This window comes from Nocardia sp. NPDC050406 (assembly GCF_044459025.1).
Classification (GTDB): domain Bacteria; phylum Actinomycetota; class Actinomycetes; order Mycobacteriales; family Mycobacteriaceae; genus Nocardia.
The window spans coordinates 230,421-344,617 of sequence record NZ_JBITIM010000004.1 but is presented as its reverse complement, the minus strand read 5'-3'; the positions used below and the strand labels follow the sequence as shown (position 1 = coordinate 344,617).

Here is a 114,197-nt window from a genome sequence, read left to right as displayed (position 1 = left end):
TCAGCACCAGGTCACCCAACCGGTTCCCCGCGTCGATCACCCGATGCGGATCGGTCGGCAGGTGCTTGCCGAGCACGGTCGAGACCAGCAGGTGCGCCCGGCGCGGGTTGCGCCGCAGCCCCGGTTCGATCAGTTCGGCGATACTCCACTCGGCCAGCGCGTCCTCGTGCCGCAGTGCCAAACCCAGTTCCCGTGTCGCCCACGGCGCGAAACTCACAATGCCACCAGTACTTTCAGCAGATCCACGAACGACACACCCTTGTTGGTGACACCGAACACCCGCGCGCGCAGCAGGGTCTGCAAGGCCCAACTGCGGTGCGGGCGCATCTCGTTCATCTTGTTGCGATACTCCGAGGCCGCCACTCCCCCGGCGTCGGCCTCCAGAATGTGCAGCGCGTCGGCGTACTCCTCGTGCGTGACCACCGACAGCGCGTGCACGGCCGCCACGTGCGAGGGGTGGATGACGGTCTTGCCCTGGATGCCATTGGCGCGGTCGAGGGTGATCTCGCGCAGCAGCCCGTCCAGATCCCGGCTGACCAGGTACTGGCGGAACGGCACCGCATCCGATTCGGCGAACGGCGAGGTGCGCAGCAGCGGCCGGAACATGCGCTCGTGATCGGCGAAGTACTCCCACACCGGCCCGGTGATGGTGAAGCCCGTGCCGTCGGTGCGGCCCAGATAGTTCACGATATCGGCGATGACATCGGCCACCACCCGCACGTCGTAGATGGTGAGATCGCGGTCGCGCCGAATACCGAAGGTGGAGCACATATCGGTCGCCCCGACCCGCACCGCCAGCACCCGCTCCCGGTGTTGGGACAGCAGTTCCTGGATGTGGTTCAGCTCGTGGTCGCGGGTCTGCCGGTGCACCAGCGCCCGCGATTCCAGCACCGGCATGCCGAAGACGGTGCGCCCCAACCGTTCCGAGGCCTCCGCGACGGCGTCGAGGTACTTGGCCCCGCTGCCGCTGTCGAATTTCGGGAAGACGAATCCGGTGAGCGCGCTGGCCCCGCCGCCCAGTACGTCCACGATCTCGCCGACGGTGTCGGCATCGCGCACCCGCACGAACAGCAGCGGATGAGCGTCGGTGCCCGCCGCCAGGGTGTCGAGGGTGGTCGCGACCGCCCGCTTGCCCAACTCCAGCTCGTGATCGGCGACGGCGTCCTCGAGGTCGATGACCATGGAGGTCACCCCGCGCTCGGCGCGCCGGGAGATGGTGGCGGCCAGATCGGCGCGGGTGGCGGGCACGTACAGCGTCGCGCCCAGGGCCATGGCCAGCAGGTCGCGGTCGGTGGAGCCGCCGAAGGCCTCGGGGGCGCGGTGGAACATGTGCCGCATCTCGGGGCCGGGCAGCTGCCGGAAATGCCGCAGCGGCGTGCGCTTGAAGAGCGAGACCGGGACGGTCACGACTTCCGAACCGGTGGTGCTCGCGGTCATCGGCCCCCGATCTTTCTCTGCGTTGCTAGGTCTCGGTATTTCTCATGCGGTCGACCACCCCGGCGATGAACGCGGCGGCGGCATCGAGTTCGGACACGTACGCCCAATAGTCAGGATGCCGACCGGTCAGTCCAGCAGTGGCCCGATCTATCCGGTCGGATTGGGCATCGAGTACCGAACCCCACTCCGCGACCAGGTCGCGGTGTACGGCGAGCATCTGCGCGTCACGCAGTTTGAACCGGACCGCCTTCACCTTCTGCTGCGGGTCGGCCCGCACCTCTCGCAACAGCGTAAGCCGGTCGGTAACGGCATCGGCCCGTTCCTCGGCGACAGCGAGGTGCGCACGCGCGGATGTGGTCAGGTCAAGGGCTTGCTCCGGATCATTTTTCGCCAAGGCCGTCCGGGCGCGTGTGAGATCGGCCTCGGCGGCATCGATGGCTTGTCGACTTTCACGCTCATTGTTCGCCAAATCCGCCGAACTCGCAGCGTTGAATTCTCGCAGCAGGGTGGAGAAGGCCGGGCCGATCCGCTCCAGGCGAGTTCGGGCCGCGGCCAGCCGGGTACTGGCCGAGGACAACGCGGTGGTAGCCGAATGTTGTTTGCCGGGAGCGTCTTCCAGTGCCCTTGACAGCGCCCGGGTCAGCGTCTCGAGCCGCGTCGCGGCCTCCCGCGCCGCCCCCACACCAGTGCTGGCGGCCGCATCCAGTGTGATCAGACCCTCATCCACCGCGGCCCCCGCCCGGCGCACCGAGGGGTAGCCCGCGTACGCCGAATCGGCCATGGCCAGCAGCGCCCGCTCGGCCGCCCCGCGCACCTGCGCCACCAATTGCGGCACCGACCCGTACACCGCCACCGCGTGCTCGAGGTGCGCCTGATCTCCCCGATAGAACTCGTCCACCCCCCGCGCGGCATCGGCGAGCCGGTGCACGACGGCCTCGATCTCCGGCTGCGGCACCCGGGGGCCGTCGCGTTCGGCCTGGTCCAGCCGCTCGTTGAGCGCCATATACGCCCCCGCCGCCTCGTAGCAGCGCGCCCGCACCGGCTCCCACCGCGCCATCACCCCGCGCTCGGGAAACATCTGCGCGGAGGCGTGCGCCGCACCCTCGGCAATGCTCTGTCGGCGATCCATGTCCAAGAAGGCGGGCGTCAGCACCCCCCGGGCCTGCTCCACCCACTGGTTGTCCCGGGACGACCGGAACCATCCGCGCCTACGCCCTGCCACGCCCCGATGGTATGAGATGACCGGTGTGTCCGGCCCGCGCGTTTACAAAGGCGGCGCGCCCCACGATTCACGGGATGGCCTCAGCTTGTTGGCCCCCAAGTCGTCGGAAAGCTACTAGGGTCGTAGTCACGGACCCGGCGATTCGGACATGCTGGGAACCACTAACGCCACAAGACTTTCCAACGGAAGGAATCCCGCATGGGTGTCAGTTTGTCCAAGGGCGGCAATGTTTCGCTGACGAAGCAGGCCCCGAACCTTACCGCGGTGTCGGTGGGCCTCGGCTGGGATGTGCGGACCACCACCGGGACCGATTTCGACCTGGACGCCAGCGCCATCGCGCTCAACCCGGAGAAGAAGGTCGTCTCCGACGGGCACTTCGTCTTCTTCAACAACCTGAAGTCGCCCGAGGGCTCCATCGAGCACGCCGGTGACAACCGCACCGGTGAGGGCGAAGGCGACGACGAGGTCATCAATGTCGATCTCGCCAACACCCCGCCGACCATCGACGCCATCGTCTTCCCGGTCTCGATCTACGAAGCCGATTCGCGCGGACAGAGTTTCGGCCAGGTCCGCAACGCCTACATCCGCGTGGTGGACCGCTCCAACGGCACCGAACTCGCGCGCTACGACCTCACCGAGGACGCCTCCACCGAGACCGCCATGGTCTTCGGCGAGCTGTACCGCAACGGGGCGGAGTGGAAGTTCCGCGCCGTCGGCCAGGGCTACGCGTCCGGGCTGGCCGGTATCGCCCGTGACTTCGGCGTGAGCGTCTAATACCGTTTCGCTCGTAGCCGAAGGGGCTCGGGTAACCGAGCCCCTTCGGCATATCATTCTCGCGCCCATATACCTCACGAAAGGCCACAGCCGGTGCGAATATTCGGCCTCTCCATCATCGTCACGATCCTCTCCTTGATCGTGGCGTTTGTGTACGGCGGACCGACCGCCCTGGCGCTGTGCGCCATCCTGGGCATCCTCGAGGTGTCGCTGTCGTTCGATAACGCGGTCATCAACGCCACCGTTCTGCAGCGGATGAGCGAGTTCTGGCAGAAGATCTTCCTCACCATCGGCGTGCTCATCGCCGTGTTCGGTATGCGCCTGGTCTTCCCGCTGGCGATCGTCTGGATCACCGCCGGTCTGAACCCCGTCGAGGCGTTCGACCTGGCGCTGAACCCGCCGCCCAACGACGCGCTCCTCTTCCCGGACGGCAGCCCCTCCTACGAGAAGCTGCTGACCGACGCGCATCCGCAGATCGCCTCCTTCGGTGGCGCCTTCCTGCTGCTGCTGTTCCTGAACTTCATCTTCGAAGAGCGTGACATCACCTGGCTGAGCTGGCTGGAGAAGCCGCTGGCCAAGCTGGGCAAGCTGGATATGCTCGCCGTGGTCGTCTCGCTGGTCGGCGTCGTGCTGGCCGCGGAGTTCATCGCCGACGAGGCGCACCGCTCCACCGTGCTGCTCGGCGGCATCCTCGGCATCGTCACCTACGTGGTGGTCGACGGCCTGGGCTCCATGTTCCACACCGAGGAACTGGCCGAGGAGGCCGAGAAGGCCGGGCCGTCCGGGCTGGCCAAGGCCACCGGCAAGGCGGGCTTCTTCCTGTTCCTGTACCTCGAGGTGCTCGACGCCTCGTTCTCCTTCGACGGTGTCATCGGCGCGTTCGCCATCACCTCGGACCCGATCATCATCGCGCTGGGCCTGGGCCTGATCGGCGCCATGTTCGTCCGGTCCATCACGGTGTACCTGGTGCGCAAGGGCACGCTGTCGGAGTACGTGTACCTGGAGCACGGCGCGCACTGGGCCATCGGCGCGCTGGCGGTGATCCTGCTCGTCTCGATCGGCGTGCACGTCAACGAGCTCATCACCGGTCTCATCGGTGTCGGCTTCATCGGCGCGGCCTTCATCACCAGCGTGATCCGCAACCGGCGCGAGGGTGAGGCCGAAACGGTGAACGACAAGGAAGTGACGCCGGTAGGCTGATTTCGCCTATCTGCTCGACTTCTCGCACCCGCCAACGATATTCGTCCCGGCGGGTGCGAGAAGATCACGAAAGTCCCTGAGGGGGGATGCGATCCATGTCGAAAGTGACGCTCTCCAAGGCCACACCGTCGGTGAATCTCACCAAACCCGGTGACAGTCAGGGCGCGATGCGCGTCAACCTGAACTGGTCCCAGGGCAAGAAGCGGGGGCTGTTCAAACGCTCCAGCGCGGTCGACCTCGATCTGGGCTGCCTGTACGAGCTATCCGACGGCACCAAGGGTGTCGTGCAGGCCATCGGCAACAACTTCGGAAATCTGAAGGCCGCGCCCTACATTCAGCTCGACGGCGACGACCGCACCGGACAGTCCACCGGTGGCGAGAACATGCACATCGACCTGTCCCGGCCGGATGTGTTCCGCCGCATTCTGATCTTCGCCTTCATCTACGAGGGCGTCCCCAACTGGGCGGCCGCCGACGGCGTGGTGACGCTCTACCCGACCGATGGCCGCCAGATCGAGGTGCGCCTCGACTCCCCCGTGGACGGGGCCCGGTCCTGCGCCATCGCCATGCTGCAGAACAGCGGCGGCGGGCTCACGGTGCACCGGGAAGTCAACTACATCAATGGAAATCAGAGCGCCATCGACCGCGCCTACGGGTGGGGTATGAACTGGCAGGCCGCCTCCAAATAGCGTGTTCCCCGCCCGCGCCCCCGGTCACCGACCGGGGGCGCGGTGCTGTCACAGCATGCGCCGGGGAATGTGCAGGTGCCGGGCGCGGCGCACCGAGACGCGCGTCCAGAGCCGTTGCTGCACAGCCAGGGTCAGCCAACCCGCCAACGCCATACCGGAGACGTTGAGGAACAGCTGCAAGGTGCTGCCCCAGATCGCCGACCCGACGCCGAAGGCCGCGCCGAGGGCGATATTGCCCGCCGCCGGAACCGTGGTCACCGAGATGAAAACACCGGCCATGCCAACGGATTTCGCGGAGGTCATGGTCAGCACGCCCGCCGCCGCGGCCACCACCGCCACGATGAACGACCACTTGTCGGGCGTGTAGATGAAGCCCGTGCCGGGGCGCGGGCCCACCACATCGTCGAGGGTGATCCAGCCCAGGCCGCGCGCCGCCAGCGCGAGCAGGAAGGTGATGGCGATCGCGGAGACGAATCCGAACACCAGCGTGCGAATCGCCAACTGCAGCAAGACGAATCGCCGCCGCACCAGCGCCACGCCCAGGGCGGCGATGGCCCCGAACTCGGGGCCGAGCACCATCGCGCCGATGACGAGGATCTGCGAGTCCAGCACGATGGCGATACTGGCGATGATCGTCGCCAGCGTCATGAAACTCAGGTAGCTCCAATTGAGTTCGGTCTCCTCGTAGGACCGCTGCGTCACATCGGCCCACACCACCGCGTCGGCGCTGCTGCCCGGCGTGCGCACCTCGGCCTCGAAACCACTGCGCGACAACCAGGTCGGCACCTGCTCGATCGCGATACTGCCCTCCTGGTGCACCTTCAGCCCGCGCAGCCGGTCCACCACATCGTTGCCCGCCTCGCGGGCCACCTCGGCGAGCACGATATCGCCCGGCGGGCGCAGTGAGGCTCCGCGCAAAACCGCCAGACCGCTCACCGCGTCATCGCATTCGAGATTGGCGACGACATCGTCGGTCATGGCGGCGGGCGAGAGAATCCGCAGATGCAGCATGGGCACAGTGTGCCCGGATCGCCCGCGCGCTATCGACTCATCGCGGCGACGTGGCGGCGTGTGTCGGCGTCGGTGGCGGTGTGCACCGTACGGCTCGAGGCCAGCACCATGCCCACGAGTCCGGCGGCGAGTCCGGCGATGGTCAGCGCGCCGACATGCTGATCGATCACCACCCAGGCCATGAGTGTGGTGACGGCCGGGGTGGCGAAGAAGAAGCGGCCGACACGGGTGTTGTCCCAGCGCAGCAGCATGGCGTTGAGCAGCAGGAACGCGGCCATGGAATTGATCAGCACGATCCAGACCAGGGCGCCCGCGAAGCGGCCGGGATCGGTGAGGTGGAAGCTGTCGGTGGCCAGCGCCAGCACCGCGGCGATGGGTGCGCTGACGGCCACGTGAATCGCGGTGGCGGCGCGCGGTTCGACCTTCGGCGTGAAGTGCTTCTGGTAGACCGTGCCCAGGCTCAGCCCGGCCAGGCCGATCACGCACAGCACCAGCCCGAGTACCGAGAAGGTGGATTGGTCGATCACCGCCGAGCCCACGCCGAGTCCGCCGATACCGAAGCCCAGCCACTGCCGCCGCGACACCTGCTCGCCGAGGACGCCCGCGAAGACCGCGATCACCACGGGGCTCAGGCCCTGCACCAGCGCGATGACGGCGGCCGAAACCTGGTGGCTCATAGCGGTATAGAACGCCCCGAACTGCACCATCTGCATGAGCAGACCGGCAATGGCGGTATGGCCGAGGACGCGGCCGCGCGGCCAGGTCACGCCCGTGGCGAGGGCCAGGAGGATCAGCAGGACCGCCGCGATGCCGAAGCGCGCGAACAGCACCAGCATGGGCGGCGCGGCGCCCACGCCGATGATCCCCGCGATGAAGGCGCTGCTCCACATGAGGATGAGGGCGGGTGGGGCGAGTACTTGCGCGAGCCGTGAGTCCACTGGATTCTCCCGAGAGCTAACCACCTAGAACGGTTACTACCGTCGCACCGGCCTCGGTAACCTGTCAAGGTGGTTACTATGGAGAGGTGTTCACCTTCGTCAGCGGCAATCTCGCCCTGGACTTCTGCGGCACCGTGCGCGGCCGCACCACCCGGGCCGAGGAACAGCTCCCGGTACCGGAGCGGCTGAGCGAGTGGTTCGTGGCCGCGGGCCTGCTCGACACCACCCCCCGCGTCGACGCGACGGCGCTGGCGCGCGCGGTGGAGCTGCGAGAAGCCGTGTACCGCATGGCCTTCGAGGGGATTGTCGAGAACCAGCGGATCGACGACGCCGACCGAGCACTCGTGAACGAGATCGCGCGCGGGCCGCTGCCGGTGGTCGCACTGCGGCCCGACGGCACCATTCGGCGCACCGGCGATACCGACACCGCGCTGGCGGCCATCGCGCGCGCCGCCGTCGAACTGCTCGGCGGGCCCGACGCCCCACGGGTCAAACAGTGCGGCCGCGACGATTGCACACGGCTCTACGTCGACACCTCACGCGCGGGCTCACGCCGCTGGTGCGATATGACGCAATGCGGAAACCGGGCCAAGAGCGCGGCCTTTCGCGCCCGGCACACCGAACGCTGACGGCTACGACACCGGCACCAGATCGCGGGAACGGTCCGCGAGCGGCTCGGGCTCGGTACGCGAAACACGTTGTGCCGCACGAATGAACAGGAAGAAGAACACCACCAGCAGCGCGGCCCGGCCCCACACGCCGAACAGCACGATGTGCTCCTCGAGGCGCGCCGTGCTGCCCGAACCGAGCGCGTAGAAATACCGGAACACCCCGATACCGATGGCGGCGTCCGCCAGCAGATATCCGACGATGGCCGTCCACGGCACCTCGAGCAGCACCAGGAACGGAATCAACCACAGCGTGTACTGCGGCGAATGCACCTTGTGGAACAACAAGAATCCACACAGCATCGCGCCACTCACCCCGACCCACGGATAGACGCCCGTGGTCGTGTAGCGCTTCCAACCCAGCCACAGCGCCAAGGCGAACGCGGCCAGGATCAGCAGCGGCGAGGCGATCGACACCACCTCCTGGAAGTCCGCCTCCCCCGCTTCCCCCGCGTCGAACATCGGCCGAAGTCCCCAGTACCACACCGAATTCGTGGTGATATCGGCCTGCCGCAACTGCTGGAAGGTGAACGACGCCCGCCAGCCCTCGTATCCGGCCAGCGCGAACGGCAGATTGATCGCCACCACCGTGGCGACGGCCGCACCGACCACCCCCAGCGCGCCGCGCACGTCGTAGCGGCCCCGCTCGCGCCCGGCGACGAGGACGTACACGGCCAAGGGAAACACGAAGATGCCCGGATACAGCTTCAGGCAGAATCCGATCCCCAAGCACACCGCGGCCGCGATCGCCCTGGTGCGCAACGAATATCGCGTCGCCATCGTCATGACGTAGACCGCGGCGACCGCGGTGCAGACCACCGGCAGTTCCCAATTGTGGAAGGCGTAGAGCACCAGCGGCGTCCCGGCCGACCACAGCAGCGCCGCGTAGCCGGTCATACGGCCCAGCATCCAGGCGGTCAACAGCGCGAAGGGCGCGAGCAGCAACGCCGAATGCAGCAGGAACGCGGCGTCGTCATGGGCTCCGAGCGCGCCGAGCCACATGAACAGCCCACTCAGCACCGGGTATTCGACCACGCCGCCGGTGAGCGTGCCGTCCGGGGTGATACCGCCGGAGATATAAGGAAAGACGTGCTCGTTGATATCGCGACCGAGCCAGAGGAATTGGATATCGGAGTAGCAGACATCCGAATCCTTGATGACGTCGAACGCCAGGCTCCGACCCTGACCGTCCACCGCGCCCACCGCGCAGCGCGCCTTGTTCCAATACGCGATCAGCAGCGTCGCGGCGCACACCACCACCGACGTCAGCGCCACCATCAGAGTCACCGCGCCACCCGCCCGGCCGACGGCACGGTGGTCGTCAACCGCTGCCAAGGCGTCGGGTCGGTTCGGCATGGCCACCAGACTAGGTGGCGCGGACCCGCGGGACACCCCCTTCGCTGATCAGCCCGAACCTCATGTAGCCTTGTCGGGTTGCTGACGCAACGAACCCTCCTGCCCACGGACAGTCCGTGGGCCGTTCACAGTCCACAGGAGGTGATGAGGTCCGTGCGTCATTATGAAGTGATGGTTATTCTCGATCCGAGCCTGGACGAGCGCACCGTAGCCCCGAATCTGAACAACATGCTCAATGTTGTGACAGCTGAAGGCGGCAAGGTCGACAACGTCGATATCTGGGGTCGCCGCCGTCTGGCCTACGAGATCAGCAAGCAAGCCGAGGGCATCTACGCGGTGGTCAACCTGACCGCCGAGTCCGCCACGGTGAGCGAGCTCGATCGCCAGCTTGGTCTCAACGAATCGGTGCTGCGCACCAAGGTGCTGCGCCTCGACAAGAAGTAAGTCCAGTCCTCCAGCACGTGCGCTCGTTTGCGTCGGTGCCTTTCTCTAGGCTGAGCGCAACAAACGCGTGCACTGCGGACTGCACCGGAGAGCAGGAGGAACCATGGCTCAAGGCGACACGGTCATCACCGTCATCGGAAACCTGACGGCTGACCCCGAGCTTCGATTCACGCCCGCGGGAGCGGCCGTCGCGAACTTCACGGTCGCGTCGACTCCCCGTGTGTTCGACCGTAATACCAATGAATGGAAAGACGGCGAAGCGCTTTTTCTGCGCTGCAACATCTGGCGTGAGGCTGCGGAGAATGTCGCCGAGAGTCTGACCCGAGGCTCGCGAGTGATCGTGAGCGGTCGACTCAAGCAGCGGTCCTACGAAACCCGCGAGGGTGAGAAGCGCACCGTGGTCGAACTCGAGGTCGACGAAGTCGGTCCCTCGCTGAAGTACGCGACCGCCAAGATCGCCAAGACCACCCGAGGTGGTGGGGGCGGCGGATTCGGCGGCCAGAACAGCGGCGGCGGCGGCAACTTCAACAACTCCGGTGGTGGCGGCGCTCGTGGCGGCCAGCAGAGCTCTGGCGGCGACGACCCTTGGGGCAGCGCGCCCGCGGCCGGTTCCTTCGGGGGCGGCCATATGGACGATGAACCGCCGTTCTAGACAACGGCATTGGAGCCCTTCGAACAGGGCTCCCGAAATTACGGAGTAGATGACCATGGCCAAAGCACCGGCGCGCGAAAAGGTGCTGAAGAAGAAGGCTTGCTCCTTCTGCAAGGAGAGCAAGACCGGCACCGTCAAGATCGACTACAAAGACACGACGATGCTGCGCAAGTACGTCTCCGACCGCGGCAAGATCCGCGCTCGTCGGGTGACCGGCAACTGCGTGCAGCATCAGCGCGATGTCGCTGTGGCCGTCAAGAACTCTCGTGAGGTGGCGCTGCTGCCTTACGTCTCCACGGCTCGCTGAGAAGGGAAGGCACAGCAATGAAGTTGATTCTGACTGCTGATGTGGACAACCTCGGTGCTCCTGGAGACACCGTGGAGGTCAAGGACGGTTACGGCCGTAACTACCTGCTGCCCCGCGGCCTGGCGATCGTCGCCACCCGCGGTGCGGAGAAGCAGGTCGCGGGCATCCGCCGGGCGCAGGACGCCCGCAAGGTGCGCGACCTGGACCACGCCAACGAGCTGAAGCAGGCCATCGAGGGCCTGGAGTCGGTCTCCCTGTCGGTCAAGACCGCGGGCACCGGCAAGCTCTTCGGTTCGGTCACCCCGTCCGACGTCGCCTCGGCCATCAAGGCCGCCGGTGGCCCGGTCGTGGACAAGCGCAGCATCGAGCTGCCGAAGGCGCACATCAAGAGCACCGGCAAGCACGGCGTCGTGGTGCACCTGCACCCGTCCGTGGTCGCCAAGTTCGACCTGCAGGTCGCTGCCGCCGAGTGATTGGCTCGCGGTAACGCGTCGATCGGAGGCCATCTTCACCCCGGAGGTGGCCTCCGATTCTGTGTTTGTCCGTTTCGGGTTTGCTGGCGGATGGCTTTCGGGTATCGGCGGTGTTCGACGGACCGGTGCGGAGTTTGCCTGCTGCTCGGGATTCGCCGGGTTGTGGATTACTCGGCAAACCGACCTTTCTGCTTGTGGCGCAAGCCACACAGGTGTTGGTAGCCGTTCACCCAACACGCCCGAATGTTCATGTCCAGCGACACGCCGCAATGGATTGATCCACAGTTTCACACCTCGCGAAATGCGTCACTACCTGCGGATTGATCTATTCCGCCGGAGTTTCTCCCCAAGTAATGCACAGGGGGTGCACAACAGCTGGTGAACAATGCCCACGTTGTCCCCAGATATGTGCACAGCTCGGTTTGGCGGGCGCCCAGGCGGTCGCCTAGGTTCGCTTCATTGTCGTGACCATAGTCCGGGAACGACACGATCTCACGTACCCCGCGCCCAGGCACCACGAGTTTGCCGACGCGCGCTCGCAACGCCGCGAAGGTACCCGATTCTGTCGGTGCCCAGGCGTACAACGAGAGGTGGTTCCGGGCGGGATGAGAGAGGACGGTCGAGTCTGATGGCAGTCGTCGACGATCGCGGCCACGAGGAACAGGGTGGCCCCTCCTACGAACCTCCCGGCGAGGATTTCGGCCGCCAGCCTCCGCACGACATGGCCGCCGAACAATCCGTCCTCGGCGGCATGCTGCTGTCCAAGGACGCCATCGCCGACGTCATCGAGGTCATTCGCCCCGGCGACTTCTACCGCCCCGCCCACCAGGCCGTCTACGACGCCATCCTGGACCTCTACGGCCGCGGCGAACCCGCCGACCCCGTCACCGTCTCCGCCACCCTCGACCGCCGCGGCGAACTCAAACGCATCGGCGGCCCCCCATACCTGGTAACCCTCACCCAAACCGTGCCCACCGCCGCCAACGCGGGCTACTACGCCGAAATCGTCGCCGAGAAGGCGATTCTCCGCCGCCTCGTAGAAGCAGGCACCCGCATCGTCCAATACGGCTACGCGGGCGCCGACGGCCAAGACGTAGCCGAGGTCGTAGACCGAGCCCAAGCCGAACTCTACGACGTCACCGAACGCCGCTCCTCCGAAGACTTCATGCCCCTGGAGGAAATCCTCCAGCCCACCATGGACGAACTCGACTCCATCGCCTCCCGGGGCGGCATCTCCCTCGGCGTCCCCACCGGCTTCACCGAACTCGACGAACTCACCAACGGCCTCCACCCCGGCCAAATGATCATCGTCGCGGCGCGACCTGGTGTCGGCAAATCGACCCTGGGAATGGATTTCATGCGAAGTTGCTCGATCAAACACGGTTTGGCGAGCGTCATCTTCTCCCTGGAAATGAGCCGCACCGAAATCGTCATGCGCCTCCTATCCGCCGAAGCGAAAATCAAACTCGGCGATATGCGCTCCGGCCGCATGAGCGACGACGACTGGACGAAGCTCGCCCGGCGAATGAGCGAAATCAGCGAAGCGCCACTGTTCGTCGACGATTCACCGAACCTCACCATGATGGAGATCCGCGCCAAGGCGCGCCGCTTGAAACAGCGGCACGATTTGCGCCTTGTCGTGGTCGACTACCTCCAGCTGATGACGTCCGGCAAAAAGGTCGAATCGCGCCAGCAGGAAGTCTCGGAATTCTCGCGAAGCCTCAAGCTTTTGGCTAAGGAATTAGAGGTTCCGGTAATTGCTATATCGCAGCTGAACCGTGGTCCGGAACAGCGGACAGATAAGCGTCCTATGGTGTCTGACCTGCGCGAAAGTGGTTCGCTTGAACAGGATGCGGACATGGTGATCTTGCTACATCGGCCCGATGCTTTCGAGCGGGATGACCCACGAGGCGGCGAAGCGGACCTCATTGTCGGTAAACACCGAAATGGCCCTACTGCCACCATTACTGTGGCGCATCAGCTGCACTTGAGTCGATTCGTCGATATGGCTCGCGGTTAGCCGGACAGCATCGGTTTCGCGCTATAAAATCGATGTGTGATGCCATCGACGATGCGAATTCTTCGAGCGGACAACGGTACTGAAGTCACTCTCGAAGAATTGCTACGCACTGTCGAGCGCCCGAACGTCTGGTCCATGGACGCGAAAATGCATATCGCGGTTCGCCGTATGACATGGGTCGAATCCGTTGGCCGGGCGGCGGTCTTTCGTGTTCGTTTGGCTTCGGGCCGATTGTTCGAAGCCACAGGCGGCCAAGAACTTCTGACAGTCGACGGTTGGGTTTCCTTGAAGAGGCTCGGAATCGACCACCGGGTGGCCACACCGAGATCGATACCCGAGCCACTGAGCATCACGCCGATGGTGGATGCCGAGGTGGTTCTGCTGGCGCACATGATCGGCGACGGTTCGTGCGTGAAGAGGCAGCCCATCCGCTATGCGAGCATCGATGAAGAGAATCTCGCCGCTGTCGCTGCCGCCGCGACCCACTTCGGTGTAACCGCGATCAGGGACGACTATGCGGCCGCTCGCGTCACTACCCTGCGGCTGCCCGCACCCTTTCGCCTCGCCCGTGGGAGGCGTAACCCGATCGCCGAATGGCTCGACGGTCTGGGTCTGTTCGGCCTGCGCAGCTACGACAAGTTCGTCCCCTCCAGGGTTTTCGAGCTGCCGAATCGGCAGATCGCGCTGTTCCTCCAGCACCTTTGGGCTACCGATGGTTCGGTCCGCTGGGATGCCAGGGGTCGACAAGCCCGCGTCTACTACGCGTCGACCAGCCGACGACTTGTGGACGACGTTGCTCAACTGCTCCTGCGGATGGGAGTGCACGGCCGAATCAAGGTGGCGCACAAGGCGGGATACCGAGACGGATGGCACCTGACGATCGACGGCGCGGACAATCAAACCGTCTTCCTTGGCGACGTCGGAGTTCATGGTGCCCGCGGTGTATCGGCCGCGGAGGTTCTCACGGAACTGGCACCCATGCCCCGCAACACCAATGTGGACACAATCCCCAAGGAGATCTGGGACAAGGTTCGCGCGAGCTTCACTGCGAAAGGTATGAGCCACCGCGACTTCCAGGCGGCGATGGGTAGTGCCTTCTGCGGCTCCGCCATGTGGCGCCGCTCCCCGAGCCGCCAACGCCTGGCCCGAGTCGCGGCGCTACTGGACGACCCCCATCTCGCGATGGTCGCCACCAGTGACATCTTCTGGGACCGCATTGTCGAGATCACCGAGCTCGGCGAGAAGGAAGTGCTGAGGGCATCCGTGTCTGGCACGGGCAACCTCTTCGCGCACGGCGTGGTGGTTCGCGCGGCTTCGGAGTAGCTCTGCCGCAACGATTACCGTCGCGCACTAGCTGCATTTCAACAGGAGGGTTCAAGCTGGCGGGTCATGGTTCACAGGACGAGTATGAGTTTGCCGCCGGGGTGGCGGGATTGGCTGAGTTCGGCCGCTTGCTGGATTTGGTCGAGGGTGTACGTGCGTGCGACTGGTACGGCCAGGATGCCTTCGCCTGCGAGCCGGGCGAACTCGTTCATATGGTCGTAGCGGATCTCGGTGGTGATCCGGACGCCCAGGTCGGCCGCGGCGGCGAAGTCCGAGACGGTGAGGACGCGACCGGGGTCGCCGGTCAGTTCGATCAGGGTTGGCAGTGAGCCTTCGGCTGGGCTGGGCTGGTCGGCGCGGTCGATTCGGCCGCCGGTCGGCGCGGTGTCCAGGGCGCGGTCGACGGGGCCTTCGGACAGTGCCCTGATGCGGTCGGCCATGCCGTTGCCGTATGCGGTTACTCGGGCTCCGATCTGTTCCAGGGCGGCTGCCCGGGTCTGCCCGGCGGTGGCTATCACCCGAATGCCCCGGTGCAGCGCGAAGCGGACCGCCGCTTCGCCCACGGTGGAGCCCGCGCCGTGGACGAGCAGCAGCTCGCCCGGTCGGACGCCGAGGTCGTCGAGTGCGCGCCAGGCCGTTTCGGCCGCCATCGGCAGCGCGGCGGCCTGCTCGTCGGTGACGCCGTCGGGGATGCGCGCCCAGGCTGGCATCAATGCGTATTCGGCAGCACCGGCCGTCGGGCTGGCGTAGACGGCCGGGCCGAACACGCGGTCACCGATCCGGACGTCGGTGACGCCGTCGCCGAGCGCGTCGACGGTACCCGCGATCTCCAGGCCGAGCCCGCGCGGCAGCGGCGGCAGTTGGTCGGCGAGGAGACCGTCGACGAGGTGCCAGTCGGCCGGTGTCAGTCCACACGCCCGCACGGCGATCCGGATCTGGCCGGGTTCCGGCTCCGGTCGCGGGACGTCGCGGAGCACGATCACGTCCGGGGAGCCGAACCGGTCGAATTGAAGAGCCTTCATGGAACCCACTCCTGTGATGACAGCATCTGTTGTCATTCACCGTAGCATCGTGACAACAGATGCTGTTGTCGTAGGCTGATGCGTATGCCGAGATGGGAATCCGACGCACAGGGCCGCCTCGAGCGCGCGGCGCTCGAGCTTTTCGAGTCGCAGGGATTCGAGCGCACCTCGGTCGCGCAGATCGCGGGTGCCGCCGGTTTGAAGGAGCGCTCGTTCTACCGCTACTTCCCCGACAAGCGGGAGGTTCTCTTCGCCGGTGACGAGATCGAGTCACACCTCGTCGCCCAGCTCGAGGCGGCGGACCCGGGACTCACGCCGATCGAGGCGCTGCTTGCCGCACTGGGAGCCGCCGAGGAGATCTTTCGCCCGCGCGAATTTTTGGTGCGGCGGGGCAAAGTGATCGCCGCCAACCCGGCACTGGCCGAGCGCGAACTGATCAAACTCGCCTCCATCGCCGACGCACTCGTGCCGGTGATCGAGCGTCGCGGCGTCGACCCCGGCAAGGCCCGCTTCATCATCGACGTGGTGCTGGCGATTCACCGGCACGCGATGCCCCGCTGGCTGGCCGAGCCGGACACCACCCTTTCCCAGGCCATGGCCCAGTCCGCCGCCGAGCTCAGCGAGGCGATCAAGGCGCTGGGTTCGACGAGCCAGCACTGACGGCTCAGGATCAGCGACACCGCGATGACGTAGCGCATCTGCTGGAGCTCCATTCATCGATCTTGTATCGAGATCGATGGATTGACGAACATGTATTGGACTCATCGATCGCCGCAGAGCGAGACTTGTAGGGTGAAACGTCAAGCAGCCCAAGCGGTTTCCGGTGAGATGAGGCGAGTGCTCGGTATATCGGCCGCGCTCGCCTGCCTCGGGGTGACGGTCGTGGCACCCGCGCACCGGGCCGCCGCGGACATTCCGATATTCCCGGCCACCATCACCCTGCCCGCCGGATTCCAGCCGGAGGGCATCGCGATCGGCCGCCTGCCGGTGGCCTACTTCGGTTCCATGGCCGACGGGTCCATCTACCGCACCGATCTGCTGACCGGGCAGGGCGGGATTCTCAGTCCAGGTCCGGGTACGCCGTCCCTCGGCCTACAGATCGATGATCGCGGTCGCCTGTTCGTCGCGGGTGGCACCGGTGGTGATGTCCGGGTGGTCGACGCACTGACGGGCGCGGTGCTGGCGAACTATCGAGTTGCCACGGCCCCGAACACTTTCGTCAACGATGTGGTGCTCACGCCGACCGGCGCGTGGTTCACCGATTCGCGCGCGGCCGCGCTGTATCACCTGCCCTTCGGCCCTGACGGTTCGCTACCCGCGCCCGAGGCGGTGGTGCGGCTCCCTCTGAACGGCGATATCGCCTACGTGCCCAATGCCTTCAACGCCAACGGCATCGCCCGCACACCCGACGGCACGGGCCTGATCATCGTGCAGTCGGTGACCGGCCATCTGTTCCGGGTCGATCCGGCGACGGGCGTGACGCACCGGATCGATCTCGGCACCGAGACCCTCGAGGATGGTGACGGACTGCGCCTGGAGGGCAACGCCCTGTATGTCGTGCAGAATCGGCGCAATGCGATCGCCGTGGTCACCCTCGACCCCGCGGGCACGAAGGGCTCGGTCGAGCGCCGAATCACCGACCCGCGCTTCGACGTACCGACCACTCTCGCGGCCTTCGGCGGACGCCTGTACTTGCCGAACGCCCGCTTCGGCACTCCGCCGGAGCCGACCACGCCGTACCACGCTGTCGCGGTGAATCGGCCCTGAAAGTCTGGGCGGCCCCGGCGATGACCTGAAAGGCATTCCGGCTCAGACCGGTTCGGTTTGCAGGGCGGGGTAGTCGGTGTACCCCTGCGCGCCACCACCGTAGACGAGTTCGCGGCTGTACTCGGCGAGCGGGGCCGCTGTGGCGACACGGGCAGGCAGGTCGGGGTTGGCGATGAAGAGGCGGCCGAAGGAGAAGAGGTCGGCGAGTTCGGAGTTGAGGGTCTTCTCGGCTGCTTCCGGGGTGTTGGGGGTGGGGCCGTTGAAGTTGGCGATGAGCGTGCCGGACCAGCGGGGCCGCAGGTCGGCCAGGGCGGGATAGGCGCCCCGTTCGAGGACGTGGAGGTAGGCGAGACCCAAGGGGTCGAGCGCTTTCAGGAGCGTGCGGTAGGTGTCCTGCGGATCTTGTTCGGCGATCTGGTTTTCCGGGTTGCCCGGGGAGATGCGCAGGCCGACGCGCTCGGCTCCGACTTCGGCGGCCACGGCGTGCACGATATCGACGGCCAGCCGGAGGCGGGCGGCGCGCGAGCCGCCGTAGCGGTCGGTTCTGCGATTGGTGTTCTCCGCCAGAAACTGCTGGATGAGATAACCGTTCGCACCGTGGATCTCGACGCCGTCGAATCCCGCGGCAATGGCATTGCGCGCCTCGGCGGCGAAATCCTCGACGGTGGCCTCGACTTCGGCGGTGGTCATGGCGCGCGGCGTGACATGGTCGACCCAGCCCTGGTCGGTGAAGATCTGGGCACCGGTGATCCGTTCGGCCGAGGGTGCGAGGGGTGTCGCGCCGTCCGGCAGGATCAGCGGGTGCGTCATCCGTCCGACGTGCCACAGCTGGGCGAAGATTCGCCCGCCCGCCGCGTGCACCGCATCGGTCACCTCACGCCAGCCCGCCACCTGCGCGTCGTCGACGAGGCCGGGCACACCGGGCCCGGCCTTGCCGAGGATATTGGCGTAGATCCCTTCGGTGACGATCAATCCGGCGCTGGCGCGCTGGGCGTAGTAGTCCTTGGTCAGTGGATTGGGCACACCGGTCGCGTCGTCGGCGCGCCCCCGGGTCATGGGCGCCATGGCGATACGGTTCGGCAGGTCGAGTACGCCGCGGCGGTAGGGGCGCAGCAATGGGCTGTCGGACATGGTTTCTCCTGATGCGGGGTGGGGTTCAGCGGGCGAGTGCGGTGACTTCGACTTCGATCTGCCAGTCGGGCTGGGCGAGGGAGGAGATCTGGAGCAGGGTGTCGGCGGGGTAGGGCTCGCGCAGGAACTCCTCCCGGAGCTGTTTGATCTTGTCGAGGTTGGCGGCCACATCGGTGACGAAGATGCCGACCTTCACGACATCGCCCAGATCCGCTCCCGCCGCGGCGAGTACGCGCTGGATATTGGCGAAGGCCTGTCGTCCCTGCGTCAGGAAGTCCTGGGAGACCGTGCGCCCTTGCTCGTCGATCCCGGCTTGTCCGGAGACGTGGATGAGTCCGTTCGCCTTGATGGCCTGCGAGATCTTGTACGGCTCATACCAGTCGGGGGTGGTGGCGATCTTCTCGATGCGCTGGTCGGTCATGTCGAACTCCAGTCTGTGTATGTACATGCAACTAAGTGGTACGAGCCGATCGTGCCACCGCTTCGGACCCCCTGTCAACACGGGGCGTAACGCGCACACCCCCGGCAACGACATGTTGCGTGACACACGGCCCGTCGGGGGGCCTGTCCGTCCACGTGTCAGTTATCGAATGGGGATAAGGGCATGGCTCTTCGCGAATTCTTCGTGCGACATAAAGTCGCTTCCGCTACAGCGGCATTGACGTCGCTGGGCGTGGTGGGGGTTTTGGCCGCCACCATCGCCCCGACGTCGACGCCGAAAACTATTGATACACAGTTGAAGTCGTCGGTCACGGAATGCCATGACATGGTGAGCATTTCGGTGGCGGGGCGGGGTGACACGCCGGTGGCGGGCACCACCAAACTGCTGGTCGACGAACATGGGAACGAATTGCCCGCGGCGCTGGCGGGAGATCACAACAGCGAATGGGTCGATCCGGTGGTGAACGCACCGGCCGATGATGTCGACCCGGGCTCCTATGCCGCCATCTATATCGCCTATCCGGCGAATATGGACAGCTACGAGGATGCCGTCAATGCCGGTGTCGCCAATACCGAGCAGGTGATGCGGGAGATCGCCCAGGCGTGCCCGGACACCAAATTCTCGATTGTCGGCTACAGCGAGGGCGCGGATGTCGTGCGCCGCGTGGCCATGAAGATCGGTGGCCAGGAGCCCGGCGCCGACGGCGAGTACGGGATCGTGAACCCCGACGATGTGATGGGTGTGGTCATCCTGGCCGACGCGGGACGCGCCGCCGGTGACGGCCCGTTCATTGGCGCGCAGGACCCGTTCGCCAATCCGGACGGCTTCGACCAGAAGTATCAGAACGGCGTGAAACCCGTGGCGGGCCAGGGCGTCTCGCAGGGCGGCGATTTCGGCAAGTTGAACGGCAAGATCGCGTCGTTCTGTTCCGATGGCGACCTCACCTGTTCGGCCCCGCAGAATATCTCGCTGTTGCAGTTGGCGGTGAATGTCGGCCGACAGATCAATGTGGATGCGCTGCAACGCGATGGGCTGACTCCGGCGACCGGTCAGGATGTGGCGGAGACGCTGGGGCAGATCGCGCTGGCGGCATTCTCCGATATCGCCTCGAATCCGAATTGGATGAAGAGCGACGAGACGTTCCTGCAGGTGCTGTTGAAGGTGTCGGACCCGAATTACAAGCCGGGCGAGTCGAAGGCACCGGCGCAGGCCGACACCATCGCGACGGACAATATGTCGCCGCTGGCCTATCTGCCGCAGAAGATCTTCAATGAGATCGTCGGGCTGATCGTGACGAATCAGAACACCATTCCGGTGATTCTGAGTGATCCGTACAAGCAGACACTGGGCGACAATCACGAGGGCCACCACTTCGATTACTGGAAGGACGCCGACCCGGCGAACGGCAAGCAGTTGACCTCGGCCGAGTACGCGGCCGCCTGGCTCACCCATCTGGCCAAGCAGGCGCAGGCGGGCGAGAAGGTCGACACCAAGGCCAAGCCGACCGAGGACGATCTCGCCGACGCGTACCGGGCGGCGACCGAGACGGCGACGCCGACGAGCACCTCGACCAAGACGTCCACCACGACGTCGACGACCAGCCCGTCGAAGACCACCGCGACCACACCGCCGACGTCCACGACGGACAAGTCGACCACGACCGCTCCGGCGCCGACGACCACGTCCGAAAGCTCCAGCACGACAACGACTCCGCCGGTGACGACGACAACGCAGGCGCCTTCGCCGGTAGCGGCCTCCCCGGAGACCACCAAGCCGACCACGGAGCAGCCGACCGAAGCTCCCACCACCACAACCACTTCGGCGGCCCCGACCACCACCAAGTAGCGCCACCGCTGTCCCCTCCGCCGCATCCGGCACCCCCGCCGGATGCGGCGGAGTCATATCCACACCCTGGCGATTTGTTCGCTTTGAACCCCCTTGCCCGTTATGGGAGAGTCGATCCGCTGATTGATGACGTGCAGGGCGTCGTGGCAGAGGGGTTCGGGTATGACTTCGGTGTCGTTGTCGAAAGCACCGGATGCGGGGTGGGTTTCGGTCACGGGTGCGTTCGGCGACGAGTACGCCGTCGCGGGGCAGGCGATCGGGCCGGGGCTGTACCCGTGTCGCGATCGTGCCGGGCGTGACCGGTTGTACAAGCTGTTCAACCAACCGGTCACCGACGCGGGTGTGATCGGATGGGTCGCGCGCGCGGTGTGTTTCGGACGCGAGATCGTGTTCGCCGCCGAGGACCGGGTGGGCTCCGCGGGCGTCGCCGCCAGCGCCATGACCTGGCCGATCGATCTGGTGAAGCACGAGAACACCCTGCTGGGCGTCGTCCTGCCGTCGGGTCCCGGTGATTTCCAGCTGCCCGATGGCTCGATGCTCACCTTCGACCAGCTCTACACCCGCTCCGCCGCGCCGCCCGACGCGTATCTGCGTGTGGCCGTGTTGATTCGGGCCTGCGAGATCGTGGAGGTGCTCGACGAGACGAGCCTGGTGCACGGTGAGCGCTTCGGTCTGGCGGTGCTCATCTACCGCGGCCTCTTCCAGGGCACGGATGTGGCGCCGCACGAGCCCGGGCCGTGGCAGCCGCCATCCGGTATTCCGCGGGAGCTGGATTCGCGACTGCTGGGCCTGTTCGACCGCGCGTTCGGCGTTCCGCACGTGCGCCCCTCGGCCGGGGAATGGCGGGTCGGTCTCCGGGAGGCCTTCCTCACCGCGGACGGCACGCACTACCGCGCGGACGCCCTGACCGTCCTCGACCGGCGCACAACACAATTCGCTCCCGCGGCACCCCTCACACCGCCACCCGCGCCCGCCGGATGGCAGCCGCCGCCCGCACGCGCTACGGGGGTGCTGATCGCGGCGATTCTGCTCGTGGTGGCCGCGCTCGTCGGCGTCGCCGCCCTCGTCACGGTGAACATGCGCGAAACCGACGAGCAGACCGCCGCCCCCACCACCACGTACTCCTACTCCCCCAGCGAGTACTACACCCCGACCACCGCGCCCTTCGACTGGAGCAGGCTGAACGCCCAGGCCACCGACCCCACCCCCTTCACCTCGGAAGCCCTACTGCCCCAGAGCTTTCGCGATGCCAAGAACGTGGAGTACACCCTGCGCGCGGGCGGTGTGAAGGACTGCGTCACCAACGGCATGTCCCAGAACGTGAAGGACATTCTGTCCCAGTACGGTTGCTCGCACATGATCGCCGGTTCCTATATCGACGCCTCCGACCAAATCCTCGTCTCGGTCAATGTCATGGCCTTCCCCACCACCGACGCCGCCAACACCCTCTACGAAACCATGAAGGGCCAAACCCAGGACTGGGCCGTGTGGTGTCCCCAACACGGCGTCGGCTCCGCCGTATGCGACAGCGATATCAGCTACGCCACCCGCTCCGGCTGGGGCGCGCAGAACTACCGCTACGTCTACGAATCCACCGCGCTCTACATCAACCTGACCCAGGACACCGATATCAAGGACTGGCTCGACGCGGCCGCCCGCGAAGCCGTCCTGAAATCGGGCCCGGAGAACCACTGGCCCAAGTGACAGACCCCCCTCGGTTCCTGCACACCGGGACGGTGGGTGCGTGGGCCGGGAGCGCTGCTTACCGTCGAGGGGGACGGCGAGGTCGGAGGTTGTGGTGACGGTCTGGAACGAAGAAGTCGATGTGCTGGTCGCGGGGTCGGGGGGCGGGCTGGCCGGGGCGTATACGGCGGCTCGGGAGGGGCTGAGTGTGGTCGTGGTGGAGGCGACCGAGAAGTTCGGGGGAACAACGGCGTATTCGGGGGGCGGAGGCGTGTGGTTTCCGTGCAATCCGGTGTTGCGGCGGGCGGGGGTGGACGACAGTGTCGAGGACGCGTTGACCTACTTCCGGACGGTGGTGGGGGATCGGACACCGGTCGCGTTGCAGGAGGCCTATGTTCGCGGTGGGGCACGGGTCATCGAGTATCTCGAGCAGGATTCGGCCTTTTCGTTTCAGGTGTTTCCGTGGCCGGACTACTTCGGGAAGGCCCCGAAGGCGCGGCTGGATGGCAAGCGCCACATCGTGCCGACGCCGCTGCCCGCGGCGGAGCTGGGCGAGTTGAGCGATTCGGTGCGTGGGCCGCTGGCGACCGACCGGCAGGGAGCTCCGCAGCCGGACACGCTGATCGGCGGGCGCGCGCTGGTGGGGCGGTTCCTGCTCGGAATGAGCAAGTACCCCAACGTTTCTCTGCGTCGGAATACCGCGTTGGTCGAACTGGCCATCGAGGACGGCGCGGTGGTCGGCGCCGTGGTGGAGCGCGACGGTGAGCGGAGCGCGATCCGCGCCCGCAAGGGAGTGTTGTTGGCGGCGGGCGGTTTCGAAGGCAACGAGCAGTTGCGACAGCGCTTCGGCGTGCCGGGATCCTCCCGAGACACCATGGGCCCCTGGGGAAATCAGGGCCGCGCACACGAGGCCGCCATGGCGGTCGGCGCGGATACCGACCTGATGGATCAGGCGTGGTGGTCGCCGGGCATGATCCATCCGGATGGTCGCGCCGCCTTCGCATTGTGGTTCACCGCGGGCATTTTCGTGAATCAGGACGGTGTGCGCTTCGTCAACGAATCGGCTCCGTACGACCGGTTGGGCCGGGAGATCATCGCGTCCATGGACGAGGGGACGGTGACGCTGCCGTACTGGATGATCTACGACGACACCGAGGGCGCGATCCCGCCGGTCAAGGCAAGCAATGTGCCCATGGTGGCGGCCGAGCGATACATCGAGGCTGGGCTGTGGCATACCGCCGATACCCTCGCCGAACTCGCCGACAAGCTCGGTATTCCGGGAGATGCCTTGGCCGCCACCGTATCTCGGTTCAACAAGATGGCCGACCAGGGTGTGGACGAGGATTTCGGACGCGGTGACGAAGCCTACGATCGCGCCTTCTCCGGGGGCGAGTCGCCACTGGTCCCGATTCGCAAGGGCCCGTTCCACGCGGCCGCCTTCGGCATCTCCGATCTCGGCACCAAGGGCGGTCTGCGCACCGATACCGCCGCACGGGTCCTGGACTCCTCCGGCGTCCCGATTCCCGGCCTGTACGCGGCGGGCAACACCATGGCCGCGGTGAGCGGCGCCACCTATCCCGGCGGCGGCAATCCCATCGGCGCGTCCGTGCTGTTCAGCCACGTGGCGGCGATGGACATGCTCGGCCGGTAGGCCACGGCCCCCTAGAGTCGAGTCCATGACCGACGTTGGCGATATGCGGGTGGTACAGACGGCCTACGACGAGGTGGCGGAGCTCTACACCGCCATGTTCCGCGACGCGCTCGACACGATGGTGTGGGATCGCGCGATTCTCGGCGCGTTCGTGGAGTTCGCGGCCGACCGCGGGCCCGTCGCCGACCTCGGCTGCGGACCGGGCCGCATCACCACCTACCTGCATGCCGCAGGCCTGGACGTCCGCGGCATCGACCTGTCGCCGGAGATGATTCGCCTGGCCAGCCGGGACTTCCCCGATATCCGGTTCGAGGTGGGCAGTATGGAGGCCCTCGACCTGCCCGATGCCGCGCTGGGCTCGATCGTCGCCTGGTACTCCATCATTCACACCCCGCCCGAGCGCCTGCCCGCCGTCTTCGACGAGTTCGCGCGCGTCCTGCGCCCCGAAGGCCTGGTGCAACTGGCCTTCTTCGCCACCGACCAGGAGGTCGAGGCCTTCGACCACAAGGTCGCCACCGGCTACCGCTGGGATCCGGAGCGGCTCTCGCGACTGCTGGCCCGACACGGCCTGCGCACCGTCAGCTACACGGTGCGCGAACCCGACGAGGGGGAGCGCGGCAGGCAGGGCTATCTGATGGCGGTGAAGGACGCATGAGGCCGACCCGGGGCTCCTATGACGTCGTGATCGTGGGCGGCGGCCACAATGGCTTGGTGGCCGCCGCCTATCTGGCACGGGCCGGTCGCTCGGTGCTGGTCCTGGAGCAGCGGGAGCGTACGGGCGGCGCGGCGGTCTCCGAGCAGGTGTTCGCGGGGGTGGACGCGCGACTGTCGCGGTTCTCGTATCTGGTGAGTCTGTTGCCGGACAGTATCGTTCGCGATCTCGGGCTGCGGTTCGAGACTCGGCGGCGGCGGATTTCGTCGTATACACCGGTGGGGTCGGGCGGGCTGCTCGTCGACAACGATTCCGAGGCCGCCACCCGGGAGAGCTTCGTTCGTGTCACCGGGTCGGACCGGGATTTCCTTGCGTGGCAACGGTTCTACGGCGACACGGCGCGGTTGGCGCAGCGCGTGTTCCCCACCCTCACCGGCCCGCTGCCCACCCGGTCGCAGTTGCGCGCGATCGTCGGCGACGATGGCTTGTGGGACACGGTGTTCGAGCGTCCACTCGGTGCGACGGTGGAGGCGACCTTCGCCGACGACACCGTACGAGGCGTCGTTCTCACCGATGCGCTCATCGGGACCTTCACGCACGCCCACGACACCTCACTGCTGCAGAACAGGTGCTTTCTCTATCACGTGATCGGCGGCGGCACCGGCGAGTGGAATGTGCCGGTCGGCGGTATGGGGGCGCTCACCGACGCCCTCGCCGACGCGGCACGCTCGGCCGGAGCCGAAATCGTCACCGGTTGCCCGGCGACCTCGATCGACACCGACGGCAGCACAGCGGAAGTCGGCTTCGACGGTGGCGTGGTCGGCGCGCGGCGGGTGTTGGTGAACGCCGCGCCCTACGAACTCGGCCGTCTACTGGGTGAGCCGGTGGACAAACCCGAAGGCGCACAACTGAAGATCAATATGCTGCTGCGTCGGCTGCCGCGCCTGCGGGACACCTCGGTCGACCCACGCGACGCCTTCGCCGGGACTTTCCATGTGTCCGAAGCGGCTTCGCAACTCGAGCGGGCCTACCGGGAAGCGGCGGCGGGCGCGATCCCCTCGGCCCCGCCGTCGGAGATCTACTGCCATACCCTCACCGACCCGTCGATTCTGTCGCCGGAGCTCACCACGCAGGGTATGCACACCCTCACGCTGTTCGGTCTGCACACTCCCGCACGGCTTTTCGAGAGCGACCCCGCCGCCTCCAAGGCCGCCCTGGTGGAAGCCACCCTGGCGCAATTGGATTCGGTGCTCGCAGAGCCCATTCGCGAGTGCCTCGCCCTGGACGGTGACGGCAACCCCTGCCTGGAGGCCAAATCCCCGATCGATCTGGAGTCCGAGATCGGCATGCCCGGCGGTCACATCTTCCACCGTGATCTGGAATTCCCGTATCGCGCCGATGATTCCGCCGACGACCCGGCCACCCGCTGGGGCGTCGCCACCGGTCACGCCACCATCCTGCGGTGCGGCGCGGGCGCGGTACGCGGCGGCGGCGTGAGCGGCATCGGCGGACACAACGCGGCCATGGCGGTACTGGAAAGCACCTGAGCCCAAAGGATTACGGCAACAAACCCGACACCACGCCGCCGAGGTGCACGACCTTCTCCCGGCACGCGCTCTCCTGCGCGTCACCGGTGCGCCCCCACTCCACCGAGACCAGGTCGTGCCCCTGTTTGAAGGACACATCGCACTTGGACAGACTGGTGGAGCGGCAGAACACCGCTTCTTCCGATCGGCCGACCGGCGGTGCCGCGTCGTCACCACAGAGCATCTTCTTGTTCGTGAACGTCGCCCCCAGGTGCGGCAGCGACTGGTAGTGCCAGATCTGAACGGTGACGTACTGCCCATCCGAGCGCCACTCGCATTCACGCAGCGCGGCGGTGAACGACGCGTCCTGATCGTGATGGTCGGCGTCGGTGAACGCGGGCAGACCGGGCTGCCGGGCGATCTCGTCACACGTCGGAATGCCCTCCAACACAGCGGGATTCGACAGCGTCGGCTTGGGCGTCGTGGTCGCGGCCGCCGTGCTGGCAGCGGTCACCGTGGCCTGTTGGGTGACGGTTGTCGAGCCGGGCAGCGCCGAACCCTCCACCTCGTTCCCGCATCCGACCGCGCCGCCGATCATCGCGAACGCCACACCCACACCGCCGACGCACCGCAGTGCGCCCCTCCCACCAGCACCGATCACCCGGGAAACTCTACCCACCGCCGCCCGCGCAGATCTCCCGGCAGCAGCGGATGAAGTCGCGGACCCGGGCATTCGCCTCGGAGAATTCGGGCCAGGCCACCGCCACCCGGCTCGGACCTATGCCACGAACCGCTCGGTACACCACGCCCGGGCGCGGGTAGTAGCGGGCGGAACTGGCCGGGGTGAAGCTGATGCCGAAGCCATTGCCGATGGCGGTGAGCCATTCGTCGGTGTTGTGGGCGATGGCGCCGATGACGGCCGTCTCGGCGGGGCGTTGGTCCGCGCCTATCCAGAAGTCGCGCCACCACCCGCTCTCCGGCGGCGCGGCGACGAAGGGTTCGGACCAGAGCTCCTCGAACGCGATCTCCGCGCGGTCGGCGAGGGCATGCGTGGCGGGCAGGGCTATCCACCGAGGTTCGGTGAACAGCTCGCGCGTGCGGTACTGGTCGTCGCCCGGAAAGGGCAAGCGCACCAAGGCGACATCGACATCGCCGTCGGCCAGCCCGGCGGAGGGATCGAGCCATCCGGTCTGGCGCATATCGATGCGCCAGTCGGGATGCTCGCGGCGGAAGGCGGCGGTGATCTCGGGTGTGAATTCGTTCGCCGCGCTGGCGATGAAACCCACCCGCAGCACCTTGGCCGCCGCGCTCGCACCGCTCTTGGTGTCGCGCAGCATGCGATCCCAGCCGCCGAGCAGGCCGGGTGCGTGCGCGGCGAAGACACGACCGGGTTCGGTGAGGGTCATACCGCTGCGGGAGCGGGTGAAAAGCTCCACGCCCAGTTGCTGTTCCAGCTGTTTGATCTGCTTGGTCAGCGCGGGCTGCGACACGTACAGCCGCTGCGCGGCGCGGGTGAGGTTGCCCTCCTGCGCGACCGCGACGAAATACCGCAGCAGCCGGGTGTCGATATCCACCTCGACAGCGTATGGCCCGCTACGACAGGCGGCGGTGGCCGTCGGCGGAGTGGCCGATCACATCCGAGCAGCAGCGAATGAAATAGCGGACGACCGGATCGGTTTCGGAGGCATCGGGCCAGACGACCGCGACCCGGGTGGGGCCGATGCCGTTGACCGGCCGAAAGACCACGCCGGGACGGGCATTGGTGTGGGAGGTGGAGGCGGGGGTGAAGCTCACGCCGTAACCATTGGCGATGGCCGTCAGCCATTCGTCGGTATTGCGGGCGATGGCTCCGATGATGGCGGTCTCCCGGGGACGGGCGTCCAGACCCATCCAATAGTCGCGCCACCAACCGGTTTCGGCAGGAGAGGAGACATAGGGTTCGTCCCACAGTTCGCGAAAGTCGATGTCCTCGCGTTCGGCGAGTGGATGGTCCTCGGGCAGCGCGATCCAGCGCGGTTCGGTGAACAGCTCCCGCAGGTGGTACTCCTCCTGCCCCGGAAAGGGCAGGCGCAGCAGGGCCACATCGACATCGCCCTCGTCGAGTCCGGCGGTGGGATCGGTCCAGCCGCCCTGCCGGATATCGACCTCCCAATCGGGGTGCAGCCGATGGAAGACCCGAATGATCTCCGGGATATGCCCGTCGGCGGCGCTGGCGACACTGCCCAGCCGCAACACACAGGCCGCGCGGCTGGTCTCGCTCTTGGTGTCGCGCAGAATGCGATCCCATCCGGCCAGCAGGCCCGGAACTCGGGCGGCGAGCACCTTGCCGGGCGCGGTGAGCGTCATACCCGCTCTGGACCGAATGAACAGTTCCATCCCGAGCTGGTTTTCCAGCTGTTTTATCTGTGTGGCCAGCGCGGGTTGGGCAACATGCAGTCGCTGCGCCGCCCGCGGCAGGTTCTCGGTTTCCGCGACCGCCATGAAGTAACGCAGCAGTCGCGTATCGATGTCCACGCCACAAGGTTACGAACGCGTCCACCCCTAGGCATATCCCGGCGTCGACAGCCGGGACGATTCTCGGGATGCTATTCGCGATTCCGGCACGCCGTGATCGCGGCACAACGCGCTGTCGACGCTCGCGTCTAGCCGAAACTCGGGCGCACGACCGAGGGGGAGGCGACGCGGTAGGTGGTCAGCAGGACGCCGTTGTCGAGGGACTTGCTCTCGGTGAGCTCCAGGGTGGCCTCGGCGTCGACGGAGGCCCACAGGCTGTCGCCCTTGCCCAGCAGCACCGGGTAGACGACCAAGCGGTATTCGTCGACCAGGCCGTGCGCGTTCAGGTGGTGCACCAGCTGGGCGCTGCCGAATACCAGCAGGTTCTGCTCGGACTTCAGCTTGGCGATGGAATCGGCCAGATCGCCCTCGATGCGGGTGGCGTTCCACTCCAGGTCGCCCTGCGAACTGGCCACATGCTTGGGCATGCTGTTCATCTTGTCCTTGTACCAACCCTCTTCCGGGTGGGTCGGCCACGCTGAGGCGAAAGCCTCGTAGGTGGTGCGGCCGAGCAGCAGCGCCTCGGCGTCCTCCATCTCCGCGCTCTTGTAATCCGCGATGGCGTCGTTCCAGAACGGCGCGGTCCACGCCGGATTCTCGATGATTCCGTCGAGCGAAACGAATTCGGCGACAACGATCTTGCCCATGGTTTTCTCACTCTCTCGTTGGTGCGGCTCCAGCATGGCGGAGCGCGTTCGAGGGTGTTGACGGAACGCGGGCGAAAAATTCATCGGCGCTGCCCGGCGCGCTTCCCACCGAGGTCTAGGGTGGGTGTTTGTTGCGAGAAATTTGCTGGATTGGGGCTTCCCGACCCGCCCGCTCGGCGCGGTGACAGCGAGGAGGCGCGATGGACACACCTGAATCCGAGCACCGCCCACGCCATCTGCGCGCGGGACCCCGCCCCATACCCATACCCCGCCGCATGTCCTCGGTCATGCGCGATGCCGCCGATTCGGTGGACCGCTGGATGCTGCGCCGCGCCGCCACCCGCCACGCCGCCGTCGCGCCGGAGGCCGCGGACCCGCCGGAGGAACCTCCGGTCTCGGCGGATCTGCTGGATCTGCTGCGCCACCTCGGCGTCGCGCTGATCTCCTCCGGTGAGACCACCAATCAGGTGCAGCGAATACTCGATGATCTGGCCCGCCGCTACGACGCCACCGAGGTGCACTTCTTCGTCCTGCCCACCGGCGTATTCGTTCGGGTACAGGATTCCCGAGGATCGGCGGTGGATCTGTTGGAGGCCAGCGTGGATACGCTTCGCCTGGATCAGATCGCCGCGCTGTACCACCTGCTCGACGAGATCAAGCGAAAGCTCCCCCCGCCCGCGCGCGCCACCGCCGACCTGGAGAAGATCCTCACCTCCAAACCGCCGACACCGGTGTGGTTGAAACTGCTCGGCAATGTGGTGCTCACCATCGGCCTCGGGCTCATGCTCAATCCCGGTGCGCCCGCGCTGCTCGGCTATGTGGTGATCGGTCTCGTGGTGCAGACCCTGATCATCCTCGCGGAGCGAATGCCCTTGCTGTCCACCGGTTTACCCGTGCTGGCGGGTTGTGCGGCGACGGTGCTGGCCTTCGGGTTCCCGCATGCCCTGGGCGGCGGGCACCCGTCGCAACTGCTGGTGCCGGGTGTGGCGGGGCTGCTGCCGGGCGCGGCGCTCACCAATGGCTCGATCGAATTGGCGACCGGGTCGATGGTGGCGGGGGCCAGCCGCACCATGTACGGGCTGAACAAACTGTTCCTGCTGGCCTTCGGCATCCTGATCGGGCTGCAACTGTTGGGCCCGCAGCCGCCGGAGCCCAATACCGTTGCCTACCAACTGGGTTGGTGGGCCCCGGTGCTGGGTGTGCTGTTGATCGGCCTCGGGTACTCGTGGCGGTCCAGCGCGCCGCCGAACTCGGTGCCGTGGCTGCTGCTGGTGCTGTACGTGGCGGCGGGGGCGCAGAAGGTCGGCGTCCTGCTCGGCGGCGGTCTGCTGGGTTCGTTCCTCGGCGGCTTGGTCGCGGTGCCCGCCGCCTATCTGGTGCAGCGCAAGCGGAACGCGCCACCGACGCAGGTGGCCTTCCTGCCCGCGTTCTGGATGCTGGTGCCCGGCGGCATCGGTCTGACCGGGATATCGCAACTGGTCACCAAGAGCGATCCCAACGGTCTGCACGTCCTGGTCGAGACAACGCTGACGGTCGCGGCCATTGCCCTGGGCGTGCTGGTGGGCTCGGGCGTATCCAACAAACGGCCGCCGCGGATCGCGCCGATGTTGGACCAGTGGCTGCCTCCGGTCACCGGAAAGACCGTGCCGCAGAACGGAAAACACGCCGAAGCCGCGCGCCATGCGGCGGAGACCGCACAACGGGCGGCGCGGCAGGCCAACCGCGCGGCGCGGACGGCGCAACGCTCGGCCGAGGAGCAGCGCAGCGCCGCCGAAGAGCAGGATTCCGGCACCCGGAGCAACGGCGCGAGCGAGAACGACGGCAGCTGACCCGCGGCGACGAGACTGTGAACGCCGCCTCGGTCACACCCCGTGCCCGGCGGACGATCCGCCGGAACCGCGGACTCGACCGACCGATACCGCTGTCGCGTGCGGGTTGACCGTCCGCTGGCGACACGAGGTCCCTCAGCCCATGGCCGCGGTTCCCCCGTGCGGATCCGACAGCCACAGCAGCCAGTGCGGGGCCAGCAGCTCCGCGAATTCCCGGTACCCCGCCGCGGCCGGGTGCGCGCCGTCCACGGCGGCGACCTCCCGCATCCAGATCGGATTGGCGCGCAAGGGCTGATGCGTGCGCGCGTAGGAGACGCCCGCACCCGCGCAGAGGACGGCGAAGCGCTCGTCGAGCGCCACCATCCGATCGTTGTGCGCGGCGTCGGCGACGGGCGGCGGCGCGACCACCAGTACCGGCCAACCCTGGTCCCGCGCGCCCGCCAGGATCGCCGCCAGATTCTCGACCGACTGCTCCGGTGCGACCCGGGGGTGCGAGCCGTCGCGGTGATGGGTGTCGTTGGCCCCCGTCGAGATCACCAGCCGCGCATCGGTGCCCGCGGGCAGCCGGGGCGCGCACTCGGCGGCCCAGCGGCCCCGCAGTTCGGTCGAGGTCTCACCGCGGATACCGAGGTTGTAGTAGGTGAGCGGTTGCCCGGCGCTGCTGGCTCGGGCGGCGAGGCGGCCCGCCCAGCCCAGGCAGGTCGGGTCACCCACCCCCGCGACGAACGATTCACCGATGAAACACACACGCAGGTCCGCTGACACCGTTCGATCCTGTCATGTGCGCCCGGGGGTTGCCCGAACATGACGAGGCTCGCGAACCAGACACGCCGGGCCGTCCTGGCCATGGGCTCGTCCCGCCGCGTACCCGTGACGGGTTACCGTAACCGACGAGTAGGTGCACGGGCCCGCCCGCGCGCCCGCCGCCCCACCCGATCCGACCATGGGACCGAAGCCGCTCCCACGAGCCGAAAGCGCCTATAGGACATGCGAGTCGACGGACGGGAGATCCCCGTCGCTGGCAGCCTGCTGCAGCCGCGGGTCCGGCGGACCAGCGATATCCTGCGCGTGGGGCTGTCGGCGGTGTTGGTCGCCATCGTCATCGCGGGTTCGCTCATCACCCGGCCGCAGTGGGAGAACCTGGAGAAGTCCGTCTCCGCCATCGTCGGCTTCCTCACGCCCGAGCAGTCCAATGCCGTCTACATCGTGTACGGCATCGCGATTCTGGCGCTGCCGTTCGCGATATTCGTGCGGCTGGTCTGGCGGCGGCAGTGGAAGCTGTTGGGCGGCTACCTGTCCGCGGGGCTCATCGCGCTGTTGCTGTTCTCCATCACCGGTACGGGCTTCTCCGCGCCGCGCTGGCATCTCTCGCAACCGCAGCAGGTCAATACCTTCCTGTCGCAGTTCCTCGACGATCCGCGCTGGATCGCCATGCTGGCGGCCACCCTGACCGTGGCCAGCCCGTGGCTCCCGCCGCGCGCCCGCCGCTGGTGGTGGACGCTGTTGCTGGCCTTCGTGCCGATCCATCTGGTGGTCAGTCTCGTGGTGCCCGCGCGGGCCCTGCTCGGCCTCTCGGTGGGCTGGTTCGTGGGCGCGGTCATCGTGCTCGTGGTGGGTACGCCCGCCCTGGAGGTGCCGCTCGACGCGGCGGTGCGGGTATTGGCCAAGCGCGGGTATCAGGTGAACGCCTTTCGCGTGCTGCGCCCGGGTGGGCGCGGGCCGCTGGTGCTGACCGCCAGTACGACGCCGCGCTCGGTGACGACGGCGGCCGGGGCCACGGTGGTCGCGGATGCGGAAAACGCTGTGTCACAGGCCGAGGCGGCCACCCTTCCGGCGACCTGGGCGACGGTCCCCGGTTCGGTGCAGGCCGTGGCGGCCAGCACGACGACCGCGACCACCACCGCCCCTGCCGCCCAGCGGGTTTCGGACCGCGTGAACGGCGACAACGCGGATGGCGCGCAGGCCGAATCGGTGGAGCTCACCCCGCCCGATGACGAGCTCGTCGTGGAGCTCTACGGCGCGAATCAGCGCAGTCGCGGTGCGCTGCAAGCACTTCGGCGCTGGCTGACCATTCGCAGCGGCGAGTATCCGGCACTGTTCGCGTCCATGCGCCGCGCGGTGGAGCACCGGGCGCTCATGGGTATCGCCATCGGCGATCTCGGCTTGGGCAGCAACAAACCGCTCACGGTGGCGCTGCTGGATCGCGGCTGGATGCTCTACGCGCACACCGTGCCCGCCGGAATCCCCCTGGAACAGACCCACGGTGAGCATCTGGCGGATGTGTGGCGGGCCCTGGACACCATGCACCGCGCGCAGATCTCGCACGGCGAACTGCGCGCCGAGGATATTCGAATCGACGACGGCGACATCCGATTCGGCGGCTTCACGCAATCGGAGTTCGGGGCCTACGACACCCGCTTCCAATCCGATATCGCGCAATTGCTGCTCACCAGCGCGGGCCTGTTCGGCGCGGAGAAGGCGGTGCGGACCGCCATCGAGGTGCTGGGCGCGCAGCGGGTGCTGGCGGCCTCGCGGCGACTCACCAAGATCGCGATCCCGGCGCAGGTGCGCAAATCCGTGCCCGATGCCAAAGAGCTCATGAAGGCCACCCGCGACGAGGTGGCCGCCCAGACCGGACAGGACCGTATCGAGGCCGCGCAGATCACGCGGTTCTCCCGCAATCAGATCATTCAGCTGGTGCTGTTGATCGGCCTGGTCTACGTGGCCTACCCGTACATCAGCGCGGTGCCGACCTTCACCTCGGAGTTGAGCAGCGCCAACTGGTGGTGGGCGCTGCTCGGGCTGACGGTCTCGGTGCTGAAGTACGTCGGCGCGGCCATGGCGCTGTGGGCCTGCGCGGGGGCGTCGGTGAACCTGCGCAATCTGCTGCTCATGCAGGTGGCGAACACCTTCGCGGCCACCACGACCCCCGCCGGTGTGGGCGGTCTGGCGCTGAGCGTGCGGTTCCTGCAGAAGAGCGGTCTGGGTGCGGTGCGCGCCACCGCCGCGGTGGCCATGCAGCAGTCGGTGCAGGTGGCCACGCACGTCACCCTGCTCATCTTCTTCAGTGTGGCGGCGGGTGTTTCGGCGGATCTGTCGAATATGGTCCCCGATGCCACCGTGCTGTATCTGGTCGGCGGCGTACTGCTCGGTCTGCTCGGCGTCTCCATCTTCCTGCCCACGGTGCGGCGCTGGCTGCGCAACGAGGTGCGGCCGCAATTGGCGGAGGTGTTGACGCAGCTGAAGGAGTTGGGGCGCAGTCCACTTCGGCTGATCATGATCGTGGGCGGTTGCGCGGCAACCACATTGGGTGCGGCGCTGGCGCTGTGGACCAGTATCGAAGCCTTCGGCGGCAGTACGACTTTCGTGACGGTCACCGTGGTGACCATGATCGGCGGCACGCTGGCCTCGGCCGCGCCGACGCCGGGCGGTGTGGGCGCGGTGGAGGCCGCGCTCATCGGCGGTCTGGCCGCCTTCGGGGTGCCCGCCAGTATCGCGGTGCCCTCGGTGCTGCTCTACCGCGTGCTCACCTGCTGGCTGCCGGTGTTCGTCGGCTGGCCGATCATGCGCTGGCTCACCAAGAAGGACATGATCTAGCGCCGCATGGCGTGCAGCTGGTCGAAGATCTGCCCGGAGGACAGGCATCCGGCGGTGGTCAATTCGAGATTGGCGAGCGAGGTGGCGTGCACCTCGGCGGTGGCGGCGGCGACGCAGTCGGCCACCGGATGCACGAAGAAGCCGAAATCCGTTCCGTGCCGCGAGGTTTGCTCCACCGTGAGATTGGTGGCGACGCCGGTGATCAGCAGGGTGTCGATATCGCGGGCCGCCAGCCATTGCGGCAGGGCGCTGCCCGCGAGGCCGGAGAGCTTCTGATTGTCGAAGATCGCGCCCGCCGCGGCCTGCTCGGTCATCTCCGGAATAATCTGCGACCCAGGGGAATTGGGCCGAAACTCGGTCTGCGCCGCGCCGACCGAGCGCATGAAGCCGGTATTGCGCACCAGCCCGCCCTCACCCACCGGAATGGTGAATCGCGTGAAGACCACGGGAATTCCGGCATCGATCACCGCCTGATGCAAGCCCGCGGCGCGCTCCACCACGCCGCTGGTGGCGACCGGTTCGGCGAGCATGGGCCCGAAGAAGCCCTCGGGCCGGACGACATTGATCTGCCAGTGCAGAGCGAGCACGGCGGTGTGGGCGGGCTCGAGCCTCATCACCTCATGGTGCGCCCGGATCCGCTGCTACAACAGCCTTTTCACAAATCCGCCCGCCGCGTCGGAGCCGCGGCGGGCGGCGGATCGGCTCGGATCCGGATCAGGCGTCGGCGTACTGCTTGCGCAGCTCCACCTTGACCACCTTGCCGCTGGCATTGCGCGGCAGCTCCGGCACGATCACCAGATCCTTGGGATGCTTGTAGCGCGCCAGGTTCTCGTTGAGGAACGGGGTCAGCTCCTCGAGGGTCAGCTCGGTGTCGGGCAGCAGCGCCACCACGGCCACCGGCACCTCGCCCCACTTCTCGTGGGCACGGCCGATCACCGCCGCCTCGTGAATCTTGGGGTGGGCGAAGAGCACATTCTCCACCTCGGCGCAGTAGATGTTCTCACCGCCGGAGATGATCATGTCCTTCTTGCGGTCCACCACCCAGACGAAGCCCTCCTCGTCCTGCTTCACCAGGTCGCCGGAGTGGAACCAGCCGCCCTCGAAGGCATCCGCGGTGGCCTCGGGCTTGTTCCAGTAGCCCTGCATGAGAGTCGGTCCGCGGTAGACGATCTCACCGATCTCGCCGGGCGCGACATCGTTCATGGCGTCGTCCACCACGCGGGCCTGAATGGTGGGGATGACCTTGCCGACCGAGCCGAGCTTGCGCAGCGCGTCCTTGCCCTCCAGCACACAGGTGATGGGCGACATCTCGGTCTGGCCGAAGACCGCCACGTTGAAGGCCTCCGGGAAGCACTCGGCCATGGCCTTCAGCACCGTGTCGGAGGCGGGGGCCGCGCCCCAGCACAGCGAGCGCAGCGCCAGCTTGCGCTGGGTGACCGTCGGCTCCTCGCAGATCATCTGCCACTGCGCGGGGACGCAGAACGCGGTGGTGGCCTGTTCGGCCTCCACGGCGTCGAGCCATTCGGTGGCGTTGAACGCGCCCAGCGGATGCAGGATCGTCTTGCCGCCCAACATGAAATACGGCGTGAGCGAGCCCAGCCCCGCGATGTGGAAGAGCGGGGAGGTGCAGAAGCCGATGGAATCGGGGGTGATCTCCATGGCCCGGATACAGGTCAGGCCCTGCGCGGTCATGTTCGCGTGCGAGAGCACCGCGCCCTTGGGGCTGCCGGTGGTGCCCGAGGTGTACATGATCAGGCAGGGGGTGTCCTCCGGAATGTCCAGCGGCGCATGCGGTTCGCCCGCCTCGGCGAGGAAGTCGTCGTAGCCGATGACGCCCTCGCCGGTCTGCCCGTTGATGACCACGCAGGTCTCGAGGGCCGGAGCCTGGCCGACCATGGCGGTGGCCAGGGGCTGCAGCATGGTGTCGGTGACGATGGCCTTGGCCCCGGAATCGCTCACGATGTAGGCGACCTCGGGCGGGGTGAGGCGGAAGTTCACCGGTACCGCGATGGCGCCCAGGGCATTGATGCCCATGACGGCCTCGATGTACTCGGTGTAGTTGAGCGCGAGGATGAGCACGCGGTCGCCGAAGCCGACGCCGCGCCGGGCCAGGGCGTCGGCGAACTTCTCCGAGCGCTGGTGCAGCTGCAGCCAGGTGGTGTCGACGCCCTTGCAGCGGAAGGCCACCTGGTCGGGCCGCATGGCGGCATGGGTCGCGATCTGGTTGACCCAGTGATTGCGCCGCGACCGGATGGGCTCGTCGAGCGGTTGGAAACCGGCGGTCATGCCACGTGCTCCTCTCGGACCGTCGCCTGTGCTGCCCCGGGTCTTCCGACGGCGTCGACGGTTGAACAAAGGCGAGAATAGCAACTAACTTTTTGGCGTGACAAGGGTTACAGAGAAGGTTCTGGCCGAAATTTGTCATTCGATCATTTGCCAGCTCAGAGGCATAGATAATGCTCGAGTCGCGACAGTGACGGTGGCCGTTTATCCACAGGTTGGCCGCAAGTACCGATTCCAGAGCGCAAATGATCGCTCACATGAGGGTTGAACCCCCATATGCAACTATGCGACTATCGGGGCAGTTCGGGCGTGCGTGCGACCCGAAGGGTCCGCCGCCCGTCGGCGCGCGGGTCGCGAGAGGCAAGGGAGGACAGCTCAATGCTGCGTACCAGGTTCACCGAGACGTTCGGCGTGGAGCACCCGATCGTGCAGGGCGGCATGATGTGGGTCGGCCGCGCCGAACTCGCCGCCGCGGTGTCGGAGGCGGGTGGCCTCGGCATCATCACCGCGCTCACCCAGCCCACGCCCGAGGACCTCCTGAAGGAGATCGAGAAGGCGCGCTCGCTCACCGACAAGCCGTTCGGCGTGAACGTCACCATCCTGCCGTCGATCAACCCGCCGCCGTACCAGGAGTACGTCAAGGCCATCATCGAGTCCGGCGTGAAGATCGTCGAGACCGCGGGCAGCAATCCGGAGCCCTTCCTGCCGTACTACAAGGAAGCCGGAATCAAGGTGCTGCACAAGTGCACCAGCGTGCGGCACGCGCTGAAGGCGCAGAAGATCGGCGTCGACGGCGTGAGCATCGACGGCTTCGAGTGCGCGGGACACCCGGGTGAGGACGATGTGCCCGGCCTGATCCTGATTCCGGCCGCCACCCAGGCGCTGGAGATTCCGGTCATCGCCTCCGGCGGTATCGCCGATGCCCGCGGCCTGGTGGCCGCGCTGGCGCTGGGCGCGGACGGCGTGAACATGGGCACCCGCTTCATGTGCACCCAGGAGTCGGCCATTCACCAGTCGGTGAAGGAGCAGATCGTGGCGCACACCGAGCGCAATACCCAGCTCATCTTCCGCACCATGCACAACACCGCGCGCGTGGCCGACAACGAGATCAGCCGCAAGGTCGTCGAGATCGAGAAGGCGGGCGGCAAGTTCGAGGATGTGCGCGATCTCGTCGCCGGTGCGCGCGGTCGTCGGGTGTTCGAAGAGGGCGATCTGGACGCGGGCATCTGGTCGGCCGGTCAGGTGCAGGGTCTCATCAATGACATCCCCACCTGCGCGGAGCTGGTGTCGCGCATGGTGACCGAGGCCGAGGCGCTCATCAACTCGCGCCTGGCGGGCATGATCGCCTGACATTCCAGACAATCGCGGCAAGCGCTCCGGGCGGATTCGCCCGGGGCGCTTGTCGTTTCGCGCGGGCTTTACCGCATGTCCCGCCCCGTGGGCAGGAGGAGACCGGTGGGTGCGCGCATCGTGATCGCCGGTGGTTCGCCTCCGCCAAAGCCTTTCGGGGCGGGCGAGTACTCGGCATAATCGCGGGAGTACCTCGGCGGCGGGGACCGCCGGACGCGGGAGGGAATTCCTGTGCGGGAGAGTACGACAGCGTCGGCCGGATTCACCTCGCGCCACCGGCACGCGTGTGGCTGCGCCATGCCCGCCGCATCGCTTCGACCTCGGCGCGCCGAGCAATGAACCCGCTACCCGGTGGTGGATTATTGCCCGAGGTGGCCATTGTCGGGTTGGGGCGGCGATGGCCGGTGGAAGGTCTTGCGGCTGAATGGAACCGACTGGACGCTTTCGATCATGACTGGTTCGGAGTGCCGGAACGGGAAGCGGCCGAACTGGATTCGTGGCAGCGGATGAGCCTCGAGGTGGCGGTCGAGGCGCTCGACGACAGTGGGCTGGGGCATCTGGCGCGGGGGTCGAACGCGGCGGTGGTGTTCGGAGCCTGGCGCGCGGTGGGCAATATCGCGCAGCGGCTGTCGCGGGCACTCGGGACGCACGGCCCCAGTCTGGTTCTGGACAGCGGGGATTCGTCCTCGGTGGTCGCCGTGGACATGGCGGTCCGGCTCCTGGCCGACGGCTCCGTCCCGTTCGTCATAGCGGGCGGCGTGGATCTGCGTCTCCTGCCCGGCATATCGGACGAGCGCCGCGAACTCATCGCGGATCGCTCGACGGCGGGCAGCTGCACGGTCGTCGTACTGCAACGCACCGCCGACGCCGAGCGGACCGGTGCGCGCATCATCGCCGAGATCGCCGCCACCACCGCGCACAGCGCCATCCCGCTGCGCGGCGACCGCGCCGATGCGCACAACCACGAGGTGGCCCGCCTCGACCGCGGCGACGAACCCCCCGTCCTGATCCCCATCACCGGCCGCGATACCACCGAGGTCCACGACACGGCCCGCTACTGGGCCACGACCCTGCACACCTTCCGTTCCCTGCGCGAATTCGCCGCCGCCACCGCGAGATTGCGCCCCGACCCCACCCGCGCCGCCATCCTCGCCCACAGTCTCGCCGACGCCACAACCCAACTCCACGCCCTGGCCGCCCGCATCACCGCCGCGAACCAACCAGTCTCCGCCGCCCACCGCTCCAGCCCACCAGCACTACCTAGCCCCGACCGCACGGTGGTCACAGAGGTCTTCGGCCCCACCACCCCCAGGATGGCCACCGCGACAACCTCACCGGTACGCGACACGGCCAACCAGGACCGGGTCACCGGTCAACCCGGCGGTCTCCTGTTCGTATTCGCCGGGGCGAGTGAACCGTACGCGGGCATGGCCCGCGGGTTGGCAGCGCGCTACCCGATCTTCGCCCGAGCACTGATGGAGGCCACGGACGCGATCGTGGCAGCGGGCGGACCACGGGTATGGACACCGCGCCATGGGTTCGGCGGCGGGCACAAGACCGACACCGGCAGCGGCCAGGGCGGCTCCCCTGAAATCGGCAGTGGCCACGAGGATCACGGCAGCCCCATGCACGGCAATGGCCGCGGCAGTACCGATTGGGTGAGCGTGGATAGGCGTGCTGAGCCAGGGCCGACGAGCAGTATCGGCCGGGAGGGTGGTGGGCGCGGAAGCGCCGAGGGCGGTAGCGCTACCGGCCGAACGGCCGCCGATGACAGTTCGAGCGTGGGTCATGTGCGAGCGGGTGACGGTGCGAGTACCAGCCGCGTGACGGGCAATGGCCAGGTGGCTGCCAGTTGCATGACCGGCAATGGCCGTCCGGGTGTCGATCAGGTCGGCGGTGAGGGTCACGTTGGTGCGGCTCCCGGTCGAGCCCACAGCAGCAGACGGGTGTTCGCGGAGGCGGCGACCTTCGTGTATCAGGTCGCCATGGGGGAGTTGTTGGCGTGGTGGGGAATCCAGCCGGACGCGGTGGTTGGGTATGGGGTAGGGGAGATCGCGGCCGCAGCGGCCAGCGGCGCGCTCTCGTTGGCTGACGCCGCGCGAGTTCTGGTGGTGCGCAGCGGGATTCTGTCGCAGATGGACGGCGAGAGCGCGACCGCCGTGCTCGAAGCGACTGCGGCGGAGGCAATGCGGTTGGTTGAACCGATGCGGGCGTTCGTGGCGGTGACGGCTATCGACGGGGCGCGGTCGATCACCGTATCCGGCGAGCCCCGCTATATCGATGCATTGGTTCGGCGCGCGCATCGGCGGACCATTTTCGCCCAGCGGCTCCCCGACGCCCCGGGGAGCTGGCAGTCGCCGGTTTCCGGGCTGCGGGCCCACGAATTGGCTTCGACAATCCTGGAGCAGCTGCACGGGATGACACCGAAAGTTCCTACCGCGAAGGTCTATTCGACCGCACGATCCGGCGCGGTCATCGAGCACGCGGAGCTGGATGCCGCCTATTGGGGTGAAAACGCTTCGAGTCCAGTAGATCTCGCCACAGCGCTGCAAGTCGCTGCTTCCGAGGGTATTTCGACCGTGTTGGAGATCGCGCCGCACCCGCGCCTCGTCGCCACCGTGCGGGAGCATGTCGCCTTCCGGGACTCCACCCACCCCGTCGCCGCCCGTGGCGACGAACCCGCGACCTTTCTCCGTGCTCTCGCCCACCTGCATCTCGAGGGCCGACGGCTCGACTGGACTGTCCTCGGGCCCTTCACCGCACCGCCGCCACGCCGTCGGTGGCGGCGACCGGACCACGCAGCGAACCATTTCGGAAACCACACCGCCGCATCAGCGCCGACCTCGAACGGAGTTGCTCGGGAGCGCGACAAGCCCGTCGACTCCCCTGGGATCGCGCCGCCCGAAGCGCTGGAGTGGGGGATTCGGCAATACGCGTCCTCCAATGGCGCAGCGCCGCACCGCACATCGCGGGGAGCTGCGCTCGTACCGGCGGACGTGAGCCGATCGGGCGTGGTCGGTACCGGTCCCGATACCTGCCCGACTCCGCAATCGCCGCCGACTGCGGTGCACGAGGTGTTCCCGGCGGTCGAGGTCCGTCCGGAGAACACCTACCTGGTCACCGGCGGGCTCGGGTCGGCGGGCGTCGCGGCTGTGCGCTGGTTGCTCGGGGCGGGGGCGCACGACGTGGTGCTGCTGACCCGTGAGCCACGGGCACTGCCACCGCCCCTGAGCGGTATGGAGGACCGAATCGTATTGGTGCGCTGCGATATCGGCGACCGGAGCGATCTCGCGCATGTGTTGCACGATCTGCGTGAGTGCGGGCCGCCCATTTGCGGGGTTGTGCACACCGTGGCCGAAAGCGCGGAGGCCGCCGCCACTGTCCTGGAGCTCACCGCCGCCGACACGACCGACTTCACCGTGCTGGTGTCGGTGGATCTCGAGTCCGGCGCGATCTCGGAGAAACTGGCTGTCGCGCACGGGTATCGGCGCATCGTGCGGGTGGTCTGGGAGGCGGAGTTCAGCGTGTCGGACGAGGCGGCGGCGGTGGCGCGGGAATGATGACGCCATGGCGGAGCCGAGGGTCGAGGTGAAGTGGAAGAAGGAGCCGGAGGAGCACGACTATCCGGCGGCGGCCGATTTCCTGGAACTGCTGGCCGAACCCGATGTCATCGAGACCGTGGTGCGGGAGCTGCGCGCCGCGCCCGTGGAGCACAAGAAGGCCAAGGACATCCTGCGGGCCGCCCGGCTCGACCTGGCCCCCGCGATGAACCCTTACGTGCGCCGCGACCTGGAGAAGATCGTCGCCGGTAAGTCCCTGTCCCCGATCCTGGTGGTACGCGGCGACTTCCGCACCGGCGTACCCCTTCAAATCGCCGACGGCTACCACCGCGTCTGCGCCGTCCACTACGCCGACGAGAACATCGCCATCCCCTTGAAGATGGCCGCCCTCCCCTAGCGCCTGGTCCGCCGAGGTGGACATGCGATCACCAGGTACTGATGGCGGCATTTCCCGACAGGCTCCCGCCACCACCACCTGGTCGACGGCGCTAGTCGTCGGCGCGGCCCAGGAGGCGGTCGGTTTCGCGGCGTTCGCGTTTGGTGGGGCGGCCGGAGCCTCGGTCGCGGCGGGGCATGGCGGCTACCAGTTGCGGGTCCGGGGGCGGGGGGCTGTGGTCGATGAGGCATTGGGCGGCGACGGGCGCGCCTACGCGTTTGGTGATGACGCGTTCGACCACGACTATGCGTTCCAGACCGCTTGCGCGCACCCGGATCTCGTCGCCGGGTTTGATCTGATGGGCGGGCTTGACCGTCACGCCATTGACACGCACGTGCCCGGCGCGGCAGGCGGCCGCGGCCGCCGATCGGGTCTTGAAAAGCCGTACGGCCCAGATCCACGCATCAACGCGGGCCTGGGCCGACTCACTCACTGGAGCAGGAGCCACGCACTACACGATACGGCGTGCGGTGACCACCTGGTCGGAGCGGAGGTTGGTGTAGGAGACCGGGGTGCCGGACTGAACGGCATTGAGCAGCTTACCGTCACCGGCGTAGATGCCCACGTGCCCGCCGCCATTGGTGACGACGATATCGCCGGGAGCGAGGTTCTCGAAGGCGACCGGCTGGCCGACGTGCGACTGCTCGAAGCTGGTGCGCGGCAGATCGACTCCGGCCTGCTTGTAGGCCCACTGCACGAGACCCGAGCAGTCGAAGTTGTACGGGCCGGACGCGCCCCAGGAGTACTGGGCGCCGACCTTGGTCTTGGCGGCCTCGAGGGCGATGTTCGCGGGGCCCTGGTTCTGCTGCTGCATGAAGCCGGGGAGCCCGAACTGCGGCGGCGCGATACCGGGCAGCTGTGCTCCGCCACCCACGCCCAGACCGCCACCGAACTGGTTGGTCTCCGGGTTGGTGGCTCCGGTCGTGAAGGCCTTCACCTGCGTATTGACCGCTGCGGCATCCTGATCCGACAACGGGGTGTCGAAGGTGCCGATACCGGGAATGTCGATGGGGGCGGCCCCCGCCTGGATTGCCGGGAAAGCTCCCGTCGCGAAAGCGCCCGCTACAAGAGCGCCCTTGACGGAATTCGGCAACCGAGATTCCCGTTGCAAGCTGTGCTTACCCACTGAGCCGCATCTCCGATCTTCCTTGCTCTGACCGCCGACCGAGTTAGCTGACGGGTTCGGGCCGGGAAGATCGGCCCTACCCCATCGACCTTGTGGCCGACGAGGATTCACCCCACGAACTCTGGGTCCCCGGTTCGATCTCGGATACGGATCCCGATGATCGATTAGGCGGTAACGTCGCGGGCCGCCTCTCCGATGAAGCGACAGACTCCGCTAAGTCACGAGAAGATTACGGCCAGGCGGGGATGTTGTCCACCCCACAGGAGGGTGTGTCGCGGCGAGTCGCGAAATGTCCCGCTGAGCGGACGATTCGCGCATCTCGAGCCGGATCACAACCTGGTCTCGACCGCCATACCCGCGTTATCGAATCGAAAACCTGGTGACCAGGCATCACGGGGCAATCAGGGGGTCGACCACGGCATCAACTGAGCGGCAAACCATCTCGATGCGGCCCCTGCGGCGAGGGCGCGGCGGCTCAATTGCGACGCCGCCGCAGTCGCGTTAGAACCGCCTCACACAATGCGGTCGTACCTCTCGAAACGGGCAGCGGCGGGCGGCCTCTCGCACCCGCCGACGCGTCCACTCACTCGCCCGCGGTGACCGCCCGCTCCAAATGTTCGATCCGCCGCCGGGCATCGGCCAGCTCGACCTCGAGTTTGCCCAGCGCCATCACCAACGGCCCGACCGCGAGATCGGCGACGAGTTGCGGGTCGTCGTAACCCCGTTCGATGGCCACCAGGATGTTGTTGCGAATACGCGCGGCAACGGTCGCCTCATCGGGCACGTTCCAGGATTCGACCACCTCCGCGACGGTGGGTGCGGCATCTTCCGACATGGTCCCTCCCTGCGCTGGATCGTTCGCGAATCAGACATAAGAGTAGAGATGCGCGCTCGCGCGCGGGCGATCCGGAACCTCGCGTTCGCAAGAGTGCACGGGCACACCGACAATTCCTTACCCCACCGGCGCGTGTGCCAATCGATAACTGTCTCTAAAGGGTTCGGTAGACACGCCGATATTTCCCCGATTTCCCGCTACGGTGGGGCGGCATGGATCCCGTGCGCAATCCGTACGCCCCCGGAGCAGGGCAGCGTCCCCCCGAGCTGGCGGGCCGCGACCGGCAGCTCGACGCCTTCGATGTGGTGCTGGAACGCATTGCCCGCGCCCGCCCGGAGCGCAGCGTCATGCTCACCGGTTTGCGTGGGGTCGGCAAGACCGTCCTGTTGAATCAGCTGCGCTCCGCGGCCCGTTCGCGCGGCTGGGGTACGGGCAAGTTGGAGGCGCGCCCGGATCAGGAGCTGCGGCGGCCGCTCTCCTCGGCGCTGCACATGGCGGTGCGCTCCATCGCGGTGCAGCATCGCAATCCCGAGCAGGTCGACGACTTCCTCGGCATTCTCAAGGCTTTCGCGCTGCGCGCCACCGCCGACAAGGGCATGCGGGAGCGGTGGAATCCGGGGATCGACGTGCCCGCCGTGACCGGTCGGGCCGATTCCGGCGATATCGAGATCGACCTGGTCGAATTGCTCATGGAGGCGGCGCAACTGGCCCGCGACTGCGGCGTGGGTATCGCGCTGTTCATCGACGAACTCCAGGATCTCGGGCCCGCCGATGTCTCCGCCATCTGCGGTGCGTGCCACGAATTGAGCCAGGACGCCGCGCCTTTGATCGTGGTGGGGGCGGGCCTGCCGCATCTGCCCGCGGTGCTCTCGGCCTCCAAGTCCTACTCCGAGCGCCTGTTCTCCTACCACCGCATCGACCGTCTGGACCGCGACTCCGCCGATCAGGCGCTCATCGCCCCCGCCGAGCGCGAGGAGGTCAAGTACACCGAGTCGGCTCTCGACACGCTCTACGAGAAGGCGGACGGCTACCCGTATTTCGTGCAGGCCTACGGCAAGGCCACCTGGGATGTGGCCGCCCAGAGCCCGATCACCGCCGACGATGTGGAGGTCGCCGCACCGCACGCGGAGGAGGAATTGGCCGTCGGGTTCTTCGGTTCGCGCTACGAACGCGCCACTCCGGCCGAGCGCGAGTACATGCGCGCCATGGCCGATCTCTCCGGCGACGACGGACCGGTGCCGACCGCGGCGGTGGCCAAGCATCTGGAGCGCAAACCCGCCTCGCTGTCCCCGGCCCGGGACGGATTGATCAAGAAGGGCCTCATCTATTCGGCGGAACGCGGAACCATCGGGTTCACGGTTCCGCACTTCGGTCGATATTTGCGTGGGGTGCAGTAGCTCTGGGCAGTAATGCCAGGAAATTGCGGAGCAGGGCTCGATCGTCGTCGGTACGGTGCGCCACGGAAATGGTGGTGTCCGCGTCGGTTTCGGTGAGCGGAATGATGCGGACCGAGGCCGGGGCCGTGAAGGTCGCGCTGCGCGGCGCGATGGTGATGCCGAGTCCCTCGGCCACCAGATACATGATGGTGGTCCAGGTATTGCCCTCTTGGACGATGCGCGGTCGGCACCCCGCTTCCCGCAGCGGCGCGAGGTTCTTGTCGTGCGCGAGCGCGCCCGCGGCCCGGGGGAAGAACACCAGCGGATGCTCGCCCAACTCGCCCCCGGTCATGGTGGCGCGTCCGGCCTGCGGGTGGTCGGCGGGCAGGACCGCGACGAAGGGCTCGGTAATGAGCGGTTCGGTGTGAATACCGGGCAGGTCGTCCGGGTCGCGCACAATCGCGGTATCCAGTCGACCGGTGCTCAGCTGCTCCATCATTCGTGAGCTGTAGCCCTCCACGAGATCCACCTCGACCAGCGGATACCGCTCGCGAAACAGCCGCACCCCGCGCAGCGGCTCCAGCGGCAGCACCGAGGGCACGAAGCCGAGGTAGAGCCGCCCCTGACTGCCCTGTCCGACGCGCGCGACCTCGTCCAGATCGCGGGCGGCGTGGCCGAGGATGGCCTGCGCGCGTTCACGCAGTACCGCCCCGGCCGGGGTGAGCGCCACGCTGCGTGAGGTGCGGTCGAAAAGCCTTGTGCCGAGCAGGGTTTCGAGGCGGCGAATCTGCTGGGTCAAGGCGGGCTGGGCGATGTGCAGCCGCGCCGCCGCCCGGCCGAAGTGCAGTTCGTCGGCGACGGCGAGAAAGTATCGAAGATGCCGCAGCTCCACCCCATCCATAAGGTGAGCGTATCAATCCGACTTATCAAGTATTGGACGTTATAGTTCGAGCCCCGGCATGCTGATCAGGTGCCTCAGCCAACACCATCCCCAACCCAGTCCATTGTCGTGGAACCCATGCGCACGGCCGCCGACGCGCGGGCGTTCAAGGAGATCAACGAGGAGTGGATACACGCCTACTTCACCCTCGAGCCCGCCGATTCCCATCTGCTCGACAATCCGGAGTCCGAGATCGTCGCCAAGGGCGGGCAGGTGCTGATCGCCCGCGACGGCGCCGAGATCGTGGGCTGCGGCGCGGTGGTGCCCGAGGGCCACGGCGTCTACGAGATCTCGAAAATGGGTGTGCCGCCCCGACATCGGGGACGCGGTATCGGCCGCCTGGTCTTGGAGGCCGCCATCGAGTACGCGCGGGCGCAGGGGGCGACGACGCTGTATCTGGAGAGCAACAGCAGGCTCGCCAATGCCGTGCATCTCTACGAATCGGTCGGATTCGAACACGTGCCGCCGGGCTCGCTGCGCGACAGCCCGTACGCGCGCGCCGATGTCTTCATGAAATTCGATCTGAGCGATTAGCGGAGCAATTGCCCGCAATTCAAGATCATTGCGTGGCAACGCATTTCAGACGGGCAACAGATCTACCGGTGGGTAACAAAGACTCCTACACTCGAATGTGATTCCGATCACGGTCGAGGAGGACATCATGGCGACTACCGCCAAAGTCGACGCCACCGAGGAACAGGCCCGGCAGCTCGTCGAGGAATCCCGCGAAACCACCTGGGCCAAACCCTCGTTCGCGAAGGAGATGTTCCTCGGCCGGTTCCGGCTCGACCTGATCCATCCCTATCCCCGGCCCAGCGCCGAGGACACCGCCAAGATGACGGCGTACCTGACCCGGCTGCGCGCCTTCTGCGAAACCGTCGACGGGATGCGCATCGAGGAGGAGGGCCGGATCCCCGACGAATACGTGCGCGGTCTGGCCGAACTCGGCTGCTTCGGGCTGAAGATTCCCGAATCCTATGGGGGAGTGGGACTTACACAGGTCGGCTACAACAAGGCGCTCATGCTGGTCGGGTCGGCGCACCCGAGCCTCGGAGTACTGCTGTCGGCGCACCAGTCCATCGGCGTGCCGGAACCGCTGAAGCTGGCGGGCACCCCCGAACAGAAGCGGGAGTTCCTGCCGCGCTGCGCCGCCGGGGCGGTCTCGGCCTTCCTGCTCACCGAACCCGATGTGGGCTCGGATCCGGCGCGCATGGCCTCCACCGCCACGCCGACCCCGGACGGCGAGGCCTACGAACTCAATGGCGTGAAGCTGTGGACCACCAACGGCGTGGTCGCGGAGCTGCTCGTGGTGATGGCGCGGGTGCCCCGCAGCGAGGGCCATCGCGGCGGCATCTCGGCGTTCATCGTGGAGGCCGACAGTCCGGGCATCACGGTGGAGCGGCGCAACGCCTTCATGGGATTGCGCGGCATCGAGAACGGCGTCACCCGGCTGCACAATGTGCGGGTTCCGAAGCAGAATCTGGTCGGGCGCGAAGGCGACGGCCTGAAGATCGCGCTCACCACCTTGAACGCGGGGCGGCTGGCCATTCCGGCCATGTGCACGGCGGCGGCCAAGTGGGCGTTGAAGATCGGGCGCGAATGGTCGGCCACCCGCGTGCAGTGGGGGCGGCCGGTCGGCGAGCACGCGGCGGTCGGGGCCAAGCTGTCCTTCATCGCCGCGACGACCTTCGCGTTGGAGGCCGTCCTGGACCTCTCGGCGAATATGTGCGACGAGGACCGCAACGACATTCGCATCGAGGCGGCGCTGGCCAAACTGTGGGCCTCGGAGATGAGCTGCGAGATCGCCGACGAACTGGTGCAGATTCGCGGCGGGCGCGGCTACGAGTCGGCGGCCTCGCTCCGGGCGCGCGGCGAACGAGCCGTGGCCGCCGAACAATTGGTGCGCGATCTGCGGATCAATCGCATTTTCGAGGGCTCCAGCGAGATCATGCGACTGCTCATCGCGCGCGAGATGGCCGATGCGCACATGGCCGCGGCCGGGGCGCTGGTGGACCGCAATGCCGAGATGAAGGACAAGGCCAAGGCGGCGGTGGGCGCGAGCGGGTTCTACGCCAAGTGGTTCCCGCAGCTGGCGGTCGGCGCGGGCACGGTACCGGCCACCTTCGGCGAATTCGGTCCGCTCGCACGGCATATGCGCTTCGTCGAGCGGATGGCGCGCAAACAGGCGCGGGCGCTCATGTACGGCATGGCGCGGTGGCAGGCGAAGCTGGAGTACAAGCAGGGCTTCCTGGGTCGCATAGTGGATATCGGCGCGGAGCTGTTCGCCATGTCGGCGGCGTGCGTGCGGGCGCAGGCCGAGGTGTTGAAGGGCGGACCCGAGGGCGCGGCGGCCCAGGAACTGGCCGATGTGTTCTGCCGCCAGTCGCGGCTGCGGGTGCAGCGGCTGTTCGACGCGCTGTGGGCCAATACCGACGACGAGGACGGCGAGCTCACCCGCGGCCTGCTCGACGGCCGCTACCGCTGGCTCGAGGACGGCGCACTCGATCCCAGCGAGGGCACCGGGCCGTGGATCGCCGAATGGCAGATGGGGCCGTCGACCGAGGCCAACCTGTTGCGGCCGTTCCTGCCCTCGACCCGGGCCTCGGCGGCGACGTAACCCGAAGACTCCGGACGCCGTACCGGAAAGGGCCTGATTCGTTGACGGTCAGGCCAATCTGCCCCTATCTAGGTCTGACACTAGATAGGGGCAGATTCCGGTGTTCGGGGCTGCGGTCATAACTATCTACACGTTTCTAGCTAGATCGCTAGATTTCTCTAGATTCGATAATCGACACATCTTGGCAGTGCTTTCTAGCGGGTTCTTGGCTCTGCGCCAGAGAAACGCAGATTTACCGATCGGCTCGTATCGATCACCGGCGTCAGTTGGACAACTTGTCTATAACGCCTGGTGTAGCCGGTTAACGCGGCGGCAATCCCTATCGACAACCGGGCAAAAGGCGAACTCTTCAGGAGGCCGTCATGTCCTTGCTCACCCGCCGCGCCGCCGATTTCGACGGCCACCACCTCACCGTTTCCGCCGATGACGGCGTGCCCATCGCAGTACGCGAATTCGGCGCGTCCGACGCCGCCGTCACCGTGGTGTTCGCACACGGACACTGCCTGCGCACCGAATCCTGGGTGCTGTTGCGCGAACACCTCCAGCGACACTGGGGCGAGAGTGTGCACATGGTCTTCTACGACCATCGGGGACACGGGGATTCGGGTGCGGCGGATCCGCGCACCTACACCATCGACCAGCTGGCCCACGATCTCGACGCGGTACTGCGCGCTGTCGCCCCCACGGGACCCGTTGTGCTGGTGGGACATTCGATGGGCGCGATGGTGACGCTCGCCTACGCCCGGCTGTTCCCGGAGGCCATCGGCACCCGGATCATCGGCGTCGGACTCATCGCCGGTGCGGCCAACAGCGTCACCCGGGTGGGGCTGGGGCGCTTCCTGAGCGGTCCCGCCGTGACCTCGCTACAGGTGGCGGTGCGCCGTGCGCCGCGGGTCATGCAGGCCTCGAAACACTTCAGCCGCAGGGTGTTCGAGCCCATCATGCGCGATGCGGCGCTGGGCACCCGCAAGGTCAGCCCGCGCGTGCTGGCGGTCGCGACCACCATTCTCAACGAGACGCCGCTGCTGACCATGTCCAGCTTCCTGGACTCGCTCATCCGCTTCGACGAGACGGCGACCCTGCACCGCCTGGGCGTCATTCCCTCACTGGTACTGGCGGGTTCGGCGGATATCGTCATCCCCTTCGCGCATTCGGTGGTGCTGGCCTCCCAACTCGACGGGGCCGAACTGGTGCGACTCGACGGCGCCGGGCACAGCGTGATCCTGGAGCGCGCCGAGGAGGTGGCCGCGGCGATCGTCGGACTGGTCCAGCGCGGCGTCGCCGCCATGACCGGCGGACCGGAGTTCGGGCCCGAGTACGCGGTCGCGGGCTAGCGCGAAATCCGCCCTGGCGGGCGGCCGAAACGGGCGTAGCCTGGGCTCAGGCACCCCGTCCGAACAGGGCGTTTCCCACTCGAACGAGCTAGATCCCCATTCATGCCGTACTGTGTTGTAGATCACGATGTGTGGTCTGTCACACGGCTCGAGGAGGTTTCGATGACACGCAGCGAGATTGCGGAACTCCGCTACGCGGTCGGCCAGCTCCGGCAGTGCGTCACCGCCCTGCGCTCCCACTACGGGGACGCGGGCCCGATACGTCGCCTGGAGAACGACCTCGAACGCCTCAGCATCGACGCCGACGAGTTCGAGCAGGCCCCGCCGCCGGAGGTCTCCACCAAGCGAGATCAGGACGTCATCTACGTCCCGGACTCCAAGTCCGACGAAGCGGCCTGGATGGGCGCGCAGGACGAGGGCCTCGGCTTCCACTCCCGCCCGCGCACCAAGTAACGCGAGAAGTCCACGCACGCGCCCGCCGACGCGGGCGCGTGCGTTCGCGTCTTCGGGGTGACCGGCCGAGGGTGGGCACGACGAAATTTGGGGAGCGCGACGGGATTTCACGGAGCGCCCCGAATCGCCCTGGGCACGAGTCGAGCTCCGGGGGTTGCGGTTTGTTCACTGTGCGGACCAGCGCCCGACCCAAGATCAAAATGTGGTGCAAATCACGTGATCGGGCGCGGGTCCGAATTTCCGGGACCGGGGGCGGGTGATAGCGGAACTGTCGTATGGTGCTGGGCATCACATTCGATGCCGGAGGTAACGATGACGTTCCACGGGGTAGATCAGCGAGGCATCCAGCAGTGAGCGCCGCACCGACCAGCGCCCCCGAAACGGGGTCGACCGGAGTCTTCAGCAAGAGCCGCGCCGCCATCGCGGCACGTACGCTGCGCACCGACCGCTGGTGGGTACCACCACTGGTCACGGTGCTCGGCTTGGCCGCGTTCATCATCTACGCGACCATCAGATCCTTTATGCGGGACGATTATTGGGTCCCGGACTACCACTATCTGACGCCGTTCTACTCGCCGTGCATCAGCGATTCGTGCGTGGCGGGCTCGAGCCACTTCGGCACTCCGGTGGGCGAGCTGCCCGCCTGGATTCCGCTGGGCTTCCTGGTGTTGCCGTTCCTGTTGCTGTTCCGGCTCACCTGCTACTACTACCGCAAGGCCTACTACCGGGCGGTCTGGTTCTCGCCCCCGGCCTGCGCGGTCGCCGAACCGCACGCCAAATACACCGGCGAGACCCGACTTCCGTTGATCATCCAGAACGCGCACCGCTACTTCTTCTACATCGCGGGCATCGTGGCGGTGATCAACACCTACGACGCGGTGCTGTCCTTCCACGCCAAGGACGGCGGCTTCGGCATCGGCCTCGGCACCATCATCATCACCGGCAACGCGATACTGCTGTGGGCCTACACCCTGTCGTGTCACTCCTGCCGCCATATCGCGGGTGGTCGCCTGAAGAACTTCTCGGCGCATCCGGTGCGGTACTGGTTCTGGACCCAGGTGTCCAAGCTCAACACCCGGCACATGCTGCTGGCCTGGACCACGCTCGGCACGCTCGTGCTGACCGATTTCTACGTCATGTTGGTCGCCGGAGGCACGATCTCCGACCCGCGCATCCTCGGCTGACATCCAATCCCCAAGCTTCCCAGGAGTATTCGGTCCTATGCCTGAAGTCGAACGGCACTCGTACGACGTCGTCGTGATCGGTGCTGGCGGTGCTGGCCTGCGCGCTGTCATCGAGGCGCGCGAGCACGGTCTCTCGGTGGCGGTGGTGTGCAAATCGCTGTTCGGCAAGGCGCACACCGTCATGGCCGAGGGCGGCTGCGCCGCCGCCATGGGCAATGCCAACGAGAAGGACAGTTGGCAGACCCATTTCAAGGACACCATGCGCGGCGGCAAATTCCTCAACAACTGGCGCATGGCCGAACTGCACGCCCAGGAGGCCCCCGATCGGGTCTGGGAGTTGGAAACCTATGGGGCGCTGTTCGATCGGACCAAGGACGGTCGCATCAGCCAGCGCAACTTCGGCGGTCACACCTATCCGCGCCTGGCGCACGTGGGAGACCGCACCGGCCTCGAACTCATCCGCACCATGCAGCAGAAGATCGTCTCGCTGCAGCAGGAGGACTTCGCCGAGACCGGTGACTACGAGGCGCGCATCAAGGTGTTCGCCGAATGCACCATCACCGAACTGCTCAAGGACGGCGACGCCATCTCCGGCGCGTTCGGCTACTGGCGCGAGTCCGGCCGGTTCATCCTCTTCGAAACGCCCGCGGTGGTGCTGGCCACCGGCGGAATCGGCAAGTCCTACAAGGTGACCTCCAATTCCTGGGAGTACACCGGCGACGGCCACGCGCTGGCCCTGCGCGCCGGGGGCACCTTGATCAATATGGAGTTCCTGCAATTCCATCCGACCGGCATGGTGTGGCCGCCCAGCGTGAAGGGCATTCTCGTCACCGAGGGCGTGCGCGGCGACGGCGGGGTGTTGAAGAACTCCGAGGGCAAGCGGTTCATGTTCGACTACATCCCCGCGGTGTTCAAGGGCCAGTACGCCGAGACCATCGAGGAGGCGGACCAGTGGTTGAAGGACAACGACTCCGCGCGCCGCACCCCCGACCTGCTGCCCCGTGACGAGGTCGCGCGGGCCATCAACGAAGAGGTGAAGGCGGGCCGCGGCACCGAACACGGTGGCGTGTACCTGGATATCGCCTCGCGCATGCCCGCCGCGGAGATCGTGAAGCGGCTGCCGTCCATGCACCACCAGTTCAAGGAACTGGCGGATGTGGACATCACCAAGGAACCCATGGAAGTTGGGCCAACCTGCCACTACGTCATGGGCGGCATCGAGGTGGATCCCGACACCGGCGCGGCGCGGGTGCCCGGATTGTTCGCCGCCGGTGAGTGTTCCGGCGGTATGCACGGCTCCAACCGCCTGGGCGGCAATTCGCTCTCGGATCTGCTGGTCTTCGGCCGCCGTGCCGGGCTGGGCGCGGCCACCTACGTGGAGGGGCTCACCCGCCGACCGAAGATCTCCGACACCGATATCGCCGCCGCCGCGAAAACCGCGCTGCAGCCGTTCGATCCGCCCACCACGGGCCCGGGGGAGAACCCGTACACGCTGCACACCGATCTGCAGCAGATCATGAACGATCTGGTCGGCATCATCCGCAAGGAGCACGAACTGCGGGAGGCGATCGACAAGCTGTCGCAGCTGCGCGACCGCTTCGACGAGGTCACCGTGGAGGGGCACCGGCAGTTCAATCCCGGCTGGCACCTGGCCATCGATCTGCGAAATATGTTGCTGGTCAGCGAATGTGTGGCGCAGGCGGCGCTGCTGCGCACCGAGAGCCGCGGCGGGCACACCCGCGACGACCACCCGAATATGGATCCGGCCTGGCGCAACAAGCTCCTGGTGTGCCGGGTCGATCCGGACGAGGTCGGTTTCACGGTGCCGTCGGTGACGGTCACGCCGGAGGACCAGGTGCCCATGCGTGACGATCTGTTCGCCCTCTTCGAGGTCGGCGAACTCGAGAAGTATTACAGCCCAGCGGATCTCGGCGCTCACCCCGCGTCCGGGGAAGGGAAGGCCTAGCCATGGGGTACGAGGCGAAATTCAAGGTCTGGCGCGGCGATACCGAGGGCGGCGAGCTCCAGGACTTCACCGTGGAGGTGAACGAGGGCGAGGTGGTGCTCGACATCATCCACCGACTGCAGGCCACGCAGGCCCCGGATCTGGCGGTGCGGTGGAACTGCAAGGCGGGCAAGTGCGGTTCGTGCTCGGCGGAGGTGAACGGCCGCCCGCGGCTGCTGTGCATGACGCGCATGTCCACGTTCACGCAGGATCAGGTGGTGACGGTGACGCCCATGCGCACCTTCCCCATCGTGCGCGACCTGGTGACGGATGTGTCGTTCAACTACGCCAAGGCGCGGGAAATCCCGTCGTTCACCCCGCCCGTGGATCTGAAGCCCGGGCAGTACCGCATGCACCAGCAGGATGTGGAGCGCTCACAGGAATTCCGCAAGTGCATCGAATGCTTCCTCTGTCAGGACACCTGCCATGTCGTTCGTGATCACGAGGAAAACAAGGTGTCGTTCGCGGGACCGCGATACCTGATGCGCATCGCCGAATTGGAAATGCATCCACTCGATGTCGCGGACCGGCGCGATCTCGCACAGGACGAGGCCGGGCTCGGTTACTGCAATATCACCAAGTGCTGCACCGAGGTCTGCCCGGAACACATCAAGATCACCGACAATGCGCTGATCCCGCTCAAGGAGCGGGTGGCCGACCGCAAGTACGACCCGATCGTCTGGCTGGGAAACAAACTCTTCCGGCGGTAGCGATACGCAGGTCACGGCATGAATTTGGCCGGAATCCAACAGGATTCCGGCCAAAACCACGTCGCCACGGCGGGGTACGCCTGCTTGTCGGTGGCCCTGCTCACAGCATTTCCACCACGCCGACCGCCACGGCCCCCACCAGCACCCCGACTGCCAGTGCGGGCAAGAATGCCCCGGTCAGCACGAATACACCTACGGCCGATACCGCGAAGAGCATTCCTACGATCAGTCTTTCCACCCAATCGTCGGGTAGCAATTTTCGGTACCGGGGTTGAGAATTTCTTAGCCCTCGGTCCACGCATTATGGGTTACCCGCGCCCGCCGCGGGCAAACATACTTTTGTTGTGGAAAGGTCGCCGTTTCGTGATCTTCGGTAGTGGGTACCGAGATCTCGATACCCATTACCTATTACTCATTCGTCGAACGCGCCTTTACCGATATCCGCGGTGAAACTCGCCCACTCGCCGTCGCCGAACACCAGCGCGGGGCCGTCGGGATTCTTGCTGTCGCGCACACCGACCCGGCCTCCGGGCAGGAACGCGACCTCCACGCACTCCTTGCCAGCGCCACTGCGACTGCTCTTGAACCAGTGCGCACCGGCCAGTTCCATAGTCATGCCGAATACTCCTTCGCCACCTGCCGCAGCAGGTCCCTACTGGTTTGGATGTCGGACGCGCAGCGCTCGAGACACTCCTGTGCCCGGCGATACCGCTGCACGTCGCCTTGCCTCTCGAGATACAGATCGCCGGTGAAACCCTCGACATAGACCACGGGCGGCTCCACCGGCTGCCCCCTGCCGTCGGTCCCGAACTCGAGAATCACGAACGGCCCGGTCGAAAGTCCCAGGGGGACACCGGCACTGAAGGGCAGAATACGCAATGCGACATTGCCACGGGTGCTCAACTCCGCCAAGTGCCGCACCTGCGCCGCCATCACCTTGGCACTTCCCACCGACCGGTGCAATACCGATTCGTGCAACACCATTGCGACGGTGGCGGGATGGTGACGGCGGGTGATCATCGCCTGGCGCTGCATCCGCAACTGCACCCGGCGTTCCAACTCGGCCTCGGAATCCTCCGGATAGCCGAGTCGATTGAGGGCACGGGCGTAGTCGGCCGTCTGCAGCAGACCGGGTACCAGTTCCGACTGGTAGCAGGAAAGCTGCTGGGCGGATGCCTCCAGGCCCACGTACACATCGAAGTTCTCGGGAATCAGATCGCCGTAGGAATGCCACCAGCTCTTCACCGCCGCCTGCTGTGCCAAACCCTTGAGCCCCTCGGCGATTTCGTCGGGGATGCCGTAGATACGGCACAGCTCCTGGATGTCGATGGTGCGGATGCGATCGGCATTGCCCTTCTCGAGCCGCTGGAGCGTGCTGGCGCCCCATTCCATGAGCTTGGCGGCCTCGGCTATGGTCAACCCGGCTTGGGTGCGCCAGTCCCGCAGATAGCGGCCGAGCTGGCGTCTCGGCAGCGTCGATGCGGCACTCGAGGAATTCGCGGAACCAACTGACACAGCGCGCTCCATTCACAGGGGTTGGGCGCGGGCGGTCACCAAACACTGGAAGTCTTGCAGCGCTGGAAGTCTTGCAGCACACCGGCTCCCGCCCCAACGCACATCACATCGGCAGGGGGCTTCGTCCACTATGGACAATCCTGCTCCCCCAAGCGGATTCGCTGCTGGGAATTCGCGCGTTTTTCCGGACGAATCTGTGAAACGGCTACGCCGAATGTCTGCTCGTGGTGTGCTGAGAATGTGCCCGGAGCGGACAGCACCTCGGCCCCTTCCTTGACTGAAACCTCCGGGCACGCTTCAGAACTCGCACGCAGGGACAGGATTCACACGCAGGAACGAGGAGTCATGGCTGAAGGCGTCACCCTTGCTCGTGTCTGTACCGCTCGTTCGGCAACCGGCCGGACAACCTGGGAGGGACTCCCGCCGCCGCGGGGTCGGAACAGGCGCGCGGTGGAGGTGGCGTAATGCAGCTGACCTCGTTGAACATGCATGTCGCCGGGCTCATGCGCTGCCGGACCGACCCCGGTGTGCTCACCGTGGACCAGGCGCACGCGGCCATGCAACTGCATCTGGATTGCACCGTGGAGACCTGTCGGGTGCGGCGGCGGGCCCGCGCCACCCTCGTGGAGGAAGGGCGGTGTGTCCTCGATGAGCGCGCCCTCCCGTAACCGCCAGCGCCACACGAAGCCCGACCGAATTGACCGATTTCTATACCAACTGGTGTGGTTGCTGATGGATATCCGACGGAACTTGACGACTGATTTCGCACGATGGGGTAACTCGTCGGGCACGCCCAGAATAGTTGCCGCACACGACCGCAGGCACGCGTACACGAAGGGCCACGGCTCTCAGCCGGGCGCTGAATACGCGGAGAGGCGGACCAGTACCCACCGGCGTTCAGGACTCTGAGTGTCGGTGTCGGTTCGGCCCGCCCCGACCGCCGAAGGGGTGGGCCGAACCGGATCCAAACGAAATCACCACGACCTACCCTGAAGTCATCGCACCCGCGCTGCTGAGGGGAAGCCGTGGTCACATCTGGACCGGTACCGACAATTCGGTCTGCGGGCACGGATGATCTCGCGGGTATTCAGGCCATCGAGTGGGAGCAGTTCTCGCACCTCGCGTATCCGTATTTCGTGCTGCGGCAGCTCTTCGAGTTGCACGGAACGGACTGGACGGTAGCCGAATTCGAGGGACGGGTGTGCGGCTATGTGCTGACCGCCATCAGCGCCGAGCGGTGCGCCTGGTTCCTCGGCTTCGCGGTCGCCGGTCACTGTCGGGGACGCGGATTCGGGCGGAATCTGCTCGAGGCGGCACTGGAACACTGCCGAAAGGCCCGCGCGGACCGGGTTTTCGTGACGGTGCGGCCGGACAACCGCACCGCCTACCGACTCTACGAGGATGTCGGTTTCGTCCGGTCCGATCACGAGGCCGCCTACTTCGGCCGCGACGAGCCCCGAGATGTGTTGGTACACAAGCTTTATCATTGCTAGCTTTACCATTGATCATGCTGGAACGGGCCGCACCATCCTCACCGTTCGTCGCCGCCATGACGACGCGCATAGAACGACACGCCGCCAACTACGCGGAGGATGTCGAGCGATTCCTGGACCAGCCGCGCAGTCTGCGACGGCACGCCACCGAACAGCCGCTGCTCGATACCTTCACCCGACATGTCGAGGCCGTGGTGGCCACCTACGATCCGCCGGGCATTCGGCGGGTGGGCGACAGCCTGGTCTTCGGACACCTCTACGCCGCGGCGCTGGGGCAGGACGGCGACGAATCAGCGCCCACCCCAACGGATCTGCTCGCCGCGCTGCTCGCCGCCGAGGTGGAGTTCCGGGGACCGCTGCGGTTGAGCCGCACGCAGAATCGGCAGCTCGCCGAGAACTACGAGCGGCTCGGCGCGCCCCTGGTCGCGGTGGGCCTGCCCGCGCACGCGGCGCTGGCCTTCCACCGCGCCGGTGGCCTCTACCGCAATGACGAGGACGTCGATGCCGAGGACCGGTGCGGGCTGGCGGTGGCGCGGGCCAAGCGGTTGGCGCAGCCGGTGCGGTGGCGGCGGGTGGGTGGCCTGTTCCCGGATCTGGTGTGCGGCTACGGCTATCGGCCGTTCCGCATGCTGTTCTGGATCGCCTTGCAGTTGGCCGTGTTCAGCGTTCTCATCGCGCTGGTCTCGGACGATCCCGTCACCACCAGCATCTACCAGTGCATGGTGAACTACCTCAATCCGCTCGGCCCGGGCGATACCGAGGGCCTGCGCACCGGCGGCCGGGCCATCTACATCACCGAATCGTTCCTGGGCACGGTGACGACCTCGGTGTTCTTCGCACTGCTGGTACGGCGCTGGTTCCGGCTGTGATCACCACTCCGCGGTGCTGATCTTGGCGCTGCGCAAGGCCTCCAGGGTGGCCACCGCCAGCCGGTCGCGCAGGCGGCCGACCTGGGCGCTCCACTGGCGGCTGAACCCCGGATCGCTCTCCAGCCGAGTCCACAACTCGCGCAGCCGAGTCGGGGTGTGCGCGCCCGGCATCCACAGGTGCACGAGCTGTTCCAGCAGCGGATTGAGGGCCACCACGGCGTCGCGGCCGGGACCCGACCGATCGGCGTCGGCCAGTGCCGCGGACAGCGTGGTGAGCAGCCAGTCGTGCGCCGCGAGGTCCTCGCAGAAGCGTTGCACCCCACCGAGATCGCGCGTACTGGGCACCATGATCCGGACCGTGCGCAGCGATTCGTCCTCGATGCGGAAGGCGAACAGCGTGCGGGGCCGATCCTCGCCCTCCACCGGCGGCGCCACCCGGGCGGCCCAGCGCAGCCGGGTGGCGGTGGTGCGCACCGGCGGCTGCTGGTCGAGGCGGTCGTCCATGCGCACCCGGGTGAGCATGCGATCGCTGATCGAGGCCAGGTCGAGGGTTTTGGCGGTGGAGGCCTCCAGGTACCCCTCGCTCAGATCGATGGCGGCGGCGGTGTCGTCGCCGAGCCGCGGAATCAACTCGACCGCGCCGACCTGGGCGAGATAGTGCGACCACGGCCGCCGCGCCGCCACCGGGGCGCGCACCACGCGGGTGCTCGACGAACTCTGGGCGATCCGCCCGCCGACCACCACCGCGTGCGACGCCACGGTCCCGATCGCGCGCGTATTCGACCGTGAGACCGTCGCGAGGGCGCAGTCCACGCCGACCGCCGAGCTCGGTGAAATAGCCAGCGGCACAGGCCTTTCCCGCGCCAGCACGCGGCGGCCCGGTTGCAGTGTCAACAGCTCGGTGACATCCTCGGCGGCCAAGGTGTCGGAGGTGGGCAGCAGGCAGGTGCGCACCTCGCCCAATACGACCAACGGGTCGCCCATGTCACCACCTGCCCGTATTCGATCCGGTGTCTACCGACCGGGATACCCGCGTCGCCGATGTGGATTCCGGCCAAAAGCATGCCGGAATGCCGGAGGTGGCGCACGCCGGGGTGGTGGTCGCGGTGGTGCGGCGCACCTCATTCACCGAGGAAGACGTGCGTCAGGCGGCGGGTCACCGGCGGGATGGTCACCGGAATGCGCTCGGCGGCACCGCGTTCGGTGAGCAGCGCCTGGACCTCTTCGTCCTGCTCCAGGTGGTCGAGGATCACTCGGACGGCGTGTTCGATGCCCAGATAGGTGTGCGGGAGTATCGAGAGCGAGCGGTAGGCGGCGAAGGGCGCCGCGGCGGGATTCAGCTGGGTGACGGCGGGCATCTTCCACCAGTTGTCCGGCCAGCCGTCGGCGGGCTGCCAGGGTTCGGGGGCGGCCACGAGGCCGCCGTTCCAGCGCAGCATGCCCAAGCGCAGCAGCTGCCAGATCGAGGCGAGGAAGGGGCAGGACCAGGTGGTGTGCACCTCGGTCGCCCCCGCCACGGTCTCCTCGCGGCGGCTCCACAGCTCCACGTCGAGGAAGATGGAGTGATTGCGGTGGCCGAACTCCTCCGGCGGCCGGTACGGCTCCACCCGCATGGCCTGCCCGGACGCGGTGTCCGAGGAGCGGCGGCCATTGCACAGCCAGCCGGATTCGGCGGTGGGCGGGCGGCGACCGTTGGTCTCCCTATCCGGTTCGGCCACAATACGATTGGCTACCATCTCAGCCAGCGGAATCGGATCGCCGCTGCGTTCGCCGTCGATGAAGACCGGCACCTCCCAGCAGCCCGCCTCCCGCGCCAGGTAATCGATACGCACACCGCACTCCTCGGCCGCGCCGAGCAGTTTGTCGAGAATCTCGGTGGGGTCGGTGTCGTGGCGGAAGTAGTCGTCGACGAGGAAGCAGGTGCTCACCCGCGCGGTGGGGCCGTACTGCGCCCGCGCCGCCTCGGCGTGCGCCGCCACCAGCGGTGCGACCTGTCGCAATTGCGCGCGAATGCGGTCCGCGCCATTGATGAGGTCGTCCATGTAGAAGTGTCCGACCTCGATGGACAGATGCGACAGCGGCAGTCCGGCCGTCCGGTTGCGCTCACTCGCCTCGCTGTAGCCCGTCGCGGAATCCACAGTGCATCACAGCCTTTCCCACACCGCCGTATTGGTGAGCTTATGGGCCAGATCGCGAAACGCGTCCGCGGTCTCCTCATTGGCGATATTGGCGGAGACATCGGCGTCCAGAATCACTTGTTCGCGCCACTGCAGCATGGGCTCCACCGGGGTCTCGCCCAGCACCACCGTGGAGCCCATGAGGTAGCGGCTGGCCGCGCGGTTGAGGGTGCCGTTCTGCTCCCGCAGCCAGGCCGCCTGCGCCGCGCGTTCGGCACTGGCCGGTTCGTTCAGCGCCGGAACCGCCGTCCGCACATAGCGCACCGATTCCAGCAGCCGCCGCCGATCGTGTCCACACGCCTCGCCGGTCTCGAGCAAACCGTGCGGTCCGTGCACCAGGCCGTTCGCGGCCACGATGTGCTGGCGGGTCCAGCGGTGGAAGATGAGCCAGCGGGCGGTGGCCTCGCGCAACTGCGGCGCCATGGTGGCGCGCAGCACCAGGGTGAGCGCGACCGAGCGGCCCGCGCTCAAATCGACCAGGGTGACATCGAATTCCTGCTCGACGGTGGCGAGCAGTTCGACGCAGCGGCGCGCCATGGCCTCGTCGGGGCTGACGAACTCCGCGCCCCCGCGATCGCCCGGAAACAGCACCAACCGCCCCGACGGGTGCCGGGAGCCGCGCAGTTCCATGCGGTCGGTCTCGGAGCGCACGCTCAGTCGGGTGATGGTGCCGGTGTCGCCGAGCAGGAACGAGTGCAGCCCGACGTCACCGGGTATGCCGCGGTCGATCCGGCTGATCTCGAAAATGGCCCCGGCCGTGGGGGAGCCGAAGTCGAAGTCCAGATAGGCGACCTTGAGGCCCTCCATGCTGAGTCGGTAGGCCATATTGCAGCTGGTCACCGAGCGACCGGTGCCGCCCTTGTCGGATGCGGAGAAGACGAGCACCGGTCACAGACTCCTCGTCGCGTCCTGGCGGGCGAAGGCCAGCTCGTCCAGCGCCAACAGTGAGCGGCTCGCGAGACTCAGTGCGGTACCCGGCCTTTCGTCGATGACCGCGCGCGCCCGCGAGAGCCGCTGCTCCACCCGGGCCAGCGCCGCGCGATTGGAGGAGACGTCCTCCTCGCTGAGTTCGAGGAGTTCGCGATTGAGCAGGTGTTCGGCCTCGGTGAGCAGTTCCATGGCGCGCAGCACCAGGCCAGGGGAGCGCAGCGGCGGTTCGCGGAACATGCGGTCGGCGGCGACCAGGCACTCCACCACGCGTTCGGTGAGGTACCAGGACGGCTGACCGGAGGGGGTTTCGGTGCCGAACACCCGCGACGGATCGTCCCACAGGCCGGTGGCGGAGCCGACCCGGAAGGTGCGGCGGTCCAGGTGGGACATGGTCTCCTGGGCCAGTTCCATGAGTTTGTCGCGGGTCTCCAGATTGCCCGAGAGCCGCGCGGCCTGCAGCGAGCGCTTCAAAAGCACTGTGGGATAGTCGGATACGATCCACTCCAGCTGTGGACCGCCGTCGACATCCGCGCTGCCCAGCAGTCGCAGGCGCACTCCCGGAATATGCAGGGCGCGGGCGGGATCGGATTCGGTGAGGCGGCTGATGATCCGCCCCCGGCGCGCCAGCTCGTCGAAAATCGGTGCGGCCCTTGTCAGATCGTCATCACTGGCTTCGCGGTTGAGCAGGTCCTGCATGAGCACGGCCGAGACGATGAGGCTGAAGTAGTCGGACTCCTCGCCGTCGGAGGTGCGCCAGGGAATATCCTCGAGCGGCCAACGGCCGGAACCGAATCGGGCCACCGCGGCCCAGTAGCGCTGGGCCAGATCCCAGCGCAATTGCAGCGCCTCGGCCAGGCGGCGCTGTTCGGCGTCGAGGAGGTCGAGTTCGCGGGTGCGGGCGGAGGTGAGGTCGTTGATGCCGTCCAGGGCGACCACGGTGAAGTGCAGGTACGGGCGCGCGACGGCATGGCCGGGCTGGGCGGCGATGGGCAGGTCCACGAAATCGATGGGCGCGGACTTGCTGACCAGGCCCCAGCTCCAGCCGCATTCGAACAGCAGACTCTCGTCGTAGAGGTCCACGTCCGGGGTCTGGCTCAGGGTGAGGTCGTTGCGTAGTCGAACGCGCACGCGCTCCAGGCGACGCGAGACCGCCTCGACGACCACGCCGGTGGGTGCGCCGGTCTGGTTGAGCATGGAGAGCATGGCCTCTCCGGCCTTGGAGTCCGGGGTGACGGTCTGCACCACGAAACTGCGCACCAGCCCGACCATGGCGGCGGTCAGGCGGGCGCCGATCCGCTCGGCGAGCACGTCGATGCGGGCGGCGAGTTCCTGTGCCTCACGCCGGGTCTGGGCGCGCACGAAGGCCTGGAAGCCGCGCAGGAATTTCAGCGCGGCCAGGCACAGCGTCAGCGACATGGAGTACGAGTCGACGACATCGAGACGGCGCTGCTCGGCGGTGGGCTCGTTGTCGTCGGCGGAGACCAGGTAGCTGCCCGCGGCGAAGACCGCTACACCGTTGTCGGTGTAGCGCTCGATGTACTCCTCGAGCAGGCCCACGATGGCCGCGCCGATGCGCGCCCCATTGCCGAGCGGGGCGAGCACCATGCGGATGTCGTCGGCGATATCGTCCGGGCGGTCCAGGGCGAAGCCGTCGATCTCGGTGGCCGGATACAGCAGGCACAGCAGCTGTTCGGCATCGGAGATGGAGTTGGCGCCCTCGCGCCCACCCCAGACCCAGGCGCCGTCGCGGTAGCAGGCGGACAGCAAGGACCGCCACACACCCAGAATCTGCTGTCGTGGCTGAATTCTCATCGAGCGCCGTCCCCTGCCGTCGTGGCCCGCCTCGCCGGGTGCACCGGCGTCGAAAAGAAGAAGCGTGGCGAAAACTATCATGCGCCACCGACGGCCACCGGGTGAACGGCGGGCGCGAACCTGGCCGTGCGCGTGGACACTTCGGGCGTATCGGGCGTGGCTGTGCGGCGGCGTCCCGGGGGCGGCGGTAGCGTCGCTGACCATGAGCCGGACGGTTCGCCGCGTGATCACGGGCTATGGGCTGCTGGCGCCGAGCCTGGTGGGCGTCGGCGTTTTCCTGCTGCTGCCGATCGCCGTGGTGCTGTGGCTGAGCCTGCACAGCTGGAATCTGCTGGGGCCCATGGAGTTCGCGGGTCTGGGCAATTGGCGGGCGGTGCTCAGCGATCCGGGATTCGGACACTCGCTGCTGGTCACCCTGGCGCTGACGGCGATGGTCGTGCCCGCGCAGACCGCGCTCGGCTTCGCGGTGGCGGCGCTGTTGGCGCGACGCGGGCGCGGCGGCACGGTCCTGCGCGTGGTCTACGCCCTGCCGTGGATGTGCGCGCCGGTGGCGGTGGGTGTGGTGTGGCAGTGGATCTTCGCGCCCACCGGCGGGGCGCTGAACGCGCTGCTGGGGCGGCGCGTCGAGTGGCTGAGCGAACCCGCGCTGGCGCTGCCCGCGGTCGCCGTGGTGCTCGTGTGGATGAATGTCGGATATGTGGCGCTGTTCTTCGTCGCGGGAATCCGCGCCATTCCCCGCGAGATACTCGAAGCGGGCGTGCTGGACGGTGCGACGGGGTGGCGGCGCACTCGGTGGCTGGTACTGCCGCTGCTGCGGCCAACCATGTTCTTCGTCCTGGTCACCGGCGTGATTACCGTGTTCCAGACCTTCGACGCGGTGTACGCGCTGACCAAGGGCGGGCCGGACCACGCCACGGATGTGGTTGCCATGCGGATGTATTCGGAGGCGTTCCAGGCGGCCCAGCCCGGGCGCGCCGCGGTCATGGCGGTGGTGGTCTGCGCCGTCATGTTCGTCATCACCGTCGCGCAGTACCGGTACTTTCGGGATCGGACCGGCCATGAGAATTGAGCGACCGACCCCGCGCACCGCGGCGGCCTACACGCTGTTGATCGCGGGCGCGCTGCTGACCGTGGCCCCGCTGGTGCTCAGCGCCATGACGGCGGTGAAGACGCCGGGGCAGTTCGCCTCGGATTTCGCTCTGGCGCTGCCGAATCCGGTGACCTGGGAGAATTTCGGGACCGTTCTGGGACAGGGCCTCGGCCGGGCCGTCGCGGTGACGGCGCTCATGACGGTCTTCATCACCTTCGGCCAGCTGATCACCTCGATCCTGGCCGGATACGCCTTCGCGCGCACCGACTTTCCCGGCCGAGACGTACTGTTCTGGATCTACCTCGGCACCATGATGGTGCCCCCGGCGGTCACCCTCATCCCGCTGTACCTCATGTTCGCGCGGCTGGGCTGGCTGAACACCTTCTGGGCGCTGGTACTGCCCTTCGCCTTCGGCTCGCCGTACGCCATATTCCTGCTGCGACAGTACTTTCGGGCGATTCCGGAGGAGTTCCTCAGCGCGGCGCGGGTGGACGGCGCGAACACCCTCGACATTCTCGTGCACGTGGTGGTGCCCATGAGCAGGCCGATTCTGGCCACCCTCACGCTGATCACCATTGTCACGCAGTGGAACAACTTCATGTGGCCACTGGTCGCCAGCAGCGGTGACCGGTGGCAGATCCTCACCGTGGCCACCGCGAACACGCAGACCCGATACGACGCCCAGTGGACGCTCGTCATGGCCGCCACCACCCTGGCCATCGCGCCGCTGGTGGTGTTGTTCGTGGTGTTCCAGCGGCAGGTGCTGCGCTCCATCGCGTGGACGGGGTTGAAATGAGGATCAAGGATTCGACCCGCGTGGTCCTCGGGCTCGCCCTCGCACTGGTGCTGCTCGTCACCGCGGCGCTGTGGCTGGGCCGCGATACCGAGGGCGATGGGCGCACCGTGGTGCGACTGCGTGTCTGGGATCAGAGCTTCGTCGCGGCGTATCGGGCCTCGCTGGACGAGTTCCAGCGCGCGAATCCGGATATCGAGGTGCGAATCACCTTGGTGCCGTGGGCTTCCTACGCGCAGAAGCTGCGGCTCGATGTGGCGGGCGGGACGGCCGACGACCTGTTCTGGGTGAGCCTGTACGAGGACTACGCCGACAGCGGGCGGCTCATGGATATCGGCGCGGCGCTGGCGGAACAGGCCGCGCGCGCCTGGGATCCATTCGCGGTCGCGCAGTTCAGCCGCGACGGAAAGCTCTGGGCGGTACCGCAATTCGTGGATGGCGGCACCGCCGTGTACTACAACCGGGAGCTGCTGGACGCGTCCGGCGTCTCGCCCGCCGAACTCGCGGCGCTGCGTTGGAGCCCCGATCCCGCCGACGACACCTTCCGGCAGCTGTTGCGCCGCTTGCGCGCACCCTGGCCGTACAACGCCGCCAACGACTTTCAGTCGATTCTGCTGCCGTATCTGGGCTCGGCCGGTGGGCAGCTCCAGCGCGACGGTGAGTTCGGCTTCGACAGCCCCGAGGGGCGGGTGGCCTTCGACTATCTGGTGCGGCTGATCGCCGACGGCCTCGCGCCCTCGGCCGCCGATACCAACACCAGCTCGGACTTCGCCAAAACCGCTTTCTTGCAAGGGAAGCTGGCGCTGTTCCAGTCCGGCACCTTCAACCTGGCGCAGATCGCCGAGAGTGCCGCGTTCCCGTGGGGCGTGGCCCTGATTCCGGCGGGTCCGGCGGGCCGGATCAGCGCGAACAACTCCATCGCGGTGGCGGGCAATGCGGCCACCGCCCATCCCGAGGCCGTGCGCCGGGTACTGGCCTGGCTGGGCGGTGCGGCGGGCAACCGATATCTCGCGCTCGACGGCGCGACGATCCCGGCCGTCGTGGCCGAACAGCAGGTGTACCGGGACTATTGGGCGCGCCAGGGCGTCGATGTGTCGCCGTTCTTCGAGGTGCTGCGCGAGCGGCAGATCAGTGCCGGGGGCGGCTCCGGATTCCCGGCCGCACTCGAGGCCATCGACCCGATACTCGACGAAATGTTCCTCGGGCGGCTACCGGTGGACGTCGCGCTGGCGCGGGCGCAGGCGGCTGGCAATGCGGCCCTCGACGCCCGCTAGCGAATCAGATTCGGCTGTGGTCGGTGTAGGGCGTGCGGGGACCGAATTTGGGCTTGTGCGCGAAACCCGCCAGCCCGAGCAGACGGACGGCCCGATAACGGTGTGGGCGCAGCGGTTCCAGATACTCGACCATGGCGTCGTCGTCGATGGGGCGGCCCAGCAGCGTCCAGCCGACAATGGCGGCGAGGTGGAAATCGCCCACGGACAAGGCATCGGCGTCACCGAAGGCGCGCTGGGCGATCTCGGCGGCGGTCCAGACGCCGATACCCGGGACGGTGCACAGATGTCGGGCGGCGGTCACGGGGTCGAGTTGGGCGGTCTCCTCCAGCTTGGCGGCCATGCGTGCGGCCAGCACGATGGTTTTCGAGCGCTGCGGCCCGACATTGGCGCGGTGGTAGACCCACGACGGGATATAGCGCCAGGTCTCGGCGTCCGGTGGCACGCGCAGGCCGTCGGGGGTGGGACCCGGCGCGGGAGTCCCATAGCGCCACACCAGTTTTCGCCACGAGTCGTGCGCGGTCTTGGTGTGCACCTTCTGCTCCAGGATGGCCGGGACCACGGCCTCGAACACCAGGCCGGTGCGCAACATGCGCAGGCCCGGATTCAGTCGATGGGCCTCGGCGATCTTCGGATGCTCAGGGACGAAGTCGGCGAGGTCCTCGTCCAGACACAGCATGACCGGGAGCCGCTCCAGGAACTCCTCGGCACCCGGCCCCCATGCCTGGGCGGCGACGGCATGGCGGTCGGCCTGGGTGAGGCGGTAGGTCACCGGGCCGCTCGGCATGCGGGAGGCGTGCCAGTGCGCGCCGTCGCGGGTGATGCGGTGGCAGGGGTCGCCGCCGCCGCGGCGCAGCGGGATGACCGTCGCCGCCATATCGATCGGACGATCGGACCGAACCGTACGTGCCTGGGCGGTCGCCGTCGCTGATGTCACCGGGCCATTCTGCGCTACGGCGGTCGGCGGTGAGTGCGGTATCCCGATGCCGGGTGAGCTGCGCCACAAATGATTCGGATAACGCGGAGTGCGAATCCGGCGATATGTCCTCCGATGCCTGTGCCCCGCTGGGCAATCGGTCGGCATCCGAGATAGGGAGGTTTCGCGTGCTCACCAATGTGATCAATTGGCTGCTCGGCGCCTGGGGCAGTGTTTTCGCCGGTAGCTCGGGTTACCAGATTCCGCCGGGCACCCTGCCCTTCGGCAGCTAGCGCTACGGTTCCAGCAGGAACTGGGCGAGGTGGCGGGCGGTACGACCGGCCAGTTGACCGGCCTGGGTTCGACAGGAGAACCCGTCCGCCACGAATACCGCGTCGGGACCCGCGTCCCGGAGTGCGGGGAGTAGGCCGTTCTCGGCCACCGCGACCGATATGTCGTAATGCCCACGCTGCATTCCGAAATTTCCGGCAAGTCCGCAGCAACCGGCTATTTCCGTGATCTTGGCACCGGTGCTCGCGAGAATTCGGCGGTCCGGCGAGAAACCCATGACCGCGTGCTGATGGCAGTGCGGCTGCACCACCACCGTGCGGTCGGCGCGATCGGGCGGCCGCCACTCGGGATGGGCCAGGAGGAATTCCGCGAGGGTGCGCACCGTGCGCGCGACATGCGGGGCGCGGTCGTCGTCCGGGAGCAGTCGCGGTAGCTCGTCGCGCAACGTCGCCGTGCAGGACGGCTCCAGCCCGACCACCACGCCTCCGGCGCGGACATGGTCGGCTAGAGCGTCGAGGGTGGCGCGCAAGCGCTGTCGGGCGGCGTCGAGTTGGCCGGTGCTGATCCAGGTCAGGCCGCAGCACACCCGACGCCGCGGAATGCTCACCCGATGACCCAGGGATTCGATCAATCGCACGGCGGCCGAGGCGATTTCGGGATCGAACGCGTCGGTGAACGTATCGATCCACAGCATTACGTCGGGCTGTGCGGCTGGTTCGTTCTCGGTCCACATGCGCCGGAAGCTCTTGGGTGCGAGCGCGGGAATGGGCCGTCGCGGGTCGATACCGCTGGCGCGCAAGCCCATTCGCCGCAGCGGCCCGATATCCGCCAGGGCGTTGGCCAGGCGCGGCAGCCGACCGGCCGCACCGAGCCACTGCGGGAGACGTCCGAGGGCGTAGTGGTCGAGCGGGCGGCGTCGCCCCTGGTAGCGGCGGTACAGCGTCTCGGATTTGTAGGTGGCCATATCGACGCCCGCCGGGCAGTCGACGTGACAGGCCTTGCAGGACAGGCACAGATCGAGGGATTCGGCGACGGCGTCCGAGCGCCAGTCCAGCGCCCCGCGCACCACCTCCTGAAGAACGCGAGCCCGGCCGCGGGTGCTGTCCTTCTCGTCGGCGGTCGCCAGATACGACGGGCACATGAAGCCGCCCGCGGCGCTGGAGTCCGCGCGACACTTGCCGACTCCCACGCAGCGATGCACGGCGGTGCCGATATCGCCGTCGTCGGGAAAGGCGAAGCCGCCGGTCGAGGGCACCGGCCGCAGGCCAGCCACGCGGAGGTCGGTGTCGATCGGCTCGGGGCGAACCAGCACACCCGGATTCAGGACATCGTCGGGATCGAACAGCGCCTTGAACCCCGCGAACGCCGCCAGCGCGTCGCGCGAGTACATGCGCGACAGCAGTTCCGAGCGGGCGCGGCCGTCGCCGTGCTCGCCCGAGAGCGAACCGCCGTGGCGCACCACCTGATCGGCGGCGTCTTCGAGGAAGGCCCGGAAGCGTTGCGGCGCATCGGCTATCGGGAGGTCGAGGCGCACGTGGATACAGCCGTCGCCGATATGGCCGTACAGCAGGCCGTCCACGGCGTGCTCGCGCATGAGCTCCTGGAACTCCCGCAGGTACGCGCCGAGCTGCTCCGGGGGCACGGCCGCGTCCTCCCAGCCGGGCCATGCCGGATTGCCGTCGGGCGTGCGGCCGGACAGTCCCGCGCCGTCGGCTCGGATGCTCCAGAGTGCCCGCGTCTCAGCGGGATCGGTGACGATCCGCGAATCGAGCGCACCGGCGGTCGCGCACAGCGCCCGCGCGGCCGCCAACACCTGATCGGCGGTGTCGCCGCCGAATTCCACGAACAGCCACCCGCCGCCGCGCGGCAGCTCCGGCACCGCACCACGATGAGTGCGCACCACATCGACGAGACGCGCGTCCATACCCTCGACGGCGAGTGGCCCACCGGCCATGACCGCCGCGATATCGTCGGCGGCAGTGGGCATATCGGGATAGCCGAGCACCACGAGTACGGTCGCGGCCGGTATGGGCACCAGGTCGACGGTGGCGTCGAGCAGCAGTCCACAGGTGCCCTCGGTCCCGACGAAGGCCCGAGCGATGGACGAACCCCGTTCCGGGACAAGATGTTCCAGGCTGTAACCGGAGGCCTGCCGCTCGAAGCGCCCCAGTTCGGTACGCAGGACGGCCAGCCGCGCCCGGGTGAACTCCGGCAGGCCGGGCACCGCCGACAGATCGTCGGCGAGCCTGCGCTCGGTACCGCCGCCATCGAGAATGCGCAGCTCCCGCACCGTATCCGAGGTGCGCCCCCAGGCCACCGCGTGCGGGCCGCAGGCATTGTTGCCGATCATGCCGCCGAGCGTGCAGCGGTTCTGCGTGGAGGGGTCCGGACCGAATCGGAGGCCGTGCGCGCCCGCCCGGCGTTGCAAGGCCGACAGCACGACCCCCGGCTGTACTCGCGCCCGCCGAGTCTCCGGGTCCAGCTCGAGGATCGCGTGCATATGCCTGCTGAAATCGAGTACGAGACCCGCGCCGATGGCATTGCCCGCCACCGAGGTTCCGCCGCCGCGCGCGGTGACCGAGAGTCCCTCGGCGCGGGCGAAGGCCAGGGTGGCCGCGACATCGGCGTCGCCGCGTGGAAAAACCACGGCGGTGGGCGGCACCCGGTAGTTGGAGGCGTCCGAGGAGTATTCCGCGCGCCGCCGGGGCGAACCGTCCACCTCGCCCGCGATCCGGTCGCGCAGCGCTCGCACGAGCGAATCCGTCACTGCCTCGACCTGTTCGCGGACGAATGCGCCACCGGATACAGCTCTGCCCGTCGTCGCGGCGAACCTCCTGCCGGAGTCATAGATACAGTCGCGCGATGCGCGTGCCGATGTCGTCCATGGTGTCGGAGTCGACCTCGGCGATGGGGTCGCCGGTGAGCCAATCGCTCGGCAGGGTCGTCGGCGCGACCAGGACCGCGGTGCCCACCGTGCCGAGATCGTAGAGATAGGCGCCCGCGGCCGGGCGCAATTGCGGCCCGACCACCTGCACCACGAGGCGCAGGCCGGGTTGGTCGTGGTTGTAGTTCTCGCCCGACACCACCAGGAACATGGTTCCGCCCGGCATGACCGTGGCGGCCTGGGTGAGGATGATCTGCCCCCGCTGGGCGGTCACCCACGCGCTCCGGGACGGGCGGCCTTGAAGGCCTCGGCCTGCCGCGCGGCCCAGTCCGCGCCGAGAAGTTTGTGCTCTTCGATCATGGCCACATCGTGGCGGCGGGCATCGGCGTAGGTCACCCGGTCGATGGTCTCGGCGATCCAGGTGGACAGCGGTTTCCCGGCGGCGGCCGCGGCGGCCCGAGCCGCGGCGGCGACACGGTCGGGCATGGTGATGCTGAGCTTCTCGGTCACACCAGAAATCCTACTGACGGTCATGACCGGCGGGGAGATTCACCGACGGAGTCACGGCGTTTCGCGCGCGGCGTTTCGCCGACGGCGAAGTCGGACGGATTTGCTCTCAACCTTTGTTGAGGTTCTAGTGTCGGTGGCCTCGGGTTTCATGGCCTGAGACGCGGTGAGGAGAGCGGCGATGAGTATGGAATCCGTGGCGTGGGATCAGCTGTACCGGCAGATGCACGCGCCCGACGAACAGCGGCCTATGCGCCTGGCGACCGCCCGGCGGATTCTCGCCTTCGCCTCCCGGCACCATCGCAGGCTCGTGGCCTTCCTGCTGCTCAGTGTGGTCTCGGCCCTGCTGGCGGTGGCCAGTCCGGTACTCGCGGGCTGGGTGGTGGACGGGATCGTCAAGGGCTCCGCGCCCCGGGTGGTGGTGACGCTCGCGGCCATCATCGGTGTGGTGGCGGTGCTGGATGCCGGACTGGGACTGGTCATTCGGTGGCTGTCCTCGCGCATCGGCGAAGGGCTCATCTACGACCTGCGGACCGCCGTCTTCGACCATGTGCAGCGGATGCCGGTGGCGTTCTTCACCCGCACCCGCACCGGCGCGCTGGTGAGCCGTCTCAACAGTGACGTGATCGGCGCGCAGCGGGCCTTCAGCTCCACCCTGTCGGGGGTGGTGACCAATCTGGTGACGCTCGCGCTGACGGTCGCCGTCATGATGCGGCTGTCCTGGCAGATCACGCTGCTCGCGCTGGTGCTGCTGCCGGTGTTCGTGCTGCCCGCGCGGCGAATGGGCCACAAGCTGGCCGGAATTCAGCGCGAGGCCGCCGGGCTGAACGCGTCCATGAGCACCCAGATGACCGAGCGCTTCTCCGCGCCCGGAGCCACGCTGGTGAAGCTGTTCGGCCGTCCCGAACAGGAGTCCTCGGAGTTCGCGGTGCGGGCCGGGCGGGTGCGCGATATCGGCGTGCGCACCGCCATGCTGCAGACCGTTTTCGTGACCGCGCTGACCCTGGTGTCGGCCTTGGCCATCGCGTTGGTCTACGGCCTGGGCGGGTTCTACGCGCTGCGCGGTCAGCTGGAAGCCGGTGCGGTGGTGTCGCTTTCGCTGCTGCTGACCCGGCTGTACTCGCCGCTCACCGCGCTGGCGAGCGCCCGGGTGGAGATCATGTCGGCGCTGGTGAGCTTCGAGCGGGTCTTCGAGGTGCTGGATCTGAAGCCGCTCATCGAGGACGCGCCCGAGGCGGTGGAGGTGCCGGAAGGGCCGGTGTCGGTGGAGCTGGACGCGGTGCACTTCGGGTACCCGGCGGCGGACAAGGTGTCGCTGGCCTCCCTGGAAGAGGTCGCGACACTGGACACCCGCGGCGGCGAGGAGGTGCTGCACGGGGTGACGCTGAAGGCCGAGCCCGGGCAGATGGTGGCGCTGGTCGGCTCCTCGGGAGCCGGTAAATCGACTATCGCGCAATTGGTTTCGCGGCTCTACGACGTGGACTCCGGTGCGGTGCGGCTGGCCGGAATGGATGTGCGCGACCTGAAGAGCCGGTCCATTCAGGCCACGGTCGGACTGGTGACCCAGGACGGGCACCTGTTCCACGACACCATTCGCAACAATCTGGCGCTGGCGCGGCCCGAGGCCACCGACGCGGAGCTGTGGGATGCGTTGCGGCGGGCCCGATTGCTGGAACTGGTGGAATCGCTGCCCGACGGCCTGGACACCGTGGTCGGGGAGCGCGGCTACCGGCTGTCGGGCGGTGAGCGCCAGCGGTTGACCATCGCCCGGCTGCTGCTCAAGCAGCCGCGGGTGGTGATCCTCGACGAGGCGACCGCCTCCCTGGACTCCACCTCCGAGGCGGCGGTGCAGGCGGCGCTGGGCGAAGCCCTGGAGGGTCGCACGGCTCTGGTTATCGCCCACCGGCTCTCGACCATTCGCAATGCCGATCAGATCGTGGTGTTGGAGCACGGGCGGATCGTGGAGCACGGAACGCACACCCAGTTGCTCGCGGCGGGCGGGCGGTACTCGGAGCTGTACCGCACCCAGTTCGCGGACGACAGCGCGCCGGTGGCGGCCTAGAACCACGCAGGACGCGCAGGGGCGCGGCGCGAATGACGCCGCGCCCCAACTCGTTCCGGCGCGCACCCGGGTGATCGTCGGTATGGTCGGGGTGTGTCGTGGGAGCGGACATGACGACCCTGGGAGATCGACTCATCGCGCCCGGGGCCAGCCGAGGCGAGCAGCTCGTCTGCTATCTCACCGCGACGATCGGGTCACTCGTCGCCGTCACCCTCGCCGTGCGCGCGGACCTCTCCGCACTCGCCATCGTGGTGATCGCCGTCGTGGCCTTCGACCTGTGTGGTGGCGCGGTGGTCAATGCCACCGCCTCCGCCAAACGCCACTTCCACCGCGAAGGGCGCACGGCTCGACACCACCTGCTCTTCGTCGCCATCCACCTGCAACCCTTCCTGCTGGCCTTGGTGGTGTCCGAATTCCCTTGGTACAGCGCGGGAGCCGTCTACGCGCTGGCGCTCGCGGGTGCGGTCGTCGTGGTCTCCTCGCCCCGGTTCCTACAACGCCCGATCGCCTTCGCCTGGGTGACCCTCGCCCTGCTGGTACCCCTCGATGTTCCGGCCGCGCTCGCCTGGATGCCGCCCATTCTCTTCATCAAACTGCTGCTCGCCCATCTCCAACCGGACGAGGCCCACCGCGCGAGCGGCTAGCCCGACACTTGTTGCCGAAACGGCAAAGAAAGTTGTCTCCGAGCGCGGGGTGGATAGCGTCGTAAGCATGGGCGCACAGACACATGGACATGGACACGGGCACGGTGGCGGGCACGGGCACACCCACGACGGGATCGACTGGTCCACCCGCATCGGATTCCTGCGGCGTGAGGACGCCGTCGCCGAGGAGGCCAATGCCGGGATCGCCGATCGGCTGGTGGGACGGCTGCCGGACCAGGCGACGGTGGTGGATATCGGTTCCGGGGCCGGTGGGCAGGCGGCGGCCTTCGCGCGGGTGCTCGCGGCGCGCGGCGGCGGTCGGATCGTGCTCGTCGACGCGGTGCCGGAGCTGCTCGACGCCGCCGCCGAAGCGGTGCGTCACGCACTCGGCGGCGGGGCCGCGGCCGAGTCGGTGACGGTGGAGCAGGTCTGTGTCGACGCGGCCTCCGACGAACTGTTGCGACAGACGCCCGAGGCCGATCTGGTGTGGGCGTCGCGGGTGGTCCACCATCTGCCCGATGAACAGGGCGGGGTGCGGCGGCTGGCGCGCTTGGTGCGCGCGGGCGGCTGGCTCGCGCTGGCCGAGGGCGGGCTGACCACCCGGTATCTGCCGTGGGATATCGGCATCGGCGCGCCGGGATTGCAGGATCGGCTCAACGCGGCCCGCGATGAGTGGTTCGCGGCCATGCGGGCCGAGATGCCGGATGCGGTGCGCATGCCGTATGGGTGGGGTGTGGCGCTGGCCGAGGCCGGTCTCGCCGAGGTGACCTCGTTCAGCGTGCTCACCGACCACCCGGCACCCGCGGGTCCCGCGGTGCGTGAGGCGGTCGTCGAATGGCTGACGGCGCTGAGCGAGCGCATGGACGAGAAGCTCTCCGAATCGGATCGCGACACCGTGAAGGCGCTGCTCGATCCGGCTGCCGACACCTACGTCGGAGCCCGCGACGACATCTTCTTGCTCAGCGCTTCGACCGTGTACGTGGGTCGGCGCGCCTGAGCCCATCGGCGCGTGCCGTGGTCCGAATGGATTGTCCGCCAATCCATTCGGACCGACGGCTCAGAACGCGCCCGCGACCCCGAAGACGGTGCGGCCGGAGTGGGTGCCGTCCATGATCGAGCGCAGCACCGCCGGAGCCTCGGTGATGGGGGAGTAGTTCTCGACACTCGAAAGGTGCTGGGGCTTCAGGTCTTTCGACATGCGAGCCCACAGGTCGCGGCGCGGGCCGATGGGCATGTGGGCGGAGTCCACACCCAGCAGCGCTACGCCGCGCAGGATGAAAGGCATGACGGTGGTGGGCAATTCGGGTCCGCCGGTGAGGCCGCTCACCGCCACCGCGCCGCCGTAGCGAATGCTGCTGAGGATGTAGGCGAGGGAGCGGCCGCCGACGCTGTCGACGGCACCCGCCCACTGCGCCTTGGCGAGTGGGCGGATCTTGGCGTCCGGATCTTCCGGCAGGCGGCCGATGACGGAGTTCGCGCCGAGTTCGGCGAGCCGGTCGCCCGCATCGGTCTTGCCGGTGGAGGCCACCACCTCGAAGCCGAGCGCGGCGAGCATATCCACCGCCACGCTGCCGACACCGCCGGTCGCGCCGGTCACCAGCACCGGGCCGGATTCGGGGGTGAGGCCGCGGTCGAGCAGGGCCTGCACGCTCATGGCGGCAGTGAAACCGGCGGTGCCCAGAGCCGCGGCCTCGCGCGGGGTGAGGCCCTCCAGCTTCACCACCCACTCCGCCGGGACACGCGCGTACTCGGCGAATCCGCCGTGGTGGGCGACGCCGATGTCGTAGCCGTGGGCGACCACCAGATCGCCGGGCGCGAAGGCCGGATCCTCGGAGGAGGCCACCTCGCCGGTGAGGTCGATACCGGGAATGATCGGGTACTCGCGCACCACGCCGCCGCGCGGTGTGATGGCCAGCGCGTCCTTGTAGTTGGCACTCGAGTAGTGCACCTTGATGGTCACCGTGCCCGCGCCCAGGAAGTCGTGGTCGACCTCCTCCCGCTTCAGCTCGATGCCGCTATCCGATTCACGTGCCACCATCGCCGAGAACGCCATACAGCCGAGCATAGGCGGAAAGGGCCCGCCGACACGATGGTCCGCACCGGATGCGGGCGGGCGATCACGGCGCTCGGCCCGCACCGAATAGAGACCTCCAGGTATCCCGGGTAGCCTGCCCCGGCAGTCAGTACCGAGGTACCCGGAGAGGAATATGCCGAAGCTCTACACGGTCGTCACCGGCTTCGCGGTCGGCCTGATCGGTCTCGCGTGCGCCGCGCCACCGGCGATCGCGGAATCGGATCAGCAGTACGCGCCGACCATGCTCATTCTGGACGCCTCCGGATCGATGCAGCGGCCCGACCCGGCGGGCACCATGATGGATGCCGCCAAGAACGCGGTGCGGGCCTTCGTCGGCTCCGCGCCCCAGGAGGCGAAGGTCGGGCTCACCACCTATGGCACGGGGACCGGAAATACCGAGGCGGAGAAGGCCGTCGGCTGCCAGGACGTGCGGATTCTGCGCGAGGCCGAGGGCCTCGACCGGGGTGCGCTGACCAGCGCCGTGGACGGTATTCAGGCGCGCGGCTGGACGCCCATGGGCACCGCGCTGCGTCAGGCCGCCGAGAGCCTGCCCGATTCCGGTGCGCGCTCCATCGTGTTGGTCTCCGATGGCGACGACACCTGCTCACCGCCCGAACCCTGTGATGTGGCACGGGAATTGAAGCAGCAGGGCCTCGATCTGGTGGTGCACACCATCGGGTTCGCGGTGGACGAGAAGGCGCGCGCCCAGCTCGACTGCATGGCCAAGGCCACCGGCGGCACCTACAGCGACGCGGCGGACGGGCCCGCGCTGGAACGGATTCTGCCGAAGGTGAGTACGGCGGCGCTGCGGAACTATCAGGCCGAGGGCACGCCGATCAGTGGGGCGGCGAGCTACGACAAGGCCCCCGTGGCGACGGCGGGGCACTATCTCGACACGATCGGGCAGCGGGAGACGCGGTACTACGCGGTCGACGTGCCCGCCGGAGCCACAGCCTATTTCAGTGGCATCGTGTCTTTCCCACGGGTGAGCGGTGTTTCGATCACCAACGACATCAATGTGCTGGAGACGAAGGTCTACGGCCGGGACGGGGCCGACTGCCACTCCAGGGAGCGCGAACAGGAGACGCGGTCGAGTGATGGTGTGGCGCTGACGATCACCGAATCATGGGACGGGGCGACCAAGCAGAGCTCGGGTGCCGCCGACGAGAAGTGCGTGGGCGGCGGCCGGTACTACTTCTCGGTGAACTGGGACACCGTCTCGGACGGGGCCCCGGAGCGGCTGCCGCTCGAAGTGCTCGTCGGAATCGAGCCCGCGACAACGGATTCCGGGCCCGCGCCGGTGCTGACGGAGACCGCCTTCGTCGATCCGGCGGGCGTCGACACGCCCGTGACCGGCGGTGGGTCCTTCAATGCCGCGACCACGCTCGACAGTTCCGGTCGCTACACCGACACGCTGCGGCCGGGTGAGTACGTCTTCTACCGCGTCCGGCTGGAGTGGGGGCAGGGGCTGGCGTATCGAGTGCACTACGCGGCCAATGGCGTTCGCGGTACCGATGGCGTCTCGAATGTGTCGACGTCGCTGTATTCGCCACTGGCCGAGGAGATCACGCAGGACAACCATGTGTATCTGGGTGAGGACGGCGTCCTGCCCACCCATGATCCGGCCATCGCCACGGTGCCGATTCGCTACAACAATCGCGAAGCGAACGACTCGGAGGTGCGCAAGCAGTCGGTGGCCGGGTGGTATTACATCGCGGTCAAACTGGGGTCGACGGCCGCGGAGGGCGCGAACGCGCCGGTGCCGATGCGATTGGACCTCACCGTCACCGGGACACCGGAGGACGGGCCGACCTATGCGGGAGGTACCGGCGGCGGGGTGCTCGGGGAAGACAAGAGTCCGAGCGACAAGCAGGCTGGTGAATCGGATACTGCCGCAGGGGAATCCGACAATGGTTCGGCGCGGGGCTGGATCGTGGTCGCGGCCGGTGCGGGTATCGGTATCGCGGTGGTGTGCGGTGTCGCGCTGCTGCTGCTGCTGCGGCGGCGACGCGGCTGAGCTGACGCGTCCCGGCGAATGGTGGTTCCCGCCAAGGGAATTCCATTCGCCGGGTCGGCTTGGCGTCAGGAGAAGAGCGGGGCGCGCTTGCCGAGGAAGGCGGAGATGCCCTCCTGGCCGTCCGGACCGTCCGCGCTGTCGGCGATGAAGGTGGCCTCGGTGCCGAGCTGCTCCTCCAGATTGTGGTTGTGCGCGACCAGCAGCAGCTTCTTGACGTGCGCGTTGGCCGACTTCGGCCCGGCGGCGAACTGCTCGGCGAGCTGATCGACCGTCGCGGTGAGTTCGGCGTCGGGGACGACGCGGTGCAGCAGACCCCAGTCGAGGGCGTCGGCCGCCGACAGGGTGCGGTTGGTGAGCATGAGCTCCTGGGTCCGGCGCAGGCCGATCAGGCGCGGCAGATAGTAGGACGCGCCGCCGTCCGGGCTCAGGCCCGCGCGGGTGTAAGCCATGGTGAAGGAGGCGGATTCGGCCGCCACCACCAGGTCGCCGCCGATCGCGAGACTGAAACCCGCACCCGCCGCGGTGCCGTTGACGCCGATGACGAGCAGCGCGTCCATGCGGGCGAACAGTGAGACGGCCTCGTGCAGATCGGTGGCGAGGGCCTTCACATACGCGCCCAGCCCGTCGTCCTTGGCGGCGGCCATGGCCTTGAGATCGCCACCGGCGGAGAAGAACCGCCCCGCACCCGTCAGCGTCACCACCTTCAGCGCGGGGTCGTCGGCACACAGCCCCGCCACGGCCGCCAACTCCCGCCCCATGACGTGGTTGATGCCATTGGCCGCCTCGGGCCGGTTCAGGATGATGCGGGCAATACTGCCGGTCCGCTCGAACCGGATCGTCTCGAACTCGCTCATGCGTGCTCACCTTCCGTCGCTTCCCCCCAGCATGGCAAACCCGAACTCTCTGGAACTCTCAGGGGCTTCGCCCCTGAAACCCCAAACGCGGGCCCGGGAACACTCCGGGTCCGACCCTGGAACTCCGAACACGGGCGGAGAGCACACGAGGCCCAACCCTGGAACTCCGACGCGAGCCGGGACCACACGAGGCCAACCCTGAGACTCCAACGCGGGCGGAGAGCATACGAAGCCCGATTCTCGAACTCCGAGGCGCGCAGGCAGCGCTCGCGGCTCAGCCCTCGAACTTCGAACGCGGGCTGGAGCGTTCGGGGTTCGGCGGTCGGGGACCGGACGCGTGTTCGGGCGGATGGGTATCAGGGGCATAACGGTTCGGGGGTGGGTGGGGGTGGGCGTCGTATGCTCGTGGCCAGTTTTTCGTGGAGGAGTGTTGGTGAGCGGTTCCGACGGGCAGCGGCAGGGTGCGGGGTTGAGTTCTGGGCTGTTGGAACTTCGTTCGAGTGGGGGGCGGCGAAAGGTCAATGGGCAGTGGGCCGTTCCGCCTCGGATTGTCACCGAGTTGCCTAAAGGGTCTGTGACCGTTGACTTTACGCGGGCGTTCTGTCCGCATCGCGAGATCGATATGCGGGTGGCCGTGGGGTCGGGGAGCGTGTTGTTGGTGGTGCCTCGGGGGTGGCGGGTGCATCTGGACGAGGTGCGGTCCGATGGGGGACGGGTGGTCAATCGGGTGAAGCGGCGGCCGTTTCCGGGAGCTCGGGTGGTGCGGGTGAGTGGGCAGGTGGAGACGGGGTCGGTGAAGGCTCGGTACCCGTATCGGTACATGTTCAACTGGCTGTCGAAGGGCCGCGCGAAGGTCTGAAACCTCTTCTGATCGGGGTCTGGCCATTGCATTGCCCGCAAAACAGAACTAAATTCTGGACATGAAGATTCGAGATCGGTTGCTCTTGGCGGCCGAGCGACAGTTCGCGGAACAGGGCGCACTCGACGCCACGCTGAACCAGATTCGCGATGCCGCGGGAGCCAGCGTCGGTGCGCTCTACCACCACTTCCCGGACAAGGCCGAGCTCTACCGACAGGTCTGGGCACATGCGCTCGCCGACTACCAGCAGCACTTCTGGGCCGCGGTCGGCGACAGCGCCGACGCCGAATCCGGCATCCGCGCGGGCGTGCTCGAACACCTGCGCTGGGTCACCGAGAACCAGTACCGCGCAAAGGTTCTCACCTCCGCTCGCCCACCCGGCGTCCGCGAGAGCGACTCCAACAAGGAATTCCTGCGCAACGCCTTCCGCTGGTGGCGCACGCACGCCAGCTACGGCACCGTGCGCGATCTCGACTTCGATCTGCTCTACGCGCTGTGGCTCGGCCCCGCCCAGCAGTACGCCCGCCTCTGGCTCGGCGGCGAGATCTACACCGCCCCAACCGAAGTCGCCGAACAACTGGCCGATGCCGCCTGGCAGACGCTGCGCGCACCCCGCACCGACGACCACGGAGACCAGCCATGACGATGACCCTCGACCTCGACCTGGCCCGGAAAGTCCTGGCGGCCCAACCGTTCAGCCAACTGGTGGGCGCGGAGCTCACCGCGTTCGGCGACGGCTCGGCCACCCTGGAGATCCCCATTCGCCCCGAACTGGCCCAGCAGTTCGGCTACGTACACGGCGGCGTCCTGTCCTATGCCGCCGACAATGCCCTGACCTACGCGGCCGGAACGGTATTGGGCGCGAACGTCCTCACCGGCGGATTCACCATCACCTATCTGCGCCCCGCCAGCGGCGTACGCCTGCGCGCCATCGCCAGCGTCACCGGAGCAACTCGTCGGCAAGCGGTGTGCCACTGCGAAATCTATGCCGACAGCGAGTCAGGCGAAGCGGTGCTGTGCGCGGTAGCGCAGGGCACCACTCGTTCGGTCGACCGCGAACTGGACACCAACGGCAGCAACTGAACTGGACTTATAGCCGAAATGCCAACCGGCCGCACGTGTTTCATGTGAAACACGTGCGGCCGGTGACTGTTCCGCGCGGCAGCTATCTCATGCGGTGGCGGCCAGCGGACGCCCGTCCAGCGCCGGTTCGGCAACCGGTTCGATGGCGTAGGCCAGGATCTCGGCCACGTCGGCGACCGGACGCACATCCAGCGCCTCCAGCACCTCGGCCGGGACCTCGTCCAGATCCGGCTCGTTGCGCGCCGGAATGAACACGGTCTTCAGACCATTGCGCTGCGCCGCCATCAGCTTCTGCTTGACGCCACCGATGGGCAGCACCCGCCCGTTCAACGTGACCTCACCGGTCATGCCGACATCCGAGCGCACCTGCCGACCCAGCGCCAGCGACACCAGCGCGGTGACCATGGTGACGCCCGCCGACGGACCGTCCTTCGGCACCGCGCCCGCCGGGAAGTGGATGTGGATATTGCGATCCAACACCTTCGGCTCGATACCGATCTCCTCCAGGTGCGAGCGCACGTAGGTGAGGGCGATCTGCGCCGACTCCTTCATGACGTCACCCAGCTGCCCGGTGAGGGTCAGCGACCGTTCGCCCTCGGCGGCATTGGCCTCGATGTAGAGCACATCGCCGCCCATACCCGTCACCGCCAAACCCGTGGCCACACCGGGCACCGCGGTGCGTTCCACCCCGTCGGGGGTGAAGCGCGGACGCCCCAGGTAGTCCTTCAAATCGGCGAGATCGATGGTGAGCGAGGCGATCTCGCTCTCCTCGGCCTTGTCCTCCTCGTAGCCCAGCGACACGTCGTAACCCAGTCCGGCGCTGACGATTTCGGAGAACCCGTCGGTGGACAGCCGAGTCGCCGCCTTGCGCAGCGCCTTGGCGATCAACCGTTCCATCTGCCGCACACCGGCTTCCCGGGTGTAGTTGGCCGCGATCTCGCGCAGCGCCGCGTCGGTGATCGACACCTCGTCGGCCGTCAGCGCGTTGCGCTCCAACTGCCGGGGGATGAGGAAGTCGCGCGCGATGGCCACCTTGTCTTCCTCGGTGTACCCGTCGACCGTGATCAGCTCCATGCGGTCCAGCAGCGGGCCGGGAATGGTCTCCATGACATTCGCGGTCGCGATGAACAGCACATCGGACAGGTCCAGATCCAGGTCCAGGTAGTGATCGCGGAAGGTGTGGTTCTGCGCCGGGTCCAGCACCTCGAGCAGCGCCGCCGCCGGATCGCCCCGGAAGTCGGAGCCGACCTTGTCGATCTCGTCCAGCAGCACAACGGGATTCATCGATCCCGCCTCCTTCATGGCGCGCACGATACGGCCGGGCAGCGCGCCGACGTAGGTGCGCCGGTGCCCGCGGATCTCCGCCTCGTCGCGCACGCCGCCCAGGGCGACGCGAACGAACTTGCGGCCCAGGGCCCGTGCCACCGACTCACCCAGCGAGGTCTTGCCCACACCGGGCGGGCCGACCAGCACCAGCACCGCGCCGGAGCCGCGACCGCCCACGACCTCCAGCCCCCGCGAGGCGCGCCGGGCGCGCACCGCCAGGTACTCGACCATGCGGTCCTTCACCTCGTCCAGGCCGTGGTGGTCGGCGTCGAGCACGGCCCGCGCGGCGGAGACATCGGTGCTGTCGGTGGTCTTCTCGTTCCACGGCAGCTCCAGGACGGTGTCGAGCCAGGTGCGGATCCACCCGGATTCCGGGCTCTGATCGCTGGCCCGCTCGAGGCGACCCACCTCGCGCAGCGCGGCCTCGCGGACATCGCTGGGCAGGTCGGCGTTCTCGACCCGGGTGCGGTAGTCCTCCGCGCCGTCCGGCTCGTCCTCGCCCAGCTCCTTGCGAATCGCGTTGAGCTGTTGGCGCAGCAAGAATTCGCGCTGGGTCTTCTCGACGCCCTCGCGCACATCCTCGCTGATCTTCTCGCTGATCTCGGTCTCGGCGATATGCGCCTTGGTCCACTCGATCAGTCGGGTCAAACGCGCTGCGGTCTCGGGGGTTTCGAGCAGTTCGCGCTTCTGTTCGTCGGTCAGGTAGGGAGCCCATCCGGCGGCGTCGGCGATGGCCGACGGGTCGGTGAGCTGGTTCACCGCGTCGATGACCTGCCAGGCCTCGCGGCGTTGCAGGACGGCGATGACGAGCTTCTTGTATTCGGCGGCAAGCTCTTTGGTGCGTCCGTCGACCGGCGGGGTCTCGACCTCCTCGGCCTCCACCCACAGCGCCGCGCCCGGTCCGGTGACACCGTGTCCGATCTTCGCGCGCCGTTCGGCCTTGAGCACCGCGGCGGGAGCGCCGCCGCGCATGCGTCCGACCTGTTCGATGGTCGCGACCACGCCGTAGGTGGCGTAGCCCTCTTCGAGCCGAGGCGCGAGCAGCACCTGTTCGACCTTTCCGGCCCGCGCGGCATCGATGGCGGCCTGCGCGGATTCGTCCAGCTCGATCGGGACGACCATGCCCGGGAGCACGATCGGATCGGTCAGGAACAGGACCGGCAGGTTCTGTGAAGTACTCACGTCTTCGACCCCTTCCAAGGTTGAGCGTTACCTACTCAACCTGCGACCCGGTGGTCTTGTTCCACCTCCCTGTTCGCCGGGGGCGAACGCGGATCGACCGGGAATCGAGCCCAGCTCTTGCAGCGGAATGGTTCGTTCTGTTAGATTGAAACGGAACAAAGCATTCCGTTCCAAAGGAGATCGTCATGAGCCTCATCCAGCCCTTCCACATCGAGATTCCGCAGGCCGAGCTGGACGACCTCCGGGAGCGGTTGGCGCGGGCGCGCTGGACCCCCGCGCTGCCCGGTGCGAACTGGAGCCGCGGGGTGCCGGTGGACTACCTGCGCGAACTGGTCGAGTACTGGAAGGACGAATTCGACTGGCGGCAGGCCGAGGCCGAGCTCAACAAGTGGCCGCAGTTCACCACCGAGATCGAGGGCCAGCGCATCCACTTCAAGCACATTCGCAGTGCCCGGCCGGACGCGCAGGCGCTGTTGCTGCTGCATGACAACCCCGGTGGGGCAATGGGTTTGCTCGATGTGATCGAGCCGCTGTCGCGGGATTTCGACCTGGTGATCCCCTTCATGCCCGGCTTCGGCTTCTCCACCCCGCTGGCCGATACCGGCTGGACCGTCCCGCGCACCGCGGCGGCCGTGGCCGAATTGATGACGCGCCTGGGCTACGAGCGGTTCGGCGCACACGGCGGAGGCGGTGGCGCGAACCTCTCCCTGGAGCTGGGCCGCCAGGTGCCGGATCGCCTGATCGGCCTGCACGTCAACGCCTACGTCGCCATGCCCGACGAGAATGTCGAGGGTCTCACCGAGGCCGAGCAGCAGCGCATGGCCACGGTCGAGACGTTCATGCGCGACGGCATCGGCTTCAACATCATGATGTCGACCCGACCGCAGACCATCGCGCACGGTCTCAACGACTCCCCGATCGGCCTGCTGGCCTGGGTGGTGGAGAAGTTCAAGGAGTGGAGCGACCCGCGGGCGGAACTGCCCGAGCAGGCCATCCCGCGCGACCGGATGCTCACCGACGTCAGCATCCAATGGTTCACCGCCACTTCGGGTTCCATCGCCCAGAGCTACCACGACCTGGCGCACGACCCGATGACCTGGGCGCCCAAACAGCGCGTCACCGTCCCCACCGCCTTCGTGGTCGCGGCGGGCGACGTCACCATCCGCCGCTTCGCCGACCGTGACGCCACGGTGGCCCGCTGGACCGAATTCGACCGGGGCGGCGCCTACATCGCCCTCGAACAGCCCGAGCTGCTCGTCGACGACATCCGCGAATTCTTCACGGAGCGTTGAGCCCGCGGCCGACCGCCTGGATCCCCCGCAGCCAGGCGGCGGCCTCGGCGGCCGTGCGCAGGCGGATCACCGATACGTGGGGGTAGGCGGGAATGCGCGCCTCGATCTGCCGCCGCCGCTGCGCGTGCCGTGCCCACGCGTGCCGTATGGGATGGTCCGGGTCCAGCCAGTCGCGAACGGATTCGCGGTTGCCGTTCCACAATTCGCGGCGGGTGAGCGCGCGGGCGACCGAGCGCCTGATCACCCGGTGCATGATCGTCGTCCGCGGCAGGTCGAGCCAGATGACGGTGTCGGCCCGCGACCAGAGCAGCGGGCCGACCTTCTCGTAGTACTGATCCTCGGTGATCCAGGCGTCGGTCGCCGCGAAACGCTCGACGTCGGAGACGAACTCGGCGCGGGGCACCCAGCCGGGGCCGTGGCGCAGGGCATCGAGTTCGTATCGGGGTAGTGCCCAGTGCGCGGCCAGGATGGTAGCGAGCGTTGTCTTACCCGCTCCGGATATGCCGGACACCAGGATTCGGCGCACCGGCACCACCCTAACGGAAGCGGGTCAGCGGGCGGGGTGCAGTTCCATGGTGCAGCACTTCACGCTGCCGCCGGATTTGAGCAGTTCCGAGAGATCGATGGGGACCGGGAGGTAGCCGCGCTCGCGGAGTTGATCGGGGAGCGTGACGGCCTTGTCGGTGAGGAAGACGTGGTAGCCGTCGCATACGCCGTTGAGGCCCAGGACATTCGCGTCGTCCTCGGTGGCGATGAGGGCGTCGGGGTAGAGGGCGCTGAGCAGGGTCACGCTCTCACGGGTGAAGGCGGGGGGATAGAAGGCGATGGTGTCGCCGAGGGGCATGAGCGCGGTGTCGAGGTGATAGAAGCGCGGGTCGACCAGGTCGAGGGTGACGACCGGGCGGTTGAAGAAGGTCGCGGCTTCGTGGTGGGCGGCATGCGAGGTGCGGAAGCCGGAACCGGCGAGAATGCGCGGGCCGACCACCGCGAAATCGCCTTCGCCCTCATTGATCTCGGTGGCGGCGTGCACCTTGGCGAAGGGTTGCCCGCTGAGCCAGCGGTGGTACGCGGGACCTTCGGCGGCGCGCTCGGGATTGGCGAAACGCGCCGAGAGGGCGCGGTCACCGAGAGCGAGACCGCCATTGGCGGCGAAGACCATATCGGGCAGACCGGGTTCGGGTGCGATGACATCGACGCGGTGGCCGTGGCTTTCGAAGGTGGCGCGCAGGGTCTCCCACTGCGCCAGCGCCAGGGCGCGGTCCACGGGAGCGGTGGCGTCCATCCACGGATTGATGGCGTAATAGACGTCGAAATGCTCGGGGCGGCACATCAGATAGCGCCGCGCGGTGGGGCGGCGGGTACCGGATGGTTCGGGGGCGCGGAGCGGGGCCAGCGAGGTCAACGAAACTCCCTCCGTTCGGAATCCGACACGGTGCGGTGGCACACGAGTTGAAACGAAGGTATTGGGCGTAGCGTTGCGCGGAGAACACTGATTCGTTGCGCATCTGGACCTGGAAACAGCGATTCATTGCGCACGGCGGCAAGGATTACACCCATGGACGAGATCGACCGGCGAATTCTCGGCCACCTGCTCCGACAGGCCCGAGCATCGTTCCAGGAAATCGGTGCGGCCGTGGGACTCTCGGCCCCGGCGGTGAAGCGGCGCGTGGACAAACTGGTCGCCAGCGGACAGATCACCGGCTTCACCGCCATGGTCAACCCCGCGGCGCTGGGCTGGCGCACCGAGGCCTATGTCGAGGTCTACTACCGCGACAACATCACCCCGGCCGAATTGCGCCGCAGCCTCGAACCCATCCCCCAGGTGGTCGGCGTGTGGACCATCGCGGGCGAGGCCGACGCCCTGGTGCATGTCATGGCCACCGATATGGCCGAGATCGAGCGCACCGTCGAGCGGATTCGGGAGAACAGCCGGGTGGGCCGCACCCGCAGCAATATCGTCATGTCGCGGATTCTCGAAAGGCCGCGGACCTGATGCCGACCGGATCCGATCCCCGTGACGCGGCCGGATATCCGGTGCGCGCGGTGGCCGAACGTCTCGGTATCCCGACCGCGACCCTGCGCAGCTGGAATCAGCGCTACGGCATCGGACCGGATCGACACCGGCCGGGGCGGCACCGGCTCTACTCCGAGGCCGATATCGCGCTGCTGGAACGCATGCTCACGCTGGTCCGGGCGGGCGCGAGCCCGGCCAGCGCCGCCGAAACGGTGCGTGGACCGCAGCCCGAGCAGGGCGATATCGCACCGCTGCTGCGGGCCGCCTTCGCGCTCGACACCACGACCGTCACCCGACTGCTCACCGCGCATGTTCGCGAATTCGGCGTCTCCGAGACCTGGGACGGTCTGTGCCGCCCCGCCTTCGCCGAGATCGTGGCGCGCCAGGGCGCGGGGGAGGGCTGCGTCGATGTCGAACATCTGCTGTCGTGGTGCGTCATCTCGGTGCTGCATCGCACGAATCCGCCTCCGGAACAAGCGGATCCGGCTCGAATCGTGTTGGCCTGCACCAGCGGCGAGGCGCATTCGCTGCCACTGGAGGTACTCCGGGCGGCACTGGCCGAGCGCGGGAAGGCCGCGCACATGCTCGGGCCCGACGTACCGACGGACGCCCTGACCGACACGCTCGCCCGACTGGAGCGCGGCGCGGCGGTGGTGCTGTGGTCACAGCAGGAGGGCACGGCGCTGACCTCGGCGGTGCGGGCCTGCGCGGCCGCCGGGGCCGAGGTCCACGTCGGCGGGCCGGGGTGGGACGCGATCATCCTGCCGAAGGGCGCCCAGCGGGTGGAGAGCCTGGTCGACGCCGTGCGGCGGCTGCTGAAGCGCTGATAAAGCGCTGCACAATCGATGCGTCAGTTGGCGCTCGGGTCGGCGGGCGCCGGTTCCCGGCCGAGCAGGTGGCGCAGTGCGGCCTCGAGATCCGGTGTGCGGAAATGATGATCGGCCGCCGCCAACCGCGCCGGGGCCACCCATTGACTGGCCGCCGCGAGTTCGCGCACCCCCTCCGACCCGAGCAGCAGCGCCGGACCGAATTTCGGCACCGGCAGCACGGCCGGTCGGTGCAGCACACCGGCGAGGGTGGCGGTGTACTCGCTGTTGCGCACCGGATTCGGAGCCACGGCATTGACCGGGCCGGAGAGCGAATCGTCCCACAGCGCACGGTGATACACGTCGATCAGATCGTCGATGCCGATCCACGACAGCCATTGGCGGCCGTCACCGATGCGGCCCCCGAGACCGAGTGCGAACAGCGGCCGCAGCATGCGCAGCGTGCCACCGGCCGGTGACTGCACGATGCCGGTGCGGACCCGCACCACCCGCGTTCCGGCCGCGGCCGCCGGGGCCGTGGCCGCCTCCCACGCGTCGACCACATCGGCGAGGAAGCCCTCGCCGCGCTCGCACTCCTCGGTGAGTATCTCGTCGCCCCGGTCGTAGCCGTAGTACCCGATCGCCGACGCGCTCACGAAGGTCGACACCCCGGCGCGGGCGGCCAACTCGGCCAGCGCCCGCGTGGGACCGATCCGGCTGTCGGCGATCTCCCGCTTGTGCCGGTCGGTGAATCGGCCCGCGATGGAGGCACCGGCCAGATGTACCACCGCGTCCACGCCGTCGAGCAGATCCGGGGCCGGATCATCCGGATTCCATTGCCGCTCGGTGGTATCGCGGGGCGTGTGACGGGTGAGTCGGACCACGGTGTGTCCGCCGGTGGTGAGGAAGGCGGTGAGCGCGCTGCCCACGAGCCCGGACGCGCCGGTGACCGCGACGGTGATCGGACCGAAGCCGCGCGCGGCCGCCCGCCGGTGCGCGGCGAGATCGTCGGCCAGCTGGCGGTAGCGGTAGTCGAAGGTGGAGCGCAGCACCGCCGCCGGAATCGGGGTGTCCACCTTGTCCGCCACGCGGGTGTGGGTGGCGTCGACGGCCTCGAATTCGTGCAGGTGCTTCCAGTGCACCGCGAGTCCGGCCGGAGCGGAGGCGAGACCGTCCACGACCACGGCGTCGGCGAAGCGGTACGGCGGGTTGTAGGCGGTGCGATCGTGTTGCGCGACCCACCGCAGACCGCCCGGCAGGGCCAGCACCGCCCGCCCGTCGGCCAGTGATCGCGCCTCGCTCACCAGCGACAATGGCTGCCAGGGCGGACTCAGACGGCGAAACGCCCCTGGCCGCGCGAACCAGTCGAAGACCTCGGTCAGCGGTGCCTCGACAATGCTCGAACACTCGATGCCCATATCTCGACTGTAACCACCCGGAGTTCAGCTGCAACGTTTGTGCATCGTTTGCCGGACAGGCGGCCGCGCAGGGTCCACAATGCTCCTATGACGCGTGACTTCGCGACGGCCACCGCGCCGGTCCGTCCACGAGAGCGCGTCGAGTCGGTCGGATGGGACGAGGGGGACGGGTCCGTGCCCAACCGCGCCGTCCTCGATCCCACCCACCGGCACCACCGGGGGAGGCCGGGCGACGAGGCCCGACCTCCTTCCGGCGATTACAGTCCGAAGGCCTGGCCGACGAGCTTCCAGACCGCGAGCGAGCCGAAGGTCAGCAGATATTCCACGCCGTACAGAATTGCCATGTGCGAGAGTCCTTTTCCGATTGTCAGCTGAAGTAGCTGTCGAGCTGATCGATGGTCTGCATGCCGAAAAGGTCGGTGCCCCAGCCGTACAGGTCGGTAATGAACCGGTCCATACCGCAGTCGGTGGGCTGATAACTCACGTCGGCACCCTGTGACCGATAGGTATCCGCGAGTTCCCTGGCATCCTGGGCCGGGACCAGCGACATGGGCGAATCGTCCTTGGCACAGGAGGCGATGATGACCTTGCCCCGCGGCGTACCGGAGCGACCCAGTTCGTTGTCGTCGAAGGCTCGCTGGAAGGCCGGTTCGTCGGCCGGGCTCAGACCCGAGGTGAACAGCGAACGCAGTGGGACATAAGGCGTTCCGAAGTACGCGGGCACCTGGCACTGGGTGCGGAAGACGTCGGCCAGCGCCCGGCCCGCCGGGTTGGCCTTGGCGTCGACCGCCATCTCGGGGTACCAGGGCTCCAGTCCGAGCAGGGTCGCGAACGCGAATCCGGAGCCGATCGAGCCGTCCGCGACGCGCATGAAATTGCGCGGCTTCACCACCATGCCCTCCAGCACGGTGGATTTGATATCGAGTTCGGGCGCGTACTCCGACGCCATTTCGGTGGCGAAGGCGGAACCCACACCGCCACCGGCGATTCCGAACAGCGCCACCTGGGCCTTCGGATTCAGTCCGGCGTCCTCGAGGCCGAGAGCCGCACGCACACCGTCGAGTTGGGCATGCGCGCCGAACTTGCCCGCGAACACCCCGTGCGGTTTCTTGTCCGCGTCGTTGCCGACATCGGAGATCATGACGGCATAGCCCTTGTCGAACATCATGGCCAGCGGCCCCAGCGCCGACCAGGACGCGCCGTCCAGCGGTGCGCCGCCGGTCCACTGGGTGCTCGGGTGGCAGTTCCAGCCGACGCTGTCGTTGGCCTCCTGATAGCCGATCACATGCCGCTGGTCGTTCGGCTTGCCGTCCACGGGCATCAGCAGGATGCCGGTGCTGATGAACGGTTTGCCGTCATTGCCGGTGGTGACGTACATGAGCTTGTAACCCTCGACATTGTTCGGGGTCACGCCGCTGAAGATCACCTTGACCTTCTTGGATTTCAGTATGTCGCCGGGCTTTTCGGAGCCGGTCAGCGGCGGCTCCTCGTAGAACGGGTCGTCGGCCATGAGGGCCTCGAAGGCCTCCTGCGCCGAGGGCTGCGTCGCGCCCTCGAGGCTGGCGAGGGTGAAGCCGTTGAAGATCCGCTCCGGGCCGGGGGTCGAGGGCGGCACCTCCTCGGCGGTGGCGACGCCGGTCCCGGCGGCCGCGAGCGCCAGCGTCGCGACGGATACCGAGAGCCGCTGGGCAATTCGTCTCATCTCAGCTCTCCCGCTCGATCGGTGTCACCCGGAGCTCGCCCGCCGCCGAGGTCAGCAGCTGCGGGATATTGAGCAGTGGGCGGTGCGTCTCCATTTGCGCCTCGTAGGGCACCTTCATCGCGGATTCCAGTGCGGGCCAATTGGATTCGACCTGGAAGTTGTACTTGGGCAGCAGTTCGGAGGTGATGTAGTCCCACCGCGAGTCCAGGACCGACCAATTCCAGTCCGGCAGCGGCAGGGTGAGCTGCCCCGGGCGGCCGTCGGCCATGGTGACCGGGATGCGCACCGGATGGAATTCGCGCGGCGGCACCACCCCGGCCACCGACGGCGAACCGGCCGCACCGCTGAGATAGGTGATGGCTTCGCCGACACTGCCCTTGTAACCGCGCACCTGATCCCACTGCGCGCTCACGGCCCACTCCTGTTCGCGCCGCAGCAGCGCGCGATTGCCCTCGGCGATCCGATCGCCGTCACCGGAGGCGACATCGCGCCAGGCGTTCATCAGATCCGGGCCGAACAATCCGGCGTCCTCGAACTCCTCCAGCGCCGAAAGCCCTTCCGTGACATAGGCGTCATGCATCGGCATGAGGTCGGAGAAGATGTTCTTCTGCATCACCAGGATCATCCCGTTGATGTAGTTCAGATCCTCCGGGGTGATATTCGGACCCGCTTCGGCGAGCGCGGACAAACCCTTGGGCAGCATGGCGACCGCCTGCGGTCCCGCCGCCTGGTGCACCGCACCCAATACCGTCCGCGCGGCCTCGGAAATACCCGGCAGATCGTAGACATTGCCCAGCAGTTCGAAATCGATGAGCCCGCCGCCGAAATCGGCTCCGACCTGGCCACCCATTCCGGCCCAACGCAATTCGCGATGTGCGAGCTGGAGGTTCTCGTAGAAGCGGTAGGACTTGACGAGGTTGTCGCGGTTGGCCGCCACGCCCGCGCGCGGATTCCACGACTTCAGGTCGATACCCGCCTTGTTCGTCGCGTCGACCAGCCAATACTGGTACAGCAGTGCGGCATAGCGGGTCGGGGCCACGCCCTCGCGCCGGGCCTGGTCCAGGAGATCGCGCAAGCGCGCCGCGTCATAGGGCAATTCGGGATTCACCCCGCCCGGGGCGCTCGCCGCATCGCGATTGACCAGTGGCAGATCCAGGTAGCGGTCGAGATCGGTGGTCGCGCCCGCCGGGGCCGCCGCCGCGAGTCCGAGGCCGACCGCGGCCGCCACGGTCAGCGCTGCCGTACGCAGCGCCATGCCAATTCGCATCTATTCTCCAGCCTTTCTCTCCGCATTTCGACAGCTCGAAAGCCGAATGCCCGATATGTGAGGTCACAGCTGCTGGAGTTAAACGGTAGACCAGGTAACAGGAAGGTAAACACGCAGATCAGTAGCGGCAGCGGGAAACAATAGCTAATTCGCATTAACCGAAACCACGATGTCGCACCGGCGAATTCGCTGGTGGTCCTCGAATTCGGCGGTGAATTCAGCACCCGTCCCGCGCGGCGAAATTCATGAGATAACTCACCGGAATCCCAGAACTCGAGAAACCCGCCGCGCTGGTGCGGCGCGGCCTAGCATGAGGCCGACGGGAGAGACCGCCCCGCCGGGAGGAGCCGATGACCATGCTGGCCGCGCGACTGCATCTGGGACCACAACGACGACTCGAACTCGACGAGGTGCCGATACCCGAGCCCGGACCGGATCAGGTCCTGATCAAGGTCGAAGCCGCCGGGGTCTGCCTCTCCGACGTCCACCTCATCGACGGCACCCTGACCCCGCTGTTCCTGAGCGGTGACGTGGTGACTCTCGGCCACGAGGTGGCGGGCACCGTGCACGCGCTCGGCCCGGGCGTCGCCACCGCGCAGGTCGGCGACCGAGTGTTGTTGCAGGCCGGGGAACTTCGCGGTGCGGCGGTCTTCACCCGCGGCGTCGACTACGACGGCGGCTGGGCCGAGTACACCCTCGCCCGCATCGACACCCTGGTGCCGATTCCCGACGAACTGCCCTTCGAACAGGCCTGCTTCATTCCCGACGCGGTGTCCACGCCGTGGGCGGCCATCACCGCCACCGCCGAGGTGAAACCGGCCGAACCCGTGGGCGTTTGGGGTGTGGGCGGTCTCGGGGCGCATGCCGTACAGCTGTTGCGCGTGATCGGAGCGGCGCCGATCGTGGCCGTCGATCCGCTACCCGCCGCCCGGGAACGCGCGCTCGAACTCGGTGCGGACTTCGCCTTCGATCCGGCCGATCCCGATCTGCGACAAAAGATCTGGACCGCCAGCGGGACCGGGCTGGCGACGGCCTTCGACTTCGCGGGGGTGGCCGCGGTGCGCGAACAGGCCGTGACCTGCCTTGCGCCGCAAGGGCGTCTGGTGCTGGTCGGCCTCACCGACAAGCCGATCACGATCACCGGCGGCACCGCGTTCAGCTTCTTCCAACAGCAGTTGCGCGGGCACTACGGGTCGCAGCCCGAGCATGTCGCGCAATTGGTGCGGCTGCACGCGCTGGGCCGCGTCGACTTCTCGCGCTCGGTCAGCGCGGTGGTGCCGCTCGCCGATGCCGCCAAGGCCGTGCACGCGCTGGAGGCCAAGGAGGGCAACCCCATTCGAATCGTCTTGAAGCCCTAGTCGTCTGGAAGCCCTAGGCCAGTCGACGCTGGAAGGCGGTGGTGTGCGCGCCACTGGCCAGATCGACCGTGACCACGCCCACCTCGACCGCGCTCGGCGTCAGGTCCAGCACCATGAAGCCCAGATCGCGGTAGTTCTCGTACAGGGCCGGAGTTGGAGCCTGGCCCCGAGCGTGTTCGCCGGAGACCGATTTGGCGGCCGCGCCGGAGATGAGCTGGCGGGTGCCCTTGCAGTCGACATCCGGCTCCAGCACCTGGAGCGAGTGGTCGTGGCCGGAGAGCACGAACTGGCAGCGGCCCAACACGTGGTCCTCGAAGAACCGTTTCACGTGAATCCCGTTGATGGGCTCGATATTCAGGCCCTCGTAATTGCCAGCGTTCCCGTGCGGCCCGTTGTTGCGGTACGGGTGATGGGTGCAGGCGATCTTCCACGTGGCCGGTGACTCGGCGAGGGCGCGGTCCAGCCACGCGGCCTGCTCGCTCATGAACTGCCCGTCCGCCGCCCAGTACGGCGCGAACAGCGGCGGGAGGTAGGCCGCGATCGGATTCAGGTCCAGCACGAAGAATTCGACGATCGGCCGCTCTCGCGGCACCCGCACGGAGTAGTAGCGCGCGGGCATGTACCAGCGCGCCGACCGACCGTGATAGGCCACCTCGTGATCGCCGCGCAGCAGCCAGCCGCCGTCGCCGGGCAGGACCGAACTGTTGTCGTGATTGCCCTGGACCATGAGCCACGGGAAGTCGAGGCCGTGATTGGGATCCTCGAACTTCGCCGCGAACTGGGCATCGTCATCGGCCCACGGGCCGGACTCGTAGACATTGTCGCCGAGGCCGAGAGCCAGGGAGAAGGGTGCGCGGGCATGCAGCGCGCGGGCGGCGTCGGCGACCTGCCACTGTGGGCGCGCGCCGGTGCCCGCGTCACCGGTGACCAGCACGCGCAGCGCGGAGTCGGTGGGGAAGGCGGCCTTGGCGACGCCCTCTGCCCGCGCCGTCGCGCCGCCCGGCCACGCGGCCGCTCCGGCGATTCCCGCGGCGGCGGTGGCTCCGGCGAGAAAACCGCGGCGATCCACACTCATCCCGTTCCCCTCACAATTCTCTTGGTCGGTTGACCAGCATTGCCGCTCGCCGACAACCTCGCAGGACAAGCGAAGAAAAACCGAAGCCGACCCTTTTGACAGCACCCGGCACCGGTGAGAGTGTTATGCGCACTATTTCTCACCACCGGGCACCGTAGGGGGACGCCGCGATGACATTACTGGCCTCGGGGCTCTTCATCGATTGGGAGCAGCTCACCGGCCAGCCGCAACTCGTCGTCGATCTGGTGAGTTTTCCCCTCTTCAGCGCCATCGCCGGTTGGCTCACCAACTGGACCGGCGTGCTCATGCTGTTCTGGCCGGTGTACTTCAAGGGCTTCCGGATCCCGGGCCTGGACATCCTCTATCCGTATCTCCCGCGCCGAGTCCAGGTGCTGCCCGTCTTCTCCCCGGACGGTAAGCAGCTCGGCTTCCAGGGCTTCATACCCGCGCGCGCCGAGAAGATGGCCAGTATCTGTGTGGACAAAGCGCTCATGCGCATCGGCAGTCCCCGCGACTTCATCCACGAACTCGATCTCGACGGCATCGCCGACTACATCGCCGAGGTCGCGCGGCGACAGGTGCAGACCATCGTCGACGACATCATGTACCGCGAGAACCCGGATCTGTGGGGCAGCGTGCCGCGCGCGGTCAAGCAGATCATCTACCAGCGCGTGGAGCGCGAGCTGCCGCTACTGGCCCGGCGCTCCTTCGAACACCTCGGTGACAATGTCGACCAGCTCATCGACATCAAGGATTTCGTCATCCGGTACCTGCGGGACAACCCGTACATCCTCAAGGACCTGACCACCACCATCGCCGCGCCGGAGCTCAAGTTCATGGTGCGCGTCGGCCTGCTCGGCGGACCCTTCGGCGTGCTGTTGGCGCTGTACATGCATGTGCACAAGGACATTCCGGTCGTCGGATGGCTGCCGGGCTGGTTCGTGATCCTGGCCGCGGCCGCCGCCATCGGCGTCATCGTCAATGTCATCGCCATCAAGATGGTGTTCGAGCCGGGCGATCCGCAGCCGCGCTACAAGTACCTGTGGAAGCAGGCACTGCTGGCCAAGCGCCAGCCCGAGGCGGCCCAGGATCTGGCGCACATCCTGGCCTACCAGGTGCTGACGCTGCCGAATCTGGCCACCGAACTGCTGGAGGGCCCCAACGGCGACAAGACCCGGCAGCTGCTGGAGCGGCTCATCTCCGAATCCATTCACCGTCAGCTCGGCCCCACCAAGGCGGTGGTGCGCGCGGCCTTCGGCAAGCGGCAGTTCGACAATCTGAAGGTCGGAGCCGTCGGCGCGGCGGTGGGCCTGGCCCCGAGCCTGGTCGAGGACGAGGCCTTCGCGGCCGAACAGGCCAAGAAGATCGACGAATTCGCGGCGCGGAAGCTCCAGCAGCTCACCCCGGGCGAGTTCATGGAGATGTTCTACGCCTCCGTCGAGCAGGACGCGTGGCTGCTGTACCTGCACGGCGCGGTGCTCGGTCTCGGCGTCGGAGCCATTCACCTGATCCTTTTCGGCTGGTAGCCGGGCCGCGACCCGGAAATACAAGCACGCACGCTTGCATTTTTGTGGACCCGCTGCGATGCTGGCCGAGGCAACGGCGCGCACAACGGCGTGCGTGCCGCTCCTTTAGTGACAGGGGACCGCGATGGCCGATCTCGAGGCGCTGCTCGGCGATTTCACCGCCGAATGCGAGGACTTGGACCGCTTGGTCGCCGACCTCGAACCCGCGCAGTGGCAGCGGCAGACCCCCGCGCCCGGCTGGAGCATCGCCCATCAGATCGCCCATCTCGCCTGGACCGACGAGGTCGCGCTGCTGGCGGCCACCGATACCGCCGCCTTCGCGCGCCAGGTGGAGGCGGCCGCGCCGAAGGCGCTGACCTTCGTCGACGAGGCCGCCGAGGCCAAAGCCGCCACACCGGCGCCGCGCCTGCTGGCCGAATGGCGTTCGGGGCGGGCCGCTTTGGTGAACGCCCTACGCGAAGTGCCTGCCGGAACCAAACTTCCGTGGTTCGGGCCGCCCATGAGCCCGGCCTCCATGGTCACCGCACGTCTCATGGAGACCTGGGCGCACGGACAGGATGTGGCCGACGCCCTCGGGGTGGACCGCGCCCCGACCGCACGTATTCGCAATATCGCGCACCTGGGTGTGCGCACCCGGAATTTCGCCTACACGGTGCACGGCCGCACCGCGCCCGCCGAGGAATTCCGCATCGAACTCACCGCGCCCGACGGCAGTCTGTGGACGTGGGGGCCGGAGGACGCCGCGCAGCGGGTCACCGGGCCCGCACTGGATTTCTGCCAACTGGTCACCCAGCGCCGCCATATCGATGACCTGGCCCTGCATTCCGTCGGTGACGACGCGGCCGAATGGCTCGGTATCGCACAGGCTTTCGCGGGTCCCCCCGGAACAGGAAGAGCGGCAGGCCAGTTCGCCTGACCTGCCGCTCGATCCCGACCTCCGACCTGAACGGGAGCGGGCGAGCGCCACCGTGGATGCGCCGTGCCTGGTGCCGACCGGACGCCGTTGGCCGGAGGTCTTCGATGGCAGTCGAAAATGGCGCTCGCCAGCTACCGGAATATTTACCCCGTCTTCAAGGCGCGGAAACCCGACGATGCCTCGGTTTGCCGAGCTGTGATCCTGCTCTCACGGCGGACGTGTGTAACCGCGCGGCACCGTAACCTGGACGCGCGTACGACTTTCAATGGTGCGGGTCGTCCGCCGCAGGGGGAGCAGGGGACGAGGGGAGAGGGAAAGGACCGCACCAGATGTCGCAGCATTCCGCGACGCGGAGCGCGCCCGCCCGAAGGACTCGGCGCGCCGCACAGATTCTCCGACACACCGCCGTCGTCGGCGCGGGTATGGCCAGTATCGGCCTCACCGTCGCCGCGGGCACCTACATCGTGCACGAAATGGCGGGGGCACAGCGGCCCGACGCCAGCCTCGCGGCGCCGCCCGCGCCGAATCGGCCCACCTGGAATACCGGAACGCCCGGTGAGCTGCCCACCTACCGCGCACTCGCGCCGATAGCCGAGAACATCGGTCTGGCTTCGGTATTCACCACCTTGCACGACCTCCCCCGGGAATCGACGGTCGTGGTGACCGGGCTGCCCACCTCGCCGGAGGCGGCGCAGCAGTCGTCGAACTCGCCCGGACTCGCCGGGCGGGTGCGGGTCGGCAATGCCTACCTCGGCGCGCAAGTGGTTCCGGTACAACGCAATTCGCTGTCCATCACGCTGGACACCAATATGGTCGGCACGGCCTTCGATATCGTGCTGCCCACCGGGGCGCGCGAGCGACTCGGCATCGGACCGGCCGGAAACACCCAGCTACACACCGAATTCGACACCAAGCGCGGTGAGGTGACCGTCGTCGTCTCCGATACGGCATTGGGGAAGGTCGACGTGCGGGTGGCCCGCCATCCGGCGCCCGCCCGCACCGAGCCCGCGCAGGCCGCGGACCAGTCGACGGTTCACGAGACGACCACGACACCGGTCGCCGAGGAACCGGCACCCGAATGCGTGATCGAACCCGAACAGGCGGCGGTGCCCGAACATTCGGCCACCGGCGGTGATTCGACAAGTGTGCGTGACGAGATCGTCACCGCCATCGCCGATGCGGCGGTGGCGTCGGAACGCGCCGAGTCGAACCCGCGGATCGCACCGCCCCGCCTTCCGCTCGACCGGCACGCCGCGCCGCACGACCTCGGCGACACCACCGCTGTGTGACACTTCCACCCGTGTACGACTACTGCGTGATCGGCGGCGGGATCGTGGGTGTGGCCACGGCGCACCGGATACTGTCCCGCCGTCCCGGCGCGAGTCTGCTGCTGGTGGAGAAGGCGAGCACGCTGGCGCGGCATCAGACCGGGCACAACAGCGGCGTCATCCACTCCGGAATCTATTACGAGCCCGGCAGTCTCAAGGCGCGGCTGTGCCGGGAAGGCGCGCGGCGCACCAAGGAATTCGCGGCCGAGCACCACATCCCCTTCCGGACCTGTGGAAAGCTGCTGGTGGCAACGAATTCCGCCGAGCACGCGCGCATGCTGGCGCTGTACGAGCGTTCGGTGACCAATGGGGTCGAGGTGGAGCTGCTCGACGCCGCCGAACTGGTGCGGCGCGAACCCCGCGTGACCGGTGTCGGCGCGCTGTTCGTGCCCGACACCGGAATCATCGACTACACGCGGGTGACCGAGGAGCTGGCGCGGCAAGTGCGCGAGGCGGGCGGGGAGATTCGGCTGTCCACCGAGATCACCGCGCTCGCCGAAACCGAGGACGCGGTAACGGTTTCCGGTCCGAGCGGCTCGTGGCGGGCGCGACGCCTGGTGGTGTGCGGCGGCCTGCAATCGGATCGGCTGGCGCGGCTGGCCGGACTCGACATCGACCTGCGCATCGTGCCGTTCCGGGGTGAGTACTATCAGCTGCCGCCCAGTCGCGAGGATCTGGTCCGCACGCTCATCTATCCCATACCGGATCCCGAATTGCCGTTCCTGGGCGTGCATTTGAGCCCGACCATCGACGGTGAGCTGACCGTGGGCCCCAATGCCGTGCTGGGACTGGCGCGGGAGGGCTACCGCAAGGGCAGTGTCGATCTGCGCGACCTGCGAGAGATCCTGGGGTTCCGCGGTTTTCACCGGGTCGCGGCCACCAATACCCGCACCGGCCTACGGGAGCTGCGCAATTCGCTGTTCAAGCGCGGCTACCTCGCCGAATGTCGGCGCTACTGCCCGGAACTCACGCTCGCGGATCTGCTGCCGCGCGAGGCGGGTATCCGCGCCCAGGCGGTGCTGCGCGACGGTAGGCTCGTGCACGACTTCCTGCTCGAGCGCACGCCGCGCTCGGTGCACGTCCTCAACGCGCCCTCCCCGGCGGCCACCTCGGCGCTGCCCATCGCCGATTACATCGTGAATGAATTGGACATTTGACCACATTCATGAATTCCGCAATATGCCAGCGAACCGGCTGTGCCATCGCAAGTTATCCACGGGTAACCCTGCAATAAAGAGGATGAATGTAGTACTTTTAGCGCAGCCGTGGGACAGGGAGCACCTATGGGCCATATCAAACTCGCGAGCGACGTCGGAGCGCCCGTGGAGGTCGCGTTCAGGTACACCGACACCCATGAGTTCGTACCGGACTGGGCTTTCCTCGTCGCCGCCTTCGAACCCGTCGGAGACACCGACCACGGTTCGGGAGCGATCTTCGCATGCCGACTGCGAGTGGGCCTGTGGCATCCCACGGTCGAGTGTGAGATCACCGAGTACCGCCGCAACGGGGTCATCGAATACACGCTCCGCAGGCGTCGGCTGGGGAAGACGACGCCTGCGAACTCCCGACTACTCGCGGTCATCTCCCTGCGCTTCGACCCACTCGGCTACGGTCGTTCCGTGGTCACGTCCGAAGCCGAGTACTTCGAACCGCCCGGTCTACTGGGTCGCCTGTGCTCACGAATGCTCCATCCCGCCGTACAATCGGCGGTGCGACGGACCGAATCGCAATTGCGAAGGGAGATAGAGGAATTCCACGGAACGGATCTTGTCGGCCGGATTGCGTAGGGTGCCAAGCATGATCATCGTGAGCACCGACGGATCGTGCCTGCGTAACCCAGGTGGCGCCATCGGGTGGGCCTGGGTCAATCACGCGGACGGCGCGGCCAGCGGCGGAGCTCCCTCCGGCACCAATCAGATCGCCGAGCTACGCGCGCTGCTGGAAGCCATTCGCGCCCATCCCGGTTCCGAACCTCTGCTCATCGAGAGCGATTCGCTCTACGCCATCAAATGCGCCTCCGAGTGGATCAACGGCTGGCGGCGCAACGGCTGGCGCACCTCCTCCGGCGGCGCGGTCAAGAATGTCGAGCTCATCCGGCTCATCGACGAGGCCATCTCCACCCGCCCCGGACCGGTTCGATTCCGCTGGGTGCGCGGGCACGTGGGCAACTACTTCAACGAGATGGCCGACAAACTGGCGGGCGAGGCCGCCCGCAAGGTCGCCGCGGGCACGCTGCCCGACCCGGACCTCGATCCGATTCCCCCGGCTCCGGTGGACTCCACACCGCCCACCACGCCGATCCCGGCCGTCCCGGCCCCCAAGGCCGCCGCGTCCAAGCGGGTCGTCCGGCCCAAGACCGACGCGGAGCCCGTGCACGCCGAACCCGCGGCCCGCACGATACCGACCGCTCCCGCCGCCTTGGCCGACCCCGCCGCCCTGAGCGCCGCCATCCCGGCACCCGTGCCGGTGCGCCGCCGCCCGGCCACCAAGATTCCGGACCCGGACGCGCTCACCCTCTTCTGAGGCGACACGCCCGAATACGAGAAACGCCCCTCGCCTGTGCGGCGGGGGGCGTTTCGCTGTCGATCGTCAGTTACCGGGAGCCGGGGCCTCGGTGGTCGGCGCGGGCTGCTCGGTCGGCTGACCGCTGCCGCCGGTCGGGGCCAGACCCTTCAGCGCGGGGGAGTCGAAGTTGGCCACCAGCCACTTGCCGTCCTTCTTCTCCAGGTCGGCGACGCCGGAGACGGTGAGCATATCGGGCTGCTGCACCACCGAATTGGAGCGCACCTGGGTGATGATCAGGACGACCTTGGCCTTCTCCTCGTCACCGGATTCGTAGGCGCAGTGGATCTCGTCCAGGGTGGAGCGGGCATTGACGCTCTGCATGGCCTGCTTGAGGGCATCCGACGCGCCGCCGAAGAACTGACCCCACTGTCCGGTGGACATGGAGTTCACGTTCTTGAAGTAGTCCTCGAGGTTCTTGGAGTCGTAATTCGAGACGGCCTTGCCGAATTCGCAGGCTGCGGCCTTGGCCTCGTCGCGGGCGTTGAGCTCGTTCTCGTGCGTGCGGTTCTGCAGGAAGAACCACACACCCGTCGCGATGGCGGCGACGAGCAGCACGCCCGCCACGAACGCGCCGATGATGGGCAGCGACGTCGACCCACTCGAACCCGAGGACGCACCTGCCGGAGCCGCGGCGGCCTTCGCCTTGGGCTCCTCGGCCTTCGGCTTCTCCGCCTCGGCCTGCGCCGCCGTATCCGACTTCTTGTCGAGGCTCGGCGCGGGCGCGTCGGACTTCTTGCCGAGGTCGGCCTTGGTCTCGCCCTTGGCGATCACCTCGGTCTCGGCGTCCGTTCCGGCGGTCGCAGCCTGCGCCGTAGTGTCGGCGGTGCTGTCCCCGGCTTTGGCGGTCGAATCGTCTTCGGTTGTCTTGTCCTGGGCAGCGTCGTCCGACATGAATCGATCTCACTTTTCCCGGTGCGCTGCGGACGCACCGTCTAGGTTCTGTCAGCGAGTATGCCCGGCGCGGTGAACCACACCACCGTGCCGGGGCACATCACCTACTTGACCGGCGGCAGCGTCCGCTCGTTCGGATCGGCGTCCGCGGGCGGGTTGGCGCCGTTGTTCGGCACATCCGGCCGCGGCGCGTTGGCCGAGCCACGAATCTGCTGATCCGCCGGGGGGTTCGGGCAGGTACCGGCCCACCGCGGGAAGGTGCTCTCGGTGGCGACATCCGGTCGTACGTTCTTGGTCGTGTATTCGCAGTACGGCCGCGGCCAGATATCCACGATCGTGTGGAACTCGCCGTCGTGGGCGGGTACGCCCATGGCCGAGGTGCCCACCACCAGCGACGGGAACAGCGCCCGCAGAGCGGGGACACGCAGCTGCGCCGCCTTGGTGATGGCCGCGAAGTTCTGGGCCAGACTGGTCATCGGGTCGGCGGTCTTGTCGAGCACCGCACCGAGGGTGGCCATCTGCCCGGGAGCCTGGTCCAGGATCCGCTGGAGTTCGGCATTCGCGTCGTTGAACTGGTTGAACAACACACTCGAATTACTGGTCAGCGTACCCAGGTCCGGCTGTGCCAGCGAAGTGGTCTGGGTAATGGTCCGCAAGTTGGCGATGAGGTTGGTGGTCTGCGGGAGCAGTCCGTCCAGACCGGCCGTCGCCAGGCTGATGCCATTGATCATGGCGCGCAACTGATCCTGGCCGCCGGAGAGTGCGATATCGAGTTCGTTGAGGATCACGCTGAACTTGTCCGGATCGATCTGGGCGATCAGTTCGCTGGAGTTGTCCAGCACCGACCAGACCGGGGTCGGGGTGCGCACCGTCTCCGGATCGAACTCCACCACCGAGCCATTGCCCAGGAACGGACCCTGATCGGTGTTCGGCCGGAAATCGATGTACTGCTCACCCGCGCCGGACAGCGCCTGCACCGCGACCGAGGTGTCGGTCGGAATCTGGTAGCGCGTGTCGATCTCGACGGTGGCGACGAGCGCCGCGCCGGAATCGGCCAACTCGATGGTGTCGACCTTGCCGACCCGGTAGCCGCGCAGCGTCACGTCGTTGCCGGGCTGCAGACCACCGGATCGGTCCAGATTGACCGCCACCTTGTAGCTGTCGCGCAGCGGATTGACGCGCATGACGCTGATCGCCAGGTAGGACGCGCCCACCACGAGGATCATCACCAGCGCCGCGTTCGACACCAGGTTCTTGTGCCGCTTCACCCAATTCATCGGTGGCCCCCCGAAATCCGGCCATAGACGATCTGCAGCACCTGGATGAGGCTGCCGCCGAAATCGTTGAGGTCCTTCAGATCCGGGAACTTGCTGTTGGCCGGATCGGTGAGCAGGCCGATGTCGAGCATGGACAGCGTGGCGGCCACCGCCAGCGTATTGCCCTTGAACGAGGCGTCGGCCTTGGGCCGGATATCGCGCAGGGCGTCCAGCGCCGGGCCGAGATCCGGCTCGGTCTGGGCCAGCGCGTCCATCAGCTGCTTCACATTGTCGAGCAGACTGGCCAGATCACCGGAGGTGGTGTTGGCGTAATCGCCCAGCGCCGCACTGGTGGTCGAGATGCGGGCGAGCAGATCGCCGAGGGCCTGGTTGTTCTCGGCGATCGCGCCGATCATGGTCGGCAGCGTATCGGCCACCTGGCCGAGTTCGTTGTGATTGGCCTCGAGGGTCGACGACAGTGCGCCGAATCCGGCCAGCACCTGGTCCACCCGGGCGCTGTTGTCGTTGAGACTGGTTGTCACACCGGTCATCTCGGTCAACAGATGGGCCAGCTGCGGGCCACGACCGCCGACGATGGAATCCAGCTCGGAGGTGAGCTTGGACAGGCTCGCGATACCGCCGCCGTTGAACAGCAGCGACACCGACAGCAGCAGCTCCTCGACCGTGGCGCCCGCGGAGGTGTGGTCACGGTTGAGGGTGTCGCCATCCTTCAACAGCTGTTGGCCCGATTGGGCTTTCGGCTTGGAGACCGCCACGAACACATCGCCGAGCGGGGTGGCCTGGCGCAGTTCGGCGGTGCTGTCGGCCGGGAGTTCGATATCGGTGCGGATGGCCAGATCCACATGCGCTTCGAAGTTCTTGGTCTCGATATTGGTGACGACGCCGACATCGGAGCCGCCGATCTTGACCTTGGCCTGATCGGGCAGGTTCAGCGCGTTCTCGAACACCGCGTGCACGGTGTAGGTGTCGTTGCCCGCACCGGGTTTGGGCAGGGGCAGCTTCTCCACCGTGAAACCACAGCCGGATACCGCCAGGGTGGCGGCGCTGGCGGCCAGCGCCACGATCGAGCGGCGAATCCGCTTGGTGCGCCGGGCATCACGGGTGAAACGGTTGCTCATCGTGTCAGTCCCAACATTGCCGCGGTGAGCCCGAAATCGGGGCCGAAATCTTCCATCTTGCCGGTGCGGCAGCCGTCCGCCCGCATCTGGACGCGTTCACAGAACAGGCTGATGATCTCGCCCGACAGTGGCGTGCCGAGTACGGCGTGCAGGCGGATGAACCGTCCCTGGCGGTTGACCGTGCGGTCCAGGTTCTGCATGAGCAGCGGGGCGGTGTCGACCACCTCGATGACGCCGGTGGCATTGTCACGCAGCTGCTGGGTGACATTGGTGAGACCGGTGAGGGTGCCGTTCAGCTGGTCCTGGTACTGCGCGAACGCGCCGCTGGTGTTGTTGAGGAAGCCGTTGAGCTGGTCCAGGGTGGCCTGCAGACCGGGGGCCTGCTCCGCCAGCAGCGTCGACATCTGGGTCATCTTGTCGCTGAAATCGCGCACGGACTGGTCGTTCTCGGCCAGCATGGTGGTCAATTCGTTCAGCTTGATGATGATGTTGGAGACGGCGTCCTTGTTGTCGACGCCGACCTTCAACGCACCCGAGAGCGCGTTGAGGGTGTCGCGCATCTTCTCGCCCTGGCCGTCGAGCATCGGGTACAGCACCCGGCCCGACAGCGGGCCGATGCCCTCCTGCCCGTCCTTCGGCTTGAGCGCTTCGGAGAAGGCGTCGATGGTCTTGATCATCTGGTCCAGCTCGACCGGGGTCCGGGTCTGCTGGGTGGTCAGATGCGCGTTCTCCGGCAGGGTTTCGCCGCCGGTGTAGACCGGGGTGAGTTCGATGTGCCGGTCGGTCACGATGGACGGGGAGATCAGCGCCGCCGTGACGTTCTTCGGGATCTTGATGCCCTTGTCCACCGTGAGGTGCACCTCGGCGAACCGACCCTTCGGCACGATCTTGTCGACCTTGCCGACCTCGAGGCCGAGCACGGTGATCGGGTTGCCCTCGAACATGCCCGCGATATTGAGGAAGTCGGCGGTGAAGTGCTGGGTCTGGCCCGCCGCGTCCTTCACGCCGATCGGCACCACCGAGCAGCTGCCCACGGCGAGCGTGGCCGCGGCGATCAAGGCCGCCTTGGCGATTCGAGCGAACTTCGTCATTACTGGCACCCCTGATTCACCTGCGCGAAGCACAGCCAGTTGTCCGGGAACAGCCACGGCAGACCGACTTCGCCGTAATTGCCGTTGCCGAGGGCATTGTTGAACTGCCGCACCGACGGCGGCATGATCGACAGCAGCCGGTCCAGGTTGTCCTTGTTCTTCTGCAGGCCCTCCGCCATGGTGTTGAGCTGCTCCAGGGTCGGACCGAACTGGTTGTCGTTCTCCGTGCCGATGGCCTGCAACTGACCGCTCAGCGTGGCGATATTGTCCAGCAGCGACTTCAGCAGGGTCTGGCGCTCCATCACCCGGTTGGCGATGGCCTCGCCCTGGGTGATCACCAGCAGCACGCTGTTGCGGTTGTCGCCCAGGATCGTGGTGACCTTGTCCAGATCCTTGAGCAGCTGGTCGACATCGTCCTTGCGGTCGTTCATGGTCTTGGCGAGCGCGCCCACCGCGTCCAGCGCCTGCACGGTCAGCTCCGGGGTGTCACCCATCTGCTGATTGATCACGTTCAGCGATTCCGCGAGCTTCTGGGTGTTGAGCGCCTCGAACTTCGGCGTGCCCTCCTGCACCACATCGGCCAGGTTGTAGGGAACGTCGGTATTGGAGCGGGGGATTCGGTCGTCCTTCAGGCCCGAGCCGTCGCCCGGATCGAGGTCGATGTAGCGCGCGCCGAGCAGGGTGGCCATCTTGATGGCCGCCCGCGCGTCGGGCCCGAGCTTCACGTCGTTGCTGATCTGCAAGGTGATCAGCACGTGATCGCCCTCGAGTTCCATACCGGCCACCCGGCCGACCGGAACACCGGAGACGTCCACCTTGTCGCCGACCTTCACCCCGGCGGTCTGGGCGAACTCCGTCTTGATGCTCTGCTCACCCACGCCGATGAGGCGATAGACGTTGGAGGCCAACAACAGTGCCACGATCAGACCGGCCCCCATGAGGCCCAGCCAGAAATTGCGATTGGAATTGAAGCGGGATTTGATTTTCTCGATCATGGACGGCACACCGCCGAGTGGGAGTTGCCGCCGATCTGGCTGAACAGACCGCGCGGGAAGAGCACGCCGTACAGGGACACGTCCAGGGAGCACACGTACGCGTTGGCGTAGGTGCCGTTCTGGGTGAACTTGCCGACGTCGGACAGGATTGCGGGCAGGTCGATGGCGGCTTGGTCCAGCTTCTCGCCATTGGCGAGCAGCAGGGTGAGCGCGTCCCGGGTGGAGCTCTGCGCCAGCGCGATCTTCGGCTGGATCTGGGCGAGCATGTTCACCAGCGAGCTGGTGGCGTCGGCGATCTGCACCGTCGAGGTCTGCAGCGACTGGCCCTGCTCGTACAGCCCGCCGATCAGGGCGCGGGTCTGCGCCACCAGGGTCTCCAGTTCGTCACCGCGCTTGGCCAATCCGGACATGACACCGGAGAGGTTGGTGATCACATCCGAGAGGATGGCGTCGCGGCGCTGGAAGTCGGTGGCCAACGCGGCGGCCTGGGTGATGAAGGCGCTCAAGGACACCCCGTCACCCTGGAGAGCCTGGATGAAGGTCTCCGACAGGCTGTTCACCTGCTCGGGGGAGAGCACCTGGAACAGCGGCTGGAAACCGTTGAGCAGACCCGAGATATCGAAGGACGGTTCGGTCCGGTCGATCGGGATCGACCCCTTGTTGCGCAGCTGCGAGGTGTCGCCGCCGGTGCCCGGGGCCAGCGCGATGTAGCGCTGACCGATCAGGTTCTGGTACCGCACCAGGGCCTTGGTGTTGTTGTACAACGACTGGTCGCGCTGGACGATGAAGGTCACCTTGGCGTTGTGCTGGTCGTCGAGTTCGATCTTCTCGACCTTGCCGACGCGCACGCCCGCCATGCGGACATCGTCGCCCTCCCGCAGTCCGAGGACGTCGGTGAAGGTGGCGTTGTAGGTATTGGTGGAGCCTTCCACGGTGCGCGCGAGGGTATTCCAGATGACCGCGGTCACCAGGATCGCCACGACCGCGAAGAGACTGAATCCGATCAGCGGTTTGCGAATGCTCATCGGCCGCCTCCGGTTTCGGTCACTTGCAACGTTCCGCCCCTCAGGATCGAGCTCAACAGCATGTACTCGGCAATGGTCGGCTTACGGCCCAGCAGCGCCGTGATGGCGGCGTCGCCGGAGTAGGAGATCGGACCGGCGGAGGCCGGAACGGTATCCGACGGCTGCGCGGCCGGAGCGACCGGCGTACTGCCCGGAACGAGGTTCGGGAACAGGCCCTCCAGCGGCGTACCCGCGAACGGGTGGTTCGGCTGCGGGGTCTCACCCGGCTGGGTGGTATCGGCGGCATTGAGGCCCGGAATGCTCGGGAAGCCCTCCGGCACCGGCAGTTTCGGCAGACCGGCCGCGGAGTCGAGGGCCTTGGGCCGCAGCGATTCCGGCAGCACGCCCGGGCTCGACTCCGCCGGAGCGGTGCCACAGCTCGGGGCCGCCAACTCGCCGTAGCGCGGGCAGTCGGCCTGCGTGTACGGCTTGTACGGCGTGAAGGTGAGGCCCATGTTCCAGACCATCTGCTGCTGCGTGCCCCAGTGGAAGGTGCTCGACAGCGCCCGAATCGAGGTGTTCAGGTTGGCGATGGCCTGCGGAATGGCGCCCGGATCGTCGGACATCGCGCCGAAGAGCGCGCTGGTGCCGATCGTGACCTCCTTGCCCACATCGGGGTTGCGGGCGAACAGGGCGTTGACCTTGTCCACGGTGCCCGCGGTGCCGGTGATGAGCGAGGCCAGTTCGGCGCGCCGATCGGAGATGGTCTGCGCGGTCTTGACCGAATCGGCCAGCACCCCCATGAGGTCGGGGGCGGACTGGTTCAGCGCGTGGAACGAATCGGAGAAGTCGTTCAGCATCACGCCGAGATCCGGGATGGACTCGTCGACGGCCAGCAGCCACCGGTCCACGCGCTCGACGGTGGAGCCGGGCATGCGCCCGCTGCCGTCCAAGGCGTAGGACAGCGTGCCGAGCACGCGGCCGAACTGGACCGGGTCGATCTTGCTGAGAATGTCGCGGACCGTGGTGAGGGTGTCCTGCAGCGCGATGGTGCCCTTGGAGCGGTCCTCCTCGATCTGCGAACCCTCCTTCAGGTGCGCCTTCGCGGGATCGGCTCCGTTGTAGACCAATTCGACCGAGGTCACGGCGAACAGGTTGGAGGGCACCACGCGTGCGGTCACATTGGCCGGAATGCCTTCGACGTACTCCGGCTTCATCTCGATGTGGACCTCTTGCAGCTCGCCCTTGGCGGCCACCGAGACTTCCTTCACCGCACCCACCAGCACCCCGCGGAACTTCACGTCCGCGTTCTGCGGCAGGCCGTCACCGGTGGTGGTCAGGTTGGCGGTGACATTCACCTTGTCGATGAAATAGCCCTGGTAGCGGGCCATCAGGAAGCCCAGGATCAAGGCGAAGACGATCAGACCGCAGACACCGGCTATGAGCAGCTGGCGCATGGTCGGTCCACGCCCACTCGGATCGATGATCATGCTCGCCCCCTACCCCGAGATCCGGATGCCGGGATTGACACCCCAGATGGCCAATGTCATGAACAGGTCAGCGAATACCACGGCGATGATGCAGAGCTTGATCGCGCGGCCCGCCGCCACACCCACGCCCTCCGGGCCACCCGAGGCGAAGAAGCCGTAGTAGCACTGGATGAAGGTCGTGATCGCGACGAACAGCACCGCTTTCAACAGCGAATACAGTACGTCCTGCGGAATCAGGAATTGGTAGAAGTAGTGCTGGAAAGTACCGGCGGCGGTGCCGCCGATCAGCTGCACGGTCAGCGAGCAGGAGATGTAGGCGACCGGGAGCGCCAGGCAGTACAGCGGCACGATGGCGATCATGGCCGCGATCATGCGGGTGCTCACCAGGTACGGAAGCGGCCGAATGGCAACCGATTCCAGCGCGTCGATCTCCTCGGAGATGCGCATGGCGCCCAGCTGCGCCGTGAATCGACACCCCGCCTGGGCCGCGAAGGCCAGCGCCGCCAGCAGCGGTCCGAGTTCGCGGGTGGTGGCGAAGGCGGAGATGGCACCGGTAATCGGGCTCAGGCCCAACAGATTCAGTGAGGTGTGGCCCTGGATGCCGACGGTCATACCGCCGAAGGCCGACAGGATGACCACCACGCCGATGGTGCCGCCGCCGACGACCAGATTGCCGTTGCCCCAGGTGACATCGGACAGCAGCCGCCAGACCTCTTTGGGGTAGTGCCGGAAGGCCAGCGGCATGGAGCCGAGCGAGCGCAGGAAGAAGAAGACCTGGTGGCCGATGCGCGCGACGAAATCGATCGGCGCGCGACCGGAACTCCTGATCTTTTGGAACGGCCGCAGCAGCGGCGGAACATACGTTGCTGACACGACTCAGACCATCTGTGGGGGGAAGAGGGTGTTGTAGACCTGCGTGAGAATCAGATTCACGCCGAACAGCATCACGGCGGACATGACCACCGCGGTGTTCACCGAGTTCGCGACTCCGCCGGGGCCACCACGGGTATTGAGGCCGGTGTCGCAGGCGATGATGGCCGCCAGCAGACCGAAGATCAGCGATTTCAACAGGGCGATGAACAGATCGAGTGTCACCGCGAAGGAGGAGAAGGTGCCGACGTAGGAGCCGGGGGTGCCGCCCTGGGCGAAGATATTGAAGACGTAGCCGGTGAGGAAGCCGACGAAAACCACGAAGCCGCACAGCAATACGGAGACCAGCATGGCCGCGCCGAGACGCGGGGCGACCAGGCGACGCATGGGGTCGACGCCCATCACCTTCATGGCGTCGATCTCCTCGCGGATGGTGCGCGAGCCGAGATCGGCGGTGATGGCGGAGCCGACCGCGCCCGCGATCATGATCGAGGTGACCAGCGGCGCGCCTTGCTGGATGATGCCCAGGCCGTTGGCCGCGCCGATGAACGAGGTGGCACCGACTTGTCCGGCGACCGAGCCGACCTGGATGGAGACGATGACGCCGATGGGAATCGCGACGAGCAGAGTCGGGGCGGCCGCGACACTGGACATGAAGGCGCATTGCCGGACGAACTCGTTGAACGGGAATCGCCGACGGAAGATCGCGATGAACAGTTCGGCGACCGCCGAGACGCCCATGGCCATCATGCGACCGCCGGTCTCCAACGAACGCTTCGGATGGTCTTCCCAGTACTTCCTGGTCCAGTCAGCCGCCGCGTTCAGTCTTGATTGTGTTGGTGACCCGTCCCCTCCCGGACTCTTGGTCAACTGCACCACTGGCTACCCCTCTCGACGCCGGTTACCTGCCTCCGGCGACTGTTGCTTGACGCACCTTACTACGGAGTTAGGAAAAACACATCACGCTGTTGTGCTTCCCGTCATAGAGACGGATCACTTTCCGCGAACTGATGTGACCAGCGACAACATGGTTGGTAGATAGCCCAAATAACCAGGCAGTTGTCTAGAACTTGTTACAGTTCTCCGGTTTTTATCCACCGATCTCGACTTAATCACGACCACTCCCCCATTAATTAATTGGATAGAATTTATCCGAAATCGAGCCGGTGTGCGGATTGTTTCGCCGATCCCGGACCATCCGGCGAACCTCCGACCGGTCCGCTTGAACGCGTCAGGACACGGGTACGCAACATGCGGCAGTACAAGCCGCGATCAGAACCGAATACTGACAGGATGAGATGACAGTCAGTGTGAAAGAGCGGCATCCGACGTCTGGAGGGACATGTTCAGGAAACTCGCCGGGGTGGCTCGAGCCACCTTTGCCGTCGCGTTCAGCGCGGCGCTGCTCGGGTCGGGAGCCGGGGCCGCGCAAGCAGAGCCCGGACCGCCCGTGCTGGGTGGAGGCTCCGGAATCGTGATCGACAACGAATTCGAGTGCACCCTCACCACCATCGGACACGACGGGGCCGGACGGCTGGTCGGTCTCACCGCCGGACACTGCGGTGATCCCGGCGCCCAGGTCTATGCCGAAGCCGCGCGCGGATACGGGGTACTCGGCCGGTTCGTGTACTCCAACCACGAACTCGATTACGCCGTCATCGAATTCGATCCCGGTCGCGTCACGCCGGTCAATCGGATCGGCAATGTCACCATCACCGGTCTCGGCGCTCCGCCACAGTTCCCCATGATCGTCTGCAAGGAAGGCCGCACCACCGGCAACACCTGCGGACTCACCTGGGGTGACGTCTTCGGCACCAATATCGAGACGTGGACCCAGATGTGTGTGGTCGAAGGCGATTCCGGCGCACCGGTCGTCATCGGCAGCACCCTGGTCGGCATGGTGAACGCCTACCTGGCCATCGCCTGCTTCGGCCCGGAGGTCGGCACCAATATGAGCGCCATCATGGCGGATCTGAATGGTCGCGGCGGAGTCGGCTCGGGCTACTACCCGATCTGATCTCGCGAAAAAAGCTGAGCGAGTGAGCATCGTGCCCCCCACCGTCAGGCGGGGGGCACGAGTTGTCTTTACCTCAGAGCGCCGTCACGCAGACGACGAAGCGGCGCTCGTCGTAGACGTAACCCTGGTCGCCCTCGACGCACGAATCCACGCTGGTGGTGTTCTTCTCGATACCGAGCACCTTCACACCCTCGGTGGCGGTCTGGGTGCCGCAGTCGATGCGCAGCGGATCCTCGCCGCCGAGATCAATGCACTGGCCGATGACCCAGTCGATATCCAGGCACAGCGCACCGGTTTCGACGCCGTTGAGCGTCTCGTAGTACGCCTGGTCGACATCGGTCGGGCACTGATCGTTCTTGCGGGCCTTGCCGACGACCTTGTAGTTGGAGTCGGTGGACCCGCAGGTCGCCTTCTCGATGGTGGCGTCGTCGGTGGTGCCGCCGAGCTTCACGCAGTCGCCGATATTGGCCTGGAAGTCGGTGGAACCGCCCTTGTTCACCGTGGTCGGGCTACTGGGCTTGCTGGTGCCACCGGGCTTGGAGGTGGGCGCCGACTTGGTGGTGCTGGTCGGCGCGGAACTGTCGGCCGCCAGCGGAGTACCGCTCACGATCGAGCCGCAGCCCGTCAGGACCAGGGCGGCAGCAGCGGCGAACGCCGAGACGGCGACCCGAACGGTGAACGACTGTCGCGACACTTTTCGATTCCTAAATCCATAGAATGTCTAGCCTTTTGCTTAGGCATGCATACACCACGCGCCCGGGGGCCGTCGACTCCGAAACCGGACGGAACGGACAGCCGAACCTTCCGAATCGAACCGCGCGGCGGGCGGGAACGTAGTGGAGGACATGAGCGTCGAATCCCGGACCGCGTCCATCGGCTCCGCGCCGCGCCCGATGCTGCTGCACGCGCTCCTGGCCGGGATCGACTTCGAGCGGTACTTCCGCTGGCGGCGGGAGCGGGACGGGGATCCGTTCACGGTGCGATTTCCCGGATTCGGTTCGGCATTGTTCACCGGTGGTACGGCGGGGGCGCGCGAGATGTTCACAGCGCCGCCGGAATTGTCGGTGCCGCCGCTGCCCAACCCCATCGAACCCATGGTCGGCCCCGCCTCCTTGATATTGACCGGGGGCGGACAGCATCGACGCGACCGGGCTTTACTGGCACCGGCATTTCACGGCAGTCGAATTCGCAACTACGGCAATGTAATTCGTGAAGCGGCGGAGCGGAGCTGGCCGGGGAGCGCACCGGGATCCCGTGGCGCATCGGGGTGCGGGTGGACGCGCGGGCCGCGGCGCGAGCCCTGACGCTGCGGGTGGCGCTGGCGGTCGTGCTCGGGATCGACGATGCCCGGCGGCGCGCCGAATACACCGCCGCGACAACGGAATTCCTCACCGCGTACGGTGGTCCGCTGATGCTGATGCCGGTCCTGCGGCGGAGCCTGTTCGGGCATTCGCCCTGGGACCGGTTCACGGCGGCGCGAAATCGGTTGGACGCCTTGATCGATGCCGAGATCGATTGCCGCAGAAGGGGTGCAGCGGGCGCGGACATTCTGGGCGCACTGCTCGGCAGCCGGTACGACGACGGCGGTGCGCTCACCGACGCGCAGTTGCGCGATCAAGTGCGGACCCTGTTGGTGGCGGGCCACGAGACCACCGCCACGGCGCTGGTATGGGCGCTCTACCGGTTGCACCGGAATCCGGACGCGCTGAATCGACTCCGCGCGGAGCTGGCGGCGAACTCCGGCGCGGAACCCGCCGAACTGGCGAAACTGCCCTATCTGGACGCGGTGTGTCAGGAGACGCTGCGGCTGCATCCCCCGGTGCCGATCGTATTGCGGCGTCTCACAGGTGATTTCACCCTGCGCGGGCGGGCCATGGTGGCGGGGGACACCATGGGGCTGGCGGTGCCGCTACTGCACTCCGACCCCGAGGTGTGGTCCGCACCGCAGGAATTCCGTCCCGAGCGGTTTCTCGAACGGCGGTACGGGCCTTTCGAATTCGCGCCCTACGGCGGCGGTCACCGGCGGTGCGTGGGGGCGGCGCTGGCGGAGTACGAATTGCGGATCGTGCTCGCGACGCTCCTGAATCGGGTGCGCTTGCGGCTGTCACCGAGGTTCGCGGGAGGGCGGATACCGATATCCGTGCCACACAACATCGCGACCGGTCCACACGCGGCGATTACCTTCGATATCGACCGATCCCGTAGCGCCTGATGTGATTTCGATCACACGAAGGTTTGAGCGTTCCTCGATCGGGTTCTCGACCGACACTGCCGACCGCCGCGCGAATCGCCGGAGTGAACGGCACGTTCGCACACGGTGAGTCACCCACTCACGCGCGTGTGAGCTGACGCACACCAGTTGGTCCGTATGCATAACTGCCAGAAGACAATTGGAATGCCGGTGATCGCACGGTAGGAAGGGATGCGGGGTTGGGGCCTGCCGCGAGATACCTGCTCGCG

105 protein-coding genes, 1 pseudogene and 1 riboswitch (1 of these 107 only partly in view) are annotated in these 114,197 nt (G+C 67.3%); of the genes and pseudogenes, 56 read left to right on the top strand and 50 right to left on the bottom strand.

What is annotated here, in order from left to right; all coding sequences use genetic code 11:
- The 3 genes from ACIBH2_RS30315 to ACIBH2_RS30305 all read right to left on the bottom strand — a co-directional run.
- On the bottom strand, window positions 1-217 hold the beginning of the coding sequence (locus ACIBH2_RS30315; protein ID WP_397123678.1) for a phosphoribosyltransferase. Its footprint begins 2,183 nt before the window's first position; the window shows 217 of its 2,400 coding nt (coding positions 1-217); the start codon lies at window positions 215-217; its stop codon lies beyond the left edge, outside the window.
- Entirely contained in the window at window positions 214-1,338 is a 1,125-nt protein-coding gene (locus ACIBH2_RS30310; RefSeq protein ID WP_397124269.1) for an HpcH/HpaI aldolase/citrate lyase family protein, read from the bottom strand. The genes ACIBH2_RS30315 and ACIBH2_RS30310 overlap by 4 nt, the downstream gene beginning before the upstream one ends.
- A 124-nt stretch (window positions 1,339-1,462) precedes the next feature.
- Complete coding sequence (locus tag ACIBH2_RS30305; protein WP_397123676.1) at window positions 1,463-2,659, bottom strand: hypothetical protein; 1,197 nt, start codon at window positions 2,657-2,659, stop codon at window positions 1,463-1,465.
- A gap of 198 nt (window positions 2,660-2,857) precedes the next feature.
- Between ACIBH2_RS30305 and ACIBH2_RS30300 the strand changes: the two genes are divergently transcribed.
- The 3 genes from ACIBH2_RS30300 to ACIBH2_RS30290 all read left to right on the top strand — a co-directional run bounded on the left by ACIBH2_RS30300 (window position 2,858) and on the right by ACIBH2_RS30290 (window position 5,322).
- Window positions 2,858-3,433 carry a TerD family protein gene (locus ACIBH2_RS30300; protein WP_397123674.1) on the top strand — a complete coding sequence of 192 codons (576 nt, stop codon included), beginning with the start codon at window positions 2,858-2,860 and terminating at the stop codon, window positions 3,431-3,433.
- A 93-nt stretch (window positions 3,434-3,526) separates the two neighbouring features.
- A complete protein-coding gene (locus ACIBH2_RS30295; RefSeq protein ID WP_397123672.1) occupies window positions 3,527-4,633 on the top strand; it encodes a DUF475 domain-containing protein in 1,107 nt (368 codons plus the stop codon).
- Between the two features lie 86 nt (window positions 4,634-4,719).
- The gene (locus ACIBH2_RS30290) at window positions 4,720-5,322 is read left to right on the top strand and encodes a Tellurium resistance (protein ID WP_397123670.1); all 603 of its coding nucleotides are present in this window, start codon (window positions 4,720-4,722) and stop codon (window positions 5,320-5,322) included.
- A 48-nt stretch (window positions 5,323-5,370) separates the two neighbouring features.
- On the opposite strand, the gene ACIBH2_RS30285 is transcribed toward ACIBH2_RS30290, so the two are convergent.
- Window positions 5,371-6,333, bottom strand: coding sequence for a DUF389 domain-containing protein (locus tag ACIBH2_RS30285; RefSeq protein WP_397123668.1), 963 nt, complete (start codon window positions 6,331-6,333; stop codon window positions 5,371-5,373).
- A 29-nt stretch (window positions 6,334-6,362) separates the two neighbouring features.
- Window positions 6,363-7,271, bottom strand: coding sequence for a DMT family transporter (locus tag ACIBH2_RS30280; protein WP_397123666.1), 909 nt, complete (start codon window positions 7,269-7,271; stop codon window positions 6,363-6,365).
- Between the two features lie 86 nt (window positions 7,272-7,357).
- Between ACIBH2_RS30280 and ACIBH2_RS30275 the strand changes: the two genes are divergently transcribed.
- Window positions 7,358-7,900, top strand: a complete 543-nt coding sequence (locus tag ACIBH2_RS30275) for a CGNR zinc finger domain-containing protein (protein WP_397123664.1) — start codon at window positions 7,358-7,360, stop codon at window positions 7,898-7,900.
- A gap of 3 nt (window positions 7,901-7,903) precedes the next feature.
- On the opposite strand, the gene ACIBH2_RS30270 is transcribed toward ACIBH2_RS30275, so the two are convergent.
- Complete coding sequence (locus tag ACIBH2_RS30270; protein ID WP_397124267.1) at window positions 7,904-9,217, bottom strand: hypothetical protein; 1,314 nt, start codon at window positions 9,215-9,217, stop codon at window positions 7,904-7,906.
- A 231-nt stretch (window positions 9,218-9,448) separates the two neighbouring features.
- On the opposite strand from ACIBH2_RS30270, the gene rpsF reads away from it, so the two are divergent.
- From rpsF to ACIBH2_RS30240, 6 genes are all read left to right on the top strand, one after another.
- Window positions 9,449-9,739 carry a 30S ribosomal protein S6 gene (rpsF, locus tag ACIBH2_RS30265; RefSeq protein ID WP_397123661.1) on the top strand — a complete coding sequence of 97 codons (291 nt, stop codon included), beginning with the start codon at window positions 9,449-9,451 and terminating at the stop codon, window positions 9,737-9,739.
- Between the two features lie 103 nt (window positions 9,740-9,842).
- Window positions 9,843-10,391 carry a single-stranded DNA-binding protein gene (locus ACIBH2_RS30260; RefSeq protein ID WP_397123659.1) on the top strand — a complete coding sequence of 183 codons (549 nt, stop codon included), beginning with the start codon at window positions 9,843-9,845 and terminating at the stop codon, window positions 10,389-10,391.
- Between the two features lie 55 nt (window positions 10,392-10,446).
- The gene (gene rpsR / locus ACIBH2_RS30255) at window positions 10,447-10,698 is read left to right on the top strand and encodes a 30S ribosomal protein S18 (RefSeq protein WP_397124265.1); all 252 of its coding nucleotides are present in this window, start codon (window positions 10,447-10,449) and stop codon (window positions 10,696-10,698) included.
- A gap of 17 nt (window positions 10,699-10,715) precedes the next feature.
- Entirely contained in the window at window positions 10,716-11,171 is a 456-nt protein-coding gene (gene rplI, locus ACIBH2_RS30250; protein ID WP_397123657.1) for a 50S ribosomal protein L9, read from the top strand.
- A gap of 628 nt (window positions 11,172-11,799) precedes the next feature.
- Complete coding sequence (dnaB, locus tag ACIBH2_RS30245; protein WP_397123655.1) at window positions 11,800-13,191, top strand: replicative DNA helicase; 1,392 nt, start codon at window positions 11,800-11,802, stop codon at window positions 13,189-13,191.
- 39 nt (window positions 13,192-13,230) lie between these two features.
- Window positions 13,231-14,514 carry an LAGLIDADG family homing endonuclease gene (locus ACIBH2_RS30240; protein ID WP_397124263.1) on the top strand — a complete coding sequence of 428 codons (1,284 nt, stop codon included), beginning with the start codon at window positions 13,231-13,233 and terminating at the stop codon, window positions 14,512-14,514.
- Window positions 14,515-14,585: 71 nt separating this feature from the next.
- Here ACIBH2_RS30240 and ACIBH2_RS30235 read toward each other — a convergent pair whose 3' ends face one another.
- Complete coding sequence (locus tag ACIBH2_RS30235; RefSeq protein ID WP_397123653.1) at window positions 14,586-15,536, bottom strand: NADP-dependent oxidoreductase; 951 nt, start codon at window positions 15,534-15,536, stop codon at window positions 14,586-14,588.
- Between the two features lie 84 nt (window positions 15,537-15,620).
- Here ACIBH2_RS30235 and ACIBH2_RS30230 point away from each other — a divergent pair, with 84 nt between their 5' ends.
- Together ACIBH2_RS30230 and ACIBH2_RS30225 are read left to right on the top strand one after the other, a co-directional pair.
- Window positions 15,621-16,196, top strand: a complete 576-nt coding sequence (locus ACIBH2_RS30230; protein ID WP_397123651.1) for a TetR/AcrR family transcriptional regulator — start codon at window positions 15,621-15,623, stop codon at window positions 16,194-16,196.
- Window positions 16,197-16,364: 168 nt separating this feature from the next.
- The gene (locus ACIBH2_RS30225; protein WP_397124261.1) at window positions 16,365-17,303 is read left to right on the top strand and encodes an SMP-30/gluconolactonase/LRE family protein; all 939 of its coding nucleotides are present in this window, start codon (window positions 16,365-16,367) and stop codon (window positions 17,301-17,303) included.
- A gap of 42 nt (window positions 17,304-17,345) precedes the next feature.
- Here ACIBH2_RS30225 and ACIBH2_RS30220 read toward each other — a convergent pair whose 3' ends face one another.
- Window positions 17,346-18,434 (bottom strand): alkene reductase, encoded by a 1,089-nt coding sequence (locus tag ACIBH2_RS30220; protein WP_397123649.1) that lies wholly within the window; start codon window positions 18,432-18,434, stop codon window positions 17,346-17,348.
- Window positions 18,435-18,459: 25 nt separating this feature from the next.
- A complete protein-coding gene (locus ACIBH2_RS30215) occupies window positions 18,460-18,855 on the bottom strand; it encodes a RidA family protein (protein ID WP_397123647.1) in 396 nt (131 codons plus the stop codon).
- 183 nt (window positions 18,856-19,038) lie between these two features.
- Between ACIBH2_RS30215 and ACIBH2_RS30210 the strand changes: the two genes are divergently transcribed.
- The 5 genes from ACIBH2_RS30210 (at window position 19,039) to ACIBH2_RS30190 (ending at window position 26,254) form a co-directional block, all read left to right on the top strand.
- Window positions 19,039-20,721, top strand: coding sequence for a cutinase family protein (locus tag ACIBH2_RS30210; RefSeq protein WP_397123645.1), 1,683 nt, complete (start codon window positions 19,039-19,041; stop codon window positions 20,719-20,721).
- 162 nt (window positions 20,722-20,883) lie between these two features.
- On the top strand, window positions 20,884-22,425 hold the full coding sequence (locus tag ACIBH2_RS30205) for a hypothetical protein (protein ID WP_397123643.1): 1,542 nt from the start codon (window positions 20,884-20,886) through the stop codon (window positions 22,423-22,425).
- 94 nt (window positions 22,426-22,519) lie between these two features.
- Window positions 22,520-24,055 (top strand): FAD-binding protein, encoded by a 1,536-nt coding sequence (locus ACIBH2_RS30200; RefSeq protein ID WP_397123641.1) that lies wholly within the window; start codon window positions 22,520-22,522, stop codon window positions 24,053-24,055.
- 25 nt (window positions 24,056-24,080) lie between these two features.
- Window positions 24,081-24,710 (top strand): class I SAM-dependent methyltransferase, encoded by a 630-nt coding sequence (locus tag ACIBH2_RS30195; RefSeq protein WP_397123639.1) that lies wholly within the window; start codon window positions 24,081-24,083, stop codon window positions 24,708-24,710.
- Window positions 24,707-26,254, top strand: a complete 1,548-nt coding sequence (locus ACIBH2_RS30190) for a phytoene desaturase family protein (protein WP_397123637.1) — start codon at window positions 24,707-24,709, stop codon at window positions 26,252-26,254. Before ACIBH2_RS30195 ends, ACIBH2_RS30190 begins: the two co-directional genes overlap by 4 nt.
- A 10-nt stretch (window positions 26,255-26,264) precedes the next feature.
- On the opposite strand, the gene ACIBH2_RS30185 is transcribed toward ACIBH2_RS30190, so the two are convergent.
- The 4 genes from ACIBH2_RS30185 to ACIBH2_RS30170 form a co-directional block, all read right to left on the bottom strand.
- Window positions 26,265-26,894, bottom strand: coding sequence for a hypothetical protein (locus ACIBH2_RS30185; protein ID WP_397123635.1), 630 nt, complete (start codon window positions 26,892-26,894; stop codon window positions 26,265-26,267).
- 10 nt (window positions 26,895-26,904) lie between these two features.
- Entirely contained in the window at window positions 26,905-27,807 is a 903-nt protein-coding gene (locus ACIBH2_RS30180) for a LysR family transcriptional regulator (protein ID WP_397123633.1), read from the bottom strand.
- Between the two features lie 19 nt (window positions 27,808-27,826).
- On the bottom strand, window positions 27,827-28,747 hold the full coding sequence (locus ACIBH2_RS30175; RefSeq protein ID WP_397123631.1) for a LysR family transcriptional regulator: 921 nt from the start codon (window positions 28,745-28,747) through the stop codon (window positions 27,827-27,829).
- Between the two features lie 128 nt (window positions 28,748-28,875).
- Window positions 28,876-29,433, bottom strand: a complete 558-nt coding sequence (locus tag ACIBH2_RS30170; RefSeq protein ID WP_397123629.1) for a dihydrofolate reductase family protein — start codon at window positions 29,431-29,433, stop codon at window positions 28,876-28,878.
- A gap of 200 nt (window positions 29,434-29,633) precedes the next feature.
- Here ACIBH2_RS30170 and ACIBH2_RS30165 point away from each other — a divergent pair, with 200 nt between their 5' ends.
- A complete protein-coding gene (locus tag ACIBH2_RS30165) occupies window positions 29,634-31,262 on the top strand; it encodes a threonine/serine exporter ThrE family protein (RefSeq protein ID WP_397123627.1) in 1,629 nt (542 codons plus the stop codon).
- A 135-nt stretch (window positions 31,263-31,397) separates the two neighbouring features.
- Here ACIBH2_RS30165 and ACIBH2_RS30160 read toward each other — a convergent pair whose 3' ends face one another.
- Window positions 31,398-32,027, bottom strand: coding sequence for a GDSL-type esterase/lipase family protein (locus ACIBH2_RS30160; protein ID WP_397123625.1), 630 nt, complete (start codon window positions 32,025-32,027; stop codon window positions 31,398-31,400).
- 222 nt (window positions 32,028-32,249) lie between these two features.
- Here ACIBH2_RS30160 and ACIBH2_RS30155 point away from each other — a divergent pair, with 222 nt between their 5' ends.
- On the top strand, window positions 32,250-34,859 hold the full coding sequence (locus ACIBH2_RS30155; protein ID WP_397123623.1) for a lysylphosphatidylglycerol synthase domain-containing protein: 2,610 nt from the start codon (window positions 32,250-32,252) through the stop codon (window positions 34,857-34,859).
- Here the strand turns inward: ACIBH2_RS30155 and ACIBH2_RS30150 are convergent.
- Window positions 34,856-35,473 carry a cysteine hydrolase gene (locus ACIBH2_RS30150; protein ID WP_397123621.1) on the bottom strand — a complete coding sequence of 206 codons (618 nt, stop codon included), beginning with the start codon at window positions 35,471-35,473 and terminating at the stop codon, window positions 34,856-34,858. The two genes, ACIBH2_RS30155 and ACIBH2_RS30150, sit on opposite strands and share 4 nt — an antisense overlap.
- 100 nt (window positions 35,474-35,573) lie before the next feature.
- Window positions 35,574-37,145, bottom strand: coding sequence for a fatty-acid--CoA ligase FadD5 (gene fadD5, locus ACIBH2_RS30145; RefSeq protein ID WP_397123619.1), 1,572 nt, complete (start codon window positions 37,143-37,145; stop codon window positions 35,574-35,576).
- Window positions 37,146-37,520: 375 nt separating this feature from the next.
- On the opposite strand from fadD5, the gene ACIBH2_RS30140 reads away from it, so the two are divergent.
- From ACIBH2_RS30140 to ACIBH2_RS30130, 3 genes are all read left to right on the top strand, one after another.
- The gene (locus tag ACIBH2_RS30140; RefSeq protein ID WP_397123617.1) at window positions 37,521-38,492 is read left to right on the top strand and encodes an NAD(P)H-dependent flavin oxidoreductase; all 972 of its coding nucleotides are present in this window, start codon (window positions 37,521-37,523) and stop codon (window positions 38,490-38,492) included.
- 335 nt (window positions 38,493-38,827) lie between these two features.
- Complete coding sequence (locus ACIBH2_RS30135; RefSeq protein ID WP_397123615.1) at window positions 38,828-42,052, top strand: acyltransferase domain-containing protein; 3,225 nt, start codon at window positions 38,828-38,830, stop codon at window positions 42,050-42,052.
- Between the two features lie 7 nt (window positions 42,053-42,059).
- A complete protein-coding gene (locus tag ACIBH2_RS30130) occupies window positions 42,060-42,449 on the top strand; it encodes a hypothetical protein (RefSeq protein ID WP_397123613.1) in 390 nt (129 codons plus the stop codon).
- Window positions 42,450-42,540: 91 nt separating this feature from the next.
- On the opposite strand, the gene ACIBH2_RS30125 is transcribed toward ACIBH2_RS30130, so the two are convergent.
- The 3 genes from ACIBH2_RS30125 to ACIBH2_RS30115 form a co-directional block, all read right to left on the bottom strand.
- Window positions 42,541-42,936: an RNA-binding S4 domain-containing protein gene (locus ACIBH2_RS30125; RefSeq protein WP_397123611.1), complete on the bottom strand. Its 396-nt coding sequence runs from the start codon at window positions 42,934-42,936 to the stop codon at window positions 42,541-42,543.
- A 3-nt stretch (window positions 42,937-42,939) separates the two neighbouring features.
- A complete protein-coding gene (locus tag ACIBH2_RS30120) occupies window positions 42,940-43,614 on the bottom strand; it encodes a C40 family peptidase (protein ID WP_397123609.1) in 675 nt (224 codons plus the stop codon).
- A gap of 16 nt (window positions 43,615-43,630) precedes the next feature.
- Window positions 43,631-43,795: riboswitch (cyclic di-AMP (ydaO/yuaA leader) on the bottom strand.
- Window positions 43,796-44,197: 402 nt separating this feature from the next.
- A complete protein-coding gene (locus tag ACIBH2_RS30115; protein WP_397123607.1) occupies window positions 44,198-44,449 on the bottom strand; it encodes a hypothetical protein in 252 nt (83 codons plus the stop codon).
- A 212-nt stretch (window positions 44,450-44,661) separates the two neighbouring features.
- Here ACIBH2_RS30115 and ACIBH2_RS30110 point away from each other — a divergent pair, with 212 nt between their 5' ends.
- Window positions 44,662-45,846, top strand: coding sequence for an AAA family ATPase (locus ACIBH2_RS30110; protein WP_397123605.1), 1,185 nt, complete (start codon window positions 44,662-44,664; stop codon window positions 45,844-45,846).
- Here ACIBH2_RS30110 and ACIBH2_RS30105 read toward each other — a convergent pair.
- Complete coding sequence (locus ACIBH2_RS30105; RefSeq protein WP_397123603.1) at window positions 45,803-46,726, bottom strand: LysR family transcriptional regulator; 924 nt, start codon at window positions 46,724-46,726, stop codon at window positions 45,803-45,805. The genes ACIBH2_RS30110 and ACIBH2_RS30105 overlap by 44 nt on opposite strands.
- A gap of 117 nt (window positions 46,727-46,843) precedes the next feature.
- Here ACIBH2_RS30105 and ACIBH2_RS30100 point away from each other — a divergent pair, with 117 nt between their 5' ends.
- From ACIBH2_RS30100 to ACIBH2_RS30070, 7 genes are all read left to right on the top strand, one after another.
- Window positions 46,844-47,299, top strand: a complete 456-nt coding sequence (locus ACIBH2_RS30100) for a GNAT family N-acetyltransferase (protein ID WP_397123601.1) — start codon at window positions 46,844-46,846, stop codon at window positions 47,297-47,299.
- 127 nt (window positions 47,300-47,426) lie between these two features.
- A complete protein-coding gene (locus ACIBH2_RS30095) occupies window positions 47,427-49,382 on the top strand; it encodes an acyl-CoA dehydrogenase family protein (RefSeq protein WP_397123599.1) in 1,956 nt (651 codons plus the stop codon).
- Window positions 49,383-49,744: 362 nt separating this feature from the next.
- Window positions 49,745-50,716: an alpha/beta fold hydrolase gene (locus tag ACIBH2_RS30090; RefSeq protein ID WP_397123597.1), complete on the top strand. Its 972-nt coding sequence runs from the start codon at window positions 49,745-49,747 to the stop codon at window positions 50,714-50,716.
- Window positions 50,717-50,878: 162 nt separating this feature from the next.
- A complete protein-coding gene (locus tag ACIBH2_RS30085) occupies window positions 50,879-51,169 on the top strand; it encodes a hypothetical protein (RefSeq protein ID WP_397123595.1) in 291 nt (96 codons plus the stop codon).
- Between the two features lie 350 nt (window positions 51,170-51,519).
- Window positions 51,520-52,353 carry a hypothetical protein gene (locus tag ACIBH2_RS30080; RefSeq protein WP_397123593.1) on the top strand — a complete coding sequence of 278 codons (834 nt, stop codon included), beginning with the start codon at window positions 51,520-51,522 and terminating at the stop codon, window positions 52,351-52,353.
- A 37-nt stretch (window positions 52,354-52,390) separates the two neighbouring features.
- A complete protein-coding gene (locus ACIBH2_RS30075; RefSeq protein WP_397123591.1) occupies window positions 52,391-54,319 on the top strand; it encodes a fumarate reductase/succinate dehydrogenase flavoprotein subunit in 1,929 nt (642 codons plus the stop codon).
- Between the two features lie 2 nt (window positions 54,320-54,321).
- Entirely contained in the window at window positions 54,322-55,068 is a 747-nt protein-coding gene (locus ACIBH2_RS30070) for a succinate dehydrogenase/fumarate reductase iron-sulfur subunit (RefSeq protein WP_397123589.1), read from the top strand.
- Window positions 55,069-55,168: 100 nt separating this feature from the next.
- Here the strand turns inward: ACIBH2_RS30070 and ACIBH2_RS30065 are convergent, their stop codons facing one another.
- The 3 genes from ACIBH2_RS30065 to ACIBH2_RS30055 form a co-directional block, all read right to left on the bottom strand.
- Window positions 55,169-55,306 (bottom strand): hypothetical protein, encoded by a 138-nt coding sequence (locus ACIBH2_RS30065; RefSeq protein WP_397123587.1) that lies wholly within the window; start codon window positions 55,304-55,306, stop codon window positions 55,169-55,171.
- A gap of 174 nt (window positions 55,307-55,480) precedes the next feature.
- Entirely contained in the window at window positions 55,481-55,684 is a 204-nt protein-coding gene (locus ACIBH2_RS30060; RefSeq protein ID WP_397123585.1) for a DUF397 domain-containing protein, read from the bottom strand.
- The gene (locus ACIBH2_RS30055; protein ID WP_397123583.1) at window positions 55,681-56,595 is read right to left on the bottom strand and encodes a helix-turn-helix domain-containing protein; all 915 of its coding nucleotides are present in this window, start codon (window positions 56,593-56,595) and stop codon (window positions 55,681-55,683) included. The genes ACIBH2_RS30060 and ACIBH2_RS30055 overlap by 4 nt, the downstream gene beginning before the upstream one ends.
- A 452-nt stretch (window positions 56,596-57,047) precedes the next feature.
- Here ACIBH2_RS30055 and ACIBH2_RS30050 point away from each other — a divergent pair, with 452 nt between their 5' ends.
- From ACIBH2_RS30050 to ACIBH2_RS30040, 3 genes are all read left to right on the top strand, one after another.
- The gene (locus ACIBH2_RS30050) at window positions 57,048-57,251 is read left to right on the top strand and encodes a hypothetical protein (protein ID WP_397123581.1); all 204 of its coding nucleotides are present in this window, start codon (window positions 57,048-57,050) and stop codon (window positions 57,249-57,251) included.
- A gap of 357 nt (window positions 57,252-57,608) precedes the next feature.
- Window positions 57,609-58,076, top strand: coding sequence for a GNAT family N-acetyltransferase (locus ACIBH2_RS30045; RefSeq protein ID WP_397123579.1), 468 nt, complete (start codon window positions 57,609-57,611; stop codon window positions 58,074-58,076).
- Window positions 58,077-58,090: 14 nt separating this feature from the next.
- A complete protein-coding gene (locus ACIBH2_RS30040; protein ID WP_397123577.1) occupies window positions 58,091-58,945 on the top strand; it encodes a hypothetical protein in 855 nt (284 codons plus the stop codon).
- On the opposite strand, the gene ACIBH2_RS30035 is transcribed toward ACIBH2_RS30040, so the two are convergent.
- From ACIBH2_RS30035 to ACIBH2_RS30020, 4 genes are all read right to left on the bottom strand, one after another.
- Complete coding sequence (locus tag ACIBH2_RS30035; protein WP_397123575.1) at window positions 58,946-59,929, bottom strand: SCO2521 family protein; 984 nt, start codon at window positions 59,927-59,929, stop codon at window positions 58,946-58,948.
- Between the two features lie 137 nt (window positions 59,930-60,066).
- Window positions 60,067-61,083, bottom strand: a complete 1,017-nt coding sequence (locus tag ACIBH2_RS30030; RefSeq protein ID WP_397123573.1) for an SCO2522 family protein — start codon at window positions 61,081-61,083, stop codon at window positions 60,067-60,069.
- Between the two features lie 6 nt (window positions 61,084-61,089).
- Entirely contained in the window at window positions 61,090-62,007 is a 918-nt protein-coding gene (locus ACIBH2_RS30025; protein WP_397123572.1) for an SCO2523 family variant P-loop protein, read from the bottom strand.
- Window positions 62,008-62,010: 3 nt separating this feature from the next.
- Entirely contained in the window at window positions 62,011-63,864 is a 1,854-nt protein-coding gene (locus tag ACIBH2_RS30020; RefSeq protein ID WP_397123570.1) for an SCO2524 family protein, read from the bottom strand.
- Between the two features lie 202 nt (window positions 63,865-64,066).
- Here ACIBH2_RS30020 and ACIBH2_RS30015 point away from each other — a divergent pair, with 202 nt between their 5' ends.
- Genes ACIBH2_RS30015 through ACIBH2_RS30005 form a run of 3 tightly spaced genes read left to right on the top strand, consistent with a single transcriptional unit; the run spans window position 64,067 to window position 67,021 of the window.
- Complete coding sequence (locus tag ACIBH2_RS30015; protein WP_397123568.1) at window positions 64,067-64,933, top strand: carbohydrate ABC transporter permease; 867 nt, start codon at window positions 64,067-64,069, stop codon at window positions 64,931-64,933.
- Complete coding sequence (locus tag ACIBH2_RS30010) at window positions 64,923-65,750, top strand: carbohydrate ABC transporter permease (RefSeq protein ID WP_397123566.1); 828 nt, start codon at window positions 64,923-64,925, stop codon at window positions 65,748-65,750. The genes ACIBH2_RS30015 and ACIBH2_RS30010 overlap by 11 nt, the downstream gene beginning before the upstream one ends.
- 2 nt (window positions 65,751-65,752) lie before the next feature.
- Complete coding sequence (locus tag ACIBH2_RS30005) at window positions 65,753-67,021, top strand: ABC transporter substrate-binding protein (RefSeq protein ID WP_397124259.1); 1,269 nt, start codon at window positions 65,753-65,755, stop codon at window positions 67,019-67,021.
- 4 nt (window positions 67,022-67,025) lie between these two features.
- Here the strand turns inward: ACIBH2_RS30005 and ACIBH2_RS30000 are convergent, their stop codons facing one another.
- From ACIBH2_RS30000 to ACIBH2_RS29985, 4 genes are all read right to left on the bottom strand, one after another.
- Entirely contained in the window at window positions 67,026-67,895 is an 870-nt protein-coding gene (locus ACIBH2_RS30000; protein ID WP_397124257.1) for a DNA-3-methyladenine glycosylase family protein, read from the bottom strand.
- Window positions 67,896-68,229: 334 nt separating this feature from the next.
- The gene (locus ACIBH2_RS29995) at window positions 68,230-70,992 is read right to left on the bottom strand and encodes an FAD-binding and (Fe-S)-binding domain-containing protein (RefSeq protein WP_397123564.1); all 2,763 of its coding nucleotides are present in this window, start codon (window positions 70,990-70,992) and stop codon (window positions 68,230-68,232) included.
- Window positions 70,993-71,068: 76 nt separating this feature from the next.
- Window positions 71,069-71,383, bottom strand: a complete 315-nt coding sequence (locus ACIBH2_RS29990) for a hypothetical protein (protein ID WP_397123562.1) — start codon at window positions 71,381-71,383, stop codon at window positions 71,069-71,071.
- Window positions 71,380-71,619, bottom strand: coding sequence for a hypothetical protein (locus ACIBH2_RS29985; protein WP_397123560.1), 240 nt, complete (start codon window positions 71,617-71,619; stop codon window positions 71,380-71,382). Before ACIBH2_RS29985 ends, ACIBH2_RS29990 begins: the two co-directional genes overlap by 4 nt.
- 178 nt (window positions 71,620-71,797) lie before the next feature.
- On the opposite strand from ACIBH2_RS29985, the gene ACIBH2_RS29980 reads away from it, so the two are divergent.
- From ACIBH2_RS29980 to ACIBH2_RS29970, 3 genes are all read left to right on the top strand, one after another.
- The gene (locus tag ACIBH2_RS29980) at window positions 71,798-73,678 is read left to right on the top strand and encodes an ABC transporter ATP-binding protein (RefSeq protein WP_397123558.1); all 1,881 of its coding nucleotides are present in this window, start codon (window positions 71,798-71,800) and stop codon (window positions 73,676-73,678) included.
- Window positions 73,679-73,788: 110 nt separating this feature from the next.
- On the top strand, window positions 73,789-74,322 hold the full coding sequence (locus tag ACIBH2_RS29975) for a hypothetical protein (RefSeq protein ID WP_397123556.1): 534 nt from the start codon (window positions 73,789-73,791) through the stop codon (window positions 74,320-74,322).
- A gap of 67 nt (window positions 74,323-74,389) precedes the next feature.
- Window positions 74,390-75,319, top strand: coding sequence for a class I SAM-dependent methyltransferase (locus ACIBH2_RS29970; protein ID WP_397123554.1), 930 nt, complete (start codon window positions 74,390-74,392; stop codon window positions 75,317-75,319).
- Between the two features lie 60 nt (window positions 75,320-75,379).
- Here ACIBH2_RS29970 and ACIBH2_RS29965 read toward each other — a convergent pair whose 3' ends face one another.
- Window positions 75,380-76,375, bottom strand: a complete 996-nt coding sequence (locus tag ACIBH2_RS29965; protein ID WP_397123552.1) for an oxidoreductase — start codon at window positions 76,373-76,375, stop codon at window positions 75,380-75,382.
- A 154-nt stretch (window positions 76,376-76,529) separates the two neighbouring features.
- Here ACIBH2_RS29965 and ACIBH2_RS29960 point away from each other — a divergent pair, with 154 nt between their 5' ends.
- Window positions 76,530-78,413, top strand: coding sequence for a VWA domain-containing protein (locus tag ACIBH2_RS29960; protein WP_397123550.1), 1,884 nt, complete (start codon window positions 76,530-76,532; stop codon window positions 78,411-78,413).
- A gap of 65 nt (window positions 78,414-78,478) precedes the next feature.
- On the opposite strand, the gene ACIBH2_RS29955 is transcribed toward ACIBH2_RS29960, so the two are convergent.
- Window positions 78,479-79,267 (bottom strand): enoyl-CoA hydratase/isomerase family protein, encoded by a 789-nt coding sequence (locus ACIBH2_RS29955; protein WP_397123548.1) that lies wholly within the window; start codon window positions 79,265-79,267, stop codon window positions 78,479-78,481.
- Window positions 79,268-79,841: 574 nt separating this feature from the next.
- Between ACIBH2_RS29955 and ACIBH2_RS29950 the strand changes: the two genes are divergently transcribed.
- The 3 genes from ACIBH2_RS29950 (at window position 79,842) to ACIBH2_RS29940 (ending at window position 81,209) form a co-directional block, all read left to right on the top strand.
- Window positions 79,842-80,126 (top strand): hypothetical protein, encoded by a 285-nt coding sequence (locus ACIBH2_RS29950; protein WP_397123546.1) that lies wholly within the window; start codon window positions 79,842-79,844, stop codon window positions 80,124-80,126.
- 61 nt (window positions 80,127-80,187) lie between these two features.
- The gene (locus ACIBH2_RS29945; RefSeq protein ID WP_397123544.1) at window positions 80,188-80,769 is read left to right on the top strand and encodes a TetR/AcrR family transcriptional regulator; all 582 of its coding nucleotides are present in this window, start codon (window positions 80,188-80,190) and stop codon (window positions 80,767-80,769) included.
- Window positions 80,770-80,771: 2 nt separating this feature from the next.
- Window positions 80,772-81,209 carry a PaaI family thioesterase gene (locus ACIBH2_RS29940; RefSeq protein ID WP_397124255.1) on the top strand — a complete coding sequence of 146 codons (438 nt, stop codon included), beginning with the start codon at window positions 80,772-80,774 and terminating at the stop codon, window positions 81,207-81,209.
- Between the two features lie 87 nt (window positions 81,210-81,296).
- Here ACIBH2_RS29940 and lon read toward each other — a convergent pair whose 3' ends face one another.
- On the bottom strand, window positions 81,297-83,717 hold the full coding sequence (gene lon, locus ACIBH2_RS29935) for an endopeptidase La (protein ID WP_397123542.1): 2,421 nt from the start codon (window positions 83,715-83,717) through the stop codon (window positions 81,297-81,299).
- Between the two features lie 185 nt (window positions 83,718-83,902).
- Between lon and ACIBH2_RS29930 the strand changes: the two genes are divergently transcribed.
- Window positions 83,903-85,009 (top strand): epoxide hydrolase family protein, encoded by a 1,107-nt coding sequence (locus ACIBH2_RS29930; RefSeq protein ID WP_397123540.1) that lies wholly within the window; start codon window positions 83,903-83,905, stop codon window positions 85,007-85,009.
- On the opposite strand, the gene ACIBH2_RS29925 is transcribed toward ACIBH2_RS29930, so the two are convergent.
- Window positions 84,996-85,535 carry an AAA family ATPase gene (locus tag ACIBH2_RS29925; protein ID WP_397123538.1) on the bottom strand — a complete coding sequence of 180 codons (540 nt, stop codon included), beginning with the start codon at window positions 85,533-85,535 and terminating at the stop codon, window positions 84,996-84,998. The genes ACIBH2_RS29930 and ACIBH2_RS29925 overlap by 14 nt on opposite strands.
- A 24-nt stretch (window positions 85,536-85,559) precedes the next feature.
- Complete coding sequence (gene ddaH / locus ACIBH2_RS29920; protein WP_397123536.1) at window positions 85,560-86,411, bottom strand: dimethylargininase; 852 nt, start codon at window positions 86,409-86,411, stop codon at window positions 85,560-85,562.
- 153 nt (window positions 86,412-86,564) lie between these two features.
- On the opposite strand from ddaH, the gene ACIBH2_RS29915 reads away from it, so the two are divergent.
- Both ACIBH2_RS29915 and ACIBH2_RS29910 read left to right on the top strand, forming a co-directional pair.
- Window positions 86,565-87,002 (top strand): Lrp/AsnC family transcriptional regulator, encoded by a 438-nt coding sequence (locus ACIBH2_RS29915; RefSeq protein ID WP_397123534.1) that lies wholly within the window; start codon window positions 86,565-86,567, stop codon window positions 87,000-87,002.
- Window positions 87,002-87,850: a MerR family transcriptional regulator gene (locus ACIBH2_RS29910; RefSeq protein ID WP_397123532.1), complete on the top strand. Its 849-nt coding sequence runs from the start codon at window positions 87,002-87,004 to the stop codon at window positions 87,848-87,850. The genes ACIBH2_RS29915 and ACIBH2_RS29910 overlap by 1 nt, the downstream gene beginning before the upstream one ends.
- A gap of 23 nt (window positions 87,851-87,873) precedes the next feature.
- On the opposite strand, the gene ACIBH2_RS29905 is transcribed toward ACIBH2_RS29910, so the two are convergent.
- From ACIBH2_RS29905 to ACIBH2_RS29895, 3 genes are all read right to left on the bottom strand, one after another.
- On the bottom strand, window positions 87,874-89,247 hold the full coding sequence (locus ACIBH2_RS29905) for a TIGR01777 family oxidoreductase (RefSeq protein WP_397123530.1): 1,374 nt from the start codon (window positions 89,245-89,247) through the stop codon (window positions 87,874-87,876).
- A 367-nt stretch (window positions 89,248-89,614) separates the two neighbouring features.
- The gene (locus ACIBH2_RS29900) at window positions 89,615-90,949 is read right to left on the bottom strand and encodes a lipase family protein (protein ID WP_397123528.1); all 1,335 of its coding nucleotides are present in this window, start codon (window positions 90,947-90,949) and stop codon (window positions 89,615-89,617) included.
- Window position 90,950: 1 nt separating this feature from the next.
- Window positions 90,951-92,216 (bottom strand): hypothetical protein, encoded by a 1,266-nt coding sequence (locus ACIBH2_RS29895; protein WP_397123526.1) that lies wholly within the window; start codon window positions 92,214-92,216, stop codon window positions 90,951-90,953.
- 350 nt (window positions 92,217-92,566) lie between these two features.
- Between ACIBH2_RS29895 and ACIBH2_RS29890 the strand changes: the two genes are divergently transcribed.
- Complete coding sequence (locus tag ACIBH2_RS29890) at window positions 92,567-93,574, top strand: zinc-binding dehydrogenase (protein WP_397123524.1); 1,008 nt, start codon at window positions 92,567-92,569, stop codon at window positions 93,572-93,574.
- 13 nt (window positions 93,575-93,587) lie between these two features.
- Here ACIBH2_RS29890 and ACIBH2_RS29885 read toward each other — a convergent pair whose 3' ends face one another.
- Window positions 93,588-94,649: a metallophosphoesterase gene (locus ACIBH2_RS29885; protein WP_397123522.1), complete on the bottom strand. Its 1,062-nt coding sequence runs from the start codon at window positions 94,647-94,649 to the stop codon at window positions 93,588-93,590.
- Between the two features lie 170 nt (window positions 94,650-94,819).
- Between ACIBH2_RS29885 and ACIBH2_RS29880 the strand changes: the two genes are divergently transcribed.
- The 6 genes and pseudogenes from ACIBH2_RS29880 to ACIBH2_RS29855 all read left to right on the top strand — a co-directional run.
- Window positions 94,820-96,175 carry a hypothetical protein gene (locus ACIBH2_RS29880; RefSeq protein ID WP_397123520.1) on the top strand — a complete coding sequence of 452 codons (1,356 nt, stop codon included), beginning with the start codon at window positions 94,820-94,822 and terminating at the stop codon, window positions 96,173-96,175.
- Between the two features lie 124 nt (window positions 96,176-96,299).
- Window positions 96,300-97,091: a TIGR03084 family metal-binding protein gene (locus ACIBH2_RS29875; RefSeq protein WP_397123518.1), complete on the top strand. Its 792-nt coding sequence runs from the start codon at window positions 96,300-96,302 to the stop codon at window positions 97,089-97,091.
- A 329-nt stretch (window positions 97,092-97,420) separates the two neighbouring features.
- A complete protein-coding gene (locus ACIBH2_RS29870) occupies window positions 97,421-98,380 on the top strand; it encodes a hypothetical protein (RefSeq protein WP_397123516.1) in 960 nt (319 codons plus the stop codon).
- A complete protein-coding gene (lhgO, locus tag ACIBH2_RS29865; RefSeq protein WP_397123514.1) occupies window positions 98,377-99,576 on the top strand; it encodes an L-2-hydroxyglutarate oxidase in 1,200 nt (399 codons plus the stop codon). Before ACIBH2_RS29870 ends, lhgO begins: the two co-directional genes overlap by 4 nt.
- 126 nt (window positions 99,577-99,702) lie before the next feature.
- A complete protein-coding gene (locus ACIBH2_RS29860; RefSeq protein WP_397123512.1) occupies window positions 99,703-100,206 on the top strand; it encodes an SRPBCC family protein in 504 nt (167 codons plus the stop codon).
- A 10-nt stretch (window positions 100,207-100,216) separates the two neighbouring features.
- A pseudogene (locus ACIBH2_RS29855) lies at window positions 100,217-100,738 on the top strand (ribonuclease H); the annotation flags it as partial.
- A 270-nt stretch (window positions 100,739-101,008) separates the two neighbouring features.
- Here the strand turns inward: ACIBH2_RS29855 and ACIBH2_RS29850 are convergent.
- The 9 genes from ACIBH2_RS29850 to ACIBH2_RS29810 form a co-directional block, all read right to left on the bottom strand.
- On the bottom strand, window positions 101,009-101,875 hold the full coding sequence (locus ACIBH2_RS29850) for a hypothetical protein (protein WP_397123510.1): 867 nt from the start codon (window positions 101,873-101,875) through the stop codon (window positions 101,009-101,011).
- 104 nt (window positions 101,876-101,979) lie between these two features.
- A complete protein-coding gene (locus ACIBH2_RS29845) occupies window positions 101,980-103,152 on the bottom strand; it encodes an MlaD family protein (RefSeq protein WP_397123508.1) in 1,173 nt (390 codons plus the stop codon).
- The gene (locus ACIBH2_RS29840) at window positions 103,149-104,270 is read right to left on the bottom strand and encodes an MCE family protein (RefSeq protein ID WP_397123506.1); all 1,122 of its coding nucleotides are present in this window, start codon (window positions 104,268-104,270) and stop codon (window positions 103,149-103,151) included. Before ACIBH2_RS29840 ends, ACIBH2_RS29845 begins: the two co-directional genes overlap by 4 nt.
- Window positions 104,267-105,361, bottom strand: coding sequence for an MCE family protein (locus ACIBH2_RS29835; RefSeq protein ID WP_397123504.1), 1,095 nt, complete (start codon window positions 105,359-105,361; stop codon window positions 104,267-104,269). Before ACIBH2_RS29835 ends, ACIBH2_RS29840 begins: the two co-directional genes overlap by 4 nt.
- Window positions 105,361-106,356, bottom strand: coding sequence for an MCE family protein (locus tag ACIBH2_RS29830; protein WP_397123502.1), 996 nt, complete (start codon window positions 106,354-106,356; stop codon window positions 105,361-105,363). The genes ACIBH2_RS29835 and ACIBH2_RS29830 overlap by 1 nt, the downstream gene beginning before the upstream one ends.
- On the bottom strand, window positions 106,353-107,381 hold the full coding sequence (locus tag ACIBH2_RS29825; RefSeq protein ID WP_397123500.1) for an MCE family protein: 1,029 nt from the start codon (window positions 107,379-107,381) through the stop codon (window positions 106,353-106,355). Before ACIBH2_RS29825 ends, ACIBH2_RS29830 begins: the two co-directional genes overlap by 4 nt.
- Complete coding sequence (locus ACIBH2_RS29820; protein WP_397123498.1) at window positions 107,378-108,850, bottom strand: MCE family protein; 1,473 nt, start codon at window positions 108,848-108,850, stop codon at window positions 107,378-107,380. The genes ACIBH2_RS29825 and ACIBH2_RS29820 overlap by 4 nt, the downstream gene beginning before the upstream one ends.
- Before the next feature lie 9 nt (window positions 108,851-108,859).
- Entirely contained in the window at window positions 108,860-109,723 is an 864-nt protein-coding gene (locus ACIBH2_RS29815; RefSeq protein ID WP_397123496.1) for an MlaE family ABC transporter permease, read from the bottom strand.
- A gap of 3 nt (window positions 109,724-109,726) precedes the next feature.
- Complete coding sequence (locus ACIBH2_RS29810; protein WP_397124253.1) at window positions 109,727-110,596, bottom strand: MlaE family ABC transporter permease; 870 nt, start codon at window positions 110,594-110,596, stop codon at window positions 109,727-109,729.
- Window positions 110,597-111,062: 466 nt separating this feature from the next.
- Here ACIBH2_RS29810 and ACIBH2_RS29805 point away from each other — a divergent pair, with 466 nt between their 5' ends.
- Window positions 111,063-111,737, top strand: coding sequence for a S1 family peptidase (locus ACIBH2_RS29805; RefSeq protein WP_397123494.1), 675 nt, complete (start codon window positions 111,063-111,065; stop codon window positions 111,735-111,737).
- 73 nt (window positions 111,738-111,810) lie between these two features.
- Here the strand turns inward: ACIBH2_RS29805 and ACIBH2_RS29800 are convergent, their stop codons facing one another.
- Window positions 111,811-112,431, bottom strand: coding sequence for a hypothetical protein (locus ACIBH2_RS29800; protein ID WP_397123492.1), 621 nt, complete (start codon window positions 112,429-112,431; stop codon window positions 111,811-111,813).
- Window positions 112,432-112,582: 151 nt separating this feature from the next.
- Between ACIBH2_RS29800 and ACIBH2_RS29795 the strand changes: the two genes are divergently transcribed.
- Both ACIBH2_RS29795 and ACIBH2_RS29790 read left to right on the top strand, forming a co-directional pair.
- Window positions 112,583-113,041 carry a hypothetical protein gene (locus tag ACIBH2_RS29795; protein WP_397123490.1) on the top strand — a complete coding sequence of 153 codons (459 nt, stop codon included), beginning with the start codon at window positions 112,583-112,585 and terminating at the stop codon, window positions 113,039-113,041.
- Window positions 113,011-113,949: a cytochrome P450 gene (locus ACIBH2_RS29790; protein ID WP_397123488.1), complete on the top strand. Its 939-nt coding sequence runs from the start codon at window positions 113,011-113,013 to the stop codon at window positions 113,947-113,949. Before ACIBH2_RS29795 ends, ACIBH2_RS29790 begins: the two co-directional genes overlap by 31 nt.
- Window positions 113,950-114,197 lie beyond the last annotated feature (248 nt).

Bases quoted from the DNA above. Each gene is read 5' to 3' on its own strand.
- ACIBH2_RS29895 (WP_397123526.1), bottom strand. From the start codon at position 92,216: ATGCGAATTGGCATGGCGCTGCGTACGGCAGCGCTGACCGTGGCGGCC.
- ACIBH2_RS29905 (WP_397123530.1), bottom strand. From the start codon at position 89,247: ATGGGCATCGAGTGTTCGAGCATTGTCGAGGCACCGCTGACCGAGGTC.
- ACIBH2_RS30215 (WP_397123647.1), bottom strand. From the start codon at position 18,855: ATGACCGACCAGCGCATCGAGAAGATCGCCACCACCCCCGACTGGTAT.
- ACIBH2_RS29945 (WP_397123544.1), top strand. From the start codon at position 80,188: ATGAAGATTCGAGATCGGTTGCTCTTGGCGGCCGAGCGACAGTTCGCG.
- fadD5 (WP_397123619.1), bottom strand. From the start codon at position 37,145: ATGACCGCCGGTTTCCAACCGCTCGACGAGCCCATCCGGTCGCGGCGC.
- ACIBH2_RS30035 (WP_397123575.1), bottom strand. From the start codon at position 59,929: ATGGGCGACCCGTTGGTCGTATTGGGCGAGGTGCGCACCTGCCTGCTG.
- ACIBH2_RS30165 (WP_397123627.1), top strand. From the start codon at position 29,634: ATGGACACACCTGAATCCGAGCACCGCCCACGCCATCTGCGCGCGGGA.
- ACIBH2_RS30085 (WP_397123595.1), top strand. From the start codon at position 50,879: ATGACACGCAGCGAGATTGCGGAACTCCGCTACGCGGTCGGCCAGCTC.
- ACIBH2_RS30015 (WP_397123568.1), top strand. From the start codon at position 64,067: ATGAGCCGGACGGTTCGCCGCGTGATCACGGGCTATGGGCTGCTGGCG.
- ACIBH2_RS29860 (WP_397123512.1), top strand. From the start codon at position 99,703: ATGGGCCATATCAAACTCGCGAGCGACGTCGGAGCGCCCGTGGAGGTC.
- ACIBH2_RS29965 (WP_397123552.1), bottom strand. From the start codon at position 76,375: ATGGCGTTCTCGGCGATGGTGGCACGTGAATCGGATAGCGGCATCGAG.
- ACIBH2_RS29830 (WP_397123502.1), bottom strand. From the start codon at position 106,356: ATGATCGAGAAAATCAAATCCCGCTTCAATTCCAATCGCAATTTCTGG.
- ACIBH2_RS29955 (WP_397123548.1), bottom strand. From the start codon at position 79,267: ATGAGCGAGTTCGAGACGATCCGGTTCGAGCGGACCGGCAGTATTGCC.
- ACIBH2_RS30105 (WP_397123603.1), bottom strand. From the start codon at position 46,726: ATGGATGGGGTGGAGCTGCGGCATCTTCGATACTTTCTCGCCGTCGCC.
- ACIBH2_RS29960 (WP_397123550.1), top strand. From the start codon at position 76,530: ATGCCGAAGCTCTACACGGTCGTCACCGGCTTCGCGGTCGGCCTGATC.
- ACIBH2_RS30040 (WP_397123577.1), top strand. From the start codon at position 58,091: ATGCTGGAACGGGCCGCACCATCCTCACCGTTCGTCGCCGCCATGACG.
- ACIBH2_RS30075 (WP_397123591.1), top strand. From the start codon at position 52,391: ATGCCTGAAGTCGAACGGCACTCGTACGACGTCGTCGTGATCGGTGCT.
- ACIBH2_RS29940 (WP_397124255.1), top strand. From the start codon at position 80,772: ATGACCCTCGACCTCGACCTGGCCCGGAAAGTCCTGGCGGCCCAACCG.
- ACIBH2_RS30210 (WP_397123645.1), top strand. From the start codon at position 19,039: ATGGCTCTTCGCGAATTCTTCGTGCGACATAAAGTCGCTTCCGCTACA.
- ACIBH2_RS30110 (WP_397123605.1), top strand. From the start codon at position 44,662: ATGGATCCCGTGCGCAATCCGTACGCCCCCGGAGCAGGGCAGCGTCCC.
- ACIBH2_RS29930 (WP_397123540.1), top strand. From the start codon at position 83,903: ATGAGCCTCATCCAGCCCTTCCACATCGAGATTCCGCAGGCCGAGCTG.
- ACIBH2_RS29970 (WP_397123554.1), top strand. From the start codon at position 74,390: ATGGGCGCACAGACACATGGACATGGACACGGGCACGGTGGCGGGCAC.
- ACIBH2_RS30195 (WP_397123639.1), top strand. From the start codon at position 24,081: ATGACCGACGTTGGCGATATGCGGGTGGTACAGACGGCCTACGACGAG.
- ACIBH2_RS29850 (WP_397123510.1), bottom strand. From the start codon at position 101,875: ATGTCGGACGACGCTGCCCAGGACAAGACAACCGAAGACGATTCGACC.
- ACIBH2_RS30170 (WP_397123629.1), bottom strand. From the start codon at position 29,433: ATGGGCAAGATCGTTGTCGCCGAATTCGTTTCGCTCGACGGAATCATC.
- ACIBH2_RS29845 (WP_397123508.1), bottom strand. From the start codon at position 103,152: ATGAATTGGGTGAAGCGGCACAAGAACCTGGTGTCGAACGCGGCGCTG.
- dnaB (WP_397123655.1), top strand. From the start codon at position 11,800: ATGGCAGTCGTCGACGATCGCGGCCACGAGGAACAGGGTGGCCCCTCC.
- ACIBH2_RS30235 (WP_397123653.1), bottom strand. From the start codon at position 15,536: ATGAAGGCTCTTCAATTCGACCGGTTCGGCTCCCCGGACGTGATCGTG.
- ACIBH2_RS29910 (WP_397123532.1), top strand. From the start codon at position 87,002: ATGCCGACCGGATCCGATCCCCGTGACGCGGCCGGATATCCGGTGCGC.
- rplI (WP_397123657.1), top strand. From the start codon at position 10,716: ATGAAGTTGATTCTGACTGCTGATGTGGACAACCTCGGTGCTCCTGGA.
- ACIBH2_RS30260 (WP_397123659.1), top strand. From the start codon at position 9,843: ATGGCTCAAGGCGACACGGTCATCACCGTCATCGGAAACCTGACGGCT.
- ACIBH2_RS29870 (WP_397123516.1), top strand. From the start codon at position 97,421: ATGTCGCAGCATTCCGCGACGCGGAGCGCGCCCGCCCGAAGGACTCGG.
- ACIBH2_RS30190 (WP_397123637.1), top strand. From the start codon at position 24,707: ATGAGGCCGACCCGGGGCTCCTATGACGTCGTGATCGTGGGCGGCGGC.
- ACIBH2_RS30205 (WP_397123643.1), top strand. From the start codon at position 20,884: ATGACTTCGGTGTCGTTGTCGAAAGCACCGGATGCGGGGTGGGTTTCG.
- ACIBH2_RS30140 (WP_397123617.1), top strand. From the start codon at position 37,521: ATGCTGCGTACCAGGTTCACCGAGACGTTCGGCGTGGAGCACCCGATC.
- ACIBH2_RS29875 (WP_397123518.1), top strand. From the start codon at position 96,300: ATGGCCGATCTCGAGGCGCTGCTCGGCGATTTCACCGCCGAATGCGAG.
- rpsR (WP_397124265.1), top strand. From the start codon at position 10,447: ATGGCCAAAGCACCGGCGCGCGAAAAGGTGCTGAAGAAGAAGGCTTGC.
- ACIBH2_RS29915 (WP_397123534.1), top strand. From the start codon at position 86,565: ATGGACGAGATCGACCGGCGAATTCTCGGCCACCTGCTCCGACAGGCC.
- ACIBH2_RS29805 (WP_397123494.1), top strand. From the start codon at position 111,063: ATGTTCAGGAAACTCGCCGGGGTGGCTCGAGCCACCTTTGCCGTCGCG.
- ACIBH2_RS30150 (WP_397123621.1), bottom strand. From the start codon at position 35,473: ATGAGGCTCGAGCCCGCCCACACCGCCGTGCTCGCTCTGCACTGGCAG.
- ACIBH2_RS30230 (WP_397123651.1), top strand. From the start codon at position 15,621: ATGCCGAGATGGGAATCCGACGCACAGGGCCGCCTCGAGCGCGCGGCG.
- ACIBH2_RS30290 (WP_397123670.1), top strand. From the start codon at position 4,720: ATGCGATCCATGTCGAAAGTGACGCTCTCCAAGGCCACACCGTCGGTG.
- ACIBH2_RS30240 (WP_397124263.1), top strand. From the start codon at position 13,231: ATGCCATCGACGATGCGAATTCTTCGAGCGGACAACGGTACTGAAGTC.
- ACIBH2_RS30285 (WP_397123668.1), bottom strand. From the start codon at position 6,333: ATGCTGCATCTGCGGATTCTCTCGCCCGCCGCCATGACCGACGATGTC.
- ACIBH2_RS30225 (WP_397124261.1), top strand. From the start codon at position 16,365: ATGAGGCGAGTGCTCGGTATATCGGCCGCGCTCGCCTGCCTCGGGGTG.
- ACIBH2_RS29980 (WP_397123558.1), top strand. From the start codon at position 71,798: ATGAGTATGGAATCCGTGGCGTGGGATCAGCTGTACCGGCAGATGCAC.
- ACIBH2_RS29880 (WP_397123520.1), top strand. From the start codon at position 94,820: ATGACATTACTGGCCTCGGGGCTCTTCATCGATTGGGAGCAGCTCACC.
- ACIBH2_RS30300 (WP_397123674.1), top strand. From the start codon at position 2,858: ATGGGTGTCAGTTTGTCCAAGGGCGGCAATGTTTCGCTGACGAAGCAG.
- ACIBH2_RS30270 (WP_397124267.1), bottom strand. From the start codon at position 9,217: ATGGTGGCGCTGACGTCGGTGGTGGTGTGCGCCGCGACGCTGCTGATC.
- ACIBH2_RS29890 (WP_397123524.1), top strand. From the start codon at position 92,567: ATGACCATGCTGGCCGCGCGACTGCATCTGGGACCACAACGACGACTC.
- ACIBH2_RS30010 (WP_397123566.1), top strand. From the start codon at position 64,923: ATGAGAATTGAGCGACCGACCCCGCGCACCGCGGCGGCCTACACGCTG.
- ACIBH2_RS29825 (WP_397123500.1), bottom strand. From the start codon at position 107,381: ATGAGCATTCGCAAACCGCTGATCGGATTCAGTCTCTTCGCGGTCGTG.
- ACIBH2_RS29840 (WP_397123506.1), bottom strand. From the start codon at position 104,270: ATGAGCAACCGTTTCACCCGTGATGCCCGGCGCACCAAGCGGATTCGC.
- ACIBH2_RS30310 (WP_397124269.1), bottom strand. From the start codon at position 1,338: ATGCGGCACATGTTCCACCGCGCCCCCGAGGCCTTCGGCGGCTCCACC.
- ACIBH2_RS30000 (WP_397124257.1), bottom strand. From the start codon at position 67,895: ATGGCGGCGACGGTCATCCCGCTGCGCCGCGGCGGCGGCGACCCCTGC.
- ACIBH2_RS30050 (WP_397123581.1), top strand. From the start codon at position 57,048: ATGCAGCTGACCTCGTTGAACATGCATGTCGCCGGGCTCATGCGCTGC.
- ACIBH2_RS29975 (WP_397123556.1), top strand. From the start codon at position 73,789: ATGACGACCCTGGGAGATCGACTCATCGCGCCCGGGGCCAGCCGAGGC.
- ACIBH2_RS30155 (WP_397123623.1), top strand. From the start codon at position 32,250: ATGCGAGTCGACGGACGGGAGATCCCCGTCGCTGGCAGCCTGCTGCAG.
- ACIBH2_RS30130 (WP_397123613.1), top strand. From the start codon at position 42,060: ATGGCGGAGCCGAGGGTCGAGGTGAAGTGGAAGAAGGAGCCGGAGGAG.
- ACIBH2_RS30115 (WP_397123607.1), bottom strand. From the start codon at position 44,449: ATGTCGGAAGATGCCGCACCCACCGTCGCGGAGGTGGTCGAATCCTGG.
- ACIBH2_RS30100 (WP_397123601.1), top strand. From the start codon at position 46,844: ATGCGCACGGCCGCCGACGCGCGGGCGTTCAAGGAGATCAACGAGGAG.
- ACIBH2_RS30220 (WP_397123649.1), bottom strand. From the start codon at position 18,434: ATGTCCGACAGCCCATTGCTGCGCCCCTACCGCCGCGGCGTACTCGAC.
- ACIBH2_RS29820 (WP_397123498.1), bottom strand. From the start codon at position 108,850: ATGATCATCGATCCGAGTGGGCGTGGACCGACCATGCGCCAGCTGCTC.
- ACIBH2_RS29835 (WP_397123504.1), bottom strand. From the start codon at position 105,361: ATGACGAAGTTCGCTCGAATCGCCAAGGCGGCCTTGATCGCCGCGGCC.
- ACIBH2_RS30070 (WP_397123589.1), top strand. From the start codon at position 54,322: ATGGGGTACGAGGCGAAATTCAAGGTCTGGCGCGGCGATACCGAGGGC.
- ACIBH2_RS30135 (WP_397123615.1), top strand. From the start codon at position 38,828: ATGAACCCGCTACCCGGTGGTGGATTATTGCCCGAGGTGGCCATTGTC.
- ACIBH2_RS30020 (WP_397123570.1), bottom strand. From the start codon at position 63,864: ATGAGAATTCAGCCACGACAGCAGATTCTGGGTGTGTGGCGGTCCTTG.
- ACIBH2_RS29900 (WP_397123528.1), bottom strand. From the start codon at position 90,949: ATGAGACGAATTGCCCAGCGGCTCTCGGTATCCGTCGCGACGCTGGCG.
- ACIBH2_RS30095 (WP_397123599.1), top strand. From the start codon at position 47,427: ATGGCGACTACCGCCAAAGTCGACGCCACCGAGGAACAGGCCCGGCAG.
- ACIBH2_RS30060 (WP_397123585.1), bottom strand. From the start codon at position 55,684: ATGACTATGGAACTGGCCGGTGCGCACTGGTTCAAGAGCAGTCGCAGT.
- ACIBH2_RS29795 (WP_397123490.1), top strand. From the start codon at position 112,583: ATGAGCGTCGAATCCCGGACCGCGTCCATCGGCTCCGCGCCGCGCCCG.
- ACIBH2_RS30055 (WP_397123583.1), bottom strand. From the start codon at position 56,595: ATGGAGCGCGCTGTGTCAGTTGGTTCCGCGAATTCCTCGAGTGCCGCA.
- ACIBH2_RS29885 (WP_397123522.1), bottom strand. From the start codon at position 94,649: ATGAGTGTGGATCGCCGCGGTTTTCTCGCCGGAGCCACCGCCGCCGCG.
- ACIBH2_RS30090 (WP_397123597.1), top strand. From the start codon at position 49,745: ATGTCCTTGCTCACCCGCCGCGCCGCCGATTTCGACGGCCACCACCTC.